This window comes from Pseudomonas sp. TMB3-21 (assembly GCF_054898145.1).
In genome coordinates this window covers 2,224,302-2,338,139 of record NZ_CM142718.1, presented here as the reverse complement: position 1 = coordinate 2,338,139, position 113,838 = coordinate 2,224,302, and the positions used below count along the sequence as shown (strand labels likewise).

General features: G+C 60.3%; 105 protein-coding genes and 1 pseudogene (2 of these 106 running past the window's edge). 53 read left to right on the top strand and 53 right to left on the bottom strand.

Annotated elements, in window-relative coordinates; all coding sequences use genetic code 11:
- Both ACYZTS_RS10825 and ACYZTS_RS10820 read left to right on the top strand, forming a co-directional pair.
- A protein-coding gene (locus ACYZTS_RS10825) for a polyribonucleotide nucleotidyltransferase (RefSeq protein ID WP_461995800.1) crosses the window boundary here: on the top strand, positions 1-189 show its 3' end. The gene continues 231 nt to the left of window position 1, outside the view; only the last 189 of its 420 coding nucleotides appear in the window; the start codon falls outside the window, past its left edge; its stop codon occupies positions 187-189.
- Between the two features lie 27 nt (positions 190-216).
- Complete coding sequence (locus tag ACYZTS_RS10820; RefSeq protein ID WP_461995798.1) at positions 217-1,110, top strand: cation diffusion facilitator family transporter; 894 nt, start codon at positions 217-219, stop codon at positions 1,108-1,110.
- A 69-nt stretch (positions 1,111-1,179) separates the two neighbouring features.
- On the opposite strand, the gene ACYZTS_RS10815 is transcribed toward ACYZTS_RS10820, so the two are convergent.
- Positions 1,180-2,223, bottom strand: coding sequence for a DUF6515 family protein (locus ACYZTS_RS10815; RefSeq protein WP_461995796.1), 1,044 nt, complete (start codon positions 2,221-2,223; stop codon positions 1,180-1,182).
- A 436-nt stretch (positions 2,224-2,659) separates the two neighbouring features.
- On the opposite strand from ACYZTS_RS10815, the gene ACYZTS_RS10810 reads away from it, so the two are divergent.
- Both ACYZTS_RS10810 and ACYZTS_RS10805 read left to right on the top strand, forming a co-directional pair.
- On the top strand, positions 2,660-3,139 hold the full coding sequence (locus ACYZTS_RS10810; RefSeq protein ID WP_007894448.1) for an Lrp/AsnC family transcriptional regulator: 480 nt from the start codon (positions 2,660-2,662) through the stop codon (positions 3,137-3,139).
- Positions 3,140-3,350: 211 nt separating this feature from the next.
- Complete coding sequence (locus tag ACYZTS_RS10805) at positions 3,351-3,560, top strand: DUF2788 domain-containing protein (RefSeq protein ID WP_028620797.1); 210 nt, start codon at positions 3,351-3,353, stop codon at positions 3,558-3,560.
- On the opposite strand, the gene ACYZTS_RS10800 is transcribed toward ACYZTS_RS10805, so the two are convergent.
- From ACYZTS_RS10800 to ACYZTS_RS10785, 4 genes are all read right to left on the bottom strand, one after another.
- Positions 3,555-4,196, bottom strand: coding sequence for a pseudouridine synthase (locus ACYZTS_RS10800; protein WP_461995794.1), 642 nt, complete (start codon positions 4,194-4,196; stop codon positions 3,555-3,557). The genes ACYZTS_RS10805 and ACYZTS_RS10800 overlap by 6 nt on opposite strands.
- Before the next feature lie 69 nt (positions 4,197-4,265).
- The gene (amn, locus tag ACYZTS_RS10795; protein ID WP_461995792.1) at positions 4,266-5,765 is read right to left on the bottom strand and encodes an AMP nucleosidase; all 1,500 of its coding nucleotides are present in this window, start codon (positions 5,763-5,765) and stop codon (positions 4,266-4,268) included.
- 177 nt (positions 5,766-5,942) lie between these two features.
- Positions 5,943-7,589 (bottom strand): acyl-CoA dehydrogenase family protein, encoded by a 1,647-nt coding sequence (locus ACYZTS_RS10790; protein ID WP_461995791.1) that lies wholly within the window; start codon positions 7,587-7,589, stop codon positions 5,943-5,945.
- A 73-nt stretch (positions 7,590-7,662) separates the two neighbouring features.
- Entirely contained in the window at positions 7,663-10,047 is a 2,385-nt protein-coding gene (locus ACYZTS_RS10785) for a hybrid sensor histidine kinase/response regulator (protein ID WP_461995789.1), read from the bottom strand.
- 300 nt (positions 10,048-10,347) lie between these two features.
- Here ACYZTS_RS10785 and ACYZTS_RS10780 point away from each other — a divergent pair, with 300 nt between their 5' ends.
- From ACYZTS_RS10780 to ACYZTS_RS10765, 4 genes are all read left to right on the top strand, one after another.
- Positions 10,348-11,145: a hydroxymethylpyrimidine/phosphomethylpyrimidine kinase gene (locus ACYZTS_RS10780; RefSeq protein WP_028620802.1), complete on the top strand. Its 798-nt coding sequence runs from the start codon at positions 10,348-10,350 to the stop codon at positions 11,143-11,145.
- A 32-nt stretch (positions 11,146-11,177) separates the two neighbouring features.
- Entirely contained in the window at positions 11,178-11,801 is a 624-nt protein-coding gene (gene thiE, locus ACYZTS_RS10775) for a thiamine phosphate synthase (RefSeq protein WP_028620803.1), read from the top strand.
- Between the two features lie 15 nt (positions 11,802-11,816).
- Entirely contained in the window at positions 11,817-13,100 is a 1,284-nt protein-coding gene (gene hemL, locus ACYZTS_RS10770) for a glutamate-1-semialdehyde 2,1-aminomutase (RefSeq protein WP_461995786.1), read from the top strand.
- A 227-nt stretch (positions 13,101-13,327) separates the two neighbouring features.
- Positions 13,328-13,882, top strand: a complete 555-nt coding sequence (locus tag ACYZTS_RS10765) for a tetratricopeptide repeat protein (protein ID WP_028620805.1) — start codon at positions 13,328-13,330, stop codon at positions 13,880-13,882.
- A gap of 210 nt (positions 13,883-14,092) precedes the next feature.
- Here the strand turns inward: ACYZTS_RS10765 and ACYZTS_RS10760 are convergent, their stop codons facing one another.
- Positions 14,093-14,422: a DUF1820 family protein gene (locus ACYZTS_RS10760; protein ID WP_007894425.1), complete on the bottom strand. Its 330-nt coding sequence runs from the start codon at positions 14,420-14,422 to the stop codon at positions 14,093-14,095.
- 135 nt (positions 14,423-14,557) lie between these two features.
- On the opposite strand from ACYZTS_RS10760, the gene miaB reads away from it, so the two are divergent.
- From miaB to lnt, 5 genes are all read left to right on the top strand, one after another.
- Positions 14,558-15,886, top strand: coding sequence for a tRNA (N6-isopentenyl adenosine(37)-C2)-methylthiotransferase MiaB (miaB, locus tag ACYZTS_RS10755; RefSeq protein WP_461995785.1), 1,329 nt, complete (start codon positions 14,558-14,560; stop codon positions 15,884-15,886).
- A 259-nt stretch (positions 15,887-16,145) separates the two neighbouring features.
- A complete protein-coding gene (locus ACYZTS_RS10750; protein ID WP_461995783.1) occupies positions 16,146-17,150 on the top strand; it encodes a PhoH family protein in 1,005 nt (334 codons plus the stop codon).
- Entirely contained in the window at positions 17,143-17,637 is a 495-nt protein-coding gene (gene ybeY / locus ACYZTS_RS10745) for an rRNA maturation RNase YbeY (RefSeq protein WP_461995781.1), read from the top strand. The genes ACYZTS_RS10750 and ybeY overlap by 8 nt, the downstream gene beginning before the upstream one ends.
- Before the next feature lie 5 nt (positions 17,638-17,642).
- Complete coding sequence (locus ACYZTS_RS10740; RefSeq protein WP_017340984.1) at positions 17,643-18,482, top strand: HlyC/CorC family transporter; 840 nt, start codon at positions 17,643-17,645, stop codon at positions 18,480-18,482.
- A gap of 16 nt (positions 18,483-18,498) precedes the next feature.
- Positions 18,499-20,022, top strand: coding sequence for an apolipoprotein N-acyltransferase (gene lnt / locus ACYZTS_RS10735; RefSeq protein ID WP_461995779.1), 1,524 nt, complete (start codon positions 18,499-18,501; stop codon positions 20,020-20,022).
- A gap of 111 nt (positions 20,023-20,133) precedes the next feature.
- Here the strand turns inward: lnt and ACYZTS_RS10730 are convergent, their stop codons facing one another.
- Positions 20,134-20,895 carry a YdcF family protein gene (locus tag ACYZTS_RS10730; protein ID WP_028623828.1) on the bottom strand — a complete coding sequence of 254 codons (762 nt, stop codon included), beginning with the start codon at positions 20,893-20,895 and terminating at the stop codon, positions 20,134-20,136.
- A gap of 89 nt (positions 20,896-20,984) precedes the next feature.
- Positions 20,985-21,323, bottom strand: coding sequence for a hypothetical protein (locus ACYZTS_RS10725; RefSeq protein WP_028623827.1), 339 nt, complete (start codon positions 21,321-21,323; stop codon positions 20,985-20,987).
- Positions 21,324-21,602: 279 nt separating this feature from the next.
- Between ACYZTS_RS10725 and leuS the strand changes: the two genes are divergently transcribed.
- From leuS to ACYZTS_RS10700, 5 genes are all read left to right on the top strand, one after another.
- Positions 21,603-24,209, top strand: coding sequence for a leucine--tRNA ligase (leuS, locus tag ACYZTS_RS10720; RefSeq protein ID WP_028623826.1), 2,607 nt, complete (start codon positions 21,603-21,605; stop codon positions 24,207-24,209).
- A gap of 88 nt (positions 24,210-24,297) precedes the next feature.
- The gene (locus ACYZTS_RS10715) at positions 24,298-24,903 is read left to right on the top strand and encodes an LPS-assembly lipoprotein LptE (protein WP_028623825.1); all 606 of its coding nucleotides are present in this window, start codon (positions 24,298-24,300) and stop codon (positions 24,901-24,903) included.
- Between the two features lie 39 nt (positions 24,904-24,942).
- Positions 24,943-25,980 (top strand): DNA polymerase III subunit delta, encoded by a 1,038-nt coding sequence (holA, locus tag ACYZTS_RS10710; protein ID WP_461996401.1) that lies wholly within the window; start codon positions 24,943-24,945, stop codon positions 25,978-25,980.
- 114 nt (positions 25,981-26,094) lie between these two features.
- Positions 26,095-26,259: an alternative ribosome rescue factor ArfA gene (gene arfA, locus ACYZTS_RS10705; protein WP_461995777.1), complete on the top strand. Its 165-nt coding sequence runs from the start codon at positions 26,095-26,097 to the stop codon at positions 26,257-26,259.
- 62 nt (positions 26,260-26,321) lie between these two features.
- Positions 26,322-27,644: a lytic murein transglycosylase gene (locus ACYZTS_RS10700; protein ID WP_461995776.1), complete on the top strand. Its 1,323-nt coding sequence runs from the start codon at positions 26,322-26,324 to the stop codon at positions 27,642-27,644.
- A gap of 109 nt (positions 27,645-27,753) precedes the next feature.
- Here the strand turns inward: ACYZTS_RS10700 and ACYZTS_RS10695 are convergent, their stop codons facing one another.
- From ACYZTS_RS10695 to ACYZTS_RS10635, 13 genes are all read right to left on the bottom strand, one after another.
- Positions 27,754-28,704 (bottom strand): S66 peptidase family protein, encoded by a 951-nt coding sequence (locus ACYZTS_RS10695; protein ID WP_461995774.1) that lies wholly within the window; start codon positions 28,702-28,704, stop codon positions 27,754-27,756.
- A 162-nt stretch (positions 28,705-28,866) separates the two neighbouring features.
- Positions 28,867-29,889 (bottom strand): lipoyl synthase, encoded by a 1,023-nt coding sequence (gene lipA / locus ACYZTS_RS10690; protein ID WP_028623820.1) that lies wholly within the window; start codon positions 29,887-29,889, stop codon positions 28,867-28,869.
- A 1-nt stretch (position 29,890) separates the two neighbouring features.
- The gene (gene lipB / locus ACYZTS_RS10685) at positions 29,891-30,538 is read right to left on the bottom strand and encodes a lipoyl(octanoyl) transferase LipB (protein WP_028623819.1); all 648 of its coding nucleotides are present in this window, start codon (positions 30,536-30,538) and stop codon (positions 29,891-29,893) included.
- Positions 30,538-30,813, bottom strand: coding sequence for a DUF493 domain-containing protein (locus tag ACYZTS_RS10680; protein WP_461995772.1), 276 nt, complete (start codon positions 30,811-30,813; stop codon positions 30,538-30,540). Before ACYZTS_RS10680 ends, lipB begins: the two co-directional genes overlap by 1 nt.
- A gap of 80 nt (positions 30,814-30,893) precedes the next feature.
- On the bottom strand, positions 30,894-32,051 hold the full coding sequence (locus ACYZTS_RS10675; RefSeq protein ID WP_028623817.1) for a D-alanyl-D-alanine carboxypeptidase family protein: 1,158 nt from the start codon (positions 32,049-32,051) through the stop codon (positions 30,894-30,896).
- Positions 32,052-32,230: 179 nt separating this feature from the next.
- The gene (locus ACYZTS_RS10670; protein ID WP_028623816.1) at positions 32,231-33,247 is read right to left on the bottom strand and encodes a septal ring lytic transglycosylase RlpA family protein; all 1,017 of its coding nucleotides are present in this window, start codon (positions 33,245-33,247) and stop codon (positions 32,231-32,233) included.
- Positions 33,247-34,257: a lytic murein transglycosylase B gene (gene mltB, locus ACYZTS_RS10665; protein ID WP_461995769.1), complete on the bottom strand. Its 1,011-nt coding sequence runs from the start codon at positions 34,255-34,257 to the stop codon at positions 33,247-33,249. The genes ACYZTS_RS10670 and mltB overlap by 1 nt, the downstream gene beginning before the upstream one ends.
- Before the next feature lie 17 nt (positions 34,258-34,274).
- Positions 34,275-35,378: a rod shape-determining protein RodA gene (gene rodA / locus ACYZTS_RS10660; protein WP_050483161.1), complete on the bottom strand. Its 1,104-nt coding sequence runs from the start codon at positions 35,376-35,378 to the stop codon at positions 34,275-34,277.
- 31 nt (positions 35,379-35,409) lie between these two features.
- Positions 35,410-37,305 carry a penicillin-binding protein 2 gene (mrdA, locus tag ACYZTS_RS10655; protein WP_028623813.1) on the bottom strand — a complete coding sequence of 632 codons (1,896 nt, stop codon included), beginning with the start codon at positions 37,303-37,305 and terminating at the stop codon, positions 35,410-35,412.
- Positions 37,306-37,314: 9 nt separating this feature from the next.
- Entirely contained in the window at positions 37,315-37,782 is a 468-nt protein-coding gene (rlmH, locus tag ACYZTS_RS10650) for a 23S rRNA (pseudouridine(1915)-N(3))-methyltransferase RlmH (protein ID WP_461995766.1), read from the bottom strand.
- A 9-nt stretch (positions 37,783-37,791) separates the two neighbouring features.
- Positions 37,792-38,286, bottom strand: a complete 495-nt coding sequence (rsfS, locus tag ACYZTS_RS10645) for a ribosome silencing factor (RefSeq protein ID WP_028623812.1) — start codon at positions 38,284-38,286, stop codon at positions 37,792-37,794.
- Between the two features lie 72 nt (positions 38,287-38,358).
- Positions 38,359-38,985: a nicotinate-nucleotide adenylyltransferase gene (nadD, locus tag ACYZTS_RS10640; protein ID WP_161781304.1), complete on the bottom strand. Its 627-nt coding sequence runs from the start codon at positions 38,983-38,985 to the stop codon at positions 38,359-38,361.
- Between the two features lie 64 nt (positions 38,986-39,049).
- Entirely contained in the window at positions 39,050-40,321 is a 1,272-nt protein-coding gene (locus tag ACYZTS_RS10635) for a glutamate-5-semialdehyde dehydrogenase (RefSeq protein WP_461995764.1), read from the bottom strand.
- Between the two features lie 217 nt (positions 40,322-40,538).
- Between ACYZTS_RS10635 and ACYZTS_RS10630 the strand changes: the two genes are divergently transcribed.
- A complete protein-coding gene (locus ACYZTS_RS10630) occupies positions 40,539-41,195 on the top strand; it encodes a DNA-3-methyladenine glycosylase (protein WP_461996399.1) in 657 nt (218 codons plus the stop codon).
- Between the two features lie 215 nt (positions 41,196-41,410).
- A complete protein-coding gene (locus ACYZTS_RS10625; protein WP_028623808.1) occupies positions 41,411-42,727 on the top strand; it encodes a bifunctional DedA family/phosphatase PAP2 family protein in 1,317 nt (438 codons plus the stop codon).
- A gap of 155 nt (positions 42,728-42,882) precedes the next feature.
- Here the strand turns inward: ACYZTS_RS10625 and ACYZTS_RS10620 are convergent, their stop codons facing one another.
- Genes ACYZTS_RS10620 through ACYZTS_RS10610 form a run of 3 tightly spaced genes read right to left on the bottom strand, consistent with a single transcriptional unit; the run spans position 42,883 to position 44,562 of the window.
- Positions 42,883-43,473: an LON peptidase substrate-binding domain-containing protein gene (locus ACYZTS_RS10620; RefSeq protein WP_028623807.1), complete on the bottom strand. Its 591-nt coding sequence runs from the start codon at positions 43,471-43,473 to the stop codon at positions 42,883-42,885.
- A gap of 10 nt (positions 43,474-43,483) precedes the next feature.
- A complete protein-coding gene (locus ACYZTS_RS10615) occupies positions 43,484-44,200 on the bottom strand; it encodes an LrgB family protein (protein WP_028623806.1) in 717 nt (238 codons plus the stop codon).
- Positions 44,197-44,562 (bottom strand): CidA/LrgA family protein, encoded by a 366-nt coding sequence (locus tag ACYZTS_RS10610; RefSeq protein WP_461995761.1) that lies wholly within the window; start codon positions 44,560-44,562, stop codon positions 44,197-44,199. Before ACYZTS_RS10610 ends, ACYZTS_RS10615 begins: the two co-directional genes overlap by 4 nt.
- A 180-nt stretch (positions 44,563-44,742) precedes the next feature.
- Here ACYZTS_RS10610 and ACYZTS_RS10605 point away from each other — a divergent pair, with 180 nt between their 5' ends.
- From ACYZTS_RS10605 to ACYZTS_RS10595, 3 genes are all read left to right on the top strand, one after another.
- A complete protein-coding gene (locus ACYZTS_RS10605) occupies positions 44,743-45,198 on the top strand; it encodes a MaoC family dehydratase (protein ID WP_028623804.1) in 456 nt (151 codons plus the stop codon).
- A gap of 112 nt (positions 45,199-45,310) precedes the next feature.
- Entirely contained in the window at positions 45,311-47,029 is a 1,719-nt protein-coding gene (locus tag ACYZTS_RS10600) for a C13 family peptidase (protein WP_461995758.1), read from the top strand.
- 27 nt (positions 47,030-47,056) lie between these two features.
- Entirely contained in the window at positions 47,057-47,698 is a 642-nt protein-coding gene (locus ACYZTS_RS10595; protein WP_461995756.1) for an oxidoreductase, read from the top strand.
- Positions 47,699-47,861: 163 nt separating this feature from the next.
- Here the strand turns inward: ACYZTS_RS10595 and ACYZTS_RS10590 are convergent, their stop codons facing one another.
- The 4 genes from ACYZTS_RS10590 to ACYZTS_RS10575 form a co-directional block, all read right to left on the bottom strand.
- Positions 47,862-48,146, bottom strand: coding sequence for a YceK/YidQ family lipoprotein (locus tag ACYZTS_RS10590; protein ID WP_461995754.1), 285 nt, complete (start codon positions 48,144-48,146; stop codon positions 47,862-47,864).
- Positions 48,139-48,771, bottom strand: a complete 633-nt coding sequence (ubiX, locus tag ACYZTS_RS10585) for a flavin prenyltransferase UbiX (protein ID WP_028620890.1) — start codon at positions 48,769-48,771, stop codon at positions 48,139-48,141. Before ubiX ends, ACYZTS_RS10590 begins: the two co-directional genes overlap by 8 nt.
- Entirely contained in the window at positions 48,768-50,117 is a 1,350-nt protein-coding gene (gene mpl / locus ACYZTS_RS10580; protein ID WP_461995752.1) for a UDP-N-acetylmuramate:L-alanyl-gamma-D-glutamyl-meso-diaminopimelate ligase, read from the bottom strand. Before mpl ends, ubiX begins: the two co-directional genes overlap by 4 nt.
- 71 nt (positions 50,118-50,188) lie before the next feature.
- Positions 50,189-52,108: a sigma-54-dependent Fis family transcriptional regulator gene (locus tag ACYZTS_RS10575; protein WP_461995750.1), complete on the bottom strand. Its 1,920-nt coding sequence runs from the start codon at positions 52,106-52,108 to the stop codon at positions 50,189-50,191.
- Between the two features lie 406 nt (positions 52,109-52,514).
- Between ACYZTS_RS10575 and exaC the strand changes: the two genes are divergently transcribed.
- From exaC to ACYZTS_RS10530, 9 genes are all read left to right on the top strand, one after another.
- Positions 52,515-54,035, top strand: a complete 1,521-nt coding sequence (gene exaC / locus ACYZTS_RS10570; RefSeq protein WP_461995749.1) for an acetaldehyde dehydrogenase ExaC — start codon at positions 52,515-52,517, stop codon at positions 54,033-54,035.
- Positions 54,036-54,243: 208 nt separating this feature from the next.
- Complete coding sequence (gene eat, locus ACYZTS_RS10565; RefSeq protein ID WP_461995747.1) at positions 54,244-55,677, top strand: ethanolamine permease; 1,434 nt, start codon at positions 54,244-54,246, stop codon at positions 55,675-55,677.
- Between the two features lie 51 nt (positions 55,678-55,728).
- Complete coding sequence (locus tag ACYZTS_RS10560; RefSeq protein WP_461995745.1) at positions 55,729-57,123, top strand: ethanolamine ammonia-lyase subunit EutB; 1,395 nt, start codon at positions 55,729-55,731, stop codon at positions 57,121-57,123.
- Positions 57,124-57,131: 8 nt separating this feature from the next.
- Positions 57,132-57,956, top strand: a complete 825-nt coding sequence (gene eutC, locus ACYZTS_RS10555) for an ethanolamine ammonia-lyase subunit EutC (protein WP_461995744.1) — start codon at positions 57,132-57,134, stop codon at positions 57,954-57,956.
- 119 nt (positions 57,957-58,075) lie between these two features.
- On the top strand, positions 58,076-58,534 hold the full coding sequence (locus ACYZTS_RS10550; protein WP_461995742.1) for a GNAT family N-acetyltransferase: 459 nt from the start codon (positions 58,076-58,078) through the stop codon (positions 58,532-58,534).
- Positions 58,535-58,820: 286 nt separating this feature from the next.
- A complete protein-coding gene (locus ACYZTS_RS10545) occupies positions 58,821-59,477 on the top strand; it encodes a DedA family protein (protein ID WP_028620882.1) in 657 nt (218 codons plus the stop codon).
- Positions 59,478-59,483: 6 nt separating this feature from the next.
- The gene (locus ACYZTS_RS10540; protein WP_461995739.1) at positions 59,484-60,296 is read left to right on the top strand and encodes a M90 family metallopeptidase; all 813 of its coding nucleotides are present in this window, start codon (positions 59,484-59,486) and stop codon (positions 60,294-60,296) included.
- Between the two features lie 111 nt (positions 60,297-60,407).
- Positions 60,408-60,935, top strand: a complete 528-nt coding sequence (gene ppa / locus ACYZTS_RS10535; RefSeq protein WP_045061525.1) for an inorganic diphosphatase — start codon at positions 60,408-60,410, stop codon at positions 60,933-60,935.
- Positions 60,936-61,146: 211 nt separating this feature from the next.
- A complete protein-coding gene (locus ACYZTS_RS10530) occupies positions 61,147-61,899 on the top strand; it encodes a S24 family peptidase (RefSeq protein ID WP_461995737.1) in 753 nt (250 codons plus the stop codon).
- A gap of 381 nt (positions 61,900-62,280) precedes the next feature.
- Here ACYZTS_RS10530 and ACYZTS_RS10525 read toward each other — a convergent pair.
- A pseudogene (locus ACYZTS_RS10525) lies at positions 62,281-63,033 on the bottom strand (PDDEXK nuclease domain-containing protein); the annotation flags it as partial.
- A gap of 433 nt (positions 63,034-63,466) precedes the next feature.
- Here ACYZTS_RS10525 and ACYZTS_RS10520 point away from each other — a divergent pair.
- From ACYZTS_RS10520 to darG, 4 genes are all read left to right on the top strand, one after another.
- Positions 63,467-64,387 (top strand): restriction endonuclease, encoded by a 921-nt coding sequence (locus tag ACYZTS_RS10520; protein WP_461995735.1) that lies wholly within the window; start codon positions 63,467-63,469, stop codon positions 64,385-64,387.
- Positions 64,388-64,553: 166 nt separating this feature from the next.
- Positions 64,554-65,135, top strand: a complete 582-nt coding sequence (locus tag ACYZTS_RS10515) for a DarT ssDNA thymidine ADP-ribosyltransferase family protein (RefSeq protein ID WP_461995733.1) — start codon at positions 64,554-64,556, stop codon at positions 65,133-65,135.
- The gene (gene darT / locus ACYZTS_RS10510) at positions 65,132-65,776 is read left to right on the top strand and encodes a type II toxin-antitoxin system toxin DNA ADP-ribosyl transferase DarT (protein WP_461995731.1); all 645 of its coding nucleotides are present in this window, start codon (positions 65,132-65,134) and stop codon (positions 65,774-65,776) included. The genes ACYZTS_RS10515 and darT overlap by 4 nt, the downstream gene beginning before the upstream one ends.
- Positions 65,773-66,861, top strand: a complete 1,089-nt coding sequence (gene darG / locus ACYZTS_RS10505; protein ID WP_461995730.1) for a type II toxin-antitoxin system antitoxin DNA ADP-ribosyl glycohydrolase DarG — start codon at positions 65,773-65,775, stop codon at positions 66,859-66,861. Before darT ends, darG begins: the two co-directional genes overlap by 4 nt.
- A 52-nt stretch (positions 66,862-66,913) precedes the next feature.
- Here the strand turns inward: darG and ACYZTS_RS10500 are convergent, their stop codons facing one another.
- From ACYZTS_RS10500 to ACYZTS_RS10475, 6 genes are read right to left on the bottom strand one after another with little or no spacing between them, the layout of a single operon-like run.
- Positions 66,914-67,717, bottom strand: coding sequence for a YfaP family protein (locus ACYZTS_RS10500; protein WP_461995728.1), 804 nt, complete (start codon positions 67,715-67,717; stop codon positions 66,914-66,916).
- A 3-nt stretch (positions 67,718-67,720) separates the two neighbouring features.
- Positions 67,721-69,340, bottom strand: a complete 1,620-nt coding sequence (locus ACYZTS_RS10495) for a DUF2300 domain-containing protein (RefSeq protein WP_461995726.1) — start codon at positions 69,338-69,340, stop codon at positions 67,721-67,723.
- 1 nt (position 69,341) lies between these two features.
- Entirely contained in the window at positions 69,342-73,907 is a 4,566-nt protein-coding gene (locus ACYZTS_RS10490) for an alpha-2-macroglobulin family protein (RefSeq protein ID WP_461996397.1), read from the bottom strand.
- Complete coding sequence (locus ACYZTS_RS10485) at positions 73,904-74,554, bottom strand: DUF1175 domain-containing protein (RefSeq protein WP_033050313.1); 651 nt, start codon at positions 74,552-74,554, stop codon at positions 73,904-73,906. Before ACYZTS_RS10485 ends, ACYZTS_RS10490 begins: the two co-directional genes overlap by 4 nt.
- Entirely contained in the window at positions 74,539-76,260 is a 1,722-nt protein-coding gene (locus ACYZTS_RS10480) for a DUF2138 domain-containing protein (protein WP_461995725.1), read from the bottom strand. Before ACYZTS_RS10480 ends, ACYZTS_RS10485 begins: the two co-directional genes overlap by 16 nt.
- Before the next feature lie 54 nt (positions 76,261-76,314).
- Positions 76,315-77,100: a YfaP family protein gene (locus ACYZTS_RS10475; protein WP_461995723.1), complete on the bottom strand. Its 786-nt coding sequence runs from the start codon at positions 77,098-77,100 to the stop codon at positions 76,315-76,317.
- A gap of 576 nt (positions 77,101-77,676) precedes the next feature.
- On the opposite strand from ACYZTS_RS10475, the gene ACYZTS_RS10470 reads away from it, so the two are divergent.
- The 4 genes from ACYZTS_RS10470 (at position 77,677) to ACYZTS_RS10455 (ending at position 82,811) form a co-directional block, all read left to right on the top strand.
- Complete coding sequence (locus ACYZTS_RS10470; protein ID WP_016772991.1) at positions 77,677-77,919, top strand: exodeoxyribonuclease VII small subunit; 243 nt, start codon at positions 77,677-77,679, stop codon at positions 77,917-77,919.
- On the top strand, positions 77,916-78,803 hold the full coding sequence (locus ACYZTS_RS10465) for a polyprenyl synthetase family protein (protein WP_028624313.1): 888 nt from the start codon (positions 77,916-77,918) through the stop codon (positions 78,801-78,803). The genes ACYZTS_RS10470 and ACYZTS_RS10465 overlap by 4 nt, the downstream gene beginning before the upstream one ends.
- Before the next feature lie 91 nt (positions 78,804-78,894).
- Positions 78,895-80,790 (top strand): 1-deoxy-D-xylulose-5-phosphate synthase, encoded by a 1,896-nt coding sequence (gene dxs, locus ACYZTS_RS10460; protein WP_461995720.1) that lies wholly within the window; start codon positions 78,895-78,897, stop codon positions 80,788-80,790.
- A gap of 137 nt (positions 80,791-80,927) precedes the next feature.
- The gene (locus ACYZTS_RS10455; RefSeq protein WP_461995718.1) at positions 80,928-82,811 is read left to right on the top strand and encodes a TonB-dependent receptor domain-containing protein; all 1,884 of its coding nucleotides are present in this window, start codon (positions 80,928-80,930) and stop codon (positions 82,809-82,811) included.
- A 149-nt stretch (positions 82,812-82,960) separates the two neighbouring features.
- Here ACYZTS_RS10455 and ACYZTS_RS10450 read toward each other — a convergent pair whose 3' ends face one another.
- From ACYZTS_RS10450 to nrdR, 12 genes are all read right to left on the bottom strand, one after another.
- Positions 82,961-83,761, bottom strand: a complete 801-nt coding sequence (locus ACYZTS_RS10450; protein WP_461995716.1) for a cobalamin-binding protein — start codon at positions 83,759-83,761, stop codon at positions 82,961-82,963.
- On the bottom strand, positions 83,761-84,180 hold the full coding sequence (locus ACYZTS_RS10445) for a hypothetical protein (RefSeq protein ID WP_028624317.1): 420 nt from the start codon (positions 84,178-84,180) through the stop codon (positions 83,761-83,763). The genes ACYZTS_RS10450 and ACYZTS_RS10445 overlap by 1 nt, the downstream gene beginning before the upstream one ends.
- Positions 84,177-84,794 carry a GTP cyclohydrolase II gene (gene ribA / locus ACYZTS_RS10440; RefSeq protein WP_028624318.1) on the bottom strand — a complete coding sequence of 206 codons (618 nt, stop codon included), beginning with the start codon at positions 84,792-84,794 and terminating at the stop codon, positions 84,177-84,179. Before ribA ends, ACYZTS_RS10445 begins: the two co-directional genes overlap by 4 nt.
- Before the next feature lie 262 nt (positions 84,795-85,056).
- Positions 85,057-85,791 carry a substrate-binding periplasmic protein gene (locus ACYZTS_RS10435; RefSeq protein WP_028624319.1) on the bottom strand — a complete coding sequence of 245 codons (735 nt, stop codon included), beginning with the start codon at positions 85,789-85,791 and terminating at the stop codon, positions 85,057-85,059.
- Positions 85,792-85,813: 22 nt separating this feature from the next.
- Positions 85,814-86,317 (bottom strand): phosphatidylglycerophosphatase A family protein, encoded by a 504-nt coding sequence (locus tag ACYZTS_RS10430; RefSeq protein ID WP_028624320.1) that lies wholly within the window; start codon positions 86,315-86,317, stop codon positions 85,814-85,816.
- Positions 86,314-87,279, bottom strand: coding sequence for a thiamine-phosphate kinase (gene thiL / locus ACYZTS_RS10425; RefSeq protein ID WP_461995713.1), 966 nt, complete (start codon positions 87,277-87,279; stop codon positions 86,314-86,316). The genes ACYZTS_RS10430 and thiL overlap by 4 nt, the downstream gene beginning before the upstream one ends.
- Positions 87,280-87,296: 17 nt before the next feature.
- Complete coding sequence (gene nusB, locus ACYZTS_RS10420) at positions 87,297-87,797, bottom strand: transcription antitermination factor NusB (RefSeq protein ID WP_028624322.1); 501 nt, start codon at positions 87,795-87,797, stop codon at positions 87,297-87,299.
- Positions 87,794-88,270 (bottom strand): 6,7-dimethyl-8-ribityllumazine synthase, encoded by a 477-nt coding sequence (gene ribH / locus ACYZTS_RS10415; protein WP_028624323.1) that lies wholly within the window; start codon positions 88,268-88,270, stop codon positions 87,794-87,796. The genes nusB and ribH overlap by 4 nt, the downstream gene beginning before the upstream one ends.
- A gap of 236 nt (positions 88,271-88,506) precedes the next feature.
- Positions 88,507-89,598 carry a bifunctional 3,4-dihydroxy-2-butanone-4-phosphate synthase/GTP cyclohydrolase II gene (gene ribBA / locus ACYZTS_RS10410; protein ID WP_028621587.1) on the bottom strand — a complete coding sequence of 364 codons (1,092 nt, stop codon included), beginning with the start codon at positions 89,596-89,598 and terminating at the stop codon, positions 88,507-88,509.
- Positions 89,599-89,629: 31 nt separating this feature from the next.
- Positions 89,630-90,295: a riboflavin synthase gene (locus tag ACYZTS_RS10405; RefSeq protein ID WP_028621586.1), complete on the bottom strand. Its 666-nt coding sequence runs from the start codon at positions 90,293-90,295 to the stop codon at positions 89,630-89,632.
- A gap of 46 nt (positions 90,296-90,341) precedes the next feature.
- Complete coding sequence (gene ribD / locus ACYZTS_RS10400; RefSeq protein WP_461995709.1) at positions 90,342-91,475, bottom strand: bifunctional diaminohydroxyphosphoribosylaminopyrimidine deaminase/5-amino-6-(5-phosphoribosylamino)uracil reductase RibD; 1,134 nt, start codon at positions 91,473-91,475, stop codon at positions 90,342-90,344.
- On the bottom strand, positions 91,472-91,936 hold the full coding sequence (gene nrdR, locus ACYZTS_RS10395; protein WP_003228656.1) for a transcriptional regulator NrdR: 465 nt from the start codon (positions 91,934-91,936) through the stop codon (positions 91,472-91,474). Before nrdR ends, ribD begins: the two co-directional genes overlap by 4 nt.
- Before the next feature lie 117 nt (positions 91,937-92,053).
- On the opposite strand from nrdR, the gene ACYZTS_RS10390 reads away from it, so the two are divergent.
- From ACYZTS_RS10390 to trxA, 3 genes are all read left to right on the top strand, one after another.
- A complete protein-coding gene (locus ACYZTS_RS10390; RefSeq protein ID WP_028621584.1) occupies positions 92,054-92,524 on the top strand; it encodes a YbaY family lipoprotein in 471 nt (156 codons plus the stop codon).
- On the top strand, positions 92,521-93,177 hold the full coding sequence (locus ACYZTS_RS10385; RefSeq protein WP_461995708.1) for a class I SAM-dependent methyltransferase: 657 nt from the start codon (positions 92,521-92,523) through the stop codon (positions 93,175-93,177). Before ACYZTS_RS10390 ends, ACYZTS_RS10385 begins: the two co-directional genes overlap by 4 nt.
- A gap of 196 nt (positions 93,178-93,373) precedes the next feature.
- Positions 93,374-94,246 (top strand): thioredoxin, encoded by an 873-nt coding sequence (gene trxA / locus ACYZTS_RS10380; protein ID WP_461995706.1) that lies wholly within the window; start codon positions 93,374-93,376, stop codon positions 94,244-94,246.
- Positions 94,247-94,379: 133 nt separating this feature from the next.
- Here the strand turns inward: trxA and ACYZTS_RS10375 are convergent, their stop codons facing one another.
- On the bottom strand, positions 94,380-94,724 hold the full coding sequence (locus ACYZTS_RS10375; protein ID WP_028621581.1) for a hypothetical protein: 345 nt from the start codon (positions 94,722-94,724) through the stop codon (positions 94,380-94,382).
- Positions 94,725-94,858: 134 nt separating this feature from the next.
- Between ACYZTS_RS10375 and ACYZTS_RS10370 the strand changes: the two genes are divergently transcribed.
- From ACYZTS_RS10370 to ACYZTS_RS10350, 5 genes are all read left to right on the top strand, one after another.
- A complete protein-coding gene (locus ACYZTS_RS10370; protein WP_461995704.1) occupies positions 94,859-95,443 on the top strand; it encodes a DUF2796 domain-containing protein in 585 nt (194 codons plus the stop codon).
- 161 nt (positions 95,444-95,604) lie between these two features.
- The gene (locus ACYZTS_RS10365; protein WP_028621579.1) at positions 95,605-96,315 is read left to right on the top strand and encodes an ABC transporter ATP-binding protein; all 711 of its coding nucleotides are present in this window, start codon (positions 95,605-95,607) and stop codon (positions 96,313-96,315) included.
- Between the two features lies 1 nt (position 96,316).
- Positions 96,317-97,582, top strand: coding sequence for an ABC transporter permease (locus ACYZTS_RS10360; protein ID WP_461995701.1), 1,266 nt, complete (start codon positions 96,317-96,319; stop codon positions 97,580-97,582).
- Between the two features lie 11 nt (positions 97,583-97,593).
- Complete coding sequence (locus ACYZTS_RS10355) at positions 97,594-98,112, top strand: DUF3299 domain-containing protein (protein ID WP_461995699.1); 519 nt, start codon at positions 97,594-97,596, stop codon at positions 98,110-98,112.
- Between the two features lie 345 nt (positions 98,113-98,457).
- Positions 98,458-99,156: an OmpW/AlkL family protein gene (locus tag ACYZTS_RS10350; protein ID WP_461995697.1), complete on the top strand. Its 699-nt coding sequence runs from the start codon at positions 98,458-98,460 to the stop codon at positions 99,154-99,156.
- Between the two features lie 284 nt (positions 99,157-99,440).
- Here ACYZTS_RS10350 and ACYZTS_RS10345 read toward each other — a convergent pair whose 3' ends face one another.
- Entirely contained in the window at positions 99,441-100,325 is an 885-nt protein-coding gene (locus ACYZTS_RS10345) for a sugar nucleotide-binding protein (protein WP_028621575.1), read from the bottom strand.
- Between the two features lie 312 nt (positions 100,326-100,637).
- Here ACYZTS_RS10345 and ACYZTS_RS10340 point away from each other — a divergent pair, with 312 nt between their 5' ends.
- A complete protein-coding gene (locus tag ACYZTS_RS10340; protein WP_461995695.1) occupies positions 100,638-104,954 on the top strand; it encodes a DEAD/DEAH box helicase in 4,317 nt (1,438 codons plus the stop codon).
- Between the two features lie 134 nt (positions 104,955-105,088).
- Here ACYZTS_RS10340 and ACYZTS_RS10335 read toward each other — a convergent pair whose 3' ends face one another.
- Positions 105,089-107,200 (bottom strand): mechanosensitive ion channel domain-containing protein, encoded by a 2,112-nt coding sequence (locus ACYZTS_RS10335; RefSeq protein ID WP_461995693.1) that lies wholly within the window; start codon positions 107,198-107,200, stop codon positions 105,089-105,091.
- Positions 107,201-107,506: 306 nt separating this feature from the next.
- On the opposite strand from ACYZTS_RS10335, the gene ACYZTS_RS10330 reads away from it, so the two are divergent.
- Genes ACYZTS_RS10330 through ACYZTS_RS10315 form a run of 4 tightly spaced genes read left to right on the top strand, consistent with a single transcriptional unit; the run spans position 107,507 to position 111,490 of the window.
- Positions 107,507-108,433, top strand: coding sequence for a DUF72 domain-containing protein (locus ACYZTS_RS10330; protein WP_461995691.1), 927 nt, complete (start codon positions 107,507-107,509; stop codon positions 108,431-108,433).
- Complete coding sequence (locus ACYZTS_RS10325) at positions 108,430-109,227, top strand: endonuclease/exonuclease/phosphatase family protein (protein WP_461995689.1); 798 nt, start codon at positions 108,430-108,432, stop codon at positions 109,225-109,227. The genes ACYZTS_RS10330 and ACYZTS_RS10325 overlap by 4 nt, the downstream gene beginning before the upstream one ends.
- Complete coding sequence (clsB, locus tag ACYZTS_RS10320; protein ID WP_028621570.1) at positions 109,224-110,507, top strand: cardiolipin synthase ClsB; 1,284 nt, start codon at positions 109,224-109,226, stop codon at positions 110,505-110,507. The genes ACYZTS_RS10325 and clsB overlap by 4 nt, the downstream gene beginning before the upstream one ends.
- Entirely contained in the window at positions 110,507-111,490 is a 984-nt protein-coding gene (locus tag ACYZTS_RS10315) for a lysylphosphatidylglycerol synthase domain-containing protein (RefSeq protein WP_461995687.1), read from the top strand. Before clsB ends, ACYZTS_RS10315 begins: the two co-directional genes overlap by 1 nt.
- A gap of 56 nt (positions 111,491-111,546) precedes the next feature.
- On the opposite strand, the gene ACYZTS_RS10310 is transcribed toward ACYZTS_RS10315, so the two are convergent.
- From ACYZTS_RS10310 to ACYZTS_RS10300, 3 genes are all read right to left on the bottom strand, one after another.
- Positions 111,547-112,302, bottom strand: a complete 756-nt coding sequence (locus ACYZTS_RS10310) for an alpha/beta hydrolase family protein (RefSeq protein ID WP_028621568.1) — start codon at positions 112,300-112,302, stop codon at positions 111,547-111,549.
- The gene (locus tag ACYZTS_RS10305; protein WP_461995685.1) at positions 112,292-113,401 is read right to left on the bottom strand and encodes a DUF3182 family protein; all 1,110 of its coding nucleotides are present in this window, start codon (positions 113,399-113,401) and stop codon (positions 112,292-112,294) included. The genes ACYZTS_RS10310 and ACYZTS_RS10305 overlap by 11 nt, the downstream gene beginning before the upstream one ends.
- Positions 113,402-113,601: 200 nt before the next feature.
- A protein-coding gene (locus ACYZTS_RS10300; protein ID WP_461995683.1) for a GlxA family transcriptional regulator crosses the window boundary here: on the bottom strand, positions 113,602-113,838 show its final stretch. It continues 756 nt past the right edge of the window; 237 of the gene's 993 nt are visible here — the last part of the coding sequence; its start codon lies beyond the right edge, outside the window; its stop codon occupies positions 113,602-113,604.

The window sequence follows — 113,838 nt, the reverse complement described above, 5'->3', positions numbered from 1 at the left end:
ACCGCACAAGTGGCTCCGGAAAAACTTCAGGAAGCCATCGGCGCCGACGGCAAGGTCGATAATCACAAATTGCAGACCATTCTCGAAACCGAGCTGGGTCGCAGCTTCCCGCTGGACGATCCACGCCTGATCCAGCATAAAGGCAGCGCTCAGCAACTGGCCATGTTCGGTCTACGCCCTGCCGCGTGAGCCTGACTTAAAGGAACCGCCGCGCCGATGATTTCCAGCGCCGAACACGCCCGTCTGCTGAGGCTTGCTACCCGCGCCTCTGTCGCGGTGGCGTGCACGTTGATCGTCGCCAAAGCCATCGCCTGGTGGCTGAGCGGTTCGGTCAGCATGCTTGCCGGCTTGACCGATTCGGCGCTCGACGGCGTCACGTCGCTGCTCAATCTGCTGGCCGTGCATTACGCTTTGCGGCCGGCCGATGACGATCATCGCTACGGGCACGGCAAGGCAGAATCGCTGGCGGGCATGGCGCAGGCGTTATTTATCGGCGGCAGTGCGGTGCTGATTGCACTGCAGGCGTTTGATCGGTTGCAGCACCCGGAACCAGTCGGCGCGCCGTGGCTCAGCATTGGCGTGATTGTGTTTTCGCTGGCGCTGACCCTGGTGCTGCTGATGTTGCAGCATCGGGTAGTCAAGGCCACAGGATCAAACGCTGTGCGCGCTGACTCGCTGCATTACCGCTCGGACATGCTGCTCAATGGCAGCATCCTGATCGCGCTGATTCTGGCCGGGTTTGGCTGGCATCAGGTCGATGCGTGGTTCGGTCTGGCGATTGCCGTTTATATCCTCTGGAGCGCCTTTCAGATTGCCCGGGAAAGTTTTACCGTGCTGATGGACGAAGAGCTGCCGGTGGACGTCAGCCAGCACATGCTCGAACTGGCCTGCAGTGTGCCGGGTGTGTTGGGCGCGCATGATTTGCGCACGCGGGTGTCCGGTAATCAGTGGTTCGTGCAACTGCACCTGGAGTTACCGGGCGAGCTGACGCTATCGGTCGCACACCGCATCAGCGATCAAGCCGCCGACGCGATCCACGTCGCTTACCCGCGGGCCGAAGTGCTGGTGCACGCCGATCCGATTAAAGCAGCGTCAAGCCGCAAGCTGTAAGCCGCAAGCCGATATGCTGAACTCACTGCATGACGCTTGAAGCTTGAAGCTTGAAGCTTGAAGCTGCCCCTACTCCACCTGATAACCCCGGCTGCGCAGACAGTCTCCTTGAGCCTGCCGATAGTTCTGCACCACCGACGCGTCCGGTTGATAAGTGGCTTTTCGTGGATCGAAACCGCTCTGCTGCACCGCATATTGATAACACTCGAAACCGTCCTGATTGACCTGCTCCGCCGACTGGCCGTTGGCGGGATAGGCCACTACGTCGTAACCATTGCTGGCCGGTTGCGTTTGTGGCTGGACAGGCGCTTCGACAACGACGTAATCCTGAGTGTTTTCCTGATAGGCGTAGTAAGAACCGGCAGCCAGGAACAACAACGTCCCGCCAACCCAGACTTCACGCGCGTACTCAGGCATGTAACTCACGCGTATCCCGCGCGGCGGTTGCACCACGACATAGCGCGGGCCGAGCGGGCGATACCAGTAGCCGCCCGAGTAGAAATAATCATGACCACGGTAGGGCACGCGGTAATCGCGGTCCGGGAAACGGTCGATCACATGCCCCGGCCGATACTGCGGCCCCGGCCCCCAGCCATTACCGTGCCCGTCCGGACGACCATTCCAGCGCCGGTCATCAGGACGCGGACCGTTATTTTGCCACTGCTGATTGTTGTTGTCGTAACGCCGCGGAATATCCCGGTAATAACCTCGTTTGGGCTCCTGGGTCTGGTTCACGGCGTCGGGCCGGGGCTGAATCGGCAGACTATTGGCCGGCAGTTGCGGCGGCGGAGGCGGCGGGCGAACGGGGTTGTTGTAATCGCGCGGCGGGTTGTTTTGCCCCGGATTGCCCGTGCCCGGCTGATGGTTTTGCCATTGACCGCCATCGCGCGGCTGTCCGTTCTGTTCGAACTGCCGGCTGTTGTCGCCGCGGATAATCTCGTTGCCCTGCGGACGCGGCTGATTGTTGCCGCCAAGTCCTTGATTGCCCTGGCGACCGTCGCCGCGCTGCCCGCCGTCGGGGCCGCGGCCCTGCGGCTCATCGGCCGGCGAGTGCGCGGTCACACTGATGCACAGCAAACCAACACCGGCCAACTGCCAGATGCGCGACTTCATGCTTTTCCTCACTGCTGGTTAGGGCGTGTACTTGAGACTGGGCAATGCACAGACCGGTTCTGCCACAGGTTATCAGTCGCGCAGTTTATTTATTGAGGACAAGCGCCAAATTACGCGCAAAAGAAAAGGGAGACCCGTCGGCCTCCCTTTGAGAACTTCGTCCGTGCTCGACGCTTTTGACGTCGGCTCACCTCACGCCGTCTTGTGGACAGTGTGCAGCTCGGGGGCCGGCACATCCCCGGTGGGGGTGGCGACCGCAGCTGGCCTGATTGGGCGAGCCGCTGTGGACTGTTTGTCCGAGCAGTGATTCTGGTGATAAGCATAGGCTCGCGGCCGCGGCAGAGGATTGCGAAGATTGCTGAAATAAACATCGCTTGCGCAATTTTTAACCCTGGATAGATAATCCGCCGCAATAGATATCAGAAAGGCCTGATTCATGAGCAAACTCGACCGATACGACCTGAGCATTTTGGCGGAATTGCAGCGCGATGCCCGCATCTCCAACCAGGAACTCGCCGAACGCATCGGCCTGTCGCCCTCACCCTGCTCGCGACGGGTCAAGCAACTGGAAGATGACGGCTATATCACCCGCCAGGTAGCCCTGCTAGACCGCAAGATGCTGGGTCTGAGCCTGACGGCTTACGTATTGATCGGCATGGATAGGCATACGCCGGAGCGTTTCGAGAATTTCGAAGCCGCGATTCGGACCTTGCCGCAGGTGCTGGAATGCAGCCTGGTGACCGGGATGGATGCGGACTATCAGCTGAAAGTGGTGGTGCCGGACATGGATCACTATCAGAAACTGCTGCTGGGGCATTTGACCCGGATTGAAGGGGTGACCAGCGTGCGCTCCAGTTTTGTGCTGAATCAGGTGTTGAACAGCACCGAGTTGCCGTTGACCCACTTACGCAGTTGATCCTGTGGCGAGGGGATTTATCCCCGTTCCAGTGCGGAGCACTGGCCAAGGGTTTTAGGGCCGCTTCGCAACCCAGCGGGGATAAATCCCCTCGCCACAGGTGCCTTCAGACCAATAGCTGCGACACACTGCCGCAGGTCAATCCTCGCCCCGCCCTCCCTGCCGTATACTCGCCCCGCCCTTTTAGCCTCGCCCGCGCTGGAGATGTTCGATGGATCCTGCAATTTTCGAAGAGTGGATGATGACCGGACTGGTCAGCATCCTGATCATTTTCATGTGTTTCATCGTCTGGGATCTGGCGAAGAAGTCCCAGGCCGGGCGCTTTGGTTCGTTCATCCTGTTCTTTGTGCTGGGCCTGGGCGTGGGCGCATTCGTGATCAAAAGCGTAGTCATCGGCATGATCGAATCCGGCACTTTATAAGCGCGCTGGCACTTCTTTCCACTGGCCCTGATCGATTCCATCGAGCGTCCAGTCACCGATCCTGACCCGCACCAGACGCAAGGTCGGCAGCCCTACCGCCGCCGTCATTCGCCGAACCTGGCGGTTACGCCCCTCTCGGATCACCAGTTCCAGCCAGCTCGTTGGCACGCTTTTGCGAAAACGCACCGGCGGGTTGCGCGGCCACAGCTCGGGCTCATCCAGTTGCCGTGCTTGGGCAGGCAAGGTCATGCCGTCATTCAGCTCGACGCCCTCGCGCAGGCGCTGCAACTGCTCGGCGCTCGGCTCGCCTTCTACCTGCACCCAATAAGTCTTCGCCAGTTTGTGTTTGGGGTCGGCGATACGCGCCTGAAGCTGACCGTCGTTGGTGAGCAGCAGCAAGCCTTCGCTGTCACGGTCCAGGCGCCCGGCCGGGTAGATCCCCGGAATGTCGATGTAATCCTTGAGCGTCGCCCGCCCTTCACCGTCGCTGAACTGCGTCAGCACATCAAAAGGCTTATTGAACAGGATCAGTTTCGGCTCGGCCGGCGGCGCTTTGGCGACACGGCGCGGGGCTGAAGAGGCGGGTGATGGCTTCGCACCGGGGCGGCGCGAAACGGGTCGTTGAGGACGAGACATGAGCACAGGAACATCTAACGGTCAGGGCTGCCAATGCTAGTGCCCTGACCGTCAAATGACCATCGCGAATCAGCGGAACGGCGGCTCGTCAAAGCTGCGCAGTTTGCGCGAGTGCAGCGAGTTGAGCTCGGTGCGCAACAGGTCCACCGCTTCGATGCCGATCTTCAAGTGCTGGCTGACCGCTCGCTCGTAAAAGGCGTTGGCCGAACCTGGCAGCTTGATCTCGCTGTGCAACGGCTTATCAGAGACGCACAACAGCGTGCCGTATGGTACCCGCAACCGATAACCCTGGGCGGCAATGGTGCCGCTTTCCATATCCACCGCGACCGCGCGGGACAGGTTGATCAGTGGCCGTTCCTGCGCCCAGCGCAGTTCCCAGTTGCGGTCGTCGTACGTCAGCACAGTGCCGGTGCGCAGGCGTTTTTTCAGCTCGTCGCCCTTTTCGCCTGTGACGTTCGCCGCCGCTTGCTGCAAGGCCATTTGCACTTCGGCAAGGGCCGGGATCGGAATGTTGGGGGGGACCACGCGGTCGAGAATCCCGTCGCGGCGCATATAAGCGTGCGCCAATACGTAATCGCCGATGGTCTGCGACTGACGCAAGCCGCCGCAGTGCCCGATCATCAGCCAGCAATGCGGACGCAGCACGGCCAAATGGTCGGTGATGTTTTTGGCGTTGGAGGGGCCTACACCGATATTCACCAGCGTCACACCATGGCCGTCTTCAGCGATCAGGTGATAGGCCGGCATCTGATAACGATGCCAGACCACACCGGCTGCAATTGCCGAGGCCTCGCCATGGTCCATGCTCTTTTCAATGATGACGTTGCCCGGCAACACCATGCGCACGAAACGCGGGTCGCTGCGCAATTGCTCCAGACCATGCACGATGAACTGGTCGACATAGCGATGGTAGTTGGTCAGCAGAATCCACGGCTGCACATGACGCCAGTCGCTGCCGGTGTAATGCACCAACCGGCGCAAGGAAAAATCCACTCGCGCCGCATCGAACAGGGCCAGCGGCAGTGGATCGGTGTTTTCCCAATCGTACAGGCCATCGGCGATGCCGTCGGTGGCGGCGGACAGATCGGTACTCGGGAACACCCGCGCCAGCACGGCGGCGGTGACACCGGAACCGGCCAGCTCATCGCCCTGCTCGACCACATACGGATACGGAATATTTTGCTGACTGACGCCCACTTCGACGGTCACGGTGAAGTCGTGCATCAGCGGTACGAGTTGTTCCAGCAGGTATTTGCGGAAGGCCGCCGGGTGGGTCACGGTGACGCTGTAAGTGCCCGGCAACTGAACCTTGGCGTAAGCGCGAGTGGTTTGCGGGACCTCGCCCTGGCAGTGGTAGGTCAGGCGCAGTTCAGGATAACGAAACATCGCGCGCTGTTCGGCGTCCGGTTCGATGCGATCCTTGAGGTAACGCTTGAGCGCCTGATTCAGCGCAGTGGCTGCACGTTCGTGCAAAAGCGCAAGCCGGTCCACGGCTTGCTCGGCGGTTTGAACGACAATAAAAGCTTCGGTCACGATCAGCATCCTGTGTTCTGACTTGCAGAGCTTCATCTTGCCTGCAACATCGCTTCACGGGAACAGTGGCGTGTTGGTTGCAAACTGTTGACGTTACGCAGAAATAACCTGTGGGAGCGAGCCTGCTCGCGATAGCGGTCTGCCAGCAATACAATTGTTGAATGTAGAAACGGTATCGCTAGCAGGCTAGCTCCCACAGGGGAAGGGTGTGGGCTACATAAAGGGGGATGAGCGGGCAACGATTGCTTCCACCTGCAGCCCTCGCGGCAACGCGCCGTAAACACGTCCGCCCGCGCCGAGGCGGCTGGCGATGAAGGCGTCACTCACCGCCGAATTACCTGCTTCAAGCAAGAGCTTGGCCTGCAGCCCCAGCGCGATATCTTCAGTCAGCTGTCGCGCGCGGTATTGGATGTCGCCAGTGTCCTTGAACGCCGTGCGCAACTGGTCGATGTGCGCGGCCAGACGCCTGTCGCCATGCCCGTCGCCCAATTCGCTGAAGAGCACATCAAGCACGCCCGGCTCTTTTGACAAGGCGCGCAAGACATCGAGGCACTGCACATTGCCCGACCCTTCCCACGTTGAATTGACCGGCGCCTCGCGGTACAGCCGCGGCAGAATGCTGTCTTCCACGTAACCCGCGCCGCCCATGCATTCGGCCGCTTCGTTGATCATCGCGGGCGCACGCTTGCAGATCCAGTATTTGCCCACCGCCGTCACCAGGCGGGCAAATTTCGCTTCATGGGCGTCATCCAGATGATCCAGCGCGCGCCCCATGCGCAGGCTCAACGCCAACGCCGCTTCGCTCTCCAGCGCCAGATCGGCGAGCACGTTCTGCATCAATGGCTGATCGCTCAGCAGCTTGCCGCCGACGCTGCGATGGGCGCAGTGGTGACTGGCCTGGGTCAGCGCATGACGCATCAGAGAGCTGGAGCCGACCATGCAATCGAAGCGGGTCATGGCGACCATTTCGATAATGGTCGGAACGCCGCGCCCTTCTTCGCCGATCATCCACGCCAGCGCGCCACGAAACTCGACTTCGCTGGACGCATTGGAGCAATTGCCGAGTTTGTTTTTCAAGCGCTGGATGTAGAACTGATTGCGCGTGTCGTCCGGACGATGCCGCGGCAACAGGAAGCAAGTCAGGCCCTTGTCGGTCTGCGCCAGCGTCAGAAAGGCATCGCACATCGGCGCCGAACAGAACCACTTGTGGCCGACCAGTTCATACGCCTGACCCGGGCCGCTGGCGCCCACCGGATACGCCTTGGTGGTGTTGGCCCTCACGTCGGTGCCACCCTGCTTCTCGGTCATGGCCATGCCGATGGTGACACCAGCCTTGTGCGCCATGCCGACGTTGCGCGGATCGTACTCGGTGGCGAGGATTTTCGGCAGCCACTGCTCGGCCAGATCGGCCTGCAAGCGCACCGCCGGAACACTGGCGAAGGTCATGGTTAGCGGACAGCCACTGCCGGCTTCGGCCTGGCTGTGCAGATAGGTCATCGAGGCGCGGGCAACGTGCGCGCCGGCTTGCGGATGCGCCCAGGGCAGCGACGTCAAGCCGTGTTCGACGGCGGTGCGCATCAATTGGTGATAGGCCGGGTGAAATTCCACCAGGTCGATGCGATGGCCGTAGCGATCATGGCTGCTGAACACCGGTTTGTTCTGATTGGCCAGGAACCCTGCTTCCATCAGCGGTCCGCCGGCCAACGCACCGTAGGCATCGATCCGCGACTCGGCCCACCCGGCGCCAAAGCGTCGCGACCACTCCTGCAGCGGCAAGTCGATGCGGTACAGGTTGGTGCCGTCCAGCGATGGCGGCTGGTTGCTGACCTTGTGGGTTTCGGCGAACTGATGCAGGTTCATGACAGGGTTCCTCTGGTCGGCCAAGAGCTTCAGTTAAGCACCGCCCCGAGGCCGAACAAAGTGGCATACCTGCCTAACTGTCGGCGCTTTCGCCGTGTTTCGGACAGAGCACACGCCGGTGCAAGCCCGCCTGCAACTCTTCGAATTTCACCGGTTTATGCAGGTAGTCGATCAAGTCGCCGACGGCACAGCGCTCTCTATCGGCGTTGGCAGCCGCCACGAAAATCGGCAACTCGGCGCAAGCGGGCAACGCGCGAATCTGGCAGCAAAGAGACGGCCCGTTGTGCGCTGGCAACTGGCAATCGATCAGCACGGCATCGAAGGTTTCGCGTTGCAAATGATCGAGCGCGGTGTGCGCTTTGTCTGCCGTGCGCACGCGGAACCCCAGCTTGAGCAGCATCCCGCGCATTACCAATTGGTTAATGCTGCTGTCGTCCACCAACAATATTGTGCACTCCTGCGGTTGACGCATGCGCGGCACTTCGCGGATTGCCGATGGCACCGCCGGGCGTGCGACCACGGGCAGTTCAAACTCGACATCGAGCTGGAAGCGACTGCCGCTGCCGGGTTCGGAGCGATGCGTCATCTGCCCGCCGAGCAGCTCGACCAATTGCCTGCAAATCGCCAGCCCGACGCCCAGGCCGCCATGTTCACGGGTCATCGAACCGTCCAGCTGGAAGAAGCGTTGATACAGGTTCGCCTCGCCCAGATCAGTGAAGCCAATGCCCGTGTCGATCACGGCGAACGACAACGCCCAGCGGCCCGACTCCACCGATTTGCCGGTGACCTGCAGCACGACTGCGCCGACGCGGGTGAACTTGATCGCGTTGTCCAGCAGGCATTCCAGGCTTTGCGCGAGCCTTGCGCTGTCACCGTGCAGGCGATCCGGCAGCCCCGGCGCGACCTCGACCTTGAAGTCGAGACTTTTGCTCGACGCATTGCTTTCGAACTGTACGCGCAGTGCTTCGATCACGCTGCGCAGGCTGAAGGTCGAATTCGACACGCTGAGATTGCCAGCCTGCAATTCAGTCAGGGTCAGAATGCCGTTGACCATGCGCATCATGTCCCGCGCCGAACTGGCGGCGGTCTGCTGGTACTGCTCGAGTTCGGGGTTCAATTCGACGGTCTGCATCAGCTCCAGTGAACCGATGACACCGTTCATGGGCGTGCGCAGCTCGTGGGTCAGGGTCGCGAGGAATTCATCCTTCAACTTGTTGCTGTGCGCCAGCTGCTGATTGAGTGCTTCCAGTTTCTGACCGGCGTCGACCAGCGTCTGCGCCTGTTGCTCACGCATGGCGTTGATGCGATCGGCCAAGGCCAGGGACAGCAACGCGACCTCGATGGCCGAGCCAATCTGGCTGGAATACATGGTCATGAACACATTCGGCAGGTAACCCAGCACCATCAGCGTATTGACGATGCCGCCGAGTAAAAACGCCGACCAGGCAATGATGAAATACCGCGCCACCCGCAAGCCGCGCGACCAGACGAAAATGCCGGCGGCGAAAATCACCACGGTGAAGACCAGCGCCAGCGTGGTGGCCAGACGCAGCGCCAGGGCATAACTGGTCATCAACGATAAACCGACCACCAGCGCACCGAACACAAGCAATGCCAGCAGCAAGCGGTCAAGCCAGCGACTGTAGGTGGCCGTCTGCAGGAAACTGCGCGCGAACTGGCTGCCGAACAGGCCTGCGCAGCCGATGAAGAATGGCGTAGCCGCGTTGGCCCACCACGGGTTGTTTGGCCAGAAATACTGCACCGCTGCGCCGTTGACCGACAATTGATAGAGGCCGAATGAGGCGATGTAGAAAATGTAATAGAGATAACTGGTGTCGCGCACGCTCAGGTAGATGAACAGGTTGTAGACCAGCATCCCCAGCAACACGCCGTAAATCAGCCCCAACACGTACAGACGCAGCGGCTGTTCTTCGAGGAACGCGGTGCTCGACCACAAGGTCACCGGCGCCTGAATCGAGCCTTGGCTCTGCAGGCGCAGGAACAGCGTTTGTGTTTGTTCCGGGACGAAGTTCAGGTCGAACAGATAATTGTTCTGACGGATCTCACGACTGGCGAACGGCAAGGCGTCGCCGGTCTGGCTCGCCAATCGGTAGCCACCGGCAGCGGCGGACACGTACAAATCAAGGTGATCCAGGGGCGGATAAGCCAGTTCCAGCAACCACGCTCGCTGCGTTGCAGGGTTGCTTGGGCGGTACTTCAGATCGATTTTCAGCCAGAACGCCGAGCGTGAGTAGCCGGCGTTGAGCGTGTCCTTGTCGTGCGGCCTGAAGTGGCCGGCAGCGGCCTGCGCTCGCACATCGTCAAACGTCGCGTGACCTTCGACGTCTTCGAATACTTGCAGGAATTTACCCAAGGGGAGGCGTTGGGTGAATTCATCGAATTCGACTGCGCTCGCCATGAGGGGCAAACAAAACAGCAATATCAGCAAATAGCGCATTGAAGCCCCAGCGTGGCTTGTCCGGTTATCTCAAAAAGCCCCTCATTCCCTTTGAGCAGACACGAACCGGCGTAACCTGTTATTGATTTGGATCCACTCTAGCATAGCCGCTGATGGCCATTAAGCACCATTGAAATATTTCCTACAAAGGCTCTAGCACGGGCGTTCCAGTCAATTATGCAGGTGAAGATCTGTCACTGTATCGGCAGCCACGGGAGTTCCTGTAGTGGCCGGGGCAGCCTGCGTTCAGCACGCTCCACGTCATGACTCGCCAGTCGACTGGTGGTAAGCTCGCGCACCATGAATATCTACAGCTCTCGCCCTGTTGTCCTCTGTCTCTCCGGCCACGACCCCAGTGGTGGCGCCGGCTTGCAGGCAGATATCGAAGCCTTGCTTGCGCAGGGTTGTCACGCGGCTCCGGCCGTCACCGCCCTGACCGTGCAAGACACGGTCAATGTCACTGACTTCCGCGTCCTCGACCGTGAGTGGGTACTGGCTCAAGCCAATGCCGTGCTCAACGACTCCGAAGTCGCGGCAGTCAAACTGGGGATGCTCGGTTCGCTGGAGATGGTCGACACCGTGGTCGAACTGCTCTCGGCGCACCCGCATTTGCCGATGGTCTGTGACCCGGTGTTGCGTGCCGGTGGCGGCGGGCGACTGGGCAAGGACGAAGTCGGCTACGCCATGCGCGAACGCCTCCTGCCCTTGGCCATCATCGCCACCCCTAATCTCCCCGAAGCGCGCATCCTCGCCGAACTGCCGGAAGGCACCGCGGACGAGTGCGCCGAAAAACTTCTGCCGTACGTCAAACACCTGTTGATCACCGGCGGTCATGGTGATGAAGCAGAGATCCACAATCGCCTGTACAGCCGCGACGGTGCCCGTCAAACCTTTATCTGCCAACGTCTGCCCGGCAGTTATCACGGTTCCGGTTGCACCCTGGCGAGTGCGCTGGCCGGTCGTCTGGCGCAAGGTGAAAACCTCGTCAGCGCCGTGCAGACCGCGCTTAACTACACGTGGCGAACCCTGCGTGATGCAGAGCAACTGGGCAAAGGTCAGTTCGTACCACGCCGCCTGCCGCTGGATTTCTGTTCGTAACTTTTCATGCGTAAAGCGCAGAGGCTGGTCCGATGAAACTACGTGGCCTGTACGCCATTACCGACAGCCAGTTACTGGCCGGTAAATTTCTTTCGTACGTGGAAGCGGCGCTGGACGGCGGCGTCACGCTGCTGCAATACCGCGACAAAAGCAGCGACGAGGCCCGACGCCTGCGCGAGGCTGAAACCCTGCGCAACCTGTGCGAGCGCTACAAGACCCGCCTGATCATCAATGACGACGCCGAACTCGCCGCACGCCTGAACGTCGGCGTGCACCTGGGCCAGACCGATGGCCCATTGACGCCCGCCCGTGCGTTGCTCGGTCGCCAGGCGATTATCGGTTCGACGTGCCACGCACAACTCGAACTCGCCGAGCAGGCGGCCAAGGAAGGCGCAAGCTATGTCGCGTTCGGTCGCTTTTTCAATTCCAGCACCAAACCCGGCGCGCCCACCTGCAGTCTCGATCTGCTGGACCAGGCCAGAGCCAAACTGCACCTGCCGATCTGCGCGATTGGCGGCATCACCCTCGACAACGCGGCGCCGCTGGTGGCCCACGGGGTCGATTTACTCGCGGTAGTCCACGGCTTGTTCGGCGCCGAGAGCACCGCTGAAGTGACACGCCGTGCCCGCGCTTTTAACGAATTGTTCAAAATCTGATTTGAGAGCCCGATCATGTCTCGTTCCGAAACGCTGTTTGCCAATGCCCAGAAACACATCCCAGGTGGCGTGAATTCGCCGGTTCGCGCGTTCAAAAGCGTCGGCGGCACACCGCTGTTTTTCAAGCACGCTGAAGGCGCTTACGTCACCGACGAAGATGACAAGCGCTACGTCGATTACGTAGGCTCGTGGGGCCCGATGATCCTCGGCCACAGCCATCCCGAAGTGCTCGACGCGGTGCGCAAGCAGCTTGAGCACGGCCTGTCGTATGGCGCGCCGACCGAGATGGAAACCCAGATGGCAGACCTCGTCTGCTCGATCGTGCCGTCGATGGAAATGGTGCGAATGGTCAGCTCCGGCACCGAAGCAACCATGAGCGCGATTCGTCTGGCACGTGGTTTTACCGGCCGCGACAGCATCATCAAATTCGAAGGCTGCTACCACGGTCACTCCGACAGCCTGCTGGTCAAGGCCGGTTCCGGCGCACTGACCCAAGGTGTACCGAGTTCGGCCGGTGTGCCGGCGGCTTTCGCCAGACACACCCTGACCCTGCCCTTCAATGACATCGATGCGGTCGAAACCATGCTGGCCGAAGTTGGCCAGGAAGTGGCATGCATCATCGTCGAGCCAGTGGCCGGCAACATGAACTGCGTGCCCCCGGCGCCGGGTTTCCTCGAAGGCCTGCGCAGCCTCTGCGACAAGCACGGCGTGGTGCTGATTTTCGATGAAGTGATGACCGGTTTCCGAGTGGCACTTGGCGGAGCCCAGGCGCACTACGGCGTCACGCCGGACCTGAGCACATTCGGCAAGATCATCGGCGGCGGCATGCCGGTTGGTTGCTTTGGTGGCAAACGCGAAATCATGTCGCATATTGCACCACTGGGCCCCGTCTACCAGGCGGGCACCCTGTCGGGTAACCCGCTGGCAATGGCCGCCGGCTTGACCACGCTGCGTCTGATCAGCCGTCCGGGTTTCCACGATGAACTGACCGACTACACCAGCCGTCTGCTCGACGGCCTGCAGCAACGCGCCGATGCTGCCGGCATTCCGTTCGTGACGACCCAGGCCGGCGGCATGTTCGGCTTGTACTTCAGCGGAGCCGACGACATCGTGACCTTCGATGACGTGATGGGCAGCGATGCCAACCTGTTCAAGCGCTTCTTCCACTTGATGCTCGAAGGTGGCGTGTACCTGGCACCGAGTGCATTTGAAGCGGGTTTCACCTCCATTGCCCATGGCGATGCCGAGCTGAAACTGACACTGGACGCCGCCGAGCGCGCCTTCGCTGCCTTGAAATAAATGCCAGGCCGCTGACGTTGGCTACTGCCAGCGTCAGCATTTACTTACATCAAGGCTGTTACTCCCACTCTTCTGCCAATAATTACCCGCAAAGTGGGCGATATATTCCCCACGCAGCAGAAAAACGAGTAAAGACTTTGTAAGGTTGGCCCTGCTTATTTCATAATGCGCGCTTATTGGATCCCCCTTGTTGGGTCCGCGCGCCCTTCAGAGGTAAGTCGATTCCCATGAACCGCACCGGCCGCACCCTTGCATTGGGCTGCCTGTTGCTCCTTCAGCCCCTGCTCGCGCTCGCACAGGCAGGCGGCAACTCGTTGTTAATCCCAGCGATGGGTCGCTGCACCCTCAATACCCAGCCGCAAGATCTGGCACAGGCACTTGCTGCCTGTCAGAAAGCCTCGGATGAAGGGGATGCACAAGCGCAATACGAGTTGGGTGAGTTCTACTACGACGGCAAAAATGCGCCGCGCGACCTCAATCAGGCTCTGGCCTATTTCGAAAAAGCTTCACTGCAGGGTCACGCCCAGGCGCAGTTCAAGCTCGGCAGCATGTTTTTCCATGGCGAAGGCGTACCGGCCAATAATGTTCAGGCGTACATCGTGCTGAAGATGGCGGCGGTGAATGGCGCGGAAGATGCGCTGGATACGGCGGACGAAGTGGCGGAGAAAATGCCTCGCGAAGAGCTGGAAGTCGCGACTCAAGTGCTGGGGCAGATCTTTCGTAAATACCTGATGGAATTGCAGAGTGCCGATGGGCGCACGCCGTTTGCGCCGCTTCCCTGAAGGAGCGGTCCATTGTAGTGATGGGCAAGCATGTGGCGAGGGAGCTTGCTCCCGCTCGGCTGCGAAGCAGTCGTAAAGTCAGTGCACGCGGTCTGCCTGGAAGTTAGCGGAGGCTGATTCAGGGCCGCTTCGCAGCCCAGCGGGAGCAAGCTCCCTTGCCACTATAAGCTCCCTTGCCACAACAAGCTCACTAGCCAGTCAATCCGCGGCCTACTTCTCAGGCATCGGCATCGGAAACGGCATCACATTACCGACCGCGCCGCGGGCTTCGCTGATTTTCGGTGTGCCCAGACGCTCGACTTCATCGATGCGAACAATCGAATGCATCGGCACAAAACTGCGCACCACGCCTTCGAACTGCGCCTTGAGCTTCTCTTCGCTCGGGTCCACGACCACTTGCGTGCGCTCGCCAAAGACGAACTCTTCCACTTCCAGAAAACCCCACAAATCACTTTGATAGATCTGCTTGGCATACATTTCGTACACCTGGCCCTGGTTGAGGAAAATCACCTTATAGATTGGAGCTTCACGTTTGGTCATGGTGGGCGAGCAACACATCGGGGGATAAAAATGAGGGCGCGAACTATAGCATAGCCACCGGACGCACAGCGGTAGGAACCTTGGACCATGTTCCCTATAATGCGCGGTTCTTTGAATCACGTGATGACTGTATCCATGGCCAAGAAGCTTTACATCGAAACCCACGGTTGCCAAATGAACGAGTACGACAGCTCGCGCATGGTCGATCTGCTGGGTGAACATCAGGCCCTGGAAGTCACCGCCCGCGCTGAAGACGCCGACGTGATCCTGCTCAACACCTGCTCCATCCGCGAACGCGCCCAAGACCGGGTGTATTCCCAGCTCGGTCGCTGGCGCGAACTGAAACTGGCCAACCCGGACATGGTGATTGCCGTCGGCGGTTGCGTGGCCAGCCAGGAAGGCGCAGCCATCCGCGATCGCGCACCGTATGTCGATGTGGTGTTCGGCCCGCAAACCCTGCATCGCCTGCCGGAAATGATCGACGCCGCCCGCGCCACCAAACTGCCGCAAGTCGACGTATCGTTCCCGGAAATCGAAAAATTCGACCATCTGCCAGAGCCGCGCATCGACGGCCCGAGCGCTTACGTGTCGGTCATGGAAGGTTGCAGCAAATACTGCACGTTCTGCGTGGTGCCTTACACCCGTGGCGAAGAAGTCAGCCGACCGTTCGATGACGTGATTGCCGAGATCATTCACCTGGCCGAAAACGGCGTGCGCGAAGTGACGTTGCTGGGGCAGAACGTCAACGGCTATCGCGGCGCCACGCACGAAGGTCGCCTGGCTGATCTTGCCGAGCTGATTCGCGTGGTCGCCGCCGTCGATGGCATCGACCGCATTCGCTACACCACCTCGCACCCGCTGGAATTTTCCGACAGCCTGATCCAGGCCCACGCCGACGTACCGGAGCTGGTCAAGCACCTGCACTTGCCGGTGCAGTCGGGTTCGGACCGGATTCTCTCGGCGATGAAGCGCAACCACACCGCGCTGGAATACAAATCCAAACTGCGCAAACTGCGTGCGGCCGTGCCGGGCATCTGCATCAGTTCGGACTTCATCGTGGGCTTCCCGGGCGAGACCGAGAAGGACTTCGAACAGACCATGAAGTTGATCGAAGACGTCGGTTTCGACTTCTCCTACTCGTTCGTCTACAGCCAGCGCCCGGGCACGCCGGCGGCAGATCTGGCCGACGAGACGCCGGAATCGCTGAAGAAGGAACGCCTGAACGCGCTGCAACACCGCCTGAATCAGCAAGGTTTCGAAATCAGCCGACAAATGGTCGGCTCCGTTCAGCGGATTCTGGTGACCGATTACTCGAAAAAGGACCCTGGCGAACTGCAGGGCCGGACCGAGAACAACCGCATCGTCAACTTCCGCTGCGACAACCCGACCCTGATCGGCCAGTTCGCCGACGTGCACATCGATGCCGCGCAACCGCACTCGCTGCGGGGGTCGTTGATCCCGTAACACCTGAATACACTGTGATAGAGAGCATTTGTGGCGAGGGAGCTTGCTCCCGCTCGGTCGCGGAGCAACCGCCAACCAGACATTTCAGTCCTCCAGAAAAAATCGCGGCTGAGAGATTTGGGAGCGCTCCGCACTCCAGCGGGAGCAAGCTCCCTCGCCACAGGTAATCAAGTGAGACTGTTTTAAGAGCTTTCGCACCCGCCTCACTGGCGTTATCCTTGATTTCATCTTAATTGCCCCAGGGCGGCTAAATACGACCTTGAACGCACCCATAGAACCACATCGTTTTCTCCTCGAGCCTTTTGAAGCTCGCCGCTTCGCCAATCTGTGCGGGCAATTCGACGAGCATCTGCGCTTGATCGAACAGCGCCTGACCATCGAAATCCGCAACCGCGGAAACCAGTTCGAACTGATCGGCGACCCCAAACACACCACCTCCGCGGAAAACCTTCTGCGCCGCTTGTACCGGGAAACCAAAGGTACCGAGCTGTCGCCGGATACGGTTCACCTGTTCCTGCAGGAATCGGCCGTCGCAGAGCTGGACAACGTGTCGCCCTCCGAACCCTCCGTCGCCCTGCGCACCAAAAAAGGCATGATTCGCCCGCGCGGCTTGAATCAGCTGCGCTACGTGAAGGAAGTGCTCGGTAACGACATCAACTTCGGCATCGGTCCGGCCGGTACCGGCAAGACGTATCTGGCCGTTGCCTGCGCCGTCGATGCGCTGGAACGCGAGCAGATTCGCCGTATTCTGCTGGTCCGTCCGGCGGTTGAAGCGGGTGAAAAGCTCGGCTTCCTGCCCGGTGATCTGTCGCAGAAGATCGACCCGTACCTGCGCCCGCTCTACGACGCACTTTACGAAATGCTCGGCTTCGAACACGTGGCCAAGCTGATCGAGCGCCAAGTCATCGAAGTGGCTCCGCTGGCGTATATGCGCGGCCGCACGCTGAACAACAGTTTCATCATTCTCGACGAAAGCCAGAACACCACCGTCGAGCAGATGAAGATGTTCCTGACCCGTATCGGCTTCGGCTCCACTGCGGTCATCACCGGTGACATCACCCAGGTCGACCTGCCGAAAGGCACCAAATCCGGGCTGCACCATGTGATCGAAGTACTCAAAGACGTACCGGGCATCAGTTTCACCCACTTCCAGCCCAAGGACGTGGTGCGACATCCACTGGTGCAGCGCATCGTCGAAGCCTATGAGCGTTTCGAGAATCCCGTGGCCGATCCAGCGCCCAAGGACAACAACCGCGATGCTTGAGCTCGATCTGCAACTGGCCACTGAAGCTGCCGTGCCTAGCGAAGCCGAGTTCCGCCAATGGTGTGAACTCGCGCTACGCCAGCGCACTGCCGACTCCGAGATGACCATTCGTCTAGTCGATGAAGCCGAAGCCCGTGAGCTGAATCACACCTGGCGACAGAAAGATTACGCCACCAACGTCCTGTCGTTCCCTGCTGACGTGCCTGATGAGTTTCTCGACATTCCACTGCTGGGCGATCTGGTGATCTGCGTGGCAGTGGTCGAGCGCGAAGCGGCCGAGCAAGGCAAGGAAGCGAAGGCACATTGGGCACATCTGGTGATGCACGGCTGTTTGCATTTGCTCGGCTACGACCATATAGATGACGACGAAGCCGAAGAAATGGAAGCGCTGGAACGTTCGTTGCTAGCGGAGTTGGGCTACCCCGACCCGTACGCGGACGATGAAACTGACACTACCCCTATCGTTACAACAAAGGATTCAGAGTAATCGCTATGAGCGAAGATCGATCGAGCAACGGGCAAAAGTCATGGCTGGGTAAACTCACCCAGGCGTTTGCCCACGAGCCGAAAAACCGCCAGGAGCTGCTGGAGCTGCTGCGCGATGCACACCAGAACAAACTGTTGGACAGCGAAGCGCTGGCCATCGTCGAAGGCGCTATCCAGGTTGCCGACCTGCAAGTTCGGGACATCATGGTCCCGCGTTCGCAGATGATCAGCATCAAAGCGACCCAGACACCTCGCGAATTCCTTCCGGCCGTGGTCGATTCGGCGCACTCCCGTTACCCGGTCATCGGCGAAAGCCACGATGACGTGATGGGCGTTTTGCTGGCCAAGGATCTACTACCGCTGATCCTCAAAGAAAACGGCGACAGCTTCAACATCAAGGATCTGCTGCGTCCGGCCACGTTTGTGCCCGAGTCCAAGCGCCTGAATGTGCTGCTGCGCGAGTTTCGCGCCAATCATAATCACATGGCCATCGTCATCGACGAATACGGCGGCGTGGCCGGTCTGGTAACGATCGAAGACGTGCTGGAACAGATCGTCGGCGATATCGAAGACGAGCATGACGTCGAAGAAGACAGCTACATCAAGCCGCTACCCAGCGGCGACTTCCTTGTGAAGGCGCTGACGCCGATCGAGAATTTCAACGAGTTCTTCGACAGCGAATTCTCCAACGACGAATTCGATACCGTAGGTGGTCTGGTGATGAGCGCCTTTGGGCATTTGCCTAAACGCAACGAAATCACTGAAATCGGCCCCTATCGCTTCCGCATTCTGAACGCCGACAGCCGTAGGATTCACTTGCTGCGCCTGACACCGATCGCTCGATAAAAAACCAAGGATAGAAATGCGCTGGATAACCCGCCCCGGCTGGCCCGGTAATCTGCTGGCCGTGGCGGCCGGTGCAATCACCACTCTGGCGCTCGCGCCGTTCGATTTCTGGCCACTGGCATTGCTAGCGGTTGGCTTGTTCTATGCCGGCTTGCGCGAGCTGAGCCCGCGTCAGGCGCTGGGCCGCGGCTGGTGTTTTGGTTTTGGCCTGTTCGGCGCCGGAACCAGCTGGATTTATTACAGCATTCATAACTTCGGCGGCGCGTCGGTGTTGTTGGCCGGTTTCCTGATGCTGCTGTTTACCGCCGCCATCGCCTGGTTCTTCGCCCTGCCCGCCTGGCTCTGGGCGCGCTGGTTGCGCCGCAACGAAGCACCGCTGGCCGATGCGCTGGCGTTTGCGGCGTTATGGGTCGGCCAGGAAGCATTTCGTGGCTGGTTCCTGACCGGTTTCCCGTGGCTCTATTCCGGCTACAGCCAGCTTGACGGCCCATTGGCAGGACTGGCGCCGGTGGGCGGAATGTGGCTGATTTCCTTCACGCTAGCGTTGACGGCCGCACTGATCTTCAACGCTTCACGATTGGTGCGTACGGGTCGCAAAGGTTTCATCGCGGCGGGCGTCTTGCTCCTTGCCGGCCCTTGGATAACCGGTATCGCGCTCAAGGAACACGCATGGACCAGCCCATCGGGTGCTCCGCTAAGCGTTGCGGCAATTCAGGGCAATATCGAACAAAGCATGAAGTGGGACCCGGCGCAGCTTAACGCGCAACTGGCGCTGTACCGCGACATGAGCTTCAGTTCCAAACGTGTCGATCTGCTGATCTGGCCAGAAACCGCTGTTCCGGTGCTCAAGGAGTCCGCTGAGGGCTACCTGAACATGATGGGGAATTTCGCCGCCGAGCGTAACAGCGCGCTGATAACCGGCGTTCCGATCCGCCAGGAACACAACCATCAGAAGCGTTTCTTCAATGGCATTACGGTGACCGGTGAAGGCGAAGGCACTTACCTCAAACAGAAACTGGTGCCGTTCGGTGAATACGTGCCGCTGCAGGATGTGTTGCGCGGCCTGATCGCCTTCTTTGATCTGCCGATGTCGGACTTCGCTCGCGGCCCGGCCGATCAAGCGATGCTGCAAGCCAAGGGCTATCAGATTGCGCCGTTCATTTGCTACGAGGTGGTGTACCCGGAATTCGCCGCCGGCCTGGCCGCCCGCAGCGATCTGTTGCTGACCATCAGCAATGACACCTGGTTCGGCACCTCCATCGGGCCGCTGCAACATTTGCAGATGGCGCAGATGCGTGCTCTTGAGGCCGGCCGCTGGATGATTCGTGCCACCAATAACGGCGTGACCGGCCTGATCAATCCATTCGGGCAGATCACCGCGCAGATCCCGCAGTTCGAACAGGGCATCCTCTACGGTGAAGTGGTGCCGATGCACAACCTCACGCCGTATCTCGAGTGGCGCTCGTGGCCGTTGATTATTGTCTGCGTATTGCTGTTCGGCTGGGCGCTGGTGTCTAACCGGATGGCCAAGACGGTTTAGATGATCGGGTGCGACTGAAAAGATCGCAGCCTCGTTTCACTCGACAGCTACAGAAGTGGCGCAATTCCTGTAGGGGCTGTCGAGTCAAACGAGGCTGCGATCTTTTGACCTTCAGCGGTAAAACAACCAATACCCGACCTGCCCTACCGCCTCATTGATCAACTGCCCACTGCGCCGGACCGATTTGGCGTCAGGTATCCAGCCGCCCAACGGCTCGGCGTTGCCCACACTCAAAAACCCCATCGGTGCCGGCACCACTTCGAACCCTGCCTGCTGGAAACTCCAGACCGAGCGCGACATGTGCCATGCCTGCGTCACCACGACCACGCGCTTGATGCCTTGCGGCAGTAATATCTCGGCACTGAACTGCGCATTTTCCCACGTGGTGCGGCTGCGCTCTTCCTGCCAGCGTACGGGGACGCCGAAATCCTCACGCAACGAGTCTGCCATCAGCCGCGCCTCACTCGGCGGCGTGCCGTAGTGCAAACCACCCGTAGTGAGAATTGGTAAACCGGAAGCTTTGGCGAGGCGCGCGGCATAACGCTCGCGATCCAGTGCGACATCAGTGGGCTGATCGCTGCCCCAAGCGGGGTCCCCGCGCTCACGGCCCGATCCGAGCACGATGATCGCATCGGCACGCTGCGCCAAAGTCGCCCATTCGTCGCGACTCAGCGGCGGATCACGTTCAAGCGCTTTGGCGCCCCACTCCACCGCAATCGGCAGACTCATCAGCCAGAAGCCGCCAAAGCCCAGCGCGAAGCAGACGCCTGCAAGGCGCGGGCGGGATCGGCGAAACCACCAGGCCAGCGCCAGCAGCAACAACAAAATGCCAGGCGGCATCAGCAGGTGTTTAACGAAATAACGAAAAGGCATCGAGCATCTCCAGAAGATGCCCGAAGCCTAAGTGGGTTGATGCAAGGCGACAACAGATGTGCAACAACTGTGCAGAATAAAACCACTGATTACGGTTTCAGAAGCCCTGGCCTGAATTGCACAGACCGGGCTTTGACTGCATCCCTGCCGGACTGCTTGTCCTTGAGCCAGATGATCTTGGCCGAACGTGGTGCGTCGAGTTGCTTCAAGGCCTGCGACAAGCATCCCTGTGTTTCACGTTCACTGCGATCGAGATAAGCCCTGACCAGCTCAAACTCTGCGGCGCTCAGGCCACGCAACTCCAGCTCCAAGGGGCGTTCGTCACGCAGCCGTCCAGCCGTTTTTGCCGCATCCAGGGCCATGCCCAAACGATCAATCAGTCTTTCGTACAGCTCCGGTTTTGTAGCTTTTCGCTGTGACTCCACCATCCCTCACCTCATTGAAGATAACTCTCGCTCCCCATTTAGAGCTTAGCTTCCATCAACAAACCGGCTGAGTGCCGCGACCAACGGCCCTTGCGGCAGATATCCAGGGACCTGCGGCGCTAATCAGGGTTTCCCTCGGTAGAGTGCGGTCATGTATGCTACGGCGCTTCCTGTAACTCCACTTCCAGCTCGCCTGGGCAGCGAAACGCCAATTTGGCGTGATCAGCGTCCAGCGTCGCATTGAAGAGGATTAGGCCACCCCTATTCAGTTCAAAAGTAGCCATGCACGAACAATATCAGCCCCGTGAAATCGAAGCCGCCGCCCAGTCGTTCTGGGACGAGCAAAAGTCCTTTGAAGTCAGTGAACAGCCAGGCAAGGAGACGTTCTACTGCCTGTCGATGTTCCCTTACCCCAGCGGCAAGCTACACATGGGGCATGTGCGTAACTACACCATCGGCGACGTGATCTCACGCTATCAGCGCATGCTCGGCAAAAACGTTCTGCAACCCATGGGTTGGGACGCCTTCGGCATGCCGGCGGAAAACGCCGCGATGAAGAACAACGTAGCGCCCGCCAAATGGACCTACGAAAACATCGCCTACATGAAAACCCAGCTGCGCAGCCTGGGCCTGGCGGTGGACTGGTCGCGCGAAGTGACTACCTGCAAGCCCGACTACTACCGCTGGGAACAATGGCTGTTCACTCGCCTGTTCGAAAAAGGTGTGATCTACAAGAAGAGCGGCACCGTGAACTGGGACCCGGTCGACCAGACCGTCCTGGCCAACGAGCAAGTGATCGACGGCCGCGGCTGGCGTTCGGGCGCGCTGATCGAGAAGCGCGAAATCCCGATGTACTACTTCAAGATCACCGCTTACGCGGATGAGTTGCTGGAGAGCCTGGATGAGTTGACTGGCTGGCCTGAACAGGTCAAGACCATGCAGCGCAACTGGATCGGCAAATCCCGCGGCATGGAAGTGCAGTTCCCGTACAACGTCGATTCAATCGGCAAAAGCGGCGCACTGAAAGTCTTCACCACCCGTCCGGATACTCTGATGGGCGCGACCTACGTTGCGGTGGCCGCCGAACACCCGCTGGCCACCCTGGCCGCACAAAAGAGTCCTGAGCTGCAAGCGTTCATTGCTGAATGCAAGGGCGGCAGTGTTGCTGAAGCCGACGTCGCCACTCAAGAGAAAAAAGGCCTGCCGACGTCCTTGTTCGTCGAACACCCGCTGACCGGCGAGAAGCTGCCGGTGTGGGTCGCCAACTATGTGCTGATGCATTATGGCGACGGCGCGGTAATGGCCGTGCCGGCGCACGACGAGCGCGATTTCGAGTTTGCGACCAAATACAACCTGCCGATCAAGTCCGTAGTGCGCACCAGTTCCGGTGAAAGCAACCCGGCACCGTGGCAGGACGCGTACGGCGAACACGGCACGCTGATCAATTCCGGCGAGTTCGACGGCCTCGATTTCGTCGGTGCATTCGACGCCATGGAAGTCGCACTGATCAAGAAAAACCTCGGTGCTTCGCGCACCCAGTTCCGCTTGCGCGACTGGGGCATCAGCCGTCAACGCTACTGGGGCTGCCCGATCCCGATCATTCACTGCCAGACCTGCGGTGATGTACCGGTTCCGGAAGACCAGTTGCCCGTCGTGCTGCCCGAAGACGTCGTGCCGGACGGCGCCGGTTCGCCACTGGCGCGCATGCCCGAGTTCTACGAGTGCCAGTGCCCGAAATGCGGCGCGCCGGCCAAGCGTGAAACCGACACCATGGACACCTTCGTCGAGTCCTCGTGGTATTACGCTCGCTACGCCTCGCCGCACTATGAAGGTGGCCTGGTGGAAAAATCCGCGGCCGACCACTGGCTGCCGGTCGATCAATACATCGGCGGCATCGAACACGCGATTCTTCACCTGCTTTACGCGCGCTTCTTCCACAAGTTGATGCGCGACGAAGGCTTGGTGAGCTCAAACGAACCGTTCAAGAATCTGCTGACCCAAGGCATGGTGATCGCCGAGACTTACTATCGTCGCGAAGCCAACGGCGCCTACACGTGGTTCAACCCGGCAGACGTCGAACTCGAGCGCGACAGCAAGGCGAAGGTCATCAGCGCGAAGCTGATCTCCGACGGCTTGCCGGTGGAAATCGGTGGCACCGAGAAGATGGCGAAATCGAAGAACAACGGCGTTGACCCACAGTCGATGATCGATCAGTTCGGCGCGGACACTTGCCGCCTGTTCATGATGTTCGCCTCGCCTCCCGACATGAGCGCGGAATGGTCCGACTCCGGAGTGGAAGGTTCACACCGCTTCCTCAAGCGCGTCTGGCGTCTGGCGCAAGCGCACGTCACTCAGGGCCTGCCGGGCACTTTGAACGTCGCGGGTCTGAACGATGAGCAAAAAGCCGTTCGCCGCTCGATCCATCAGGCCATCAAGCAGGCCAGCCATGACGTCGGCCAGAACCACAAATTCAACACCGCCGTCGCTCAGGTGATGACGTTGATGAACGTGCTGGAAAAAGCTTCGCAAGCCACCGGGCAGGATCGCGCACTGATTCACGAAGGTCTGGAGAGCGTGGTCTTGCTGCTGGCACCGATTACGCCGCACATCAGCCATGAGCTGTGGAAGCAACTTGGCCACGCTGAGCCGGTGATCGACGCAGGCTGGCCGGTGCTGGATGAGAGCGCTCTGGTTCAGGACACCCTGCAGCTTGTCATCCAGGTAAATGGCAAGCTGCGCGGCCAGATCGAAATGCCGGCCAGCGCCAGCCGCGAAGAAGTCGAAGCGGCCGCACGGGCCAACGAGAACGTGCTGCGCTTCGTCGACGGTCTGACTATTCGCAAGGTGATCGTAGTGCCCGGGAAACTGGTCAATATCGTCGCCAGCTAATTGGAGCAGGCGCCAGGTAATGCCTGGCGCCGAGTAAAACCTTTCGGGCCGCACGGTCGGCCCACCTGGTTTCAAGGGGAGCAACAAGATGATCAAACGCAATTTGCTGGTGATGGGCCTTGCAGTCCTGTTGAGCGCCTGCGGTTTCCAGCTGCGCGGTACCGGCACCACCGAACTGGCGATCAAGGACCTCGACCTGAGCGCCCGTAACGCCTACGGCGAAACCGTGACCCAGCTGCGCCAGATGCTCGAAGGCAGCGGTGTCAAGGTTTACACCGGCGCGCCTTATAAGCTGGTGCTGACCGATGAGCAGGAATCCCAGCGCATCCTCAGTTACGCCGGCGCCGGTCGTACTGGCGAGTACCAGGTGAGCACGGTGCTCAGCTATGACATCCGTGGCGAGAGCAATCTGCCCCTGTTGAGCGACAAGCTGGAAGTGCAGAAAGTCTTTATCCACGACGGCAACAACCTGGTGGGTTCCGACCAGGAAGCCACCGACGTGCGCAAGCAAATCCGTCGTGAGCTGATCCAGCGCATGATGCTGCGCTTGCAGCAGTTGACGCCGACTCAGCTGGACCAATTGCAGCAAACTGCCGCAGCCCGGGCCAAAGCCGACGCCGACGCCCTTGAAGCTGCGCAGAAGGCTGAAGCGGAAACCCCGCGTCAGTCGCCTGTCGAACTGCCTCAGCAGTAAGACTTGCGGGGCGCTCAGGCGCCCCGCTTGCCCTCTCTTATGAAACTCGCCCCCGCCCAACTCGGCAAACACCTGCAGGGCGCACTCGCGCCGGTCTATATCATCAGCGGCGATGACCCGCTGTTGTGCCAGGAAGCCGCCGACGCCATTCGCACCGCCGCCCGCCAGCAGGGCTTCGACGAACGCCAGGTCTTTGCCGCCGACGCCAGTTTCGACTGGGGCACGCTGTTGCAGGCCGGGGCAAGCATGTCGCTGTTCGCTGAAAAACGCCTGCTGGAGCTGCGTCTGCCGTCTGGCAAACCGGGTGACAAAGGTGCTGCGGCCTTCATCGAATACTGTTCGCGGCCGGCTGAAGACACGTTGCTGCTCATCAGCCTGCCGAAGCTCGATGGCAGTGCGCAGAAAACCAAATGGGGCAAGGCGCTGGTCGAAGGTCAGCAAACTCAGTTCGTGCAGATCTGGCCGGTCGACGCCAACCAGCTGCCGAGCTGGATCCGCCAGCGACTGTCCCAGGCAGGGCTCTCTGCCAGTCAGGACGCGGTGGAGTTGATTGCCGCGCGGGTCGAAGGCAACCTGCTGGCCGCCGCTCAGGAAATCGAGAAGCTCAAGCTGATGGCCGAAGGTGGCCAGATAACCGTCGAAACCGTGCAGGCGGCGGTGGCCGACAGTGCGCGCTTCGATGTCTTCGGCCTGACTGACGCGATCCTTAATGGCGAAGCAGCGCATGCTCTGCGCATGCTTGAGGGGTTGCGCGGTGAAGGCGTCGAGCCACCGGTGATCCTCTGGGCGCTGGCACGGGAGCTGCGACTGCTGGCCAACCTGTCGCTGCAATACAGCCAGGGTGTGCCGCTGGATAAAGCTTTCAGCTCGGCCCGCCCCCCGGTCTGGGATAAGCGCAAGCCGCTGATGAGCAAAGCCCTGCAACGATATTCAGCGCCACGCTGGGCGCAGTTGCTGCTGGAAGCTCAGCGCATCGATGCGCAGATCAAGGGGCAAGCGGCGGGTTCGCCATGGATGAGCTTGAGCCGGTTGGCGCTGTTGATGGCCGGCCAGCGATTGTCATTGCCCGCTGAATAAGAGGCTGCGATTTTTTTGCCTTACAAAACCTACCCGCATGTGTCCTATAGACAGACACCACAGTTCGGCAGATCATTTCCCCCGTAAAAACCCACTCAATCGAGAGACCCGCTCATGAGCAAAAAGCCATCCAGAAATGGCCCCAACAAGGCCAAATCCATCATCGCCCAGCCACTGTTCCGCAGCCGACAGGAACGCGCCGGCAAGGGCAAAGGCAGCTACCGCCGCGAAGCCTTCCAGTCTGACAACCGGGAGGCTTCTTACTTTCTGGCGGCCTGAAAGGCAAGCCATCGCGCAACATGTTAAGGTCTGCACCTGATCCGTATTCCCTGGACCCGTGCATGCCCTTTTGTATTTCTCGTCGTTGGCCCCTGCGCCAACTGATTGCAGCCTCCAGCCTAGTTCTGCTTGTCGCCTGCGCGGAGAAACCAACCGCCGCCGACGCCCAACCTCTAAAGACACTTCCCGTCGCGACAGCTCCTGCGGTGATTCCTCCCGTGGTGCCAACCGGTGACGACCTCAATCTGCAGCCGACCCAGACTTTCGCCGAATGGCAGGCCGGTTTCCGTAAGGACGCTTTGGCCGCCGGTATTCGTGCCGACTTGTTCGATCGCGCGTTTGCCAATGTCAGCATTGACAACAGCGTGATTCGTGCCGACCGCAGCCAGCCGGAATTTTCCCGGCCGGTCTGGGAATACCTCGACGGTGCGTTATCGCCGTTGCGGGTGCGCAAAGGTCAGGCGCTGGTCAGCCAGTATGCCGACATCCTGCAAAGCATCGAGCAGCGCTATGGTGTCGATCGCCAGGCGCTCGTATCGGTGTGGGGCATGGAGAGCAATTTCGGCCAGTTCCAGGGCAGCAAGTCGGTCATCAATTCCCTTGCGACGCTGGCGTATGAAGGCCGGCGCCCGGGCTTTGCCCATGCGCAATTGATCGCCGCCCTGCAGATTCTGCAACAGGGTGACATCGAGCCCGAGAAGATGCTGGGTTCCTGGGCCGGAGCGATGGGGCAAACCCAATTCATCCCGACCACCTACAACACCCACGCCGTGGATTTCGATGGCGACGGCCGCCGCGACATCTGGGGCAGCCCCGCCGATGCACTGGCGTCGACCGCGCACTATCTGCAGAGCTCCGGCTGGCAGCGTGGCCAACCCTGGGGCTTCGAGGTGCAACTGGCGAGTGGCTTCGATTACGTGCTGGCCGACGGCGCGGTTCGCAAGAGTGTCGCCGAGTGGCGCCAACTGGGTGTGACGCTGCCCAATGGTGCCCAGCCTCCCGCCGGGTCGGAAAACCTCTCCGCTGCGCTGCTGCTGCCAGCGGGTCATCGCGGCCCGGCGTTTTTGGTCCTCGACAACTTCCGCGCGATTCTCAAGTACAACAATTCGTCGTCCTATGCCTTGGCGGTGAGCCTGCTGTCCGAGCGTTTCAGCGGCGGCGGTTTGATCAGTGGCTCATGGCCAAAAGATGATATGCCGCTGAGTCGCACCGAGCGTATCGAGCTGCAAACCCTCCTGAGCGCTCAGCAGTACGACGCGGGCACCGCCGATGGCATCATTGGCGCCAACACGCGCAAAGCGATCCGTAGCGCGCAGCAATCGTTCGGCTGGCCGGCGGATGGTTATCCGACGCATAAGTTGCTGGAAGGCCTTCGCAACCGCTAAAAGCTTCGCGAGCAGGCTCGCTCCCACAGGTGACCGTGTTCTTTAGGGGGACATGGTCGAATGTGGGAGCGAGCCTGCTCGCGAAGACTGACTGTCAGGCGATGAATGCCTAAGCCTTGACCACCACATCCTGCTCCAACACCAATTCTTTATTCCCAGCATCCAGCCGAACCAACGCGCCCATCGGCAACGTCAGGTTCGGATCGCAATGCCCGCTGCGCCAGCCGGCCAGCACCGGTATGCGCAATGGTTCGAACGTCTGCTTGAGCAACCGCCCGAGCGCAGCCGCATCCACACCCGCCACATCCCCCACCAGCACCCCGCGCAGCTTGCCAAGCGTGCCAGCGAGTCGCAGATGGGTCAGCAGCCGGTCGATTCGGTACAACGGCTCATTGATGTCCTCGATGAACAGGATCACGCCTTCCGCATCCATCTCAAAAGGCGTGCCCATGGTCGCGGCGATTATCGACAGATTACCGCCGAGCAAACGCCCGTGAGCGATGCCTGGTTCGATCGTGGTCAACGGCCACGCCAATGGATGTGCCAGCAGACTGCCCGCCTTCATCTGCCCTCTGAGCATATTGAAAAACGAGGCCTCCGTAGGTTTCTGCCGGTTGCCCAGCAAGTCCGCGTTTAGCAGTGGCCCATGAAACGTCACGAACCCTGCATATCGACTGATCGCCAGGTGCAGCGCGGTGATGTCGCTGTAGCCAATGAACGGCTTGGCATTGGTCTGCAACAGCTCGAAATCGATACGGTCGAGCAAACGCGGGGTACCGTAGCCACCGCGCAGGCAGATGATTGCATCGACCTCACTGTCTTCGAAAGCCCCGTGCAGATCGTTGAGGCGCACATCGTCGCTGCCGGCGAGGTAGCCATCCGCCTCATAAACACCGGGGAAAATCCGCAGGGCGTATCCGCGGGCCCGCATCCAGGCGAATGCTTTTTCAGTGTCCAGCGCGGCTGGCCCGGCGGGTGCGATCACGCCGATCAGACCTTCCGATGGCAGGGCTGGCACGGGTGTATGAGGGCAAAGAGTGTGGGTCGGTCGAACGGTCATCCATGAATCTCCCTGTGCGATTGCGTCAGGCACACAGTAGTCAGGAACGGGGACAAACAGAAGAGGATCACGCGCCCCGCAGGTCGCAGGAAAAAGCAGCAGTGACCGTAGGCATTGCAAAAAAACGCCCGCCAGGCTGACATCACCTGGCGGGCATTTTTATCAGGACGACATCAGTTCAGCCTTGACCAGCTTCGCCTGCTCGTCGGCGTGGTACGAAGAACGTACCAGCGGGCCGGACGCAACGTTTTTGAAACCCATCTTGTAACCTTCCTCGGCGAACCAGGCGAAGGTGTCCGGGTGCACAAAACGCTGGACCGGCAAGTGGCTGCGCGAAGGCTGCAGGTATTGGCCAAGGGTCAGCATGTCGATGTCGTGCTCACGCATGCGCTTCATGACTTCGATGACTTCTTCATCGGTTTCACCCAGCCCCAGCATCAAACCGGACTTGGTAGGAATGTGCGGCATCATCTGCTTGAAGCGTTGCAGCAGGGTCAACGACCACTGGTAATCCGAACCCGGACGCGCGGCCTTGTACAGGCGCGGCACGGTCTCCAGGTTGTGGTTGAACACATCCGGTGGCTCGGCTGCGGTGATTTCCAGCGCGACGTCCATACGGCCACGGTAATCCGGGACCAGCGTTTCGAGCTGCACATTCGGCGACAGCTTGCGGATCTCGCGGATGCAGTCGGCAAAATGCTGGGCACCGCCGTCACGCAGGTCGTCGCGGTCAACGGAGGTGATCACCACGTACTTGAGCTTGAGGTCGGCGATGGCGATGGCCAGGCTTTGCGGCTCATTCACGTCGAGTGGCTTCGGACGGCCGTGGCCGACGTCGCAGAACGGGCAGCGACGGGTGCAGATGTCGCCCATGATCATGAACGTCGCGGTGCCACCGGAGAAGCATTCCCCCAGGTTCGGGCAGGACGCTTCCTCGCACACACTGTGCAGCTTGTGTTTGCGCAGCAGCGCCTTGATGCGGTCGACTTCCGGCGAAATCGGGATGCGCACGCGGATCCAGTCGGGTTTCTTCGGCAGTTCGGTGGTCGGGATGATCTTCACCGGGATGCGTGCAACCTTCTCGGCGCCGCGCAGCTTGACGCCGGCTTCAACCTTGGCACGCGGGGCCGGACGCTCGGTGACATCCAGCGTCGGGATCATGGTTTGCACTGCATCAGTAGTCATATCAGTCGATTCCGCCCGTGAGGGTCGTCTGCTCAGCATAGTCGAGGTGTCTGACGAGCTGCGCACGCAGCCGGGCACTTACCTCGGCAAATTCAATCGATCCTGCGTGATCGCTCAGCTGGGTCATCGCCAGCCCGGCGTAGCCGCAGGGATTAATCCGTCGAAACGGTTCCAGGTTCATGTCCACGTTCAGGGCCAGGCCATGAAACGAACAGCCGTGGCGGATCCGCAGACCCAGCGAGGCAATTTTTGCCCCGTCAACATAGACACCCGGTGCATCTGGCTTGGCCGCCGCCGTCACACCATAACTGGCCAACAGCTCGATCAGGCAATGTTCCATACGCGTGACCAGGTCTCGCACGCCGAAACCCAGCTTGCGCACGTCGAGCAACAGGTAGGCCACCAACTGACCGGGACCGTGATAAGTCACCTGACCACCGCGGTCGACCTGCACGACAGGAATATCACCCGGCAGCAGCAAATGTTCGGCCTTGCCGGCCTGGCCCTGGGTGAACACTGGAGGGTGCTCGACCAGCCAGATTTCGTCGGCGGCATCGCTGCCGCGTTCGTTGGTGAAGCGTTGCATGGCATGCCAGACCGGCTCGTAAGCCATCTGGCCGAGCTCACGAAAGCCCAGCGTGCCGGACATCACAACACCATGTGTACGAAACCGGTAGCACGTAACTCGCTGTTGATGTCGTACAGCTGTTCCTGACCGGTGGCAATGATGTGCAGCTGGATAGTCGTGTATTTGCCGTTGGTACTCTGGCGCTCGGCCAAGGTCTTGTGGTCAACGGTCGCGTGTTTCTCAAGGATCGCGATGATCTTGTCCTTGAAACCCACGCCAGTGTCGCCGATTACCTTGATCGGATAATCCGCGCATGGGAATTCGATCTTTGGCGCCTTTACATCTGTGTCTGTCATGGCGTAACGGCCTCGTAAGCCGTGGCAACGGACATGCCCCCGTTCCGGACTGGAACGGGGGCATGCGAGTCCACACTAATTCAGTTGAACAAGCCGTAGAAGAATAGACGGATGCTATCCCACATGCGACGGAAGATACCACCCTCCTCGACGCCATCCAGAGCGATCAGGTCGGCGCTGTGCACGACCTTCTCGTCCAGCTTGACTTCGACTTTACCGATCACGTCGCCCTTGGCGATGGGTGCAATCAGTTGCGGGTTCATGGTCATGCTGGCGGCGAGCTTTTTCAGCTGGCCCTTCGGCAGGGTCATGGTCAGGTCTTGGGCCAGGCCGGCCTTGACTTGATTGGTGGTGCCTTTCCAGACCGGTGCCTGAGCCAGCTCGGTGCCTTTCTGATAGAAGGTCTGGGTTTCGAAGAAACGGAAACCGTAGGTCAGCAGCTTCTGGGTTTCAGAAGCACGCGCCACTTCACTGTTGGTGCCGAACACCACGGCGATCAGGCGCATGCCGTCACGCACAGCCGAAGACACCATGCAGTAGCCGGCTTCGTCGGTGTGACCGGTTTTCAGACCGTCCACAGTCTTGTCGCGCCACAACAGCAGGTTGCGGTTAGGTTGCTTGATGCCGTTCCAGAAGAACTCTTTCTGCGAGTAGATCGCATAGTGAGCCGGGTCTTCGTGGATGATTGCGCGAGCCAGCACAGCCATGTCGTGAGCCGACGAGTAGTGCTCAGGGTTCGGCAAACCGGTCGGGTTCATGAAGTGGCTGTTGGTCATGCCCAGGTCGGCCACGGTTTTGTTCATCATGTCGGCGAACGCGTCTTCGCTGCCGGCGATGTGCTCGGCAAGCGCAACACTGGCGTCGTTGCCCGACTGAATGATGATGCCGTGCAGCAGATCGCTCACAGTCACCTGCGAGCCGACCTTGATGAACATCCGCGAACCGCCGGTGCGCCAGGCGTTTTCGCTGACGGTCACTGGGTCGTTTTCGCCGATCTGGCCACGACGGATTTCCAGGGTGGCAAGGTAAGCGGTCATCAGCTTGGTCAGGCTGGCCGGCGGCAGACGCTGGTCACCGTTGTTCTCGACCAGTACGTTGCCGCTGCTGGCGTCCATGAGCACATAGGACTTGGCAGCCAGTTGAGGTGGCGACGGCATCATCTCGACCGCAAAAGCGGCAGGCGAGAGGAGCAGCGGGACTAGCAGGCAAATGCGTTTGGCAAAGGTGGTGATGTTCATCCGTCTCTCGAAATCGCTAATGGAAACTGCCCGGGGGCAAAACTAATCTGATGACTCTCTAAAGGTCATCGCGTGTTCAGCTGTTCGCTCAGAACCCTTGCCGGGCTTTTGTTCTTCAGCGAGCCAACAACCAGGTTCCCCCCAAAATCGCGAGTGAACCGTCAATCAGGTACTGCGTGTTACTCGGCGGTGACCACGCTCGGCGAACCAAGATTGGCCAGACGCACGCTGTTCTGCACTTGCTGGATTTCATTCGGCGAGCCGATTGGCCCGAGGCGAACCCGGTGCAAGGTCTGCTGGTTACGCACGATCGAACTGATGAACACCGGAGCGCTCACCATCCCGCTGAGCTTCGATCTCAGGAGTTCTGCAGCGTCCGGGTTGGCGAACGCGCCCACCTGCAGATACTGGCCAGACGCTGGTACAGAAGCGTTTTTTTTTGCATCGATCTGCACTGGCACAACGGCCGCGGCGTGTTGCTGCGGCGGTGGTGTCCATTGCTCGACGGTGCCGGTAGAAGCCGTCAGCACCGGGGCGCCAGTCTGCGCAATTTTTGGCTCGTTCAACATCAAAGGCGCCGCACGGCCTTTGGCGGCCCACCACTGTTGAGGATCGATGCCTTCAACCTTGACCCGTGCGGTGCCGCTTTCGGCATAGCCCAGTTTCTTGGCGGCGGCATAGGAGAGGTCGATGATCCGGTCGGAATAAAACGGCCCGCGATCGTTGACCCGAAGGACAACCGTCTTGTTGTTGTCCAGGTTGGTCACACGAACGTAACTCGGCAATGGCAACGTCTTGTGTGCGGCACTCATGCCGTACAGGTCATACACCTCACCATTGGCGGTGTTCTGCCCATGGAACTTGGTGCCGTACCAGGACGCTGTGCCCGAGGCGACGTAGGTTTTCGACTCTTGCTGCGGGAAGTAGGTCTTGCCCAGCACCGTGTACGGGTTGGCTTTATAAGGACCGCTGTGCAGGGTCGGGGTGGCATCCGGGATACGCGAAACATCGACGTCCCACCACGGCGCGCCATCTTTGTGGGCACGGTTGATGTCCAGCCCCGGCGTTGCGCGCACAGCGGTGGAAGGCGACTTTGTCGGCGTCGGCGAGCGGCTGGTCGTACAGCTGGCAACCAGCAGCGCCAAGCCGGCGAACGCCACGAGCTTCAGGGGTTGATTCATAGGCAATGCCCGCATTACTTGACGCCCCGTGCTTGGACCAGCTGTTCAGACAGTTGATGTACGGCCATGGCGTACATCACACTGCGGTTATAACGCGTGATTGCGTAAAAATTCTTCAGGCCCATCCAGTTCTCAGGCCCCTTGTCACCTTCCAGGCGGAATGCCGTGACAGGCATATCATCTCGCAGCGCATCATGACTTGACCACCCCAACGCCCGCAACTCCCCGACGGTTTTAGTCGGTTCGATGCCCGTGGTCAAACCTTCGTCAGCCTGCTCACCCCGCGCATCGGCGCGACTGACGACGGGTTCGCCGGCCACCCAGCCATGACGCTTGAAGTAACTGGCAACACTGCCAATGGCATCGTCCGGGTTGGTCCAGATATTGATGTGGCCATCGCCGTCGAAGTCCACTGCGTAAGCGCGGAAGCTGCTCGGCATGAACTGCGGCAGCCCCATCGCACCGGCGTAGGAGCCTTTGAGCGTCAGCGGATCCACCTGCTCTTCACGGGCCAGCAGAAGAAACTCGCGCAGCTCCTTGCGGAAGAATTCAGCGCGAGGAGGATAGTCGAAGCCCAGGGTCGACAACGCATCGATCACTCGGAAGTTGCCGGTATTGCGGCCGAAAAAGGTTTCTACGCCAATGATCGACACAATCACCTGCGCCGGCACGCCGTATTCCTGCTCGGCCCGGGCCAGCACCGCCTCATGCTGGCGCCAGAAGTCCACACCACGGGCGATGCGCGAATCGGTGATGAACATTGGCCGGTATTCTTTCCACTGTTTGACCCGCTCGGCGGGCCTGGAGATGGCGTCAAGAATCGACTGCTTGCGCTGGGCTTCGCGCAACACACCCATCAACTGTTCACCGGCGAAACCGTAGTCGCGGGTCAGTTCACCGACGAATTCGGCCACCTGGGGTGAACCTTCGTAATCGCCGGCCGACGCTTCCCGCGCAGTGCCAAGGATGCCTACCAGGCCGACCCACGGCGCGTATCGAGTCGCCCAGCCACGCATTACTTGCATTGAACTCTTCACCTTATTCAAACCTGTGCGATCCACTTACGATGGGTATGGATCGACATCAAAACCCCAAACGCTGACAGTAGCGTCACCAGCGAAGTTCCTCCGTAGCTAATGAATGGCAACGGCACCCCTACAACCGGCAACAGGCCACTGACCATACCGATGTTGACGAAAACGTAAACAAAAAACGTCATGGTCAACGCTCCGGCGAGCAATTTGCCGAACAATGTCTGGGCCTGGGCGGTAATTACCAACCCGCGACCGATCAATAACAGATAAATCAGCAGCAGTGCGCAGATGCCCACCAGGCCGAACTCTTCACCCAGCACCGCAATAATGAAGTCGGTGTGGCTTTCCGGCAGGAAGTCCAGGTGCGACTGGGTGCCCAACAGCCAGCCCTTGCCGAATACGCCGCCGGAACCGATGGCGGCTTTCGACTGAATGATGTTCCAGCCAGTGCCGAGCGGATCGCTTTCCGGGTCGAGAAACGTCAGCACCCGCTGTTTCTGGTAATCGTGCATGACGAAGTACCACATGGCGATCGCTACAGGCACGGCGGCGGCAAGCACGCTCATGATCCAGCGCCAGCGCAGGCCACCCATGAACAGCACAAACGCGCCGCCCGCGAGAATCAGCAACGAAGTACCGAGGTCGGGCTGACGCACGATCAGAATAAAGGGCAACCCGATCAAAAACAGACTCACGCCGACATGCTTGAGCTGCGGCGGCAACGTGCGCTTGGACAAGTACCAGGCAATCATCGCCGGCATCAGGATCTTCATGAATTCCGAAGGCTGGAAACGGATAACCCCGGGAATGTTGATCCAGCGCGTGGCACCCATGGCGTTGTGGCCCATGACATCCACCACAACCAGCAACAGCACGCCGATCACATAACCCACCGGCACCCAGCGGGCCATGAAGCGCGGCTCGAATTGAGCGATGACAATCATCGACACCAGACCGATGCCGAACGACGTGGCTTGCTTGGCCAGCAGATCCCAGCTCTTGCCACTGGCCGAATAGAGAACGAACAGGCTGCCGGCGGCCAGCATCAGCAGCAGAATCAGCAACGGACCGTCGATGTGCAGGCGTTGCAACAGCGTCGCACGCCGACGCATCACATCCTCGCTGGAGAGGATGCGATCAAAATTACTCTTCACGGGCCGTAGCCTCCGCACTGATTGGGCTGGCATATTCGGCCTTGAGGTGGCCTTCCTGATCCAGCAGCCAGGCGTCCATGATCTGTCGCACTACCGGCGCGGCAACGCCGGACCCGGACTCACCGTTCTCGACCATCACCGAGACCACAATCTTCGGGTTGTCGGCCGGCGCGAAGCCGACGAACAGGGCGTGGTCGCGATGGCGCTCCTGGACCTTGGAGCGGTCGTACTTCTCACCCTGTTTGATCGCCACGACCTGAGCCGTACCGCTTTTGCCGGCGATGCGGTATTGCGCGCCGATCGCCGCTTTGCGCGCTGTACCGCGGGCACCGTGCATCACCTGTTGCATGCCGTGGTTGACCTTGGTCCAGTCGGACGGGTCACGCAGAATGATGTCCGGCATCGGGTTGTCATCCTTCGGCCGCTCGCCTTCGACAGTCTTGGCCAGGTGCGGGCGATTCCAGATGCCTTTGTTCGCAACCAATGCCGTGGCCTGGGCCAGTTGCAACGGGGTCGACTGCATGTAGCCCTGGCCGATCCCCAGAATCAGCGTTTCACCCGGGAACCAGGGCTGACGCCGGGTCGCGCGTTTCCATTCCCGCGTCGGCATCAGCCCCGCCGACTCTTCGAACATGTCCAGCGAGACCTTCTGGCCGATGCCAAACTTGCTCATGTACGCCGACAACCGGTCAATCCCGAGCTTGTGCGCAAGGTCGTAGAAATAGGTGTCGTTGGACCGCATGATCGCCATGTCCAGATCAACATAGCCATCGCCACTGCGGTTCCAGTTACGGTATTTGTGGTCGTAATTAGGCAGTTGGTAAAAGCCGGGATCGTAAACCCGGCTCGACGCGGTCACGACGCCAGCGTCCAGTCCGGCAATCGCCACCGCCGGCTTGATCGTCGAGCCCGGCGGGTACAGACCGCGCAGTACGCGGTTGAACAACGGCCGGTCGATGGAATCGCGCAGCTCGGCGTAAGCCTTGAAGCTGATGCCGGTGACGAACAGGTTCGGATCGAAACTCGGCTGACTGACCATCGCCAGTACTTCTCCGGTCGCCGGATCCAGCGCCACCACCGCGCCACGGCGTCCGCCCAGCGCGGCTTCGGCGGCTTCCTGCAATTTGATGTCCAGGCTCAGGACGATGTCCTTGCCGGGAATCGGATCGGTCCGCTTGAGCACCCGCAAGACGCGGCCTCGAGCGTTGGTTTCGACTTCTTCGTAACCCACCTGACCGTGGAGCTCGGGCTCGTAGAAACGCTCGATGCCGGTTTTGCCGATGTGGTGAGTGCCGCTGTAATTGACCGGATCGAGGGTTTTCAGCTCTTTCTCGTTGATCCGCCCCATGTAGCCCACCGAGTGCGCAAAATGCGCGCCCTGCGGATAATGCCGCACCAGTTGCGCAACCACTTCCACCCCCGGCAGGCGGAACTGGTTCACCGCGATCCGGGCGATCTGCTCTTCGGTCAGTTCGAACAGGATCGGCACCGGCTCGAATGGCCGACGCCCCTGGCGCATGCGTTTTTCGAAGATCCCCCGGTCTTCCGGCGTCAGCTCCAGCACTTCAACAATCACGTCGAGCACTTGCTGCCAGTCGCCAGAGCGCTCGCGGGTCATGCTCAGGCTGAAGCTGGGCCGGTTATCGGCCACCACCACGCCATTGCGGTCGAAGATCAACCCGCGAGTCGGCGGAATCGGCTGCACGTGAACCCGGTTGTTTTCCGACAGGGTCGAGTGATACTCGTACTGGATCACCTGGAGGAAATACAGCCGCGCGATCAGCACACAAATCAGCGCCACCACCGCAATTGCACCGAACACGACACGGCCACGCACCAGACGGGCGTCTTTTTCGTGGTCCTTGATGCGGATCGGCTGGGGCATGAGGCAGAACTACTTGTGATAGGGGTGGCCGGACAGAACTGTCCAGGCACGATACAGCTGTTCGCCGATGAGAATCCGCACCAGCGGGTGCGGCAATGTCAACGGCGAGAGCGACCAGCGCTGATCAGCGCGGGTACAGACTTCAGGCGCCAGCCCTTCGGGGCCGCCGACCATGAAATTGACCGTGCGCGAGTCCAGCCGCCAGCGATCGAGTTCGACCGCCAGTTGCTCGGTGCTCCAGGGCTTGCCGTGGACTTCGAGAGTCACAACCCGCTCGTTCGGCCCGACCTTGGCCAGCATGGCTTCGCCTTCCTGACGGATGAAACGCGCCACGTCGGCGTTCTTGCCGCGGGTGTTGAGCGGTATTTCCACCAGTTCCAGCGCCAGCTCGGACGGAAGACGCTTGGCATATTCATGCCAGCCTTCTTCCACCCATTTGGGCATGCGTGAACCGACGGCGATCAGTCGCAGTCGCACAGCGGGCCCTTATTGCTGGTCTTTGTTGAGCTTGGTGAAATGCTCATGGGTGTTTTCCGGGCTGTGGTGAGCAGCGCTGGCCGAACGGCTTTGCTCGGCACCGGCCCACAGGCGCTCCAGGTCATAGAACTGGCGTGCCGAGGCAGTCATCATGTGCACGATGACATCGTCCATGTCCAACAGGACCCAGTCGCTGTCGCCCTTGCCTTCTTCACCCAGTGGCTTGACGCCCAGGGCTTTGACGGCTTCGCGGACCTTGTCCAGCATCGCGCCGATCTGGCGGTTCGAAGTACCGGTTGCGATGATCATGAAGTCAGTAATGCTCTGCTTTTCACGAACGTCGATGACCTGGATGTCCTGGCCTTTCACGTCTTCCAGGGCTGCAACGGCAACCTTGACCAGTTCTTCGCCACGCAGCTCCGGCCCGGTTTGAACCTCTACTGGCAGCGGAGCGCTCTTGAATGTGCCTTTGCGCTTTACTTTAGCTACGTCTTTGTCAGTCATATAAAACTCGTTTTGCTCGTGTGTTCGGGTGGTTCAATACACGTTGTTGCACGTGCCTTGAAGCACTCCCATTCAGTTCGACGCACGGTAAAGCCCGTGCGCATCGATATAGGCCAGGACCGCGTCGGGCACCAGGAAACGTACCGACTTACCGCTGGCCAGCAGTTGACGGATCTGGGTGGCGGAAACCGCGAGCGGCGTCTGCCAGACGAATGCAATCTGTCCGCTCGGCCCTTTCAGGGCCAGCGGGTCGCTCACCGAGCGCGCTGCCAGCAGGTTGCGCAAGGCATCCGGCGGTTCGCTGTCGGCATCCGGGCGTTGCAGCACCAGGATGTGGCAATGCTGGAGCAACTCTTCCCAGCGGTGCCAAGTGGGCAGGCCGCAAAACGCGTCCCAGCCCAGAAGCAGAAAAACCTGGTCTTGCGCGGCCAGTTCGGCACGCATCAATTCCAGGGTATCGATGGTGTAGGACGGTTTGTCCCGCTGCAATTCGCGGGCATCCACCACCAACGGCGCCACACCGGCCACCGCGCACTCGACCATCGCCAGACGGTCTTTGGCCGACACTTGCGGCGTGCCGCGATGAGGCGGCCGCGCACTCGGTGTCAGACGCAATTCATCAAGCGCCAACGATTCGGCGACTTCCAGCGCGCCACGCAAATGGCCGATGTGCACCGGATCGAACGTCCCGCCCAGCATGCCGATGCGTCGTGGCGCAGGGTCGCAGGGCGTGCTCGGCGCTGACGGATTGAGGTCGCTCAAGTCAGACCGACGCCTGGCCGCGCAACTGGCCATCACCGACCACGATGTATTTCTCGCAGGTCAGACCTTCCAGCCCCACCGGGCCGCGGGCGTGCAGCTTATCAGTAGAAATGCCAATTTCGGCACCCAATCCGTATTCAAAGCCATCGGCGAAGCAGGTCGGGGTGTTGATCATCACCGACGCAGAATCGACCTCAGCCACGAAACGCCGCGTCTCGCCAAGGTTTTCGCTGACGATCGAGTCGGTGTGGTGGGAACCATGGCCGTTTATATGCTCGATGGCCTGATCCAGACCGTCGACCACACGAATCGACAGGATCGGCGCCAGATACTCGGTATTCCAGTCTTCTTCAGTCGCGGCGCTGGCATCGATGATCGCCTGCGTACGCTCGCAACCGCGCAGCTCGACGCCTTTATCGCGGAACTGTGCGGCCATGGCCGGCAGGAAATCTTTGGCAATGCTTTGATCAACCAGCAACGTCTCCATCGCGCCGCAGATGCCATACCGATAAGTCTTGGCATTGAAGGCGATGCGTTGTGCTTTTGCCAGGTCGGCGTGAGCACTGACGTAGACGTGGCAGATGCCGTCCAGGTGTTTGATCACGGGGACCCGGGCATCGCGGCTGACCCGCTCGATCAGGCCGCGGCCACCACGGGGCACGATGACATCGACGTACTCCGGCATGCTGATCAGCGCGCCGACGGCGGCGCGATCGGTGGTTTCGACCACTTGCACCACAGCGGCCGGCAGATCGGCTTCGGCCAGGCCGCGCTGAATGCAGGCGGCGATGGCCCGATTGGAATGGATGGCTTCAGAGCCGCCACGCAAAATGGTTGCATTGCCGGACTTGAGGCACAGGCTGGCGGCATCAATGGTCACGTTCGGCCGGGATTCATAGATGATCCCGATCACGCCGAGCGGCACACGCATTTTGCCCACCTGGATGCCCGATGGCCGGAAGCTCATGTCGCGGATCGCACCGACAGGGTCCGGCAAGGCAGCAACCTGGCGAAGGCCGACAATCATGCCGTCGATACGCTCCGGCGTCAGCGCCAGACGCTCAAGCAAAGCAGGTTCAAGACCACTGGCACGACCGGCCGCCAGATCCAGCTCGTTGGCCGCGACAAGCTCGACGCGTGCGGCGTCAAGCGCATTGGCGGAAGCCTGCAAGGCGCGGTTTTTCTGCGCGGTGCTGGCACGGCCAATGACGCGAGAGGCTTCGCGGGCAGCGCGACCCAGGCGGGTCATGTAGTCAAGAACGGACTCAGTCATGGTCTGGCGTGGTCTTGCAAAGAGGAAAGCGGCAGATTATAGCTGCCGCGTCCCGGGACTAACAGCGGTGACGGGCGGATGGTCGAAATGGACAGCAAATTGCCGACATTCAGCCGGAATTAAGCTTCGCGTTGGTATCATCGCGACTCAATCAGCCTTGATAAACGTGTTCATCGTGTCCAATCTGACTGTTCCCACCGTTATCACGCGCCTGCCCATGGGCCTCCCCGACGCCTTCTTTGACCGCGACGCGCAACTTCTGGCCCGTGATTTACTGGGCAAAGTCATTCGCCACCGGGTCGGTGAGCTGTGGCTCAGCGCGCGAATCATCGAGACCGAGGCATATTACTTCGAAGAAAAAGGCAGCCACGCCTCTCTCGGCTATACAGAAAAGCGTAAGGCCTTGTTTCTGGACGGGGGCCACATCTATATGTATTACGCCCGCGGTGGCGATTCGCTGAACTTCAGCGCCAAGGGCCCGGGAAACGCAGTGCTCATCAAATCCGCCTATCCATGGGTCGATGAGTTGAGCGGGCCAGCGAGTCTGGCGCAAATGCTGTTGAACAATCCCGACGCCCAGGGTCGCCCTCGCCCGTCGCAAAAACTTTGCGCCGGGCAGACATTGCTGTGCAAGGCCTTGGGTTTGAAGGTGCCGATGTGGGATGCGAAACGGTTCGACCATGAATGGATGCTGGTGGAGGATGTCGGTGCCGAACCGCCGCAAATCGTCCAAACCACCCGATTGGGCATTCCGACGGGACGTGACGAGCACTTGATGTACCGCTTCGTCGACGCGGCGTACGCACCGTATTGCACGAGGAACCCGCTGCGCCGGGGGCAGGTCGAAGGGCGGGATTATTTTTTGTTGTCGTGACAGTGAAAGTCCCTGTGGTAGCAACTGTGGCGAGGGGGCTTGCCCCCGTTTGAGAGCGTAGCACTCACCAAAATTTGTGGCATATCAGCAATTTTGGGGGCGCTGCGCAGCCCAACGGGGGCAAGCCCCCTCGCCACAGGTCGCCCACAGGGTACTCGGCGTTATCACGATCGCGTCTTTCGCCAGGAATTTAAACATTCAATGGAGTTGTTTTTATGGGCCCATGGCTCGATAGCGTGACTGGATGGCTGGCGGCAAACCCGCAATGGCTGGCTGCGGCAGTATTCATTGTGGCCTTCGTGGAATGCCTGGCGATTGCCGGGCTGGTCGTGCCCGGCACGGTGTTGCTGTTTGCCGTGGCCGTGCTGGCCGGCAGCGGCGCACTGTCATTGAGCGAGACGCTGTTGTTGGGATTTGTTGCCGGAGTGCTCGGCGACATCGTTTCCTACTTCATCGGTCGCCATTTCCACCAGAACATCCGGCGTTTGCCTGGGCTACGCCATCACCCGGAATGGATCGGCAGCGCCGAAACCTATTTCCAGCGCTATGGTATCGCCAGCCTGCTGGTCGGGCGCTTCATCGGCCCGTTGCGCCCGATGCTGCCGATGGTTGCCGGCATGTTCGACATGCCATTCCCGCGCTTTGCCGCGGTCAGTCTACTGGCTGCCGCTGGCTGGAGCGTGGCGTATCTATTGCCCGGTTGGGCCACCGGCGCAGCGATTCGTCTGCCATTGCCGGAAGGTTTCTGGATGCAAGCCGGCATCGTCGCCGGCAGTATCGCGGTAATGGTCGGTTTGAGTGTGACCAGCAGTTTACGCCGGCACCGCAAAGCGACCGTTTTGATCTCATGCATGGGCGTGTTGATTCTCGCGGGACTGTTCATCGGCTATCCGCACCTGACAGCGCTCGACCAAGGTGTTATGACCCTGGTGCAGGAACATCGCAGCGCTACTCTGGACGAAATCGCTGTCACCTTCACGCTGATCGGCGAATTCCGCAACATGCTGCTGTTCAGCATTCTGCTGACGACGTTGCTGTTGCTGACGCGGCAATGGCGGCAAGCGGTTTTCGCCGGCAGCACGCTGCTGTTGACCGCACTGGCCAACACGTTCACCAAACAGTTTTTTGCCCGGGTGCGTCCGGAAGTCCTCAGCGATCCACTAACCACCTTCAGCATGCCCAGCGGTCACGCCTCCGGCGCCTTTGCACTGTTTTTGACGCTGGCAGTGCTGGCCGGTCGTGGACAACCGCCAAGAATGCGCCTGACGTGGTTATTCATTGCGTGTATCCCGGCACTGATGATCGCGCTTTCCCGGGTCTATCTGGGCGCGCACTGGCCCACTGACGTAGTGGCCGGCGCCATGCTGGCGTCATGCGTGTGTGCGGCGAGCCTAGGGCTTAATCAGCGCAAGCTGCAGCTCGACGCCATCCCCTTCAGAGTCTGGTGGCTGATCCTGCCGGCGATGTTGGCACTGTTCAGCTTCTTCGCCCTGCGACACTTGCCCAATGCGATGATGCGCTACTCCTACTGATACAGATCTGTAACCGCGTCGCTGCAAACCTGTAGCAGTTGCCGAGCCTGCGAGGCTGCGTTCGAGGACGCAGTCCTCGCCAAGTCAGTACCAGCAGTCAGAGCTGGACGCAGCCTCGCGGTGCTCGGCAGCTGCTACAGGAATAGAGGCGGCTTTCAGGCGAACAACTCGCCCTGCAATTCGTCCAGCAACGCCTGGATCGCATCCAGCCGTTGCTGCGGATCGTCGAGTTGCAGCAGGTCAATCTTGTCCATTTCAGCAAACGGCAACAGGTACGCCAACTGATTGGCCAATGACTGTTGCCCCTTCGCCTCGGTGCCCATATTGAGGGCTTCGACCATGGGGTGCTCAGCTAACGCCTTGAGCAGCGCCACCAGATCCGCGTCCTCATCCTGCAGCGGCTGCTCGGGTTCATCTTCCAGCCACTCGACCTCGGCAACCGTCAACTGGTCACGCTGAACCTCGGTGCGCAACACGTGAAAACGCCGCCCACCCTGCACGCGGATGCCCAGCAGACCGTTTTCCTGCTGCTTGAAATCGGTGATCACGGCTTCGCAGCCGACCAGCGCATAACCGGCCGGTGCGATGCCGACTTCTTCACCCTCGAGAATGCACACCACGCCGAAACCGCCGCCCTGCTTCATGCAGCGCCCGATCATGTCCAGGTAGCGCGCCTCGAAGATTTGCAGATCGAGGATGCACCCGGGAAACAGCACCGTGTTCAATGGAAAAAGCGGCATGCTCATAGACATTTCCTTACACCACCATCGACACTGCCAACGGCAGGAATACCGCCGTGGCTACGCCCATCAGACTCATCGCCAGCGCCGCAAAGGCGCCGCATTCTTCGTTTTCCTGCATGGCCACCGCCGTGCCGACCGCGTGGGCCGTCATGCCCAGCGCCATGCCACGCGCCTCTGGGCTGTGCACGCCTAACCGCGTCAACAGACCCGGACCGAAAATCGCACCGATGACCCCGGTGATCAGTACGAACACCGCCGCCAACGCCGCGACACCGCCAATCTGTTCGGCCACCAACATCGCAATCGGCGAGGTCACCGACTTCGGCGCCATGGTCATCAGGATCATGTGTTCGGCGCCAAACGACCATCCCAGCAACACGCCCATGCCCGTGGCCACCACCCCGCCTACCACCAGCGTAGTAAAAATCGGCCAGAACAACTGCCGGATCCGCCGCAGGTTCAGGTAGAGCGGCACGGCCAGCGCCACCGTAGCCGGGCCGAGCAGGATGCTGAGGATCTCGGTGCTTTGGCGGTATTCGGCATAACTCAGCCCACAACCCACCAGCACAGCGATCACCAACAACATGGAGACCAGCACCGGTTGCAAAAAGATCCAGCGGGTTTTTTCGAAGGCTGCCAGCACCAACTGATACGCACCCAGCGTGATGCCGATACCGAACAAGGGGTGATGAATCACCGAGGCCCACGCGCCCTGCCAGTCGAGGATCATGGCGCATCCTCGGACTGAGGCGCGTGACGCTTGATCATGCGTTGCATCAGCACGCCGGCGAAAGCCATCGACAGCAGCAGCGACAACACCAGTGCACCGACAATCGCCCAGAAATCGGCAGCGATGTCCTTGGCGTAAACCATCACGCCCACCGCCGGCGGCACCAGCAGCAACGGTAGGTAACGCAGCAGGCTACTGGCGGCGAGGTTGAGCGGCTCACCGACCCGCCCCCGGCAGATCAGGTACACGAGCAACAGCAGCAGACCAATGATCGGCCCCGGCAACACAGGCAGAAACAAATGATTGAGGGCGGTGCCCAGCAATTGGAACAACACCAGCCAGGTCAGGCCACGTAACAGCATCCGTCGTCTCCTCAAAATCGCGCCGGGCATTATAAGCATGTCCGCGCTATGGACCGGCATTCGCCAAAAGCATGGTCGGTTGACCGGAGCAAATAGCCATGTTGATCTAAAGTGGTAATCCGGGAGCCCAATCCCGGCCCCCAAAAACTATAAAAATCGATGAACCCAAGGAGAGTCTCAATGCCCTATGTTCCCGTTGCAGAGCTCAAAGATTATGTCGGCAAGGAGCTTGGACGTTCCGAATGGCTCACCATCGATCAGGAGCGCATCAACCTGTTTGCCGAGGCTACAGGCGATTATCAGTTCATTCATGTCGACCCGGTCAAAGCCGCGCAAACGCCCTTTGGCAGCACCATTGCCCACGGCTTCCTGTCACTGTCGCTGATTCCCAAACTGATGGAAGACATCCTCGTCCTGCCCGAAGGTCTGAAGATGGTGGTCAACTACGGGCTCGACAGCGTGCGTTTCATCCAGCCGGTCAAGGTCGATTCGAAAGTACGCCTCAAGGTCGAACTGACCGATGTCACCGAAAAGAAACCCGGCCAATGGCTGCTCAAAGCCACCGCCACGCTGGAGATTGAAGGCTCGGAAAAACCGGCCTACATCGCCGAGCCGCTGTCGCTCGCCTTCGTCTAACCATCCCGGATGCGAAGCAGCGCAGGCTGTTTCGCGCCCTCTGCGGTGCTCTCGGCTATATAAGATCATGGAGCTGCGGCATACTCGGTCGCCTAATTGCCCGGATCCCGCTATGCGCTCACTTGCCCTTATCGCCCTGACTCTGATGCTCACCGCTTGCGGCGATGGCGAATCGCTGTTGCCGCCTGACGCGCGTCTGCCGGACGGCGGACGCTATCGCGGTGAAGTGGTCGACGGGCTGCTGCAAGGCCAGGGCCGTGTCGATTATCCGAATGGCAGCTGGTACGCCGGTGAATTCGACAAAGGCCAATGGCATGGCCAGGGTGAGTGGCACGGCAGCAACGGCGAAGTGTATCGCGGCGGCTTCAATCAAGGCCTGTTCGATGGCAAAGGCACCCTAAGCACCAGCGGCAGCAGCTACTCCGGCGGCTTCAAGGCTGGGCGCAGGGATGGCGAAGGCACCCTCAAAGAAAACGGCATGACCTACCGTGGCGAATTCAAAGCCGATCAATACGCCGGTCTCGGTCGCCTTGAACTGGACGACGGCAGTTCGTATCAGGGCCAATTCGCCAACGGCCAACCGAACGGTGAAGGCCAGCGCGGCGATAGCAGCGGCAACCAGTTCAGCGGGCATTTCAAGGATGGTCAGCTGGAAGGCAACGGCACTTTCAACAGTGCCGAAGGCGATTTGTACATCGGCGGTTTCAAGAACAATCAGTTGCACGGCAAGGGCCGCTACGAGAACGCCGACGGCGATGTCTGGCTCGGGCAGTTCAAGGAGGGCGCGCTGAACGGCAAGGGCGAAATGATCGGCGCGGATGGCAGCCACTACATTGGCCAGTTCAATGACTGGCGTTTCACCGGTCAGGGGCGCCTGAACCTGTCCGACGGCAGTTTCTACGTCGGTCAGTTCGACGCCGACAGTTATTCCGGGCGCGGCACGCTGGTGTTGACCGACGGCACCGTGCAAAGCGGCACGTGGATCAACGGCCAGCGCGTGCGCGATGCCGACGGCAAGTTGCTGCCCGACAGTCTCGAACTGGGTTTGCTGGCCCAGGGCCGCCTGCTCGAAGAGGCGCTGGCCAATGTGCCCGCCTCGACCCCGGCCATCGAACTGTACACCCTGACCCTGGGCGGCGATGGCAAGCAAAGCGTGTTCCTGCGCGAGTCCGACTACGTCAGTAACATGCTCGCCAGTCGCTTCGGTGCGTTTGGCCAGATTCGTCTGGTCAACCATCGCGATCACCTGGTCGATCGCCCGATGGCCACACGGGAAAACCTGCGTCGCGCGGCCCTGACCCTGGCCGAACGCAGCGGTCCCGAAGACGTGGTGTTCATCTACCTGACGAGCCACGGCACCAGCGAGCACGAACTGGTCCTCGAGCAGCCACGCATGCAACTCTCCGACTTGCCCACCGACGAACTCGCCGCTGTTCTCGCGCCATTGAAAAATCGCGACAAGATTATCGTGATCTCGGCCTGCTACAGCGGTGGATTCATCCCCGCCCTCAAAGACGAACGCACGTTGATCATGACGGCTTCGCGCGCCGATCGGGTGTCGTTCGGCTGCTCCGAAGAAGCCAACTTCACCTACTTCGGCGACGCCCTCTTCGCCAAGGCGCTGAACCAGACCGATGACCTGGAACACGCCTTCAAACTGGCCAAGGCGACCGTGGCCGAGCGTGAGCTGGCCGACAACTTCGAGGCTTCCGAACCACAGATCTGGGCGCCCAAAACCGTTCTCTCCCACTGGCAGCTATTGCGCAGGCAGCAGGCACGAAAAGCGCTGCAAAGTGTCTCTATCGGCAACAAGGATGCAAAGAGCAACTAAGCTGAACAGTATCAGGGGAGAAACACTATGTATTTGACGCCTCAGCACGTTTTGCTTGCCGGAGCCACTGGTCTGACCGGTGAACACCTGCTCGACCGCCTGCTCAACGAGCCAACGATCACGCGTGTTCTGGCACCTTCGAGGCGGCCACTGGCTGAACATCCGCACCTGGAAAACCCGGTCGGCGACCCGGCGGTATTCCTGCCGCAACTGAACGGTCGCGTCGATATCGCCTATTGCTGCCTGGGCACGACGATCAAGCAAGCGGGTTCGGAGGAAGCGTTTCGCGCCGTGGACCTGGACATGGTCGTGGCCTTCGCCAAACGTGCGCGGGAGATGGGAGCGCGGCACCTGATCGTGATCAGTGCCTTGGGGGCCGATCGCCGATCCTCGATTTTCTACAACCGCGTCAAAGGCGAAATGGAATACGCACTGCGCGCGCAGGACTGGCCGCAACTGACCATCTGCCGACCTTCGCTGCTGCTGGGCGACCGCATCGAACCGCGCCTGGCCGAGAAAGTCGCCGGGCCGCTGTCACGGTTGATTCCGGGCAAGTATCACGGCATCGAAGCCTGTCAGCTGGCCCGCGCGATGTGGCGACTGGCGCTGGAAGAGCAGGATGGCGTGCGGGTGGTTGAGTCGGATGAGTTGCGCAAGTTGGGTAAATAAGCCGCAAATCTGTGGCAAGCGCGCGGCCTGTGGCACATAAGCTCTAATCCGTGGCGAGGGGGCTTGCCCCCGTTGGGTCGCGCAGCGGCCCCCTACGGATTCAGTCTCTGCCTCTGTTCCGAGACCGACGGGGGCAAGCCCCTCGCCACAGAATCGCAATGCCTTACAATCCACCGGTCGCCTGAAACCCTACACCCAAAACCGTCAACACCGACAACGGCAACAACAGCGTATCCAGCAACGCACTCGCCGGCAGATCAACGCCTGGATAACTCGGTGCCTCTGCGCCAAACCGGTCCATCGCACAGCAACCGCCGTTTAACGCATACAAATCCAGCCGTGTCCCGGCATACACCACTGGCGCCCCGGGCTTGGCTGCATCCAGCGTGCGCGCCGTGGCGCATCCCGCCAATTGCAACGCGAGCAGAACGACCAGCAGTTTATTCATCGCTGGTCAGATGGTGTTCGCCCCAACGCGGCAGCATGTCCTGCGGGATGTTCAGCAGATTGAGAATCCGCGCAACGATAAAATCGATCAGGTCATCGATGGTTTGCGGCTGGTGATAGAAGCCCGGCGACGCCGGCAAAATGGTCACGCCCATGTTCGACAACTTGAGCATGTGCTCCAGATGAATGCTCGAATACGGCGCCTCGCGCGGTACCAGAATCAACTGGCGACGCTCCTTCAAGGTCACATCGGCGGCCCGCTCAATCAGGTTGTTGCAGGCACCCGTAGCGATGGCCGACAAGGTCCCGGTGGAACACGGCACCACCACCATCGCCGCCGGCGCACCGGAGCCGGACGCCACCGGCGACATCCAGTCTTCCTTGCCATACACACGAATCTGCCCGGCAGCGGCGCCGGTGTACTCGGTGAGGAAGGCCTGCATCATCTGGGTCTTTGGCGGCAACGTCACGTCAGTTTCGGTGGCCATGACCAGTTGCGCGGCTTTGGAAATCAGGAAATGCACTTCGCGGTCTTCGCGCACCAGGCAGTCCAGCAGGCGCAAACCATATTGCGCGCCCGATGCGCCGGTCATCGCCAGCGTGATACGTTCCGGGCCGTTGTTCATTGCAGCGCCTCGGCGAGTTTGCCGTGCAGGCCGCCGAAGCCGCCGTTGCTCATGATCACCACGTGCGTGCCGGGTTGAGCCTGACTCTTGACCCGCTCAATGATGCCTTCCAGCGAATCACTGATGATCGACGGAACAGTGCACGACGCGGCAGTCCCGGCCAGATCCCAGCCAAGGTTGGCCGGCGCGTACCAGATCACCTGATCGGCATCGTTCACACTTTCCGGCAAACCATCCCGGTGCGCGCCGAGCTTCATCGAGTTGGAGCGCGGCTCAATGATGGCGATCAGCGGCGCGTCGCCGATGCGCTTGCGCAGACCGTCGAGCGTGGTGGCAATGGCGGTCGGGTGGTGAGCGAAATCGTCATAGATGGTGATGCCGCGCACTTCCGCGACTTTTTCCATGCGTCGTTTGACGCTTTTGAACGCGCTCAACGCGGCGATGCCCATGGACGGCACCACACCCACGTGACGCGCTGCAGCCAAAGTAGCCAAGGCGTTGGCGACGTTGTGCTGGCCAGTCATGTCCCACTCGACAATGCCTTGGGCGACGCCTTCGAACATGACTTCGAACCTGGAGCCGTCTTCGCTGAGCAATTTGACCTGCCACTGGCCACCGGCGCCGGTGGTTTGCACCGGGGTCCAGCAGCCCATCTCGATGACGCGCAACAAGGCCGGTTCGGTGGTCGGATGAATGACCAGGCCTTCGCTCGGAATAGTTCGCACCAGATGGTGGAATTGCCGCTCGATGGCGGGCAAATCCGGAAAGATGTCGGCGTGGTCGAACTCAAGGTTATTCAGGATCGCCGTGCGCGGACGGTAGTGAACGAATTTCGAGCGCTTGTCGAAAAAGGCGCTGTCATACTCATCCGCTTCGATCACGAAAAACGGCGTATCGCCCAAGCGGGCAGACACGGAAAAGTTCTGCGGCACACCACCGATCAGGAAACCCGGGCTCATGCCCGCATGCTCCAGCACCCAGGCGAGCATGCTGCTGGTGGTGGTTTTGCCGTGAGTACCCGCAACGGCGAGCACCCAGCGATTCTGCAGCACATGGTCCGCCAGCCACTGCGGCCCGGAGACGTATGGCAGGCCTTTGTTCAGCACATATTCCACCGCCGGATTGCCGCGAGACATGGCATTGCCGATGACCACCAGGTCGGGTGCCGGATCAAGTTGCGCCGGATCGTAACCTTGGGTCAGTTCGATGCCCTGGGCTTCGAGTTGAGTGCTCATCGGCGGATAGACGTTGGCATCGGAGCCCGTCACACGATGGCCCAGCTCTTTGGCCAGAACCGCCATCGAACCCATGAAAGTGCCGCAAATACCAAGAATATGAATGTGCATAGTCGACCTCGTAAAACATGGCCGCAGGTTAGCCTAGGGAGGGGAAATTCGCACCCTTTCGCTTTGATCTGTCACGCTGACCGAGCGATGCCATGCTTACGCAGCTTTCTATAAAGCGTATTGCGACTGATGCCCAACTGCTCTGCCGCATGCGTCATGTGCCACCGCGTGTGCTCCAGCGTATTGAGCAGTGTCGATCGCTCGGCATCGTCCAGCGGATGATCCGACGGCTCTTCGACCGCAACGACCGGCGCGGGCCGGGCCTGCAGAATGATCGCCGGTAAATCTTCCAACCCTATTCGCCCGCCATCACACAGCGCCGCCAACGTGCGCAGCACATTGCGCAACTGCCGCACGTTGCCTGGCCAGGCAAACCCGAGCAAGGCCTGGCGCGCTTGGGCGTCAATCAGCAAGGTTTCACCTGGCGTTTCCTCGGCCAGCAAAAAATCCAGCAACTGTGATTTGTCGCTACGGTCACGCAATGCCGGCAACGCGACTTCCAGGCCGTTCAGCCGATAATAAAGGTCTTCGCGGAAACTGCCGTCCTGCACCCGCCCCAACAAGTCTCGGTGGGTCGCGCTGATGATCCGCACATTGACCGATTCCGGTTCGCCCCCGATGGGTACCACTTGGCGATCTTCCAGAACCCTTAATAGCCGGGTCTGCATCGCCAGCGGCATGTCGCCGATTTCATCCAGAAACAACGTGCCCCCATCGGCTTGCTGCAACTTGCCGCGCATGCCTTCCTTGCGCGCACCGGTGAAACTGCCGCCGCGATAGCCGAACAGTTCGCTCTCGATCAGGCTTTCAGGAATGGCTGCACAATTAAGCGCTATGAATGATTTGGCAGAGCGTTGACTGGCCTGATGCACCGCCTTGGCGAACGCTTCCTTGCCGGAACCGGTTTCGCCATTGATCAACAGCGGCACATCGCGCTCGAACACGCGCACAGACTTGCGGAAATCTTCCTCCAACCCGGCGTCACCCAGGCAGATGCCTGACAGGCGCACAGGTTGCGCGATCACTGACGCAAGCGCCATCCGCTGGGGAATACTGCGCGACTGCCCACGCAAAACCGCAAACAAGCCCCGCCCGTCACGCGTGCGCAATGGCCAACTGGCGCTGGCATCGACACTTGCACGCCCCAGCAAATCATCCAGCGAACAATCGAAAAACGCTTCTACGGGCTTGCCCAGCAGCCCGCCGCGAATGTGCCCAAGCAGGTTCAGCGCGCTCTGATTGACCGCGCTGATGCGCCCTTCCCCGTCAAACGCCAGCAACCCTTCGCTGAACAGCCCGACGGATTCGGCCTGCAGATGAAAACGCAGCAACCATTGATTGTCGAAGTAGCGCAGGAAATAGCAGCTCTCGATCATCTTCGCCGACAGATTGACCAACGCCATCGTATGAAACTGACTCTGGCGGGACACCTCGTGGCGTGCCGATGACACATCCAGCACGGCCAGCAATTCGCCGTGAGGGTCGAACACCGGGCTCGCCGAGCAGGTCAGGCCGGTGTGGCGGCCGCGGAAATGTTCGTCCTGATGGATGGTCAGCGATTGGCGCTCCACCAGGCAGGTGCCGATGCCGTTGGTGCCTTCGCACGCTTCACTCCAGTCGGCGCCGAGCCACAGGCCGGCGCGCTCGAATATCTTGCGCTCGGCTGGCGCCGTCACGCAGTTGAGGATCACCCCGCGGGCATCGGTCAGCAGCACCGCATGGCCAGCGCCGAAAAGCTGCTGATGAAGACTGCTCATTTCCGAGCCCGCGATCTGTAGCACTTGCTGCAAGCGTTCACGGCTTTCGAGCACGCGGCCATGTTCGAGCACCGTCGGCGCCATCGTCTGGGCCGGGTCGAGGTGATAGTCCTCCAGGCACCGCAACCAGGATCGGGCAATGGACGGATCGCTGCCGGGACCGTGCAGGTGAGATTTTCCCTGGGTGACGGTCAACACTTGCCGGGCATGGCGACTCAAATGGTTGTCGTGCATTTCTTATTGTTCTCCCCGAAAGGTCCACGGCCCCGTAGGAGCTGTCGAGTGACACGAGGCTGCGATCTTTTCAAAGTCATCTCAAAAGATCGCAGCCTCGTGTCACTCGACAGCCCCTACAGGGGCGAAGCAGCAGCCATCAAAAGTGCAAGCCCGAGCATCCTCCAGCCAAGTCTGCATTGCAATGCTGGCAAGACTGCCCGGTCACCACCTGTGTCAGAACCGGTACAAACTGTCACCTGCATTGTGTCGACCTCGCGACAGAGAGCATCCGCCCGTCCGACAGAAATCACCTAAAGCCTTGATTCCCCTGACCTGCAAGGCAGTGGCCCAACCTTTGCTCTACGCTTATAGCAAGCGCACATGCGCCTCTCTTCCATAACTACAAAAGCCAGGAGAAACCATCATGCGTTACGCTCACCCCGGTACTGAAGGCGCTATCGTTTCGTTCAAGAGCAAATACGGTAACTACATCGGCGGCGAGTTCGTCGCGCCTGTCAAAGGTCAGTACTTCACCACCACTTCACCCGTGAACGGCCAACCGATCGCTGAATTCCCGCGTTCCACCGCCGAAGACATCGACAAGGCCCTGGACGCTGCCCACGCCGCCGCCGATGCCTGGGGCGCGACGTCCGCCCAGGCACGTTCGCTGGCGCTGCTGAAAATCGCCGATCGCATCGAAGAAAACCTGGAACTGCTGGCGATCACCGAATCCTGGGACAACGGCAAGGCCGTGCGCGAAACCCTCAATGCCGACATCCCGCTGGCCGCAGACCACTTCCGCTACTTCGCCGGTTGCATCCGCGCCCAGGAAGGCAGCGCTGCCGAAATCGACGGCAACACTGTGGCTTATCACATTCATGAACCGCTGGGCGTGGTCGGCCAGATCATTCCGTGGAACTTCCCGATCCTGATGGCCGCGTGGAAACTCGCCCCGGCGTTGGCGGCCGGTAACTGCGTGGTGCTCAAACCTGCCGAGCAAACGCCGCTGGGCATTACCGTGCTGGTCGAGCTGATTGGCGACCTGCTGCCGCCGGGCGTGCTGAACATCGTTCAGGGTTTTGGCAAAGAAGCCGGCGAAGCGCTGGCCACCAGCAAACGCATCGCCAAGATCGCCTTCACCGGCTCGACCCCGGTTGGCTCGCACATCATGAAATGCGCGGCCGAAAACATCATTCCGTCCACCGTGGAGCTGGGTGGCAAGTCGCCGAATATCTTCTTCGAAGACATCATGCAAGCCGAGCCAACGTTTATCGAGAAAGCCGCTGAAGGCCTGGTGCTGGCGTTCTTCAACCAGGGCGAAGTGTGCACCTGCCCATCGCGCGCGCTGGTCCAGGAATCGATCTACGACGATTTCATGAAAGTGGTCATGAAAAAAGTCTTACAGATCAAACGGGGCGATCCGCTGGACACTGACACCATGGTCGGCGCTCAGGCCTCCGAGCAACAATTCGACAAAATCCTTTCGTACCTGGAGATTGCCAAGGGCGAAGGTGCCGAATTGCTGACTGGCGGCAAAGTGGAAAAACTCGAGGGCAGCCTGTCGAGCGGCTATTACATCCAGCCGACATTGCTCAAGGGCACCAATAAGATGCGGGTATTCCAGGAGGAAATCTTTGGCCCGGTGGTGAGCATCACCACGTTCAAGGACGAAGCCGAAGCGCTGGCCATTGCCAACGACACGGAGTTCGGCCTCGGCGCCGGCCTGTGGACACGCGACATCAACCGCGCCTACCGCATGGGCCGCGCTATCAAGGCGGGGCGTGTCTGGACCAACTGCTATCACCTGTATCCGGCGCACGCCGCGTTTGGCGGTTACAAGAAGTCCGGCGTCGGGCGTGAAACCCACAAAATGATGCTCGATCATTATCAGCAGACCAAAAACCTGCTGGTGAGCTACGACATCAACCCGTTGGGCTTTTTCTAACCTTCCCAACCGCTCCTGCAGTTGAAATGCAATCAACTGTAGGAGCTGGCTTGCCAGCGATAGCGGTGTGCCCTTCCACCAAGAGACTTGCTGTGCGGGCCTCATCGCTGGCAAGCCAGCTCCTACAGTGATTCTCACAAGTACTTGCGAATTGCACTCGGCATAAAAATGCCGAGTTAAAAAACAATAACAACGGACGGTACTTCTCATGCCTAGCGAACCCACCGGATCCTCGGTCGACTTCGAAAAAGTCGGCACAGAATATTTCCAGCAACGCGAACTGAAAAAAGGTGCAGCAGGCTGGGTCCTGTTGGTAGGACTCGGCGTGGCTTACGTCATCTCCGGCGATTACGCGGGCTGGAACTTCGGCCTGGCGCAAGGCGGCTGGGGCGGCATGTTCCTCGCCACATTGCTGATGGCCACCATGTATTTGTGCATGTGTTTTTCCCTGGCGGAATTGTCTTCCATGATCCCCACCGCCGGCGGCGGCTACGGGTTTGCCCGCAGTGCGTTCGGCCCATGGGGCGGATTTCTCACCGGCACCGCGATCCTCATCGAATACGCCATCGCCCCCGCCGCCATCGCAGTATTTATCGGCGCCTATTGCCAGTCTTTGTTCGGCATCGGTGGCTGGATGATTTATCTGGCCTTCTACATCATTTTTATCGGCATCCATATTTTCGGGGTCGGCGAAGCGCTCAAGCTGATGTTCGTCATCACCGCCGTGGCGGCGCTGGCCCTGGCCGTGTTTCTGGTGGCAATGGTGCCGCACTTCAGCGTCGCCAACCTGCTCGACATCCCGGTCACCGAAGCCAGGGGCGCCAGCAGTTTCCTGCCGTTCGGCTACGTCGGCGTGTGGGCGGCGATTCCCTTCGCGATCTGGTTTTTCCTCGCTGTCGAAGGCGTGCCGCTGGCCGCCGAAGAAACCAAAAATCCGAAACGCGATCTGCCACGCGGGCTGATCGGCGCCATGCTGGTGCTGGTGACTTTTGCCTTGCTGATTCTGGTGATCGGCCCCGGCGGTGCGGGCGCGAATGCGTTACTGACGTCGGGCAACCCGTTGGTCGAAGCCTTGAGCAAGGCGTATGGCGGTTCTACCTGGATGGGTCATTTCGTCAATCTGGTCGGTCTGGCCGGGCTGATCGCCAGTTTCTTTTCGATCATCTACGCCTATTCGCGACAGATTTTCGCGCTGTCCCGCGCCGGCTATCTGCCGCGCAAACTGTCCGAGACCAACAAGAACAAAGCCCCGGTGCTGGCGCTGATCATTCCCGGCATCATCGGTTTTGGCCTGTCGCTGACCGGCCAGGGTGATTTGCTGATTCTGGTGGCCGTGTTCGGCGCGACCATTTCCTACGTCATGATGATGGCCGCGCACATCACTCTGCGTATTCGTCGCCCCAAAATGGATCGGCCTTACCGCACGCCGGGCGGCATCTTCACCTCGGGCGTCGCGCTGGTGCTGGCCTGCATTGCGGTAATCGCGGGGTTCCTCGTGGATCCACGGGTCGTCATCGGCGCAGCCATCATCTATGGAGTGCTAATTGCTTACTTTGCTTTCTATAGCCGGCATCACCTGGTAGCAGGTACCCCTGAAGAGGAATTCGCGGCGATTCAGCAAGCCGAAGAAGCCTTGCACTAACCGCCGGATAACACGGCGCAGCCCCGCGCTGCGCCGTCACGGAGAATTTGTATGGCCAGTTTTGCGCACACGGTCGGCAACCAGACCCACCGCTTCGACAGCCTCAAGGACGTCATGGCCAAGGCCAGCCCGGCTCGCTCGGGCGACTTCCTCGCGGGCGTTGCCGCCCTGAACGACGGCGAGCGCGTCGCAGCGCAGATGGCGCTGGCTGACATACCGCTTAGCCATTTCCTGCAGGAAATGCTGATCCCTTATGAAGCCGATGAAATTTCCCGGCTGATCATCGACACCCACGACAAACAGGCTTTCGCCGTTGTCAGCCACCTCACCGTCGGCGGTTTTCGCGACTGGCTGCTCAGCGATGCGGCCGACGAACACAGCCTGCGCGCCCTCGCGCCTGGGCTGGCGCCGGAAATGGTCGCCGCTGTTTCGAAAATAATGCGCGTGCAGGACCTGGTGCTGGTGGCGCAGAAAATCCGCGTCGTGACGAAATTTCGCGGCACGATGGGGCTGCGCGGTCGCTTGTCCACACGCCTGCAGCCCAATCATCCGACGGATGAACCGGCCGGCATTGCCGCGAGCATTCTGGACGGCCTGTTGTACGGCAACGGTGACGCAATGATCGGCATCAACCCGGCCACTGACAGCACCTCATCGATCTGCGCAATGCTGGAAATGCTCGATGCGATCATCCAGCGCTACGACATTCCCACCCAGGCCTGCGTCCTGACCCACGTCACCACGTCCATTGAGGCGATCAATCGCGGCGTCCCGCTGGACCTGGTGTTCCAGTCCATCGCCGGCACCGAAGCGGCCAACGCCAGTTTTGGCATCAACCTGAACGTGCTGCAGGAAGGCTACGACGCCGGGCTCAGTCTGAATCGCGGCACGCTGGGGCAGAATCTGATGTATTTCGAAACCGGCCAAGGCAGCGCTCTGTCGGCCAACGCCCACCATGGTGTCGATCAACAAACTTGCGAAACCCGCGCCTACGCCGTCGCGCGCCATTTCAAGCCGTTTCTGGTGAACACCGTTGTAGGATTTATCGGCCCGGAATACCTCTACAACGGCAAACAAATCATTCGCGCGGGTCTCGAAGACCATTTCTGCGGCAAACTCCTCGGCGTGCCGATGGGCTGCGACATCTGCTACACCAACCACGCAGAAGCCGATCAGGACGATATGGATACGTTGTTGACGCTGTTGGGCGTGGCCGGGATCAACTTCATCATGGGTATCCCGGGCTCTGACGACATCATGCTCAATTATCAGACCACGTCTTTTCATGACGCGCTTTACGCCCGGCAGACGCTGGGGCTGAAACCTGCGCCGGAATTCGAACAATGGCTTTCGACCATGGGCATTTTCACGCAAGCAGACGGCCGGGTCAGGTTTGGCGACAGCTTGCCCCCGGCATTCCGCCACGCGTTGGCGCAATTGGGATGAGTGTCGAAATGGATAAACCACCTGTTGATGCGCAAAACCCGCTGCTTGAATTGCGTCGCCTGACCTCGGCGCGCATCGCGCTGGGCCGCACTGGCACCAGCATGCCGACCAGCGCGCAACTGGACTTCCAGTACGCCCACGCCCAGGCCCGAGACGCCGTGCACTTGCCGTTCGACCACGCCGCGCTCAGCGCACAACTGGCGGAGCGCGGACGCGAAACGCTGTTGCTGCAAAGTGCTGCGACCAACCGCGACAGCTATCTGCAACGGCCCGATCTGGGCCGCAAGCTCAGTGAACAATCAGCGCAAACCTTGCGCGATCACGCCGCAGCCAATCCCGGCGGGGTGGATTTGGTCATCGTGGTGGCCGATGGTTTGTCCGCGCTTGCCGTTCATCGCCACACCCTGCCCTTTCTCGCGCGCCTGGAGGAGCAGATGGCAGCGGACGGCTGGTCTGTGGCGCCGGTCATTCTGGTCGAGCAAGGCCGGGTTGCCGTGGCCGACCAGATCGGCGAACTGCTGGGCGCAAAAATGGTGGTGATCCTGATCGGCGAGCGTCCGGGGCTGAGTTCGCCGGACAGCCTGGGGTTGTACTTCACTTACGGCCCAAAAGTCGGCCTGACCGATGCCTATCGCAACTGCATCTCCAATGTCCGGCTCGAAGGCTTGAGCTACGGCATGGCGGCGCATCGCCTGCTGTATCTGATGCGAGAAGCCTGTCGACGGCAATTGTCCGGGGTCAATCTGAAGGACGAAGCGCAAGTTCAGACGCTGACGTCGGACGATGGTGCGGACATGAAGGGTAATTTCCTACTCAGCGCGCCGGATGCCTGAAGCGTTTCCGCATTGCGTTTCGGCGGTCGATTCAGGCAGGATCGACGCACGGCTGCCCGAGTGAGAACCGTCCGCCGTCGAAGCACGTGATGACAGCCACTTGAAGACGAGACCTATCGATGCGGATTATTCAAGCGACTCTGGAACACCTGGACCTGCTGACCCCGTTGTTCGTCAAGTATCGCGAGTTTTATGGCGCCTTGCCGTATCCCGACTCGTCCCGCGCGTTTCTGGAAAAACGTCTGCGTCGCAAGGAATCAGTGATCTATCTGGCTCTGGCCGATGCCGACAACAAATTGATGGGCTTCTGTCAGCTGTACCCAAGCTTTTCGTCTCTGTCGCTCAAGCGTGTGTGGATACTCAACGACATTTACGTCGCCGAAGATGCGCGCCGCCAGCTGGTGGCCGACAACCTGATCCGCACCGCGAAGAAAATGGCCAAGGACACTCACGCCGTGCGCATGCGTGTATCCACCAGCAGCAATAATGAGGTGGCGCAGAAAACCTACGAATCGATTGGTTTCAAGGAAGACACCGAGTTCAAGAACTACGTGTTGCCGATCAGCGACGAGCTCTGAACCTCACCTTGTAGGAGCAAAGCTTGCTCGCGAAAGCGGTCTTCCATCCGACGCAGGGTTGAATGACCACCCCCATCGCGAACAAGCTTGCTCCTTGCAGCAGAGCGCGCGTTGACCGCCGGTCCTGCGCGACACCCCCCGCTACAAACTCAACGCGCTTTTCATCACTCAAACCGTATAATGCCGTCCTTTCGGCTTGTAAGAAAAACTACACCCGTCTGTAGGCCTTACGCGAAGTCATCCGCACAGGCCTGCCGAGTCGGGCCGCTTACCACAGGTGCCCGCCATGGATTTCAACCCGCTCGACCTTATTCTGCATCTCGATGTTTACCTCGATTTGCTGGTCAACAACTACGGGCCATGGATCTACGCCATTCTGTTTCTGGTGATTTTCTGCGAGACCGGTCTGGTAGTAATGCCTTTCCTGCCGGGCGATTCCCTGCTCTTTATTGCCGGCGCTGTCGCGGCCGGTGGCGGCATGGACCCGGTGCTGCTGGGCGGCCTGCTGATGCTGGCGGCGATTCTCGGGGACAGCACCAACTATGTGATCGGGCGGACCGCCGGGGAAAAACTCTTCAGCAACCCGAATTCGAAAATCTTCCGCCGCGATTACCTGCAGAAAACCCACGACTTCTACGACAAGCATGGTGGCAAAACCGTGACCCTGGCGCGTTTCCTGCCGATCATCCGGACCTTTGCGCCATTCGTCGCCGGTGTTGCCAGAATGCCGTATCCGCGCTTTTTCGGCTTTAGCGTGCTCGGCACGATTCTCTGGGTCGGTGGCCTGGTAACCCTCGGTTATTTCTTCGGCAACGTCCCGTTCATCAAGAAAAACCTGTCGCTGTTGGTGGTCGCAATCATCCTGCTGTCGCTGGTGCCGATGATCATCGGCCTGTTTCGCAGCCGCTTCAGCGGTTCAAACTCCAAAGTCGAGTCGCGCTGAATCAGCATGTGGTCGTTTAGCGCCTGGCGTCGCCAGCGCCGGCTCGCGCGCCACCCGATTGCCGATGACATGTGGCAGCGGGTGCGCCACCACCTGAGCTTTCTCGATGGCCTCACTGCCGCCGAAGACCAATGGCTGCGCGAAGCCTGCGTGCTGTTTCTCGAAGACAAACACCTCACCGCCCTGCCCGGCGTCGAGCTCCATCAGGAGCAGCGCCTGTTGCTCGCGGCACAGGCGCAGTTGCCCTTGCTGCACCTTGGCGATCTGGACTGGTATCAGGGTTTTCACGAGATAGTGCTGTACCCCGACGATTTCGTCAGTCCGCAGCGCCATCGCGACGCCAGCGGCGTGGAACACGAATGGGACGGTGAGCACAGCGGCGAAGCCTGGCAGCAAGGCCCGATCATTCTAGCCTGGCCCGGTGTGATGGCCAGCGGCGGGTGGGAAGGCTACAACCTGGTCATTCACGAACTCGCGCACAAACTCGACATGCTCAATGGCGACGCCAACGGTTTACCACCGCTGCACACGGACATGCGCGTCAGCGACTGGGCGACGGCGATGCAGGAGGCCTATGATGATCTTGATCGACAACTCGAGCATGACCCCGACGCCGAAACGGCCATCGACCCCTACGCGGCGGAGAGCCCGGCCGAATTCTTCGCGGTCACCAGTGAGTACTTCTTCAGCGCGCCGGATGTGCTGCAGGAGAACTACCCACAGGTCTACGAGCAACTAAAGCTGTTTTATCGCCAGGACCCGCTGGCCCGGTTGCGGCAACTTCTGGCCGAAGACCCGGTCTATCAGGCACGTGACTAGTCTCTACGACTTCTGGTACATGGCGTCGAAGGCGGAATATGCCTATAATCGCCGCCACTTTTTGGTCAATCCGGCCAAGTGTTTTTGGTCAACTTACGGGGGCACCGCCCAATGAGCTACAGCAAGATTCCGGCTGGCAAAGACCTGCCGAACGACATCTACGTCGCGATCGAGATCCCGGCCAACCACGCGCCGATCAAATACGAAATCGACAAAGACAGCGATTGCCTGTTCGTTGACCGTTTCATGGCCACCCCGATGTTCTACCCGGCCAACTACGGTTTCATTCCCAACACCCTGGCTGACGACGGCGACCCCCTCGACGTGCTGGTTGTGACCCCATACCCGGTTGCTCCAGGCTCGGTCATCCGCGCCCGTCCGGTCGGCATTCTGCACATGACCGACGATGGCGGCGGCGATGCCAAAGTCATCGCAGTGCCACACGACAAGCTGTCCCAGCTGTACGTCGACGTGAAGGAATACACTGACCTGCCAGCGCTGCTGCTGGAGCAGATCAAGCACTTCTTCGAGAACTACAAGGATCTCGAGAAAGGCAAATGGGTGAAGATCGAAGGTTGGGGCGACGCTGAAGCGGCACGCACCGAAATCATGAAGTCGGTCGCCGCCTACAAAGGCTGATCCTGCACTTCGGATGCAAAGAGAACCCCGGTTGATCCGGGGTTTTTTGTGGCCGCTATACCCGCACAAACCGGCCGTTGAATGCTCTGCGGCCTTCGTTGGCTCTGTTTATTTTCCGACAAGGGCGTCTTACATCCGGTCGTAAATTCGACCCTGAAATTGAACGAGTCGTTTATTCAAAGCCCCGCGTGCCGCACGTAGACTCTTGCTCATGAAAAAGAACAAAACCTGCGGTGTGCGATTCAGAATGCTCCTCCAAGAGGCGAATATCACCACGACGCGATTTGCCGAATTCCTGCAGATCGAAAAACCTCAAAACGTGCATAACTGGTATTCCCGCGGAGTACCGGACTACTTCATGGAAGAAGTCGCCAGACGACTCTCTGTCAGCAGCGACTGGCTCAAAACCGGCGAAGGCCCAAAGGCTGCGAAGGAACTGCGCGTGGTCGACCATGCCGGTAACGCCTCCGACGCTCAGGCGATGCGGGGCATCTATAAAGTCGTCGAACCTACCGATGTCGAACTGCCGTTTTTCAAAGAAGCCAGCCTCGGCCCGGGCTCCGACAAAACTCACGTCATCAAGGATCCGGATCAATCCATCCGCCTGCCCCGAAGCGACCTCGATTCACTGGAAATCAAGTACACCGACGCGATCTGCGCCCGCATGATCGGCAACAGCATGGCCGAAAAAATCGAAGACGGTTCCCTCATCGCCATCGACCGCGGGCTGACGCAAATCGTCGACGGAGAAATCTACGCCATCGAGCACGACGGCATGCTGCGCATCAAATACCTGCACCGTATTCCCGGCAACTCGTTGCGCATGCGCAGCCATAACAGTGCCGAATACCCGGATGAAATCTTCAGGCCCGTGCACATCGAAGAGCAAAATATCAGGGTGCTGGGATGGGTATTCTGGTGGTCGACCCTTAATAAACGCAGGCCGTTGGTGCCGTTTCTATAACCCCCTACGATTCTTGGCAACCCGATTCTCCAGGTCAATACAGAACCTGTGGGAGCCGGGCTTGCCCGCGATGACGCAGGCACATTCAGCACAAAAATGTCGCCCAGCGCGGCCGAACGCTCTACTCCGCACTCCACACTGGGCATTACGCAAAAAAATCAGTATGCTGCGCCGCACATTTGCGCATCGCCCCGCCCCGCGGCTCGATCGCACCGACAAGGCAGACGACTGTCTCGCCAAGTCCCACAGCCGGACGCAAGATCCGGGTGTACGTTTTGAAGGCTGACGCGGTTTACCAAAAATAAACCAAGCCAGTCCCCGAGAAGCCGGCCACAAGCCGGCTTTTTAATGCCTGCCATTTGGCTCTTGGCTCAACCGCCCTTACGACTCAACATCCCCTGCCGCCCCCGCCAACTCCCGCTCGATCTGTTCAATGCTCGGCAGACTCGTTTGAAACTCTGCCGGCAATGACTCCACCAACTGGTATTCAGCCACGCCGATGGGCTGGGCGTTATCCCGCAACGCGTATTCGGCCACTATCTTGTTTTTGCTCTTGCACAGCAGCAGACCGATAGTCGGGCCATCTGATGGATGTTTGAGTTGGGCATCGACAGCGGTCAGGTAAAAACTCAATTGCCCGAGATGCTCTGGCTTGAATTTGCCGGCCTTTAGCTCGATGACGACATAGCATCGCAACTTGAGGTGATAGAACAATAAGTCGATGAAGAACTCGTCACCGCCGACATCCAGCAGCACTTGCTTGCCGACAAAAGCAAAGCCTGCGCCCAGTTCCAGCAAGAACTCAGTGACATGCTTGACCAGCGCGTTTTCTATCTCGCGCTCCTGCGCATCGACGGTCAGGCCGAGGGAGTCGAAGCGGTAAGGATCTTTCAGTGACTCGCGCGCCAGGTCGGAGTGCGCTGCAGGCAGGTGGTTTTCAAAATTACTGATTGCCTTGCCGCTGCGCTCCAGCAAACCCGACTCTATCTGCATCACCAATACGTTGCGCGACCAGTTGTGCTCAATGGCCTGGGCCGCATACCAGCGGCGGGTTCCGGGGCCGGGCAACTTATCCAGCAAGGCTAATTGGTGATACCAGGGCAATTGTGCAAGCACCTCTTGCACAAATTCAGCGGCAGTGTTCAAAGCTGCCCCCCTTCAAATGCTCGGCCACACCTGAATGCCAGGAGATATCAAGCGTCGTCTACTCGATTATTGTTTAGACGGCTCTCCTAGCTACCCATTAACAACTCGTGCTTAGGAGTGCCAAGCACGATAGATCCGTGTAAACACGGATCCGGTGATCACCGTGTCTTGCTCCATGGCTCACGCGCCCGCTGAGCAGGCGCTAAAAAGTGGGGGATGATAACGTCTGGGCAAAGCTTGCGTATGCTAGACGGCGGAATTTATTGCGACGGGATGTTCTGTAGGACGAAAGCCTTTCTATACACAGTGGCTTACGTTTTATCACCGTTAACGACTCACCCGTGCGGGATACCTGAGTGAGCGTTAATTTATACTCGCCCGCCGATCAGCACAAAAACGTAGCCATCACAGGGAAGCGTCCATGTCCGTTCCAACTTACGATCAGTTCATCGAACCCATCCTGCGGTTTCTCGCCACGAAACCCGATGGAGCACCCGCTCGGGATGCCTATGAAGCTGCAGCAAAAATGTTGCAACTGACTTTAGAGCAACGTGAAGAACTGATCGCCAGTGGGCAGACGACCTATAAGAACAGAGTAGGCTGGGCACACGATCGGCTCAAGCGTGCCGGCCTTTCCAGCAGTGCCAAACGCGGGTATTGGAAACTGACTGACGCGGGTGTGGCCTACGCCAAGGAACATCCAGCCCCCTTGCCGGCCGGCGCAGTGGAACATTTAGCCATTGGCTATATGAATGTGAAGCTGAAGGTTGCACCTGACGCGGCACCGCTTGATGACGAAACACCTGTTGAACCTGACGTGACCTCTGCGACCGCCAGCCCGGATGACCGGCTTGAACAAGCCCTCCAGGAATTGCGCGACGCTACGGCGGCTGACCTTTTGGATAACTTGTTACAGGTCAGCCCCAACCGCTTCGAAGTGATCGTGCTGGATGTGCTTCATCGCTTGGGATACGGCGCTAGTCGCAATGACTTGCAGCGAGTTGGCGGCTCTGGGGATGCCGGCATTGATGGCATCATCTCGCTCGATAAGCTGGGGTTGGAGAAGGTCTACGTTCAAGCCAAGCGCTGGCAGAACACGGTTGGCCGACCTGAGCTGCAGGCTTTCTATGGTGCACTTGCCGGACAGAAAGCCAAACGCGGGGTGTTCATCACAACCTCTGGTTTCACCGCTCATGCGATCGACTTCGCCAAATCGGTGGAGGGCATCGTTCTGGTTGATGGTACGCGGCTGGTGCATTTGATGATGGATCATGAAGTCGGCGTTACATCCCGATTGTTGCGGTTGCCTGCGCTGGATCGTGATTATTTTGACGAAGAGTGAGAGATCGGTTTTAGGCAAACCGGCCACTTCCCCTGCAACGCTTGAGGCTCAAAGTGGTGGCACACTAGAATCACGAAGTACGCCCGACTTGGCAGGTCGCGGTTAACGCGCAGAAGAGATTGGGCTAAAGCGGGTTTAGATAGTTGTGCAGGTCAAGGAGACCACGATGCCAGACGTCAGAAACATCAAGGAACAAAAGCTTCTATACCACCTCACTTCGGTTGAAAACCTGGATGGCATTTTTCAGGGAGGTCTAAAGCCTCGCGCTGAACTCACCGACTTCAAAGATGTAGCTGACAGTGAAATCCTGAAGAAGCGCAAAGTCCTTGAGCTTGACAGCTATGTGCCCTTTCACTGGTTCGCTGCAAATCCATTCGACGGAAGTGTGCAACGTAACAACCCTGATGTGACATTCGTCTTGATCTCCGTTTACAGGTCCATTGCGAAACAAAACGGTTGGAAAGTCATTCCTCGCCACCCTCTGGCCAACGATTCAATCCAGTTACTCGATTACGACGAGGGTTTCGAAACCATCGAGTGGGAGGTCATGAACAGCCGGGAGTATCACGACGCGCACTGCAAAAGCATCTGCATGGCGGAATGCTTGTCACCTGGCGTTGTGAAACCAAACGCCTTCTTCAAAATCTTCACGCCTAACGAGGAGGTCGAAGCACTCTGCGTGGCAAAAATGCGCAAGGCCGGTGTTAATGTACTCACCGGCGCGAATCAGAGAATGTTTTATCAATGACCTACACCAGTCTGAATCCAGAGAAGGCTCTGATTTGGCGGATCGTCCATCGCGATAACCTGCCGTGGATTCTGGACAATGGGCTGCATTGCGCAAACTCGAAGGTGCTGGCCCCCCAGTACGTGAATATCGGCAACGTCGAATTGATCGACAAGCGCCGATCCCGCTCTGTGCCCATCTCGCCAGAGGGGTTTTTGGCCGACTACGTACCCTTCTATTTCACCCCCTTCTCTGTGATGATGAAAAACATTCACTCCGGGTGGAGCGTTCAGCAGCGCAGCAACGATGAGATCGTGATTCTGGTCTCCAGCCTGTACCGCGTAGAACAGCTTGGTCTACCATTCGTCTTCACAAACGCACACGCCTACCCGGATTGGACAGACTATTACAGCGATCTGGCGAATCTCGGCGAGATCGATTGGTCTATCCTTCAGCGGCGTGATTTCAAACGTGATCCTGATGACCCTCGAAAGATGGAGCGCTATCAGGCCGAAGCGCTGATTCACCATCACCTACCAATTACAGGACTCCTTGGCATCATGTGCTACACCGATGCAATGAAAGAACGCATAGAACAAGACGTGGCCGCTAGGGGCCTGACGCTGTCTGTTCATGCGCGTCCGGGATGGTATTTCCAATGATCAGATTTACCCAAGGCAACCTTCTGGAAGCCAAAACCGAAGCCCTCGTCAACACGGTGAATACCGTAGGCGTGATGGGCAAAGGTATCGCGTTGATGTTCAAAGAGCGCTTCGCGGAGAACTACCGTCTATATTCGGCGGCCTGCAAGGCTGGTGAGGTAGAAACGGGCAAGGTTCACGTAACGGCAGCCAACGAGCTTGATGGCCCTCGCTGGATCGTGAACTTTCCTACCAAACGTCACTGGCGATCGCCGTCGCAGATGGCTTGGATTACCGAAGGTTTACACGATCTGCGTCGCTTCCTGATTGAAAACAACGTGAAGTCTGTGGCGGTTCCACCGCTAGGGGCCGGTAACGGTGGATTGAAATGGCCTGAGGTTCGCGAACAGATTGTTGATGTCTTGAGTGATCTTGATGTCGACGTGTTGGTATTCGAACCTTCCGACCAGTATCTGAATGTCGCCAAGCGTAGCGGCGTGGAAAAACTCACGCCTGCTCGCGCACTCATTGCCGAGCTGGTCCGACGCTACTGGGTTTTGGGGATGGAATGCAGCCTGCTTGAGATTCAGAAGCTGGCCTGGTTCCTGGAACGCGCTATTGAGAAGCTACCGGACATCGAAAACCCACTGAATCTTAAGTTTGTTGCTCATAAATATGGGCCGTATGCCAATCGGTTGGAGCATCTGCTTAATAATCTTGATGGCAGCTATCTGCATTGCGACAAGCGCATCAGTGATGCGGGTATCAGTGACGTGATCTGGTTTGACCAGGAGCGTAAAGCTTTTCTGCAAACCTATCTAAAAACGGAGGCCAAGGAGTATTCCCAAGCCCTGGAACGCACGGCAGAGTTAATCGATGGCTTTGAGTCGCCCTTCGGTATGGAGTTATTGGCGACGGTCGATTGGTTGCTGAGTCAGGAGAAGGTATCTCCGACTGTTCCTGCCGTACGCGAAGCTTTGAAGCATTGGGATGGCGGAGCCGGTGCTGCAGCTCGCAAAAGCAGATTGTTTGACGATCCGGCGCTTGATATCGCACTCAAACGCCTGACCTCCAGTAGTTTCAAGCCTGAAATGGCTGCCTGTTAACTTCAACTGTTCCCGAATGATTTGTCCAACAGCCTGTTGGACAATCACTACCTCACGGATAGCTAAACCCCTTAACCAACGTCAACTCCCCCACCGCCCGCATTGGCACCAGAAACGTCTCCATCTTCTCGTCCGGCGTGCCTTCCTCGGTGATCACCGTCACCTGCGCCGTAGTCAACGGCTGCACCGCATCTTCCTGGCCGGCCTCGTCACTGCGATAACCGCCGCCGAAGTAATTCACGTACACCAGATACTGCCCTTTGATCGGCGCGGGCATGGCAAAGATTTCCGGGCCGTAGCCTGTGGTCACGTCCACATCCAGCGCCGCGCCGTTGGCCACGGCGCGATCGCCGTACCAGATGTGCGCGCCGTTGGGTGTGATCAGGTGCAGATCGAGGTCGGTGCCATCACTGTCCCAAGCGAGCAGCACGCGCAACTTGGCCGGTGTCGCGCCGCCGCTGGTGTTGAGGAATTGCGTGCGGCGCCGCTGTTGGCCGTCGGCGCTGCGGACTTCGACGCTGTTACTGCCATTGGGAAACGAGAACGGCCGATCAAAGCGCCCGGCAGGATCGATCTTCAGCGGCATGCTGACGCCGTTGACGATCAGGCGACCCGGCTCGTTTGTCTTGGGGGCCCTTTGAATCTGACCAGCGATGCGTGCAGTGTTGGCCTGCCCCACCGGCGTATTGACCGAGGACGCGGGATAATTGACGGTCTGCCTGAAGTATTCATTTTCAGCGCTACCGGTACGCCAGCCGCCGACAGGCGTGTCGAGCTTTACAGAAGCGGCAAAAGTCGTCGGCACTGCCCAGGCGAAGCAAAGAAACAGTAAGACCTGTGGATAACGGAGTTTCATGGCCTATTCCAGCAAGAGGTGGCGGGCGAGCCCTTCGATGTAGGTTTCATCCTGGCCGTTGGGGTGTGCTTCGAAGGCCAGGTGCAGGTATTCGTGGGTCAGGTCGAGTCGGTCTTGCAGCGACAGCACGCCGCGCACATAAATACGCTGACGTTCGCGATCGACATAGGGCCGACCGAAAGCGAGGCGGCAGACGGCGAAAGTGCTGACTTCGTTGTAGCCGATTTCGCTTTCAAGCCGAGGCCGCCAGCCGCGCCGCTGTTTTTGCAGCCAGTCTTGCGCGGCGGGCAATGCTTCGCAGGAGGCCACGGGGTTGTCCCAGCGGCTGAGGCTGGCGCGCGGGTAAGCGTGCAGCAGGATGGCGTCGTAACGCTGGCCGGCGTTGGCTTGGTCGACGGCGTGCTGCCAGGAAAGTTTGTCCGGGCCGGGTTGGTCGGAGTGATAGGTGACGGTGCTGCCGGCCAGGACCAGGTCGCTGGTCCATGCGGCGATGCTACGTGACTCGGTAGAGGCCGGGCGCGGGGCGACCCGTTGACGGCTGCTGCTGTCGTCGATGCTCAGGCATTCGCCATTGCGCGTGGCGTTTTGCAGCAGGTAGGTCCTGATCGCGATGGCCAATGCTTTGGCCGCCTCAAAGGGCTCGGACTTCGCCTCCCGCTGCAGAACGCGGGCAACGTACTCTTCGCGATCCAGACGAGCGACCAGTTTCTCACCGACCCGATACAGCTCACCGTCGCTGTGAATATCCAGCTGATTGCCATTGGCGAATTCAACGCGAAAGTCGCCCTGCAACGGCCCGGAAGTCACAACTCGATCACCCGCCAGAACGCGGGCAATCGGGTAGCGTGAAAACAGTTCCACCTCCACGCAGCGTCCCGCCTCCGCGGGCCAGTCAACCGGCAACGTCGACGCCAGCGCCTTAGCATGATTGCGCAACACAATTTGACTGGTCCCGCGCCCACCGGCCCAGATCGGGGTGCCGTCCGCCAGCCATCCGGCAAAACCACCTTGTCGCGACGACGGATCCTGGTCGCCCAGCCAGCTCCAGGTTTTTACTCGCAACCGGCCGCCCAGTTCGCCGACGACGTCGCCCTCTGCCGCGCTCAGCACCACGTCGAGCAACACCCGCCGGGCCTGATCCTGCGCTGGCATCGCCGCCATCACCTTGAGCAGTTCGGCCACCGAAACACGTGTCGCAGGTTGCAACAACGCTAGATCAAGCAACCATTCCGGTGCCTGCCGCGCCTGCCAATACTGGCGCCAGGCGACATCGGAAACCCCCAAGCGAGCCGGTTCAAAATACAAACCACATGACTTCACCAACGCCTGATCGCGCTCGATGTTGCCGCCCGCGGTGCAGCAATAGACTTCTTCCTTCGACTGACCGCGACATTCATAAGCCGGCTCATGCGCGCCGGTATCCACCAACCAGCCGAACACAAACAACTTCCACAGACTGCCCAATGGCGCCTGCAAATCAGAACGCAGCGGTTCGCGTGCAATCACCTGCGTGCGGTTCAACGACAGCAGCTCGCCCTTGAAGCCCAGTCGCAGCGGTTCTTCCTGCGCAGTCGCCAGCGCAGGAAGAAAGCACAACACGAAAACCAGCCATGCCCGCGTCATATCAGTGGACCGTCACCTGACCCAGCGCCGGTTTTTGCTCCTGGGCTTGATGTTGCGGCGCATAGACCTGAGTGAAACGCACCGGTGGCAGGTTGAACTGGCCTTTCTGCGAAAAGCGCACGAGATGACGCACGCGCAGTTCGCCACTCAACGCATCCACCGGGATCGCATAGGCCATTTGGCCCGGTTCGAAACGTGCCTTCTCAAGAGCCGTTGGTTCAGTGCCGGCCTTGCCCATGAGCTTGATGCCCCACGTCGTGCGCTCGACGTCCGCACCCGGCGGCAGTGGCACTTCGAGCATGCCGTAGCGCAGCGGTTTGGCCGCTTTGCTGGTGATGATGACTTCATCCAGATACAGGCTGTCGCTGGACAACGGGTCGCTACCGACCGCTTCCAGCTTGAAGGTAAACGCCTCATCACCCGGCACCAGACGCGACAGACGACGAGTGATCGTCACCGGCATCGGATCCACCGGAGCCTGTCGGGTCTGGTAACTCAACGCGGCCCGCAGCGGACGCTCTTGGGTGCCGGCCAGGGACAACACGCTCGGCACGGGCGCAGGCCCCTGCCACGTCCAGTACATCTCGCCGGTGTCCCCGTGTTGTTTCTTCCAGCCCTCGCCCGGCTCCAATGCGATGGTCGGCGAAGCCTGCTCGATACTGCGTTGCAGCCAGGTCAGTGCCAGTGCGCGTTCCAGCGTCGATTGCTGCGGCAACAGGCGCTGCAACAAAGCTTTGGCGCGAGCCTGATCGAACGGTTGCAGCGACAGGTTCAAAGCTTCAGCGAACGGTTGCGAACTGACCGCCAGGCGCTGTTGCGCATCCGCCAACTGCCGATTGAACACGTCGGGAAAAGCGACCTGCGCCTGCTTGGCCAGAGAGGCGGTCAGCACGCGTGCAGCGGCCAGCCCGAGCGCCGAATCCGGATCGCTCATCACCAGACTTTCTGCACCGTCCTCCATCAGGTTTGCGGCATGACCCGCACCCGCCTTCGCTAGGTCTTCCATCAAACCGCTGAGCAAGGTATTCACCGGCAACTGCATCTGTTTGGCAAACGACAGAATCAGCGCGCGCTGCAACAACGGCGTGTTGTTGGCCTGTTTCGAATACACCTCCAGCACCCGCTGCCAATGCTCCGGCGGCAGGCTCAGTTGCAGCGCTTTGCTCGCGTGCCAGTCGGCGTAATAAGCGTACGCCGTGAGGAACGCGTCCGGTTCGCCGTCCATGCCCCACCAGGTGAAGCTCGCTGACGGCCCGGCCATTTGCACCAGACGCAGGCGGCTGTTCTGCATGATCAGGCGCAAGCGATCGCGGATCTGCGGGTTCGACGACAGGGCCGGATAGGCGATGCTCAGCGGCAGCAAACGACTGGCCGTCTGTTCGACACCGCCATACGGATAACCCAGCAGATCGTCCAGCGCCGAGCGGAACAGTGCTTGCGGACTGTCATCCAGGCGCAGGCGAATGGCGCTGGCGTCTGCCGGCAACGTCAGCGGCGTATCACCGCTGGCGACGTCGAAGCTCTGGGTCTGCGTCACTTGCCAACCTTCGCCAGTCGCCGTCAGCCGCACGGCCAAGGCATCAGCGATTTTGCCGTCCTGCACCAGCTCAGCGGACCACTCGCCATTGCTCAGTTCAAACGCGGGCAACGCGATGTAGTTGATGCCGCTGTTCAACGTCACCGGCACGCGTTGCTCGGTGCCGGCGTAATGCATCACCAGCTCAGCCTTGACGGTTTTTTCCGACTGGCTGAACGCGAATACACCGAGGTCCGGTTTGTCGCCGCGGCGGAATTTGCTCGGGCCGCTCCACTTCAGGTACAGCGGTTTTTCCGAGCGCACGAACTGTTTCCTTTGCCCGACCTGACCGTCATCGGCGATGGCGCGGGCGGTGATGCGCCAGCGGGTCAGCGAGTCCGGCATCTTGAAGCTGAAGCGGGTTTTGCCGTTCGCATCGGTGAGCAGCTCCGGCTGCCATGCGGCGGTGTCGACGTCTTCGCGACGTGGCCGTTCCAGCACTTTCACGCCGCGTTCGCTGCGGTTGGCCTTGCCCGGTGCGCCAGGGCTGCCCGGCAACGCCACGTCGTAGCTGATGAACGAAAGACTGGCGCTGGTGCGCACGTTGTTGCGGCGCGGGTGATAGAAGAACTGGTCGATGGTCGGCGCGACTTCCGGCTGCAACGCGTAGACCATTTCGTCGACCACACTGACCGTCAGGTGCGCCGGCACAGGCTTGCCGGCGAACTGCGTGGTGAGGTCCACCGTCACTGTGTCACCTGGCTGATACACCTCTTTATCGGTGGCAATGGCGACCTCGATTTGCGGCGCGATCACTTTGATCCCGGCGTTCTGGAAGCTGTACTGACCGCCCTTGGTGTACAGCACGGAGAACGTCAGGTTCGGCGCAAAGTTTTCCTTCACAGGGATGCGCGCGCGGTACTGGGTCTCGCTGAGTTTTTCCATCTTCAGCCAGTCGGCGCCTTTGGACAGCAGCGCCGTGGCCTCGACCTTGTCGCGTTCCAGCGAGAGCAAGGCATCGCTCACCGGTTCCGGAAAGGTGATCAGCGCCAGCGCTTCATCACCCGTCTTGTACTCCGCTTTGTCGAACACGATTTCCACGGTGCCCGGCACGGCTTTGACGCCGTCGCCGGTGACCGAATGCCCGGTGGCGCCCAGCACCCGGCCGTGCTCGTCCTTCAGCGTCAAGTTGTAAGTGCCCGGGCGCTCGAAGGCCACGTTGAAATTTTTGTCACTGGCGGCGAGTTTGCCATCGCCGGTCGACTGATCTTCCAGACGCACCCAGCTGTAGAGGCTCGGCGTAACCGCTTTGCCCGACTCGCTGGCACCTTCGTTCACATAGCTGAACGCAACATTGTCGCCCACTGCGCTGAAGCGCTGCGGTGCGCGCACGCTGAAACTCGCCGCGCCGCGATCAATCAGGATTTCCTTGGTGGTCTTGACCCGATATGCCGCGCCATCGCTGGCAAAAACAGTGAGCATGTAGCGGCTCGGTTTATCCGCGGCCGGCAGATCGAGGGTCGCGTTGCCCTTGGCGTCGGTGGTCAGCTCGGTGCTGGTCAGTTCCACCGGAAATTGCCCGAGGTATTGCAGCTCGTTGTCGACCATCGACAATTGCTGGGCACGCAGGCTCAGCGTCAGTTTGGCACCGGCCACCGGTTTGCCGTCGGGGTACAGCAGCACCAGATTGCCCTTGACCGCTTCGCCGGTGCGGTAATCCTGCTTGGCCAGGTTCAAGGAAATTTCGAAGTGCGGCTTGATGTATTCAGCGACGCGGAACGCACTGCTGTAGGCCTGATCCTTGTAGCTGAAACGCAATTCATAACCCCCCGCCACCGCATTGTCCGGTAGCTGGAAACGGCCTTGAGTGCCGGCCTTGGAATCGAGTTTCAGCGCCAGCGATTGCAGCGCGGTGCCGGTGGCGTCGAGCACCGTGACGTTGACATCGGCGGCGGTGGGCAGCACCGAGTCCCGGGCATTCTTGAACTCGCGACCAACGATTTTCAGCGACACCCAATCCCCCGGCCGATACAGCGGTCGGTCGGTGAAGGCATAGAGTTTGGTGTCGTAGATCTCGCTGTCGTAGTAGAAGTTTTCCGAGACAAACACGCCGCCCTCTTCGTCCTCGCCGATGACGAATGAACGTTCGGGGCTGACGTGTTTCAGGCGCAGCAAACCCTCGGCATCGGTGGCGCCGCTGCTCATCACGCCGAGGCCGTCGGTCCACAGCACATTGACCTTCGCAACGGAGCTGCCTTCATGTTTGCGCGCGGCCCATACCAGCAATTCATCGCCAGCAATCTTGCTCACCGCCACGGTGTTGGAGACGAACACCATGGTGGTCGCGCGGTACTTGCCGATCAACGCTTCGACCAGGTACAGGCCCGGTTTCAGCTTGCCCAACGGGATGTACACGTTGCCCGGCGCGACGCTGACGAACTCGCTGGAAGACCCGGCGAGGTTTACGCCGAGCGGTGGCTGAATCGGCTTGGCCTGCCACAGCGGATAACGAAACTGACTGACCACCGGCAGGCCTGGAATCAAGGCGAATTGCGGCTGCGCGTCATAAGGCGTTGGCGCGGCCATCGCGGTGCCCATCTTCAGCTCCGGCACTTCCTCGGTGACTTGCTTGCGCGACTCATAGGAAAACGCCCGCTGCATCACACGACGGGATTTTCGGTACCAGTTGTCCCACAGATACGCGAGCGTGTTCGACAGCCCTTCGCCCTTGAACTGGCCGTCGCTGACCACGCGATGCAGGTTTTTCTGACGCTTGAGAAAACCCAGCGGCTTGTCGATGCGGTACACACGAATGTCGGCGCCGCCATAGGGCTCCATGCGGAACCGGCGATAGTCGCGACCCGGTGCTTCGAGGCGCACCATTGCCTGTTCGTCGCTGGCGAAACTGCTGTCGGCCAGCAGGAAAAAACTTTCGCCGGCCACCGGCGTGTAGCCGCTTGGCGCCACGGCGTCGTCAGCATCGACCGCCGAAAAGGGCAGCCACACGACCAACGTCAAAAGCAGGAAACGCAACATGCGGGCACCGATCATTGGGAGAGGAAATTCAGTCGATAGACGCCGATGAAGTTGGGGTTGGCTGCGTCGGGTATCCATCGGGTGTCCTTCCATGTCATGAGTTGCTGCAGGCTCGCGGAACGCATGCCGTTGTCTGTGGGTGTCGTTGTGCCGGTGTGATAGGCAATGAAGCGACCCATCCAGATCATCAGGTGCTGGTCGTCGCCCTGATCGAAAAACATCAGGTCGCCGGGCCGCGCCTGGGCCACATCGCGGCCGACCAGATGGCTGTTGAACTGGATCAGTTTGATCGCGTTGACGTAGGGCCCGACCTTACCGCCGCCCTGCTGCCACTGCTGAGCGAGACCGCGTTGCGCATCGCTCAATTGCAGCTCGGGTGGCAGGTAGCGGTTGGACAGGCCATTGCTGCGCAGCCATTTGTCGTCATGCACTTTCAGCGCTTCGTTGGCGGCAAAACGCACCAGGCCGGCGCAGTCCTGCTGATACCAGCGCGGGCTCGGGCCCTGGGTCAGTTGTTCTTGGGCGATGCGCACGAACCAGGCGCGAAACACCTGGGATTGCTGCGGATCCAGCAACGCCGCCTCCAAGGCGAACGCGCGACTGCTCAGCAAAATCGCCAGCAAACCGAGGCTGCGGATGAGTGCGCTCACAGCGCTTTCCATTCCAGCGGCAGCCATTGCCAGTGGCCGTCGGGCTCGCTGCCTTCAGGCAATGTGAGCGCATATTTGCCGTAGCCGCCGAGCGTGCGCAGTTTAGGGATCAGGTAGGTTTGCGCGGCGTTATAGAAGACCGGCTCCATGTCCTGGGGCAGGCTGTCGAGGGTTTCCTGCTGCATCAGTTGCGCCATCGAATCCGGACCGAAGTAAACGGGCATCAGCAGGTCTTTGGGCACCACGTCGGCCATCGGCGGGAAGCGTTTGTCGAGCGTGCCGAGGGCCTTGTCGACCAGTTTGTCGTCGAGGGAAAACAGCAGCGTCGAACCGTGACGCGCCAGGCTGACGTTCATGAACGCCTTGCCGGAAATCGCGTCCGGATTTTGCGCCTCCTTGGCTTTGTACGGGCCAATACTGGAGCTGACCTGCCGCTGCCACAGGTGACTCTGGCCTTGCTGTTTTTCGATCACCGGGAAGGCGTGCTCTTCGACATTGGGCTCGAAGGCACCGACCATTGAGCCGAACAGAGTGCCCAGGTCGCCGTCGAGCCTGGCGCTGTCATCGTCTTTCAGACTGGCCACCAGCAGCGGCGTGTACAGCCGCGAATCGGCATACCAGCACAGACCTGCAGCGCCGGCCATGTTGTCGGTGAGGGCCTGGGCGACGGCATCCTCGGCACCCAGTTTTATCAGCAACGGTTTTTGTTGTTCGGCGGCCAGCGGCAAAGTCACGCAAGCACTCGCGCCCATCGGCATGGCTTGCCAGACCGGTTTGAAATCGAAATCCGCCTGGTTCTCCAGCTCATCCATGGCGAGAAAGCTGTGCCAGCCCTTGTCATCCATGTCGAAGCGCAGGCCGGCGAAGTTCGGGATGAAACGCTGGTAACCCATGGCTAGGACACTGGAGTTGACTGAAAGGCGTTGTTTCACTTCCGGCAAACGGGCTTGCAGGCCGAAGGCCTCGGGGAACAATTTTTCGCCGTTGAGCAATGCGGCGAAGGCTTTCATCGAGACGCTGCCCGGCTCCTGGGACGAACTGTTGTCCGAATCATAGAGTTTGGCCGGGTTGGACAGCACCACCAGTTTGTCGCCATGGGAGGCGAACAGCAGTGCTTTGCTGGCGTTGTAGCTGAGTTGATAAAGCGCCACGTCATCGGCGCCGACTTTCAGCTCACCGATTTTGCTCAGCTGCGTGTCATCCAGCGCCACTTTCGCCAGTGGCTCCAGCACCTTGGCCAGCCCGCCGCGATCCATCACCAGCAGGAAATCCTTGAGCCGGCCATCCGCGCCGCGCCACAGCGCCACGTCTGCCGGTTGATCGAACAGCTGCTCGATCAGGCTGTCCTGCAGTTTCAGGTCATGCTCGTAAATGATCCGCCGCAGACTGCCGATCAACCCCAGCCGATCGGCATGAGTTTCGTAATAGAAAACGAAATCTTCGGTGAGGGTTTCCTTGAGAAACGGCACCGCCAGCAAATCCTTGGGTAGCTGGCTCAGGGAGTGCGTTTCAAGCAAACCGTCCGGGCGGCTCATGCCCAGTTTGTCGCTGGCCAGCTCGGCAATCGGCGCCTTGGGTTTGAGCATGAACCAGCCCAGCCCGGCCGCGACACCCGCCACCAGGCACAGCCCGATCAGCAACGGCCAGCGCAGTGAAGGTTTGACGGCTGGTGCGGGGGCGGCCGGCGGTACGGCCGGTAGAACTGTGTTATCGCTCATGTTTACGCTCATGTTCCCAAAGCTCGGCAGTTCATCCATGGAGGTGCGGGATGCTTAATAGTTGAAAGTCTTGACCAGCAGCAAATCACCGATCGCGCGCAAGGGCACGATGAAGGTCTCGCGTTTTTCGTCGACGGTGTTTTCGTTCAGCACCAGATTGATCTGCGAGGTAATCACCTCGTTCTGGTTGCTGGTCTCCTCGAAGTTATAGCCGCCGCTGCCGAAGTTGCCCCAGTAGTTCACGTAAACCAGATAGGTACCGCGCATGGGCGCGGTCATGGTGAACATTTCCGGGCCCGGGCCGTCGACGCCATCCGGGTCGAGACCGCCGCCATTGCTCATCGCCGGGCGCGCCCAGAACGCGTGCTGGCCGTCGGGGGTGATGAGGTGCAGGTCGAGCTCGGCCTTCGGATCGTCCCAACCCAGCACCACGCGAATCCGCGCCGGGGTGCGCAGGTTATTGGCTTCATAGAACTGGACGCGCTTGAGCGACTGGCCTTGCGAGCTGCGCACCTCGACGCTGTTGGAGCCGGCGCCGAACGCATACGGTCGGGCGAAACGACCCTGGTCGTCGGTATAAAGGTTCAGCGGATTGCCGTTGACGGCCAGTGTGTGCGGCCCGCGCTGGGTTCCGACGGCCTTGAGCTGGCCTTGGATCATGGTGCGATTGCGCTGCACGCCCCGGTCAATGGGCGGCGTGGGATAGGCGACCTGAGGATTTGCGCTGCGATCGAGCAGGCCGTTGTACCGCCAGCCGCCGATTGGCTCGGACAACTCGGCCGTCGGCGCGGCCGCTGCGGTTGCACACGCCAGCCCACTCAGCAACAAAAATAAACGCATGTGACGCCTCCTGCCATGCACAACGAAACCTTGCGCCAGATCCTCGGCGCGTTACAAATCCTGAGATTGTGTTTCGTCAGAGCGACCCATGGTTATCGGGTCTTTGAAGTCGCGAAGAGTAGCCAGTTGGCCAGGTTTTAACAATCGGACAGCGCCGGTTTTGCGGTCGGATTCACGGACATTTTCCGTAGGTGAGCCGAATAGCGCGGTTATTCGGCTCAAGAGATGAACCGAATACGACTACTATTCGGCTCATGCACCCCCGGAGCTGCCGAACTCATGGCACATGAATGGATCTGGCGCTGGCCCATGACTCGACACAGTAACCTGCTGCGGCACACAACTGTGGCGAGGGGGCTTGCCCCCGTTGGGGCGCGAAGCGGCCCCCAGCGTCCGGACAAAGAGACCGATGTGTCCGGATTGACGACTGCTTCGCAGCCGAACGGGGGCAAGCCCCCTCGCCACAAGGGTTGTTTTCACCTCGAGACCAGGGTGGCAAGCCTCCCGCCTCATTTGCCCATGCCCCCCATGTCTGCTAGTGTCGCGGCGGTTTAACGACAACCGGAAATAGCCGCCATGGCCCGCAAAAAAGCTGCACTGGATTTCGAACAATCCCTCGCTGACCTGCAAACGCTGGTAGAGCGTCTGGAGAATGGCGAATTGTCGCTGGAAGACTCGCTGACAGCTTTCGAGCAAGGCATCGGTTTGACCCGCGATTGCCAGGCAGCGCTGGCTCAGGCCGAGCAGAAAGTTCAGGTACTGCTCGAGCGCGATGGCGAGCTGGCCGAGGAACCCTTCGACGCGGATGAGCCAGAATGATCGCAGCGTATTCGGCGACCAGCCAGGCCCGCGTCAACGCGGCACTGGAAAGCCTGTTCACCGCGCCCGGCCCTGAACTCGCGCGGCTTTACGAAGCGATGCGCTACAGCGTGATGAATGGCGGCAAACGCGTGCGTCCGCTGCTGGCCTACGCCGCCTGCGAAGCACTGGGCGGCAAAGCCGAGCAAGCCAATGGCGCCGCCTGCGCTGTCGAGCTGATCCACGCCTATTCCCTGGTGCACGACGATTTGCCGGCCATGGACGATGACGATTTACGTCGCGGCCTGCCGACCACCCACAAAAAATTCGACGAGGCCTGCGCGATTCTTGCCGGCGACGGTTTGCAAAGCCTGGCCTTCAGCGCGCTGCTCGATCCGCGCCTGAATACCTCCGACGCCGAAATCCGCCTGCAAATGGTCCGCGCACTCGCCCTTGCGGCAGGCCCCGCCGGCATGGTCGGCGGGCAAGCAATCGACCTCGGCTCGGTCGGCCTGAAACTCGATCAGAAAGCCCTCGAATACATGCACCGGCACAAGACCGGCGCGCTCATCGAAGTCAGCGTCAAACTCGGCGCATTGGCCAGTGGCCGCGCCGAGAAGGATGAACTCAAGTCCCTGAAGAATTACGCCCTGGCGATCGGCCTGGCATTTCAGGTGCAGGACGACATTCTCGACGTCGAAAGCGACACCGAAACCCTAGGCAAACGCCAAGGTGCCGACATCGCGCGGGACAAGCCTACCTACCCGGCCCTGCTCGGCCTCGACCACGCCAAGGCCTATGCGCTGGAGCTGCGCGATCAGGCGCTGCACGCGCTGCGACCGTTTGACGCGGCGGCCGAGCCGCTGCGCGACCTGGCCCGTTATATCGTCGACCGGCGCAACTGATGGCGTATCCGCCAAAAAATACCAACGCGTGGGCAGGGGCCGATGCATCAGGTAAACTGCCGCATCTTTTATACCTATAACGATTCGCCTGATGCCCACGACGTTTCATGAGATTCCCCGCAAGCGCCCGACCACGCCCCTGCTCGACCGTGCCAACACGCCGGACGGGCTACGCCGGTTAGGCGAAGCCGAGCTGGAAACCCTGGCCGATGAGTTGCGCCTGGAGTTGCTCTATACGGTCGGTCAGACCGGTGGGCATTTCGGTGCGGGCCTGGGCGTCATTGAGCTGACCATCGCGTTGCATTACGTTTTCGACACCCCGGATGACCGGCTGGTGTGGGACGTGGGTCATCAGGCCTATCCGCACAAAATCCTCACGGGTCGCCGCGAGCGCATGAGCACCCTGCGCCAGAAGGACGGCGTAGCTGCCTTCCCACGCCGTTCCGAGAGCGAATACGACACGTTTGGCGTCGGCCATTCCAGTACATCGATCAGTGCAGCGCTGGGCATGGCCATCGCCGCCCGCCTGCAGAACAGTGATCGCAAGGCAATCGCAGTGATCGGCGACGGTGCGTTGACGGCCGGCATGGCGTTCGAGGCGCTCAACCATGCGCCGGAAGTGAACGCCAACATGCTGGTGATCCTCAACGACAACGACATGTCGATCTCGCGCAATGTCGGCGGTTTGTCGAATTACCTGGCGAAAATCCTTTCCAGCCGCACCTACGCGAGCATGCGCGAGGGCAGCAAGAAAGTGCTGTCGCGTCTGCCCGGCGCCTGGGAAATTGCCCGCCGCACCGAGGAATATGCCAAAGGCATGCTGGTGCCCGGCACGCTGTTCGAAGAGCTGGGCTGGAACTACATCGGCCCGATCGATGGCCACGATCTGCCGACCCTGATCGCCACCCTGCGCAACATGCGCGATCTTAAAGGCCCGCAGTTTCTCCACGTGGTCACCAAGAAAGGCAAAGGCTTCGCCCCGGCAGAAGTCGACCCGATCGTCTACCACGCCATCACCAAACTCGAACCCGTGGATGCACCGGTTGCGCCAAAAGCGACCAGCGGACCGAAGTATTCCGGCGTGTTTGGTCAATGGCTGTGCGACATGGCCGAAGCGGATTCACGCCTGGTTGGCATCACCCCGGCGATGAAAGAAGGCTCCGATTTGGTGGCCTTCAGCGAACGTTTCCCGCAGCGTTATTTCGACGTAGCGATTGCCGAGCAACACGCCGTAACACTTGCCGCCGGGATGGCCTGCGAAGGCGCAAAACCAGTGGTCGCGATCTACTCGACGTTTCTGCAGCGCGGTTACGACCAGTTGATCCACGACGTTGCGGTGCAAAACCTCGACGTGCTATTTGCCATCGACCGTGCCGGTCTGGTGGGCGAAGACGGCCCGACCCACGCCGGCAGTTTCGACCTGTCGTACCTGCGCTGCATCCCTGGCATGCTGGTGATGACACCCAGCGATGAGAACGAACTGCGCAAAATGCTCACCACCGGCCACCTGTACAACGGCCCGGCGGCGGTGCGTTATCCACGCGGCAATGGTCCGAATGCGACCATCGAGAACGAGCTGCAACCGATTGAAATCGGCAAAGGCGTCGTTCGTCGTCAGGGTCAAAATGTTGCCCTGCTGGTATTCGGCGTGCAGGTGGCCGAAGCGCTGAAAGTTGCCGAAACGCTGAACGCGACCGTGGTCGACATGCGCTTCGTCAAGCCGCTGGATGAGGCGCTGGTGCGTGACATTGCCGGCAGCCATGAGCTGCTGGTCACGATTGAAGAGAATGCGATCATGGGCGGTGCCGGCGGCGCGGTCAGCGAATTCCTCGCACGCGAGAACATCCTCAAGTCGATGCTGCACCTGGGCCTGCCGGACAGCTATGTCGAGCACGCCAAGCCTGCGCAGATGCTGGCCGAATGTGGGCTGGATGAGGCCGGGATTGAGGCGTCGGTGCGCGAGCGGATGCAGTTGCTCACCAAATAAACGCAATACCCCTGTGGGAGTGAGCCTGCTCGCGATGGCGGACTGTCAGTCGATTCAATGTTGACTGATACACCGCCATCGCGAGCAGGCTCACTCCCACATTGATTTGTGCACACCTGAAACATCACGGACTGCCGATGAAACTCTTTCCCCTCGCCCTGTCGCTCGCGCTCCTGCCGACTAGCCCATTGTTCGCCGACACCTTCGAACGCGATCAGGCGCTGAAGCTGCCCGACGTAGTGATCAGCGCCAACCGCCAGGTCGAAGCCCGCAACGACAGCAGCGCGGCGAATACCGTGTTCACCCGCGAAGACATCGATCGCCTGCAGCCGGCCAGCGTTACCGATCTGTTGCGCCGCGTGCCCGGCGTGCAGGTCGGCCAGACTGGTGGTCGTGGCAGTTTGCCGGGAATTTACATTCGCGGAACCAAGTCGGCACAAAGCCTGGTGCTGGTGGACGGCCAGCGCATCGGCAACTCAACCTCCGGCGACAGCAATCTGCAGCACATCAACATCGAACAGGTCGAGCGTGTGGAAGTGCTACGCGGCTCGCGGTCAGTGATTTACGGCAGCGATGCGATTGGCGGGGTGATTCAGATTTTCACCCGGCGCGGCGGCAAGCTGGGCCTGCAACCACGCCTGCACGTTGGCTTCGGCAGCAACCAGAGCTGGGAGCGCAGCGTCGGATTGTCTGGTGGCGACGAGAAAACCCGCTTCAATCTCGGTGCCAGCCTTGATGAAACCTCCGGGATCGACCGCACTTACGAGTCGTATCCGAGTGACGGCGATCACGATGAATACCGCAATAAATCGCTGAGCCTGAGCTTGAGTCACGCCCTCACCGATGACATCGAAGTCGGCGCGAATCTATTGGATAACCGTGGCAAAAATGCCTTCGACAATCCGTTCGGCCGCTTCGATATGGACACCTTCGAGTCGGTACAGGAGCAGCCGTACAACGATTTCACCGTCAGCGGTCTCAGCAGTTACGTCGACGCACGGATCAACGAGCATTGGAAAACCCGTGTCGAACTGGGCCACAGCGAAAATCGCGAAGAGACCTTCGACAAACTCAGCAGCGAGCGCAGCGTGTTCAACACCTACCGTGATTCGGTGAACTGGCAGAATGACCTGACGCTCGATGCACGCAACAGCCTGATCGTCGGCGGCGACTGGTATGAAGACCGAGTCAACAGCAGCACTGCGTTCGACGAGGACAGTCGCTGGAACCGCGCGGCGTTCGTGCAGCATCGCTATCAGGCGGACAGCTTTTCCACCGAGCTGGGTTTGCGCCGCGACCAGAATCAGCAGTTCGGCGGTCAGAACAGTTGGAGCGGCACCTTTACCCTGCCGTTGAATCCCGACAACGATGTTTTGCTGAGCTACAGCGAAGGGTTCCGTGCCCCGACTTTCAATGATTTGTATTACCCGGATTTCAGCAACCCGGACCTCAAGCCCGAAACCTCGAAAAGCTACGAGCTGCAATGGCGCAGTCAGCTGACTGAAGGCACTCGTCTTGAAGCCTCGCTGTACCGCACCGACCTGCAGGACGCGATCATCTTCGGCAGCAACTCGCGGCCGCAGAATGTTGCATCAGCCCGTATCAATGGCTTTGAAGCGGCACTCGAGCAGGAGTTTTTTGGCTGGCAGAGCAACCTCGGGGTGGCGATCATTGATCCGCGCGACCGTGACAGCGGTCATACGCTGGCCCGTCGTGCGCGGCGGACATTGAGTCTGGATCTGGATCGGCAGTTTGACCGCCTCGGGCTCGGTGCCAGCTGGCAAGCGGTCAGCAGCAGTTATGACGACGAGAACAATCTGCAGCCACTGGGCGGTTATGCGCTGCTCGGGTTACGCAGCAGCTGGGCATTGAATCGCGAGGTCAAGCTTGATGTGAAGGTCGATAACGTTCTGGATAAGGGCTACAGCCGGGCGTTGTACAGCCATGACGGCAGTCAGTACGGGTATCGCGAGGAAGGCCGGGCGTGGATGTTTGGGGTCACTTGGACCCCGGAGATCTAGACGACTCGGTCACCTGTGGCGAGGGAGCTTGCTCCCGCTCGTTTGCGAGGCAGACGTAAATGGCGGGTGCAATCAGATCTGACTTTACTCTTTGAGGGAATTTGGGGCTGCTTCGCTGCCCAGCGGGAGCGAGCTCCCTCGCCACAAGGTCAGCGGTCGGGCGCAATCAACTCGCACAGCCTGGCCGTCGCCTCGATCATCTGCCCGCTCGGCCGCTCCAGGCCTTTATCGGCCACCATGAGCAACTGCCCCTGCCGAACAGCCGCCACCTGCGGCCAGGCTTTCCACGCATCGAGTTGCGCCTGATCGCTGGCAAGGATCACCTCAGGATTACGCTGCAGCACCGCCTCGACGCTGATCTGCGGCGCGGGCAGCGTCAGGTCGGCGAACACATTTCGCGCGCCGCACACCTGCAGCGCATCGCTGATGATCTGCCCGCCACCGACGGTATACAGCGGCCGGTCCCAGACCTGATAAAACACCCGCAAAAGCTGATCGCGCCTGTAGCGTTCGCGCAATGAATCGAGGCGCTGACGCAAAGTCGCAGCCAAGGAAATCCCCCGTTCGGCACGGCCAAGTTGCACAGCAATCGCTTCTATGTGCGCGGTAAGTTGATCAAGGTTGTGCGGTTCGGCGACGTAAGTCGGAATGTTCAAACGTTTGAGCTGCTCACGCTGTGCCGGGCCGACACTGTCGGGCCACAGCAGCAGCAAATCCGGGCGCAGACTGAGCAGTTGTTCCATGTCCAGCTGACCATAGCGGCCAACAGAGGGCAGGTCCTGAAGTTCCGCAGGACGCTCGCCGGCATCCAGCACGCCAACCAGCAGATCGGCAGAACTCAGCTCGACAACGATTTCGGAGAGAGACGGCGCGAGGCTGACGACCCGCTCGACGGCATTCGCCGACGCGCCCAAGGCCAGCAGCAGAACCGCGAGCCAAACGCGGAGCATCAAGCGAGTTGACGCGGGATACGGTAGAGGTAGAACAACACGGCGGTGGACAGCGCCAGCAACATCAGCGGCACGGCTTCCAGCCCGAAAAATACCGCAAGGGCGCCAATCCACGCGGGCAGCCCGGCAGCGATGAACGCCGCACGGCGTTTGGCAGCCAAGGCGATCCAGGCGGCAGGTTCTTCAGGGGTATCGAGGGCTTTCTGCGTGGCGATCAGGCCGTGCTTATAGCCACCGAAAAACTTCAGGCTGACAAACATCGAAGCCACACCGGCAATGAACATCGGCATGGCCAACACCGGCAGGATTGCCTCGCTCTGACCGAATACACCGTTGATCACGAACAACGGCAACAGCGCCAGCGCCAGGTATTGCCACCAACTGACGGCCAGTCGCCGCCGCACCTGACCGCGAGTCACGCGCGGTCTACCTCGCCCTGGTGCTCGTTGCCCATCATGTGGTCGAGCTTGCTGGCCTTGGTCGCCAGGTAGAGTTTGTTGTGCGGATTGTGGCCGGTGTGCAACGGCACGCGCTCGGCAACGACAATGCCCATGTCGGTCAGGGCTTTGACCTTGCGCGGGTTGTTGGTCATCAGGCGCAGGGATTTCACCCCCAGGTGCTGCAGCATCGGCAGGCACATGGCGTAATCGCGCTGATCTGCGGCAAAACCCAGACGCTCGTTGGCTTCAACGGTATCGGCACCGCCATCCTGCAACTCATATGCACGGATCTTGTTCAGCAAGCCAATGCCTCGGCCTTCCTGGCGCAGATAGAGCAACACGCCGCGGCCTTCGCGAGCAATGGCCTGCAGGGCGGCTTCAAGCTGAGAACCGCAATCGCAACGCTGGCTGAACAAGGCATCGCCAGTCAGGCACTCGGAATGCAAACGACCGAGTACCGGCGCACCGTCGTCGAACTCACCGAGGCTCAGAACCACGTGCTCGCGCCCGTTCTCCTCATCGAGAAAGCCGTGCATGGTGAATTGCGCAAAAGGCGTTGGCAGCTTGGAAGCGGCGACAAAAACGACAGGCACCGGTGTGCTCCTGATCTATAGATTCGCAGAGGCGGCATTGTAGCAGCAGGTTCCTGCAGACGCTCAGGCTGAATTTTGGGGCATAACGATCAAAAATCCGGATGCTGCGTCCCACGTAAGATCCTGCAGCTGGCGCAGCCTGCGTCCGGCGGCGCAGCCGTCGTAAAATTCGAACATCCCGATATCAGGGCCATCGAGTTGGCAGGGTATGCGACGGCTGCGCCGCCGGACGCAGGCTGCGCCAGCTGCTACAGAGACGTGTTCACTCGGGATCAAACGGATAAGGCTGCTTCCAGCGCTTGAAGATCGGCTTCAGCTCGCCGCTTTTCACCAGATGCTCCATGCGTTGATCGAACAGCGCCATGAGCTTTCGCGCGCGGGGTGTGTTGGCGAAGCACAGGTAGAGCGGCAACTCGGTAATGTGCGTCTGCCGGAACAGCGCAGGATCCCTGGCACCACGGACAATGAATTCGATTTCGCTCAGCGCATCGACGTAATAATCGGCGCGATCGTGGGTGAGCATCGACAGAATTCCGGTACGCCGCACCACTTCGTTATATCGAGTGACGTTCGGCAAATAGTCCTGATAGTCGTAACCGCGGACCCAGGCCAATCTGTAAGCGCCCAGCGTCTCTCGGGTCGGCACCGGACTGCTGGCCAGCCCCAATGCGTAGATGTGGTCGGTATCGAAATTCCAGCGCGGGTATAACAGATCGCTGACTTCATCGTGGTAGGCGCCCACGCAGGCATCCACTTCGCCGCGTTGCGCCAGGCCGATGGATCGCGTGTAGGGAACGGTGCGAATCTCGAGTTTCACGCCGGCCGGCTCGAAAACCTTCCGTAGCACGTCCCAGCCCAGGCCACGCCCGTCGGGGGCGGTGTAATTTTCCCATTCTTCACTGGCGAGATGGATCACCGACGGCATCGGCGTCTCAGCCGCCAGGGCCAGCGTGCCGAGCATCGAGAACATCATCCCAGCCAGCCAGCGTCGAGCCATCCTTAGTCCCCTGTATCGCCCGTCAGGCGAAAATCCACACCAGCCCCTGCATCGCTGCCCATGCAAACACCCCGGCCACTACGTCGTCGAGCATGATCCCGACGCCACCGTGCACGTGCCGGTCGATCCAGTGAATCGGCCACGGCTTGAGAATGTCGAAAAAACGGAACACGACAAAACCCGCGAGCAACCAGTACCAGCCTTCAGGCACCAGCCACAAGGTAATCCACATCCCGACCATTTCGTCCCAGACGATGCCTTCGTGGTCGTGTACCCGCAGATCGTCGGCCACCTTGCCGCACAGCCAGAAGCCGAACAGCATGGTGATGCCCAGCATCAGCCAGTAACCCCAGTCGGGCAACATCTGCCATAACGGGATGAAGGGTAGCGCAACTAATGAGCCCCAGGTGCCAGGAGCCTTGGGCAAGGTGCCCGAGCCGAAGCCGAAGGCGATGAAATGCCATGGGTTGCGCCATACCGAAGGCGGTACGAATTCCGCAGGAACCTGATTGGGATGATCTGTCACGGTGTCTCCCGAAAATGTTGGTAGCCCCGTATTTGCGGGGTGATGTCCTGGCCGCAGGCATCCAGCAGCACGACGCCCTGCCCCGCCACCACTTGCCCGACCACGTGGATGGGCCATCCTTCTGCCAGCAGCTGCGCCAACTCGACGGACGGTAGGCTGAACGCCAACACATAATCGTCGCCGCCACTCAGGGCCGCTGCTTCTGCGCCGGATTGACCGAGGAACGCCACTAAAGAGTTCGACAGCGGTAATCGGTCCCGTTCAACTTGAATGCCGACCTTCGACGCCAGCGCAATATGGCCGCAGTCGGCAAGCAGACCGTCGGAGATGTCCAACGCCGCTGTCGCCTTGCCGCGCAGCGCCTGGCCGAGGCCGAGTTGCGGCTGCGGCGACCAGTAATGCGCCAGCAGCGGCTCGGCGATGTCAGCTGCGGCCGTTCGCTGACCGAGCACCAGCGGCAAAGCCCCGGCGGCGTTGCCCAGTTCCCCGCCCACACAGAGCAGATCACCCGGCTGCGCGCCGCTGCGGATCAATGCCTGAGCGCTGGGCACCCGACCAAACACGGTCAGGGTAAGGCTCAACGGCCCTCGGGTGGTATCACCGCCCACCAGCGCCACACCGCAACGTTGCGCCATCAGGTTCAAACCGCGGGCGTACGCTTGCAGCCATTCGGCAGTCACCGTCGGCAAAGTCAGGGCAAGGGTAAAGGCAACAGGGGTGGCGCCCATGGCTGCCAGGTCACTGACGGCCACGGCCAGCGAGCGCTGACCGAGTAGAAACGGGTCGCAAGGATCTGCGAAATGCACACCGGCCACGAGCGTGTCGGTGGATACGGCAAGCTGCTCCCCAGCGGGAACAGCCAGCAAAGCGCAATCGTCGCCGATCCCCAGCGCAACGCCTTCGCCGCCTTGCGCACAAGGCGCGGCGGCGAAGAAATTGCGGATCAGCTCAAACTCGCCCATTGGGTATCAAGCGCAGGTTAGCGCTTGAACGCCTTCACTTCTGCTTCACGCAAACGCGGGGCCAACTTGTCGAGCACGCCGTTGACGAACTTGTGGCCGTCGGTAGAACCGAACACCTTGGCCAGTTCGATACCTTCGTTGATCACAACGCGGTAAGGCACGTCGACGCGCTCGAGCAGCTCCCAGGTCGACAGGCGCAGAACGGCCAGTTCAACCGGGTCCAGCTCTTCGATGGTCAAATCCAGGCAAGGCTTCAGCGCGGCATCGATCTTGTCCTTCTGCGCCGGAACCCCATGCAGGATCTCGCGGAAGTAGGCGCTATCGACATCACTGAAATCGTTATCGACCCGGAACTGCGCTTCAATTTCGTTCAGCGACTGCTTGGCCATGTGCCATTGGTACAGCGCCTGGGTCGCGAGCTGACGGGCTTCGCGACGCTTGACGCTTTTCGATGGCTTGCCGGCGTCTGCAGGCTTTGGATCGCGCGGGTTGAAACGATCGCTGTCGTCGTTGATCACTTGGCCTCCAACTGCGCCAGCAGGCTGACCATTTCCAGAGCGGACAGAGCAGCTTCAGCACCTTTGTTGCCGGCCTTGGTGCCGGAACGTTCGATGGCTTGTTCGATGGAATCCACGGTCAGCACGCCGAAAGCAACCGGCACGCCGAATTCCATGGACACCTGAGCCAGACCCTTGGTGCACTCGCCTGCCACGTATTCGAAGTGCGGAGTACCGCCACGAATGACCGCGCCGAGCGCGATGATGGCTGCGAACTCGCCTTTCTGAGCGACTTTCTGCGCAACCAGCGGGATTTCGAAGGCGCCAGGCGCACGGATGATGGTGATGTCGCTTTCGCTCACGCCATGGCGAACCAGGGCATCAACTGCACCGCTGACCAGGCTTTCAACCACGAAACTGTTGAAACGGCCCACTACCAGAGCGTAGCGGCCTTGAGGGGCGATGAAGGTACCTTCGATGGTCTTCAGGGTCATTCGTTAGATCTCTTAAAGAGCCGGGACGCGTTTTCTACGCATCCCTCAGTGATATTAGCCAAGAATACTGCGTCGCAGACACCGCATTGCCGGTGACCTACACATTTGTGGCGAGGGAGCTTGCTCCCGCTGGGCTGCGTAGCGGCCCCAAAACAGAGGGCTGCTACGCAACCCAGCGGGAGCAAGCTCCCTCGCCACAATGTTTCCAAGTCAACAATGCCGAAATCTGCGCGTCATTATTCGGAGGGCACGTATTCTACAACTTCCAGATCGAAACCGGATATCGCATTAAATTTCATCGGCGCACTCATCAGGCGCATTTTGCGTACACCCAGGTCGCGAAGAATCTGCGAACCGGCACCGACGATGCTGTAGGTGGTCGGTTTTTTCACAGGTGCATGATCAGCGGTTTCACGAATGTGCGCGAGCAACACGTCGCCATCCAGCGGATGACCCAGCAGCAACACCACGCCGCTGCCGGCCTCGGCCACGGCGGCCATGGCGGCACGCAGGCTCCAGCGGCCCGGTTGTTTAACCATCAACAGGTCGCGCAGAGGGTCCATGTTGTGCACGCGCACCAGCGTTGGTTCCTCAGCGCACACCTTGCCCAGGGTCAGGGCCATGTGCACGTCGCCTTCCACGGAATCACGATAGGTCACCAGATTGAATTGGCCCAGTTCGCTGTCCAGCGGCTGCTCGGCAATCCGCTGAACGGTACGTTCGTGGATCATCCGGTAGTGAATCAGGTCGGCGATGGTGCCGATCTTGATGTTGTGCTCGGCCGCGAAAGCCTCAAGCTCGGTGCGACGGGACATGGTGCCGTCGTCGTTCATCACTTCGCAGATCACGCCGCTCGGCTCGAAACCGGCCATGCGCGCCAGGTCGCACGCTGCTTCAGTGTGACCGGCGCGCGCGAGGGTGCCACCGGCCTGGGCCATCAGCGGAAAAATATGGCCGGGGCTGACGATGTCCTCAGCCTTGGCGTCTTTCGCGGCAGCCGCTTGCACGGTGCGCGCACGGTCGGCCGCGGAGATGCCGGTGGTGACCCCGGTGGCAGCTTCAATCGACACGGTAAACTTGGTGCCGAACCCGGAACCGTTGCGCGGCGCCATCAGCGGCAGCTTCAACAGTTCGCAGCGTTCGCGGCTCATCGGCATGCAGATCAGGCCACGGGCATGCTTGGCCATGAAGTTGATGTGCTCGGCCTGGCAGCACTCGGCGGCCATGATCAGGTCGCCTTCGTTCTCGCGGTCTTCGTCATCCATGAGGATGACCATCTTGCCTTGGCGGATGTCTTCTACCAGTTCTTCGATGCTATTGAGCGCCACTAGGCACCCCCCTTCTTTCAAAAATTGAGCTTCAGGATTTGAGGTAGCCGTTTTGGGCCAGAAAGCTTTCAGTAATGTTGCCAGACTTTGCCGGCTCTGCAGCCTTGTCCCCCAATAGCAGGCGCTCCAGATAACGCGCCAGCAGGTCGACCTCCAGGTTGACCCGACGGCCTGGCTGGTAGGACGCCATGATGGTTTCGCTGAGGGTGTGCGGAATGATTGTCAGCAGGAACTCGGCGCCATCGACCGCATTCACGGTCAGGCTGGTGCCGTCGACGGTGATCGAGCCTTTATGCGCGATGTATTTGGCCAGTTCTTTCGGCGCACGAATGCGGAATTCCACAGCGCGCGCATTCTCGCTGCGGGCAACCACTTCGCCGACGCCATCGACGTGACCGCTGACCAGGTGCCCGCCGAGGCGAGTGGTCGGGGTCAGGGCTTTTTCCAGGTTGACCGGGCTGCCGCTTTTCAAGTCGTTCATCGCGGTGCAGTCGAGTGTTTCGCGGCTGACGTCGGCAGCGAAACCGTTGCCTGGCAGCTCGACCGCCGTTAGGCAGACGCCGTTGACCGCAATGCTGTCGCCCAGTTTGACGTCGCTCAAATCGAGCTTGCCGGTTGCTACGTGAACGCGAACATCTCCGCCTTTAGGGGTCAACGCACGGATACTGCCGATGGATTCGATGATGCCGGTAAACATGGAGTTCTCCTCGAGAACAGGGCCGACGCGTGGCGCAGGCCGGGAATTATACGCCGGCCGCCGGCGAAGGAATGGCAGTGACTCGCCAGTCATCGCCAACCGCGCGGATTTCGGTGATTTTGAGCTCGGGCGCGTCTTTCATCTGCGCCAGTGGCCAGTTCAGCAGTGGACGTGCCGAGGAGCCGAGAAACTTGCCGGCGATGAATATCTGGAATTCGTCCACCAGCCCTTGCTGAGCAAAAGCACCGGCGAGACGCGGGCCAGCTTCGACCAGCACTTCGTTGACCCCGCGATGGGCGAGTTCGACCAGCAACTTGCGCAGGTCGACCAAGCCATCTTCGCCAGCCACGATCAGGCATTCCGGCCCGTTGGCGTACTGTTCTTCAATGGCCATGCAGGTGGCGACCAGTACCGGACCTGCCTTGAAAAACGGCGCATCCAGCGGCACGCGCAGACGGCCGTCGATCAGCACGCGCAGCGGCGGGCGACTCATGACCAGCGCCGTTTGCGCGGCGTCCAGGCCCAATTCATCCGCACGCACGGTCAAGCGGGCGTTGTCCGCCAGCACCGTGTCGGCGCCGGTGAGCACCACGCTGGCTTGCGCACGCAAGCGTTGCACCGCCGAGCGCGCCGCCGGGCCGGTGATCCACTGGCTCTCGCCGCTTTCCATCGCCGTGCGGCCGTCGAGACTCATGGCCAACTTCACTCGCACGAACGGCAGGCCGTGTTCCATGCGTTTGAGAAAACCTTCGTTGAGCTTGCGCGCCTCGCCTTCCAGCACGCCGCTCTGGGTGGCAATGCCGGCCTGGGACAAGCGCTGAAGGCCACGCCCGGCGACTTCAGGATTGGGGTCCTGCATGGCAGCAACCACCCGTGCCAGGCCGGCATTCACCAGCGCATCGGCACAGGGCGGCGTGCGCCCGTGATGGCTGCACGGCTCGAGCGTCACGTAGGCCGTAGCACCTCGCGCCTTGTCGCCAGCGGCACGCAACGCATGAACTTCAGCGTGAGGTTCGCCGGCGCGTTCGTGCCAGCCTTCGCCGACAATCTGCCCATCGCGCACGATCACGCAACCAACGCGCGGGTTTGGGTGCGTCGTGTAATGCCCCTTGCGCGCCAGTTCAAGGGCGCGGGCCATGTAATGGGCGTCGAGGATGGACTGTTCGGCGGGGTTGGTCATTCTTTCACCGGCTCACGGGCCAGGCGATCGATCTCTTCGCGGAACTCGTTGAGGTCCTGGAAGCGTCGATACACGGAGGCGAAACGAATGTAGGCGACTTCGTCGAGCTTTTGCAGCTCGGCCATCACCAGTTCACCGACCACGAGGGATTTGACCTCGCGTTCGCCGGTGGCGCGCAGTTTGTGTTTGATGTGCACCAGCGACGACTCGAGGCGCTCGACACTTACCGGGCGCTTTTCCAGCGCACGCTGCATGCCGGCACGGAGTTTTTCTTCGTCGAACGGCTGGCGGCTGCCGTCGGTTTTAATCAGGCGCGGCAACACCAGTTCGGCAGTCTCGAACGTCGTGAAACGTTCGCCGCAGGCCAGGCATTCGCGCCGGCGGCGGACCTGTTCGCCCTCGGCGACCAGACGCGAGTCGATGACCTTGGTGTCGTTGGCACCGCAGAAGGGACAGTGCATGGTGGCAGGCAACAAAAAAAGGGAGGGCCATGGTAGCGCATCCCGGTGGCAAGACAAGCCATAGGGTTTGCGGTATACAGACGGCCTATAGATGGATTTACCCTGCTGGAGCCGCCCATGTCGTTACGCCCGCTTGTTTTGCTCAGTCTTTTCAGCCTGCTGGTGGCTTGTAGCAGTGATGCTCCCAAGACCGAGCCGCAACCGCCCAAGCCCGGCCCCGCGCCGCAGCAGGCGCAGAAAAAAGCCAAGGAGGCCGCCGATCTCGGTCCGCTGCCCGCGCATCAGCGTGAATTGAGTGGCACCTTGCAAGGCGTGCCGACCGGCGCCGAAGTCGAGCTGGCGCTGCTGGTGATCGATAACCAGGACCGCCCGCAACAATTGCTCGCCAGTTCCAGCCTGATCGGCACCAATCAGATTTTGCCGTTCCGCCTGCGCTTCAATCCGCAATCGTTCCCGGTCGGTGCCCGCGTTGAACTGCGTGGTCGCGCCAGCCAGTCCGGGCAGTTGATTCTGCACCTGCCGTCGCAAGTCATCACCCAGCCGACGACTCAGGCGATGGGGCAACTGCAGTTCGTCAAAGCGCCATGATTGCACCGCTTGACCTGCAACAGGCGTTGAGTGATTTGCTGGGTGACGCTCAGCTGCTGCCCTGCCAATTGCCGGGTACCGCGCTGAAGCTCTGGCTGATCGACGGCGACAACATGGACCGCGCCTTCAGCCCGGAAGAAACCCGACGGATCTTGCATGAACCGCCGTACTGGAGTTTTTGCTGGGCCAGCGGCCTGGCGGTCGCACGCTATCTTGCCGAGTTCCCGCAGTGGGTCAAAGGCAAACGCGTGCTGGATTTTGGCGCAGGTTCCGGGGTCGCGGGAATTGCTGCCGTGAAGGCCGGCGCGCTGGAGGTGGTGGCCTGTGACCTGGACCCGCTGGCGATCGCTTCATGCCGGGCTAACGCCGAGCTAAATGGCGTGGAACTCAGTTACTCGACAGATTTTTTCGCCGAGGCGGATCGCTTTGATCTGATTCTCGTGGCAGACGTGCTGTACGACCGCGCGAACCTGCCGTTGCTCGACGATTTTCTGAGCCGGGGTCGCGAGGTCCTGGTGGCGGATTCGCGGGTCAGGGATTTTCGTCATCCGATGTATCGGCGCATCGAAAGGCTGGAGGCGATGACATTGCCGGATCTGGCCGAGCCTGAAGAGTTTCGGCATGTGAGCCTGTATCACGCGCGGCGCGGCTAGCTAAAAGCTTCGCGAGCAAGCCCGCTCCCACACTTGTCATGTGTCGATCACTAAATCCTGGTTCGCCGCAGATCCAATGTGGGAGCGGGCTTGCTCGCGAAGGCTGTCAGATGACACATACCCAAAGTCCCCCCGCTTCCAGCCACACCCCGCCAAGCCGTATAGTTGCTCCATCAACGCTTCCAAGAGATCCCCCATGAGTCAGGAAACGCCGTACATCTTCGACGCCACGACTGTCGATTTCGACCAGTCGGTGATCGAGAACTCTTTTCACAAACCGGTGCTGGTGGATTTCTGGGCCGAATGGTGTGCGCCGTGCAAGGTGCTGATGCCGATGCTGCAAACCATTGCCGAGAGCTATCAGGGCGAGTTGCTGCTGGCCAAGGTCAATTGCGATCTGGAACCCGACATCGTCGCTCGTTTCGGCATTCGCAGCCTGCCGACCGTAGTGTTGTTCAAGGACGGCCAGCCGGTAGACGGTTTTGCCGGGGCGCAACCGGAATCCGCTGTACGCACGATGCTGGAACCGCACGTGCAGATGCCACCACCGGCGGCCGCTGACCCGTTTGAACAGGCTCAGGCGCTGTTCGACGACAGCCGTTTCGCCGACGCTGAAGCTGTGCTTACGGTGCTGCTCGGCGAAGACAATACAAACGCCAAAGCGCTGATCCTGTATGCCCGCTGCCTGACTGAACGCGGCGAGCTGGGCGAAGCGCAAACCGTACTCGACGCGGTCAAGAGCGACGAGCACAAGGCTGCACTGGCCGGTGCCAAGGCGCAGATCCAGTTTCTCGGCCAGGCCAAGGATTTGCCCGATGCCGCGGACCTGAAAGCAAGACTGGCGAAAAACCCGCAGGACGATGAAGCGGTGTATCAGCTGGCGATCCAGCAATTGGCGCGCCAGCAATACGACGCTGCGCTGGATGCGCTGCTCAAGCTGTTCGTGCGTAATCGCGGTTACAACGAAGGCTTGCCGCACAAGACGTTGCTGCAAGTGTTCGAACTGCTGGGCAATGATCACCCGCTGGTGACCACGTACCGCCGCAAGTTGTTTGCTGCGTTGTATTGATCGCTGCATTGGAAATGACCGCGGGATTGCATTTGCCCCGGCCCTGTAGGAGCCGGCTTGCTGGCGATAGGCGCGCCGCGGTGTGTCTGACAAACCGCGTGATCGTTCATCGCCAGCAAGCCGGCTCCTACGGTTATTGCGCAATCCAGCTGTAAAGCGGCGTATCCCCGCCGCTCGTCACTTTCACTTCCGCACAATGGCGCAAGCGCACCAGCAGGCGCTTCCCGGAGCCTGGGCTGCCGGTCAATCCTTCCAGCTGCTCAAGCAACTCCGGACCACTCAGATGCCCGGCCTTGCGCAGTAAATCCTTGGCGATCTGCCACTGCGAATCGTCCTGATTCATCGGCTTGGCGGGCGTCACACCGGTTTCAGGTTTGGCCACCTGCAACTGCGCGCCGAGCCTTGCCCAGTCGTCATCGTCCATCTCCAGGGTCAAATCCACCGGCCACTCGCCGATGCTTCCGCGTATCCGCAACATGAGTCTGCTCCCGCACATTTCTGACCTGCATGCTCCCACGGGACTTGTGCAACGCCAAGCAGACGGTCAAACTCTTGCGCTTTCGTTATAAGATTACATAACAATTTTTTCACCTGACTTCCCGGAGACTTGCCATGCGCCGTCTAATGCTCGCTTTGCCGTTCGCCCTGTTGCCGCTGGCCGTTGCTCACGCCGCTGAAGAACATGACCACGATCATGAACACGGCAGCCTCGCCGCCCACGAACACGGCGTAGGTCGTTTGAATGCGGCGCTGGATGGCCAGACCCTGGAACTGGAACTGGAAAGCCCGGCGATGAACCTGGTCGGCTTCGAACATGCCGCTACCAGCGACGCCGACAAGGCCAAAGTGGCTGCCGTTCGGGCGCAGCTGGAGAAGCCACTGAACCTGTTCAATCTGCCAAAAGCCGCCGGTTGCGTGGTTGCGGCCCAAGCACTGGAGAGTCCATTGTTCGGTGATAAAGCCGATGCCCATGATGATCACGACGAAGACGCCAAGGACGAGCATCATCACGAACACAGCGAAATTCATGCGCACTACCAGTTCAAATGTGCGGCACCCGGCGCACTGAAAACCCTGGAACTGGCCAACATTTTCAGTACGTTCCCGGCGACCCAGAAGATTCAGGTACAACTGATCAGCCCGAGCGGACAGCAAGGCGTTGAAGTGACGGCCAAGGCTGCTGCCCTGAAATTCTGATTACACCAAAAAACCTGTGGGAGTGAGCCTGCTCGCGATGAGGTCCGGACATTCAAAATGTTTGTTGACTGACACGCCGCCATCGCGAGCAGGCTCGCTCCCACAGGTGGAATGTATGAGTTTGAAATCGAGACCGCACCCAACCCAATGAAATCGGCGCCATGACCCAAGCACTCATCGAACTGTCCGACCTGAGCTTCAGCTGGCCCGGTCACCCGCCTCTGCTGGACATCCCGGCGTTTCGCCTTGAGCCCGGCGAGACCCTGTTCCTCAAAGGCCCCAGCGGCAGCGGCAAGACCACCCTGCTCGGTTTGCTCGGCGGCGTGCAGAAGCCCGATCGCGGCAGCATTCGCTTGCTCGGCCAGGAACTGACCGAACTCAATGCCAGTGCGCGCGATCGATTTCGCGTCGATCACACCGGCTACATTTTCCAGCAGTTCAACCTGCTGCCGTTTCTCTCGGTGCGCGAAAACGTCGAGTTGCCTTGCCACTTTTCCAGGCTGCGGGCCGAGCGGGCGATCCAGCGTCACGGCAGTGTCGATCAGGCCGCCGCCACCCTGCTCGCCCACCTCGGGCTGAAAGATCAAAACCTGCTCGGCCGCCGCGCCGACTCGCTTTCCATCGGCCAGCAGCAACGGGTCGCCGCCGCGCGTGCATTGATCGGTCAGCCGGAATTGGTAATCGCCGACGAACCCACCTCGGCCCTCGACTACGACGCCCGCGAAAACTTCATTCGCCTGCTGTTCGCCGAATGCCGCGAGGCAGGTTCGAGCCTGTTGTTCGTCAGTCATGACCAGAGCCTCGCGCCGCTGTTCGATCGCAACCTGTCGCTGGCGCAGCTCAATCGCGCCGCCACCCCGTCCGAGGTCTGAGATGTATTTGTTTCGTCTAGCCATGGCCAGCCTGGCTAACCGCCGCTTTACCGCGATCCTCACCGCGTTCGCCATCGCCCTGTCGGTCTGCCTGCTGCTGGCGGTGGAGCGAGTGCGCACCGAAGCCAAGGCCAGTTTCGCCAGCACCATCAGCGGCACCGACCTGATCGTCGGCGCGCGCTCCGGCTCGGTCAACCTGCTGTTGTATTCGGTGTTCCGCATCGGCAACGCTACCAATAACATCCGCTGGGACAGCTTCGAACACTTCGCCAACAACCCGAAAGTGAAGTGGGCGATCCCGATGTCCCTCGGCGATTCCCATCGCGGTTATCGGGTGATGGGCACCACCGCAGCCTACTTCGAGCATTACCAGTACGGCCGGCAACAACACCTGGCCCTGGCCGACGGTCGCGCCTTCGCCAGCGACCCGTTCGAAGTGGTGCTCGGTGCCGAAGTCGCCGAAGCGCTGCACTACAAACTCGGCGACAAGCTGGTGCTGGCCCATGGCGTGGCGGTGATCAGCCTGGTCAAACACGACGATAAACCGTTCACCGTGGTCGGCATCCTCAAGCGCACCGGCACACCGGTGGATCGCACGCTGCACATCAGCCTCGGCGGCATGGAAGCGATTCACGTCGATTGGCATAACGGTGTGCCCGCGCGCGGAACCGGTCGTATCAGCGCCGATCAGGCACGCAACATGGACCTGACGCCGCAGGCGATCACCGCGTTCATGCTCGGCCTCAACAGCAAGATTTCGACCTTCGCGCTGCAACGCGAGATCAATGAGTTTCGTGGCGAACCGATGTTGGCGATCCTGCCTGGCGTGGCGCTGCAGGAATTGTGGAGCCTGATGAGCACGGCCGAAAAAGCGCTGTTCGTGGTCTCGCTGTTCGTCGTGCTGACCGGGTTGATCGGCATGTTGACGGCGATTCTCACCAGCCTCAACGAACGGCGTCGCGAGATGGCGATTCTGCGGTCAGTGGGTGCGCGGCCATGGCATATCGCAACGTTGCTGGTACTTGAGGCATTTGCGTTGGCGCTGTCCGGCGTGATCGCAGGCGTTGCCCTGCTTTACGTCGGCATCGCCCTCGCGCAGGGTTACGTGCAGGCCAATTACGGCCTGTATCTGCCGCTGGCCTGGCCAAGCGAATATGAATGGACGCTGCTCGGTGGCATCCTTGTCGCCGCGCTGCTGATGGGCAGCGTGCCGGCGTGGCGCGCGTATCGCCAATCCCTGGCCGATGGCCTTTCGATCCGACTATGAGGACGATAATGATGCCCCGCGCTGTACTTGCGCTGTTGATGCTGGTCGCCCTGCCCCTGTGGGCGGCCGAGCCGAAAGAGCTGACCTGGTCGGAAATGATCCCGCCCGACGCCATGCCGGAAGTGCCGAACATGACGCCAATGCATGACATGTCGCAAATGAGCGACGCGCTGGCCGCCGAAGCCGCCCCCGCCGCCAAGCAGGACCTGCCGAATGCACCGGTGGTGAAGGCGCTCGACGGCCAGAACATTCGTCTGCCGGGCTATATCGTGCCGCTGGAAGTGAGCGAGGAAGGCCGCACCACAGAGTTCCTGTTGGTCCCGTATTTCGGCGCCTGCATCCACGTGCCGCCACCGCCGTCCAATCAGATCGTGCACGTAAAAAGCGAAGTCGGGGTGAAGCTTGACGAGCTGTATCAACCGTACTGGATCGAAGGCGCGATGCAGGTCAAGCCGTCGACCAGCGAACTCGCAGATGCCGGGTATCAGATGGCGGCGGACAAGATTTATGCGTATGAATTGCCGGAGTGATAACCGGTGGTTCTGTATCGATCCTCAGGACGCCGTCGTCGGAACGCCGCCCGGGGCAAGCCACGCTACCACATGGGGACGGCGTCAATTGTGCGAGATCTGTGGGAATGAACTGCCGGAGTGAAACCGGTTGTTTTTTTTCGGATGGAAGATAGTGATCGCGAGCAGGCTCACTCCCACAGGGGGAATACGAATCAACTGTGGGAGCCAGCCTGCTGGCGATGAGGCCTTGGAATAGACCGCAAAATCAGGTCATTCTCCTTTTCATTGAGCTGAGTCAAAAGACCGAATACTTAGGTGCCTTACCATTGGACATCGAATTCTTTTATGCCCTTTGGAGCCCCCATGAACAAGTCCTTGCTCGGCGCCTCGCTGATTTCCCTCGCGCTCGCAGCCCCGCTCGCCTACGCCCACGAGGCGGGTGACATCCTCGTTCGCGCCGGTGCGATCACCGTCAATCCGAAGGCCGACAGCTCCAGCGTCAAGGTCGATCAGGGCCCGCTCAAAGGCGCGGATCTGGGCGGCAAGGCGACCATGAGCAGCGACACGCAATTGGGCCTGAACTTCGCTTACATGTTCAGCAGCCACTGGGGGCTCGAGCTGCTCGCCGCCTCCCCGTTCGAACATGACGTGAAGCTCAAAGGCACCGCACTGGGCGCGGCCAACGGCAAACTCGGCACGCTGAAACACCTGCCACCAACTTTGAGCGTTGTTTACTACCCCTTGGATGGCAAGTCAGCGTTCCAGCCTTACGTCGGCGCCGGCATCAACTACACCTGGATCTACGACGAACATGTCGGCAGTCAGGCGCAGGCCAATGGCTTCAGCAATTTCAAGGCAAAAAACTCATGGGGCATGGCGTTCCAGGTCGGCGCTGACTACATGATCACCGACAAGATCATGCTCAATGCACAAGTGCGCTACATCGACATCGACACCCAAGCCACTGTGGAAAATAACGCAGTGGCCCCGGGCACTCGCGCCAAGGTTAACGTGGATGTGGACCCGTTCATCTACATGGTGGGTCTGGGCTACAAGTTCTAACCCATTTGCAAACAGGCGTGAACGACGACACTTAAACCGGAAGCCCAGCGGCGCCTCCGGTTTTTTTTCGCGAGCAGGCTCGCTCCCACAGATGATTGCGCTTTCTGTGGGGCCGAGCCTGCTCGCGATGGTCGTGAACGATGACTCGCCAAACCGGATGCCCAGCTGTGTCTCTGGTTTTTTCGCGAGCAGGCTCACTCCCACAGGTGATTGCGTTTTCTGTGGGAGCGAGCCTGCTCGCGATGGTGGTGAACGATGATGCGTTAACCCGGATGCCCAAGTCGTCAGCCGTGGCGATAGAAGCGGTCCAGCAAGCCCGGTAGCGCCGCCCGCCAGGCGCGGGGTTTGATCCCGAAGGTGTGCAGAATTTTCTTGCAGGCCAGCACCGCGTGTTGCGGTTCTTCGGCAGCGTCCGGGCGCGCGGCGTGGGCTTGCGCGGTCGGCGCTTCGATGGCCAGCGGATGCAGCGCGCGGGCTTCGGTGATAATCGCCTGACCGAGCGCCAACGGCGTGGTCGCCTCGTGCCCGGCGTAGTGGTAAGTACCCCACAGCGGCGCCGCGCAATCGAGTTGCTTGAGCACCGAAATGATCACCCGCGCCGCATCGTCCACCGGCGTCGGATTGCCACGACGGTCATCGGCCATGAGCAATTCTGCAGGGTTTTCGGCGCGGGCGAGAAAGCGTCCGAGGGTGCCGTCGGGGCTGTCATCGAGTAGCCAGCCGAAACGCAGCAGCACATGCTGCGGGCACGTCGCACGCACACTTTGTTCGATCCGCCACAAGGCCTGACCACGTTGCCCCAGCGGCACCGGTTCATCTTTTTCGCTGTAGGCGGTCGCGCGCGAACCGTCGAACACGCGATAGCTCGACGGTTGCAGCAGAACGATATTGTGATGCTGGCACAGTTCGGCCAGACGCTCGACAGCACGCTCTTGCCCGGACAGACGCTGTTCGCTGACCGCTTCGGCCTGGAACCAGTCGAAGTAGTAGGCGAGGTTGATCAGCGCGTCCGGACGGGTGTCGTCGAGCAATTGTGTGAGGCTCGCGGCATCCCAGCCGTCTTGCGGCGGGCGGGGGGCGAGGAAGCCGATGTCTTCCTCCGCACCGAGGCGAATCAGCGCCTGCCCAAGGGCATTCCCGCCACCCAGTAACATAAGGCGCATTCGCATAGAGTCAGCAGGCCCAGTCTGATTGGAACGATGGCTTTATCGACAGCGCCCGCGGGCGATGTCATCGATAGTTGCCGGAATCGTTGCATTTTGCGGGTTTAGAGCGCAACCGTCACTTACAAAGTACGCCAACCCCTGTAGCAGCTGCCGAAGGCTGCGTCCGGGTGCGTTGCGGTCGCCAAGAGGCACGCACCGGCCTGAGCAATAAGATCACCCTGGAACGACTGCTTCGCAGCCGGACGCAGCCTTCGGCAGCTGCTACAAGGTTCAGGGATGCTTGCAACTTGAGGTGTCTGCCCGCATAAATTACCCATGAATCTGCCCATTCCCTCGGACGCTGCCCTGAGCGGTTTTCATCCCGCCGTCAGCGCCTGGTTCAACAGTACGTTCCCGGCGGTCACCGCCGCGCAAGCCCGGGCGTGGCCGTTGATTCGCGAGCATCGCTCGACGTTGATCGCCGCGCCAACCGGTTCCGGCAAAACCCTCACCGCGTTTCTCGCTGTGATTGACGACCTGGTCCATCGCGGCCTTGAAACCGACGCCGGGCTGCCCGACGAAACACTTGTGGTCTACGTTTCACCGCTCAAGGCGCTGTCCAACGACATCCAGATCAACCTGCAAAATCCGCTGGCCGGAATTACTGAACACCTGCGCGCAATGGACCTGCCACCCCTGCAGATCAACACGGCCGTGCGCACTGGCGACACCCCGCAGAAAGAACGCACGGCGATGCGGCGCACGCCGCCGCACATTCTGGTGACCACGCCAGAATCGCTCTACGTGCTGCTCGGCTCCGACTCGGGCCGAAAAATGCTCCAATCCACGCGCACGGTGATCGTCGACGAAATCCACGCGATCGCCGCCAGCAAGCGCGGCAGCCACCTGGCGCTGAGCCTTGAGCGCTTGCAGGCGCTGTGCACTCAGCCATTGATGCGCATCGGCCTGTCGGCGACGCAAAAGCCGATCGAAGCGGTTTCGCGTTTTCTGGTGGGCCGTGACCGCCCTTGCGAAATCATCGACATCGGCCATGCGCGCCCTCGCGATCTGGGGATTGAAGTGCCGCCCGTGCCGCTGACTGCAGTGATGTCCAACGATGTCTGGCAGTTGGTTTATGACCGCCTCGCCGCCCTCGCTCGCGAACACCGCACCACGCTGATTTTCGTCAACACGAGGCGTCTGGCCGAACGCCTCAGCCGCCACCTCAGCGATCGCCTAGGCAAGGAAGCCGTCGCCGCGCACCATGGCAGCCTGGCCAAAGAATTTCGTCTGGACGCCGAACAACGGCTCAAGCGCGGCGAGCTGCAAGTGCTGATCGCCACCGCCTCGCTGGAACTGGGCATCGACATTGGTGACGTGGATCTGGTCTGCCAGATTTCCTCGCCGCGTTCGATTGCCGCGTTTCTGCAGCGTGTCGGCCGCTCCGGGCACCACGTTGGCGGCACGCCCAAAGGCCGGTTGTTCGCCACCACCCGCGACGATTTGATCGAATGCACCGCGCTGCTCGACTGCGTGCGTCGCGGTGAACTCGACACCCTGCAAATTCCCAAGGCACCGCTGGACGTGCTTGCGCAACAGATCATCGCCGAAGTCAGCTGCCAGGAATGGCACGAGCAGGCACTGCTGGAGATGTTCCGCAAAGCCTCGCCTTACGCGGAACTGGACGAACAACATTATCAGGCACTGCTGCACATGCTCGCCGAGGGCTACAACGGTCGTCAGGGCATTCGCAGCGCATTCCTTCACCGCGACGCCGTCACCCGCACCTTGCGCGGTCGCCGGGGCAGCAAGCTGACCGCTGTGACCAGCGGCGGCACCATCCCGGACAACGCCGACTACAGCGTCCTGCTGGAACCGCAAGGGCTAAGCATCGGCAGCGTCAACGAAGACTTTGCGGTGGAAAGCATTGCCGGGGATATTTTCCAGCTGGGTAATACCTCCTATCGAATCCTGCGCGTGGAATCCGGCAAGGTCCGGGTCGAAGACGCGCACGGGCAACCGCCGACCATTCCTTTCTGGCTGGGTGAAGCGCCCGGGCGCACTGCCGAACTTTCGTCCGCTGTGGCCCGCCTGCAAGCGCAACTCGATGACTTGCTCAGCGCCACGCCCGGCGACCTGCAACCGGCGCTCGACTGGCTCACCGACACGCTCGGACTGAATGTCGCCAGCGCCGAACAACTGGTGGATTACCTCGCCCGTGCGCGGCTGACCCTCGGTGCTTTGCCATCGCAGGACACGCTGCTGATGGAAAGGTTTTTCGACGAGTCCGGCGGCACTCAACTGGTCATCCACACGCCGTTCGGCAGCCGCATCAATCGGGCCTGGGGCCTGGCGCTGCGCAAGCGTTTCTGTCGCACCTTCAATTTCGAGTTGCAGGCGGCGGCCAGTGAAGACGCGATCATCCTGTCGCTGTCCACCAGCCACAGCTTTGATCTCGATGAAGTCTGGCGCTATTTGCCCAGCAACAGCGCCGAGCACGTGCTGATTCAAGCGGTGCTTGATGCCCCGCTGTTCGGTGTGCGCTGGCGCTGGAATGCCGGGGTGGCGCTGGCGCTGCCGCGTTACACCGGCGGGCGCAAAGTGGCGCCGCAGATCCAGCGAATGAAAAGCGAAGACTTGATCGCCAGTGTGTTTCCCGACCAGATTGCCTGCGTGGAAAATCTTGCTGGCGAACGCGAGATTCCGCAGCATCCGCTGGTGGAACAGACTCTCGACGATTGTCTCCACGAAGCCATGGACTGCGAAGGCTGGCTGACACTGCTGCGCCGCATGGAAAGCGGTGAGGTTCGCCTGATCAGCCGCGACCTGCCGGCGCCCTCGCCGCTTGCGGCAGAAATTCTCAGCGCACGGCCTTACACCTTTCTCGATGACGCGCCACTGGAAGAGCGCCGTACGCAAGCCGTGCTCAACCGGCGCTGGACCGATCCGCAATCCACCGACGACCTCGGCGCGCTGGATGCCGGGGCGATTCAGGCCGTGCGCGAAGAAGCCTGGCCGACACCGACCCGCGTGGATGAAATGCATGAGGCGCTGATGAGCCTGGCGTGCATCACCGACGCCGAAGCCACGGCGAATCCTGAGTGGCCGCAATGGTTGAACGCGCTGGCAGCCAGCGGTCGCGCCTGCAGTTTGCAGATCAATGCCGAGCAGTCCTTGTGGGTCGCGCTGGAGCGGCTGACGTGTCTGCGGGCAATTTATCCACAGGCCGATGTAGTCCCGCCGCTGGAAGCGCTGCCCGGATTCGATGAAGCCTGGGCGCCGGACGAAGCCGTGCTGGAAGTGATTCGCGCGCGGCTCAGCGCGTTCGGTCCGTTGCCGCTGAGTGCGATCGCGCAGCCGCTGGATTTGCCGACCACACAGGTCACCCAGGCGCTGGCCCGCCTCGAAAGTGAAGGTTATGTGCTGCGCGGCCAATTCAGCCCGGATGCCCGCGAAGAAGAATGGTGCGAACGGCATCTGCTCGCGCGGATTCACCGATATACCGTCAAAAGTCTGCGGCGTGAAATCGAGCCCGTGGCATTGCAGGATTTCATGCGCTTCCTGTTCGACTGGCAACATTTGTCCGCCGCGAATCAGGGTCAGGGCGCCGCAGTATTACCGGCAATTGTCGCGCAGTTCGAGGGCTTTCCCGCCGCCGCTTCGGCGTGGGACAGCGACATTCTGCCAGCGCGGATCAAAGGCTATTCGTCGACCTGGCTGGATGATCTGTGCCGCAGCGGCAAACTGGTCTGGACCCGATTGACCGCGCGCAACAAGGGTGCCGGCACCGCGCTGCGCAGCACGCCGATTTTACTGTTGCCGCGCAATCAGGTCGGGTTGTGGAGCAGCTTGACCGAGCAGACGCCGGTCGGGGAACTGTCGGCAAAAACCCAGAAAGTGTACGAAGCACTCAGCCAGCAGGGAGCGCTGTTTTTCGATGAACTGGTGCATGAAGCGCATTTGCTGCGTGCCGAACTGGAGATCGCGCTGCAGGAACTGGTGGGCGCCGGGCTGGTGAACGCTGACAGCTTCGCCGGGCTTCGCGCACTGATCACACCCGCCAGTAAACGTCAGGCGCGCGGCAGTCGGCGCGGTCGTGGTGCCTTTATCGGCGGCATGGACGATGCCGGTCGCTGGGCCTTGTTGCGACGCGGGCCGGCGCCGCCAATTGTAGAGAACAAGCGACCGGCGCCAACACCCAGCGATACCCTGGAACACATCGCCATGAGCTTGCTTCGTCGCTATGGCGTGGTGTTCTGGCGTTTGCTGGACCGCGAGGCGGAGTGGCTGCCGAGCTGGCGCGAATTGCTGCGCACGTTTCATCGTCTGGAAGCGCGCGGCGAGATTCGTGGCGGGCGATTTGTCAGTGGCCTGGCCGGCGAACAGTTTGCGCTGCCGGAGGCGATTCCGTTGCTGCGCGAAGTGCGCCGCCGAGCGCACGACGGTAGTTTGATTGCGGTGTGCGGCGTTGATCCGCTGAACCTTGCCGGCACACTTTTGCCCGGCGTAAAAGTGCCGGCGTTGGCGAGCAATCGGCTGGTGTATCGCGATGGTCTACCGGTGGCAGCGGTGATTGCCGGCAAGCAGGTGGTGTGGCTGGAAACGGACCAGGCGCTGGCGACTGAACTGCACCGGAAATTGACCGGGTATTGATGGCGCCTGCGCCGGCCCTATCGCGAGCAGGCTCGCTCCCACAGGGGATAGGCGGTGCACACAAATCCTTGTGGGAGCGAGCCTGCTCGCGATGAGGCCCGCACAGACGAAGGGGCCATCAGATTCTCATCACATCACTGCGCCTTAGGTTGCTCCGGTAGCATCACCGGCGAATTTTCGGCCACCGGCGCTTGATCATCTGCCACTGCATGCTTCGGCATCAAAACCTGCTGTGGATAAGTCTGCGCGAAATGCACCTCTGGGCAGTTATCCACAAGTTTTTTCAAACGCTGGTTGAACGCCCGGCTCACCGCATATTGCCCACCCGATACCGTCCGGAACTGCGCCGTCAGCACCACGCCGTTGAGGTCCATCTTGTCGACGCCGAACACGTCCAGCGGGCCTTGCAGGTTGTACTTGAGGAACGCGTCTTCGCGGATCGAATCCCCTGCTTCACGAATCAGCTCGATGGCCTTGTCAACATCGGTGTCGTAGGTGAACTGCACCGAGAAAAACGCATACGCAAACTGCCGCGACTGGTTCGTGACGGCCTTGATCTGCCCGAACGGCACCGAGTGGACGAAGCCCTTGCCGTCGCGCAGGCGCAAGGTGCGAATGGTCAGCCCTTCGACCGTGCCGGCGTGGCCGGAATCGAGCACCACCCAATCGCCCACCGACAACGTGTCCTCGATGATGATGAAGAGCCCGGTAATCACATCCTGCACCAGTTGCTGCGAACCGAAACCGATGGCCAGACCGACCACCCCGGCACCCGCCAGCAACGGCGCGACATTGATACCCAGATTCGCCATGGTGGTAATCGCACAGATCACCACCAGAATGATTTTGATCGCGTTGCGCAGCAGCGGCAGGATGGTTTTGATGCGCGTGCTTGGCTGCGCCGAGCGCTTGTTGACCGGTGGTTTCAGCGCTTCCTGAATAGCCGTATCGAGCACCACCCAAAACAGCCAGGTCACCAGGAATATCAGGCCAATGCTGCTTAATGATTCACTGATCGCCCGGCCGACCGAGTTGCGTGCGGCAAATTCGAACAGCGAAACACCCCAGATCCGCCCAAGAATTTCGATGAACGCGACGGCCATGACGATCCGCAACAGCGCATGCAACAAACTCAGAAAACGTTCCTTGTAAGCGCTACTGCGTTGAACGCCCTCGGTCTTGCGGGTCTTGAACAGATGCTGGAAAACCGTGCTGAGGAACACCGTGGCGATCAGCAGAATGGTGGTGAACAACGCGCAACGCAGGGCTTTCTGATTGTCTTCACCGACGCCGATCAGGTTGATCGCCGAGACCATTACCATCAGCAGAATCGGCCAGTACCACAGCCCGGAGAAGATTCGCAGCGATTCCTGCAATGAAGGATGCTTGAGCCGCGTCGCCAACGGCCGGTTGCGGATCAAATGCGCTACCGGGCGTCGCAGGCGAATGACCAGCAAACCGAAAATGATTGAAGCGAACAGCCCGGTAAACACCGCGACGCTGCTGGTGATGTTGCCACCCAATTGCCGGGCGATCTGCGGGCTGGTCAGCGCATCGCTGAGCGCGGCGAGAAAGCCGATCAGGAACAACGGACGCGGGCAGTAACGCCGAATAATCTGTACTGCCCGGCGTTTGTGGCCGGTGTTGAACATGACGATCACGCAGAGCAGCATCGACGTGGAAAAAATACCGCTGCTGGTGGCGTAGGCAAAACACAGCGCCAGCGCGCGCCCCACCGAGGCCTGCAGAAAATGGCTGACGTAAAGCGTCAGCGGCAGGCAGATCAACGCCGGCAACATGTAAGGCAGCACGTAATGCAGCAAATCCTGGCTACGTTGTCGGGTTCGCAGCCAACGCCCCTGGTTCAGGCGGTTGGCCAGAAGGCCGCCGAGTACGGTGAGCAAGGCAAACGCGCCCAGCCAGACACCTGACAGCAGCAGGAAATCGCCGACGACACTCATTGGCGATCGCGATGAGGGGCGGTTGACCAGTTTGTCGACTTCATCGGCCGCTCGATCTGCGCGCAAACGCCAGGCGTCGACCAGGTTTTCATTGAGATCGAGCTTGTCCTGAACATCGTCGATGCTGGTGCTGATCGCTCCCAGCAGGCCACCTTGGACCAGTGGCTCGGGTTTTTCCGCTTCCGCGGTCGCGGCGGGAACGCCCGGCAGCGAAACAGCCCACGATGAATTGCTGCCGAACAGCAGCAACGCTCCCAGCAATATAGCGGTCTTGAATTTGAGCAAAACGCGGAGCTCCTGCGCAAGGTGTAAGGAACTGATCAAAAAATGCCCGGCAAGTTCGGCGATATCCCGGCAATCGACCGGCGGCGGACCTTGTGGGAGCAAGAATGTTCGCGAATATCCCTGCGGTAGAAAATCCCTGTGGGAGCAGAGCCTGCTCGCGAAGACGGGGCACATTCAGCGACCCTTTATCAGGCATACCAGCTTCTCGAACCAGCATTACCATCCGTAGCGCCACCGAAACTTTCACCCCTTGCGCGCAGTCAGCAAAAGACAGAGGCAACCGAGGACCATTAGACGGGAGGCGACATGGCGGCGATTCACATTGGTATTTCAGGCTGGCGCTACACACCCTGGCGGGGTGATTTCTACCCAAAGGGGCTGACCCAGAAGCGCGAATTGCAATTCGCATCGCGGGCCGTCAACAGCATCGAAATCAATGGATCGTTTTACGCCCTGCAACGGCCTGAACGTTACGCCCAATGGTACGAGGAAACACCGGAAGACTTCGTGTTCAGCGTCAAGGCTCCTCGCTTTATCACCCATGTAAAACGTTTGCGTGATGTGCATCTACCGATGGCCAATTTCTTTGCTTCCGGTGTGCTGGAACTCAAGGAGAAGCTCGGACCGATCCTTTGGCAGTTCCCGCCCAACTTCAAATTCGACGCCGAATTGTTCGAAAGCTTCCTCAAACAACTGCCGCACACCACCGAACAGGCCGCCGCCCTCGCCCGCCAGCACGATTCGCACCTGCACGGTCATGCCAGCATGAAAGCCTACAAGAAAAAACCGCTGCGCCACGCCGTGGAAATCCGTCATGAAAGCTTCGTCGATCCGGCATTCGTGCGCTTGCTCAAACGCTACAACACCGCGCTGGTCATCGCCGATACCGCCGGTAAATGGCCCTACCGTGAAGATGTCACCAGTGATTTTGTCTACTTGCGTCTGCACGGTGCTGAAGAGCTTTACGCCAGTGGTTACACCGCCCAAGCGCTGAAACGCTGGGGCGACCGCATCGATGCCTGGTCCAACGGTGGGCAACCGGCTGACGCGCAATTGATCGCGCCTCGCCTGAAGCCCAAAGCCCGCAAGTCCCGCGAAGTGTTTTGCTATTTCGACAACGACATCAAGGTCCGCGCGCCATACGACGCCCGCAGTTTGCTGCAGCGTTTTCATCTCGACGAAAATCTCGCCACTGCACCGGGCGAACCTGCTGCCGAAGGAGTGCTGCAATGAGCATTACCGAGCAGTTCAGCCCCACCGATGATCAGCCGGAAACCGAAGTTTCGATTCGCAGCTTCACGATCCTGACGGTCAATACCCACAAGGGATTCACTGCGCTGAACCGGCGCTTCATCCTTCCGGAATTGCGCGAAGCGGTGCGCAGCGTGTCGGCGGACGTGGTGTTCTTGCAGGAAGTGCACGGCACTCACGAACAGCATCCACAGCGCTACAGCAACTGGCCGGCAATGCCGCAGTACGAATTTCTCGCCGACACCCTGTGGCCGCAATTCGCTTATGGACGCAATGCGGTGTACCCCGATGGCGATCATGGCAATGCCCTGCTGTCGAAATTCCAGATCATTCGCCACGACAACCTCGACGTATCGGTGAGTGGCCACGAGAACCGCGGCATCTTGCATTGCGTGCTGCGTCTGCCCGGTGACGGTCGGGAAGTCCACGCCATTTGCGTGCACTTGGGCCTGCACGAAAGTCATCGCAATGATCAACTGAAATTGCTCGGCAAGCGCCTGGCGGAGCTGCCGAGCGATGCACCGGTGATTGTCGCCGGTGACTTCAATGACTGGCGCCAACGCACCGATGCCCTGCTCAAGCCTTGCGGTTTGCGCGAAGTATTTACCGAACACCATGGCAAACCGGCACGCACCTTCCCGGCACGCATGCCGCTGTTACGCCTGGATCGTATCTATGTGCGCAACCTCAAGGCCTGTCGCCCGAAAGTTCTCGCCACGCGACCCTGGTCACACCTTTCCGACCACGCACCGTTATCGGTGGAGATTGAGCTATGAGCAGCGCACCGATGGAAAAAGCCACTGTTGAGCACATTTCAACCACGCCTCCGGTTCGCGAACCCGGTGTGGTCGATGTCGAATATGGCTGGCAGGGCAACAATCGCGTGGAACTGCTGGAAAACGGCGAAGCCTATTTCCCGCGTGTCTTCGAGGCCATGCGTCAGGCCAAGAGTGAGATCCTCCTGGAAACCTTCATCATCTTTGAAGACAAGGTTGGCAATGAGTTGCAGGAAGTGCTGATCGACGCTGCCAAGCGCGGCGTCCGCGTCACCGCCAGCCTTGACGGTTTTGGCTGCGGCGAGCTGACCACGCCCTACCTCACTGCATTGAGCGAGGCCGGCGTACACGTGCAGATGTTTGATCCGGCGCCCAAACATCTGGGCTTTCGCACCAACTGGTTCCGCCGCCTGCATCGCAAGATCGTGGTGGTAGACGGCACCATCGCCTTCATCGGCGGGATCAATTTTTCCGCCGACCACCTGGCTGATTTCGGCCCTGAGGCGAAGCAGGATTATTCGGTGGAAATTCAGGGCCCGGCCGTCGCTGACATTCATCATTTCGCCCTGCTGCAAAGCGGTCGTCCGGTCCGGGCGAAGTACTGGTGGCAACGGCGCCGGCAGCGCCGTCAGGAAATGGCCTTCACCGATCATGACGGTCAGGTGCGCCTGGTCTATCGCGACAACGGTGAACACACCACCGATATCGAGGAGGTTTATCGACAGGTATTGCGCAGCGCCCAACGTCGCGTCGTGATCGCCAATGCCTACTTCTTCCCCGGCTATCGGCTGCTGCGGGAAATCCGCAATGCAGCGCGGCGGGGTGTCGAGGTCAGGCTGATTCTGCAAGGTCAGCCGGACATGCTGGTGGCCAAGCTCGCTGCGCGCATGACTTATGACTACTTGCTGAAATCCGGCGTACAGATTCACGAATATTGCGAGCGCCCGCTGCACGGCAAAGTCGCTTTGGTGGATGAGGACTGGAGCACCGTCGGCTCCAGCAACCTGGATCCGCTGAGCTTGTCGATGAACCTGGAAGCCAACGTGCTCATTCGTGATCGCGCGTTCAATCGTGAACTGTTCGAGCGCCTCGAAGACCTCAGCCAGAACCACTGTAAAGCCATGTCCGCCGACAAATCGCCGCGTGGACGCGTCTGGCACATGACCGTAGGTTTTCTGGTGTTTCACTTCCTGCGGCATTTCCCGGCATGGGCCGGTTGGCTGCCGGCGCACAAGCCACGCCTGAAACCTTTTTCCCATTCCGCGCGGAGTGACACCTGATGAGCCACGCTGAAACGCAATCGGCGAATCACGCCGATCAACCGAAATCGCGCTGGAGCCGCTGGAAAAAACCGCTGACGATGCTGTTTTTCCTGGCCCTGATTGCGCTGTTGACGATGTTCGCGCAACGCATCGAATGGAACGAAGTGCTGGATACGCTGGCCGACTTCAAGGTGCGCACGCTGATCATCGCCGCCAGCGTGACGCTGCTGAGCTTTCTGGTGTACGCCAGCTTCGACCTGATCGGCCGCACCTACATTCGCCAGGATCTGACCTGGAAACAAATCCTCCCGGTGGGCGTGATCAGCTATGCCTTCAACCTCAACCTGAGCGCTTGGGTCGGCGGGATCGCCATGCGCTATCGCCTGTATTCGCGGCTGGGCGTGAGCAAGGGCAACATCGCCAAGATCCTCGGGCTAAGCCTGGCGACCAACTGGTTTGGCTACATGCTGATCGCCGGGGCCGTGTTCAGCAGTGGCCTGGTGCGCATGCCGCCGGGCTGGAAGGTGAGCACCCTCGCGTTGCAAGGTATTGGCGTTTTGCTGCTGTTGGTCGTGGCGGGATACTTGGCGGCTTGCCAGTTTTCCAAGCGCCGGGAGTGGACGATACGCGGGATGGAAATCAACCTGCCGTCAGTGCGTATGGCCATGCTGCAACTGGCGCTGGGTGCGCTGAACTGGTCGTTGATGGCCGCGGTTATTTTCACACTGTTGCCGAGCAAGCTGGATTATCCGCTGGTGTTGGGCGTGCTGTTGATCAGCGCCATTGCCGGGGTAATCACGCACATTCCTGCAGGTCTGGGCGTGCTGGAAGCGGTGTTCGTGGCGCTGCTGCAACATGAGGCTTCGCGAGGCAGCCTGGTGGCCGGGTTGCTGGCGTATCGGGCGATTTATTTCCTGTTGCCGTTGTTGATCACGCTGGTGATGTACTTGGCGGTAGAGGCCAAGGCGAAGTCGCTGCGGATTGCCAAGAAACCCTCTTGAGATTTGTGTTGAGTCCCTCGCGGCCCGAACTTCCCGCGATGGACTCACCAATACTCTCAACCCGACTGAATAACGCTTAACCGCTCACCCACCACCATCTCAGTGATCCAGTCCACCAGAATCGATGTATACGCCTGCTGCGCCACCGGGTCACTCAGCGCATGATCGGCCCCGTCGATAATCCGATGCGTCAGCGAATGCGTCTGCTGGCACGCCGCGCGGTAACTCATGATCGTGGCGTGCGGCACATATGCGTCGGTTTCGGATTCGACCAGCAACACATCCCCGGTGAATTGCGAACAGGCATGCAACGCACGATTGCTGTCGGCGCGCACCAGCGTGCTGCGGTAGTCGCGCAGATCGAGCTTGTCCAGATCGCGCTTGGGCGTGTGCCACTGCTCGTCGCGGTACAGCGCAGGCACGCGCAGCGCCAGCCAGCGCACCGGACGCAGCGACGTCAGGATCGAAGCGAGGTAGCCGCCATAACTGGTGCCGACTACCGCGATGGCAGACGTGTCCAGCGCTGGATGCGCGAGCAGGCGATCGTAAGCCGCCAGCAAATCGCGCAGATTATCTTCGCGGGTCACTCGCGTCAGTGGAATGCCCGAGCCGGTGTGCCCGCGCAGGTCAAACGTCAGACACACGCAACCCAAACCCGCGATACCTTTGGCCCGCTCAAGGTCACGTTCCTGGCTGCCGCCCCAGCCGTGTACGAAAAGCACGCCGGGAACCTTGGACTTGGGGCTGAGGAATGTCCCGCTCATTTGTTCATCGTCGATGTCGATCTGAATGGTTTCGCTTCTAGCCGTCATAGGATTGAACCGTCACGTACTTGAGAAGGAAGTCGCTGTTTTCTGCGGGCCCGCGATACACCTCAATGGCGTCCGCCGGTAGCGCCTGGTCGACGTAGGTTTCCACCGAAGACACGCGTATCGCACGCATCCCAGGGTTATTGATGAAGCTCTGCAGCGCCGCGACTTCGGCGCTGCTGGCGCCGCCCATTCGCCAGGATTGCTCGAGCACGCCACTGCGTGATTTACCCGAGCTGTCCCGGCCCTGAGCGATGTCGTAATTGCGCCGTGACGCATAGAAACCGGGGTAGGCCTCATCGGCGGCGTTGTCGAATATTTGCGCTTGCTGAATGGCCAGACGTACGTCGTCAGGTAGCTCCAGTTCGAGCAGATCGTCATAATCCCCTTGAACCGCGAGCAGGTTGGATCCGCCGTAAACCTGCTCGCCATGGGCGTCTTCGGTCAGGTACTGATCGCCGCAATAACTCAGCACTTTGTCGCCGATATAGCTCTGGCCAACGCTGTGCGTCACAACGTCGGTCAGGTCTTGCTCGATCACCACGCCCTCATCGAACAGCGCTTGAGCGTCTGGCCGGGCGAGCACCGCATCGAATTCATCAAGACTGTTCAGCACTTCCTGACCGCGTCCAGCACAGGCATGGACCGGTTTGAGACGGATAGGCCCCGCGTGGAGCAAGTGCTGCGCTGCTGGGCGCGCATCAGCGAGAGAGAAAACACTGAGGCCGTCGAGCACGACACTGCGCACGCGCTCGGAGAACAGCGGCGACCAGCCTTGCGGGGCTTTAGCATTTTTGTTGAGCAAGCCGTGGCTGATGGCCTTGGTGCAGATGAAATCGTGTTCGACGTAGCCACCCCATAAATCGTCGGGGCCGTTGACGCCTAATTCGCGAGCGGCTGCGGCGCCAACCAGGGTTTGGGTTGGCAACAGATACAGCTCTCGATCGCTGTGCTGTTCGGGATCGTAACTCCCGCCGTATTTGAGGCCGAGAATCTGCGCCAGCCAACGGGCCAGCGCTCGATTGGTGTCGACCTCGTGCTGAGGCGCCTGCGGTCGCACCGAATGCGCGACGACTATTTTCCTGGGGTTTGTTGGGGTCATGCATTCCCCTCCAATCAACGCGTGATGAATGTAGTGTAGAAGGTGCAGAGATCAGGCCAGATAGCGCTAGGTCGAAAGCGCCCCGAAAACCGGGCGCTTCAGTAGGAAGTAATGGCGTACAGCCTGTTTTATTCTGCACGAAGCGCTGTGCGCCTCCGGTTTTTTGCACGACCTGTATCTGTACTTTCTTGCGGCGATCTCTACCGGGTTACAGCGACCGGCGTCACCCCAAAGCGCGCTCGATATTCACTCGGCGCCAGCCCGGTAATCTTCCTGAACGTTGCGCGAAACGCACCGGGATCCTGGTACCCGACAGTCCAGGCTATATGGTCGATGGTGCCGTTGGTGAACTCGAGCATTTCCCGGGCTTTGCCGACTCGCAGATGCTGACAATATTCAGTCGGTCTCAACCCGGTCGCCGCGCGGAATCGCCGCAG

What these genes read in the sequence shown, in the direction of transcription:
- ACYZTS_RS10625 (WP_028623808.1), top strand. Translation starts at nt 41,411, where the DNA reads ATGGGCCCATGGCTCGATAGCGTGACTGGATGGCTGGCGGCAAACCCG.
- ACYZTS_RS10560 (WP_461995745.1), top strand. Translation starts at nt 55,729, where the DNA reads ATGGCCAGTTTTGCGCACACGGTCGGCAACCAGACCCACCGCTTCGAC.
- ACYZTS_RS10385 (WP_461995708.1), top strand. Translation starts at nt 92,521, where the DNA reads ATGATTGCACCGCTTGACCTGCAACAGGCGTTGAGTGATTTGCTGGGT.
- ACYZTS_RS10310 (WP_028621568.1), bottom strand. Translation starts at nt 112,302, where the DNA reads ATGACGGCTAGAAGCGAAACCATTCAGATCGACATCGACGATGAACAA.
- rsfS (WP_028623812.1), bottom strand. Translation starts at nt 38,286, where the DNA reads ATGACTGACAAAGACGTAGCTAAAGTAAAGCGCAAAGGCACATTCAAG.
- darG (WP_461995730.1), top strand. Translation starts at nt 65,773, where the DNA reads ATGATCAGATTTACCCAAGGCAACCTTCTGGAAGCCAAAACCGAAGCC.
- darT (WP_461995731.1), top strand. Translation starts at nt 65,132, where the DNA reads ATGACCTACACCAGTCTGAATCCAGAGAAGGCTCTGATTTGGCGGATC.
- ACYZTS_RS10815 (WP_461995796.1), bottom strand. Translation starts at nt 2,223, where the DNA reads ATGAAGTCGCGCATCTGGCAGTTGGCCGGTGTTGGTTTGCTGTGCATC.
- ACYZTS_RS10670 (WP_028623816.1), bottom strand. Translation starts at nt 33,247, where the DNA reads ATGCGGGCATTGCCTATGAATCAACCCCTGAAGCTCGTGGCGTTCGCC.
- ACYZTS_RS10370 (WP_461995704.1), top strand. Translation starts at nt 94,859, where the DNA reads ATGCGCCGTCTAATGCTCGCTTTGCCGTTCGCCCTGTTGCCGCTGGCC.
- ACYZTS_RS10495 (WP_461995726.1), bottom strand. Translation starts at nt 69,340, where the DNA reads ATGACGCGGGCATGGCTGGTTTTCGTGTTGTGCTTTCTTCCTGCGCTG.
- ACYZTS_RS10405 (WP_028621586.1), bottom strand. Translation starts at nt 90,295, where the DNA reads ATGTTTACCGGCATCATCGAATCCATCGGCAGTATCCGTGCGTTGACC.
- ACYZTS_RS10455 (WP_461995718.1), top strand. Translation starts at nt 80,928, where the DNA reads ATGAAACTCTTTCCCCTCGCCCTGTCGCTCGCGCTCCTGCCGACTAGC.
- ACYZTS_RS10340 (WP_461995695.1), top strand. Translation starts at nt 100,638, where the DNA reads ATGAATCTGCCCATTCCCTCGGACGCTGCCCTGAGCGGTTTTCATCCC.
- ACYZTS_RS10605 (WP_028623804.1), top strand. Translation starts at nt 44,743, where the DNA reads ATGCCCTATGTTCCCGTTGCAGAGCTCAAAGATTATGTCGGCAAGGAG.
- lipB (WP_028623819.1), bottom strand. Translation starts at nt 30,538, where the DNA reads ATGTCCGGCACGCTGGGCTTTCGTGAGCTCGGCCAGATGGCTTACGAG.
- ACYZTS_RS10330 (WP_461995691.1), top strand. Translation starts at nt 107,507, where the DNA reads ATGGCGGCGATTCACATTGGTATTTCAGGCTGGCGCTACACACCCTGG.
- nrdR (WP_003228656.1), bottom strand. Translation starts at nt 91,936, where the DNA reads ATGCACTGTCCCTTCTGCGGTGCCAACGACACCAAGGTCATCGACTCG.
- ACYZTS_RS10600 (WP_461995758.1), top strand. Translation starts at nt 45,311, where the DNA reads ATGCGCTCACTTGCCCTTATCGCCCTGACTCTGATGCTCACCGCTTGC.
- arfA (WP_461995777.1), top strand. Translation starts at nt 26,095, where the DNA reads ATGAGCAAAAAGCCATCCAGAAATGGCCCCAACAAGGCCAAATCCATC.
- ACYZTS_RS10730 (WP_028623828.1), bottom strand. Translation starts at nt 20,895, where the DNA reads ATGCCTTTTCGTTATTTCGTTAAACACCTGCTGATGCCGCCTGGCATT.
- holA (WP_461996401.1), top strand. Translation starts at nt 24,943, where the DNA reads ATGAAACTCGCCCCCGCCCAACTCGGCAAACACCTGCAGGGCGCACTC.
- ACYZTS_RS10680 (WP_461995772.1), bottom strand. Translation starts at nt 30,813, where the DNA reads ATGACAGACACAGATGTAAAGGCGCCAAAGATCGAATTCCCATGCGCG.
- ACYZTS_RS10480 (WP_461995725.1), bottom strand. Translation starts at nt 76,260, where the DNA reads ATGAGCGATAACACAGTTCTACCGGCCGTACCGCCGGCCGCCCCCGCA.
- ACYZTS_RS10575 (WP_461995750.1), bottom strand. Translation starts at nt 52,108, where the DNA reads ATGCACGACAACCATTTGAGTCGCCATGCCCGGCAAGTGTTGACCGTC.
- nadD (WP_161781304.1), bottom strand. Translation starts at nt 38,985, where the DNA reads ATGCTGGGCGGGACGTTCGATCCGGTGCACATCGGCCATTTGCGTGGC.
- ACYZTS_RS10695 (WP_461995774.1), bottom strand. Translation starts at nt 28,704, where the DNA reads ATGACCGTTCGACCGACCCACACTCTTTGCCCTCATACACCCGTGCCA.
- clsB (WP_028621570.1), top strand. Translation starts at nt 109,224, where the DNA reads ATGAGCAGCGCACCGATGGAAAAAGCCACTGTTGAGCACATTTCAACC.
- ACYZTS_RS10790 (WP_461995791.1), bottom strand. Translation starts at nt 7,589, where the DNA reads ATGAACCTGCATCAGTTCGCCGAAACCCACAAGGTCAGCAACCAGCCG.
- ACYZTS_RS10610 (WP_461995761.1), bottom strand. Translation starts at nt 44,562, where the DNA reads ATGCTGTTACGTGGCCTGACCTGGCTGGTGTTGTTCCAATTGCTGGGC.
- ACYZTS_RS10810 (WP_007894448.1), top strand. Translation starts at nt 2,660, where the DNA reads ATGAGCAAACTCGACCGATACGACCTGAGCATTTTGGCGGAATTGCAG.
- lipA (WP_028623820.1), bottom strand. Translation starts at nt 29,889, where the DNA reads ATGACTACTGATGCAGTGCAAACCATGATCCCGACGCTGGATGTCACC.
- ACYZTS_RS10325 (WP_461995689.1), top strand. Translation starts at nt 108,430, where the DNA reads ATGAGCATTACCGAGCAGTTCAGCCCCACCGATGATCAGCCGGAAACC.
- exaC (WP_461995749.1), top strand. Translation starts at nt 52,515, where the DNA reads ATGCGTTACGCTCACCCCGGTACTGAAGGCGCTATCGTTTCGTTCAAG.
- ACYZTS_RS10700 (WP_461995776.1), top strand. Translation starts at nt 26,322, where the DNA reads ATGCCCTTTTGTATTTCTCGTCGTTGGCCCCTGCGCCAACTGATTGCA.
- ybeY (WP_461995781.1), top strand. Translation starts at nt 17,143, where the DNA reads ATGCTTGAGCTCGATCTGCAACTGGCCACTGAAGCTGCCGTGCCTAGC.
- ACYZTS_RS10740 (WP_017340984.1), top strand. Translation starts at nt 17,643, where the DNA reads ATGAGCGAAGATCGATCGAGCAACGGGCAAAAGTCATGGCTGGGTAAA.
- mrdA (WP_028623813.1), bottom strand. Translation starts at nt 37,305, where the DNA reads ATGCCCCAGCCGATCCGCATCAAGGACCACGAAAAAGACGCCCGTCTG.
- ACYZTS_RS10485 (WP_033050313.1), bottom strand. Translation starts at nt 74,554, where the DNA reads ATGGAAAGCGCTGTGAGCGCACTCATCCGCAGCCTCGGTTTGCTGGCG.
- ACYZTS_RS10780 (WP_028620802.1), top strand. Translation starts at nt 10,348, where the DNA reads ATGAATATCTACAGCTCTCGCCCTGTTGTCCTCTGTCTCTCCGGCCAC.
- ACYZTS_RS10715 (WP_028623825.1), top strand. Translation starts at nt 24,298, where the DNA reads ATGATCAAACGCAATTTGCTGGTGATGGGCCTTGCAGTCCTGTTGAGC.
- mltB (WP_461995769.1), bottom strand. Translation starts at nt 34,257, where the DNA reads ATGCAAGTAATGCGTGGCTGGGCGACTCGATACGCGCCGTGGGTCGGC.
- ACYZTS_RS10590 (WP_461995754.1), bottom strand. Translation starts at nt 48,146, where the DNA reads ATGAATAAACTGCTGGTCGTTCTGCTCGCGTTGCAATTGGCGGGATGC.
- ACYZTS_RS10760 (WP_007894425.1), bottom strand. Translation starts at nt 14,422, where the DNA reads ATGACCAAACGTGAAGCTCCAATCTATAAGGTGATTTTCCTCAACCAG.
- thiE (WP_028620803.1), top strand. Translation starts at nt 11,178, where the DNA reads ATGAAACTACGTGGCCTGTACGCCATTACCGACAGCCAGTTACTGGCC.
- ACYZTS_RS10390 (WP_028621584.1), top strand. Translation starts at nt 92,054, where the DNA reads ATGTCGTTACGCCCGCTTGTTTTGCTCAGTCTTTTCAGCCTGCTGGTG.
- ACYZTS_RS10765 (WP_028620805.1), top strand. Translation starts at nt 13,328, where the DNA reads ATGAACCGCACCGGCCGCACCCTTGCATTGGGCTGCCTGTTGCTCCTT.
- ACYZTS_RS10500 (WP_461995728.1), bottom strand. Translation starts at nt 67,717, where the DNA reads ATGAAACTCCGTTATCCACAGGTCTTACTGTTTCTTTGCTTCGCCTGG.
- ACYZTS_RS10355 (WP_461995699.1), top strand. Translation starts at nt 97,594, where the DNA reads ATGCCCCGCGCTGTACTTGCGCTGTTGATGCTGGTCGCCCTGCCCCTG.
- ACYZTS_RS10550 (WP_461995742.1), top strand. Translation starts at nt 58,076, where the DNA reads ATGCGGATTATTCAAGCGACTCTGGAACACCTGGACCTGCTGACCCCG.
- ACYZTS_RS10350 (WP_461995697.1), top strand. Translation starts at nt 98,458, where the DNA reads ATGAACAAGTCCTTGCTCGGCGCCTCGCTGATTTCCCTCGCGCTCGCA.
- ACYZTS_RS10515 (WP_461995733.1), top strand. Translation starts at nt 64,554, where the DNA reads ATGCCAGACGTCAGAAACATCAAGGAACAAAAGCTTCTATACCACCTC.
- rodA (WP_050483161.1), bottom strand. Translation starts at nt 35,378, where the DNA reads ATGCGTCGGCGTGCGACGCTGTTGCAACGCCTGCACATCGACGGTCCG.
- ACYZTS_RS10435 (WP_028624319.1), bottom strand. Translation starts at nt 85,791, where the DNA reads ATGGCTCGACGCTGGCTGGCTGGGATGATGTTCTCGATGCTCGGCACG.
- ACYZTS_RS10365 (WP_028621579.1), top strand. Translation starts at nt 95,605, where the DNA reads ATGACCCAAGCACTCATCGAACTGTCCGACCTGAGCTTCAGCTGGCCC.
- ribD (WP_461995709.1), bottom strand. Translation starts at nt 91,475, where the DNA reads ATGACCAACCCCGCCGAACAGTCCATCCTCGACGCCCATTACATGGCC.
- ACYZTS_RS10785 (WP_461995789.1), bottom strand. Translation starts at nt 10,047, where the DNA reads ATGCGCTATTTGCTGATATTGCTGTTTTGTTTGCCCCTCATGGCGAGC.
- thiL (WP_461995713.1), bottom strand. Translation starts at nt 87,279, where the DNA reads ATGGGCGAGTTTGAGCTGATCCGCAATTTCTTCGCCGCCGCGCCTTGT.
- ACYZTS_RS10360 (WP_461995701.1), top strand. Translation starts at nt 96,317, where the DNA reads ATGTATTTGTTTCGTCTAGCCATGGCCAGCCTGGCTAACCGCCGCTTT.
- ACYZTS_RS10305 (WP_461995685.1), bottom strand. Translation starts at nt 113,401, where the DNA reads ATGACCCCAACAAACCCCAGGAAAATAGTCGTCGCGCATTCGGTGCGA.
- ACYZTS_RS10620 (WP_028623807.1), bottom strand. Translation starts at nt 43,473, where the DNA reads ATGAGCATGCCGCTTTTTCCATTGAACACGGTGCTGTTTCCCGGGTGC.
- ACYZTS_RS10345 (WP_028621575.1), bottom strand. Translation starts at nt 100,325, where the DNA reads ATGCGAATGCGCCTTATGTTACTGGGTGGCGGGAATGCCCTTGGGCAG.
- ACYZTS_RS10315 (WP_461995687.1), top strand. Translation starts at nt 110,507, where the DNA reads ATGAGCCACGCTGAAACGCAATCGGCGAATCACGCCGATCAACCGAAA.
- ACYZTS_RS10375 (WP_028621581.1), bottom strand. Translation starts at nt 94,724, where the DNA reads ATGTTGCGGATACGCGGAAGCATCGGCGAGTGGCCGGTGGATTTGACC.
- mpl (WP_461995752.1), bottom strand. Translation starts at nt 50,117, where the DNA reads ATGCACATTCATATTCTTGGTATTTGCGGCACTTTCATGGGTTCGATG.
- eat (WP_461995747.1), top strand. Translation starts at nt 54,244, where the DNA reads ATGCCTAGCGAACCCACCGGATCCTCGGTCGACTTCGAAAAAGTCGGC.
- ACYZTS_RS10530 (WP_461995737.1), top strand. Translation starts at nt 61,147, where the DNA reads ATGAAAAAGAACAAAACCTGCGGTGTGCGATTCAGAATGCTCCTCCAA.
- trxA (WP_461995706.1), top strand. Translation starts at nt 93,374, where the DNA reads ATGAGTCAGGAAACGCCGTACATCTTCGACGCCACGACTGTCGATTTC.
- lnt (WP_461995779.1), top strand. Translation starts at nt 18,499, where the DNA reads ATGCGCTGGATAACCCGCCCCGGCTGGCCCGGTAATCTGCTGGCCGTG.
- hemL (WP_461995786.1), top strand. Translation starts at nt 11,817, where the DNA reads ATGTCTCGTTCCGAAACGCTGTTTGCCAATGCCCAGAAACACATCCCA.
- ACYZTS_RS10465 (WP_028624313.1), top strand. Translation starts at nt 77,916, where the DNA reads ATGATCGCAGCGTATTCGGCGACCAGCCAGGCCCGCGTCAACGCGGCA.
- amn (WP_461995792.1), bottom strand. Translation starts at nt 5,765, where the DNA reads ATGAAGCTCTGCAAGTCAGAACACAGGATGCTGATCGTGACCGAAGCT.
- ACYZTS_RS10805 (WP_028620797.1), top strand. Translation starts at nt 3,351, where the DNA reads ATGGATCCTGCAATTTTCGAAGAGTGGATGATGACCGGACTGGTCAGC.
- ACYZTS_RS10470 (WP_016772991.1), top strand. Translation starts at nt 77,677, where the DNA reads ATGGCCCGCAAAAAAGCTGCACTGGATTTCGAACAATCCCTCGCTGAC.
- ACYZTS_RS10450 (WP_461995716.1), bottom strand. Translation starts at nt 83,761, where the DNA reads ATGCTCCGCGTTTGGCTCGCGGTTCTGCTGCTGGCCTTGGGCGCGTCG.
- ACYZTS_RS10475 (WP_461995723.1), bottom strand. Translation starts at nt 77,100, where the DNA reads ATGCGTTTATTTTTGTTGCTGAGTGGGCTGGCGTGTGCAACCGCAGCG.
- ACYZTS_RS10725 (WP_028623827.1), bottom strand. Translation starts at nt 21,323, where the DNA reads ATGGTGGAGTCACAGCGAAAAGCTACAAAACCGGAGCTGTACGAAAGA.
- ACYZTS_RS10615 (WP_028623806.1), bottom strand. Translation starts at nt 44,200, where the DNA reads ATGATCCTCGACTGGCAGGGCGCGTGGGCCTCGGTGATTCATCACCCC.
- ACYZTS_RS10630 (WP_461996399.1), top strand. Translation starts at nt 40,539, where the DNA reads ATGGGCCTCCCCGACGCCTTCTTTGACCGCGACGCGCAACTTCTGGCC.
- ACYZTS_RS10545 (WP_028620882.1), top strand. Translation starts at nt 58,821, where the DNA reads ATGGATTTCAACCCGCTCGACCTTATTCTGCATCTCGATGTTTACCTC.
- ACYZTS_RS10595 (WP_461995756.1), top strand. Translation starts at nt 47,057, where the DNA reads ATGTATTTGACGCCTCAGCACGTTTTGCTTGCCGGAGCCACTGGTCTG.
- ppa (WP_045061525.1), top strand. Translation starts at nt 60,408, where the DNA reads ATGAGCTACAGCAAGATTCCGGCTGGCAAAGACCTGCCGAACGACATC.
- ACYZTS_RS10800 (WP_461995794.1), bottom strand. Translation starts at nt 4,196, where the DNA reads ATGTCTCGTCCTCAACGACCCGTTTCGCGCCGCCCCGGTGCGAAGCCA.
- ACYZTS_RS10820 (WP_461995798.1), top strand. Translation starts at nt 217, where the DNA reads ATGATTTCCAGCGCCGAACACGCCCGTCTGCTGAGGCTTGCTACCCGC.
- dxs (WP_461995720.1), top strand. Translation starts at nt 78,895, where the DNA reads ATGCCCACGACGTTTCATGAGATTCCCCGCAAGCGCCCGACCACGCCC.
- eutC (WP_461995744.1), top strand. Translation starts at nt 57,132, where the DNA reads ATGGATAAACCACCTGTTGATGCGCAAAACCCGCTGCTTGAATTGCGT.
- ribH (WP_028624323.1), bottom strand. Translation starts at nt 88,270, where the DNA reads ATGACCCTGAAGACCATCGAAGGTACCTTCATCGCCCCTCAAGGCCGC.
- ubiX (WP_028620890.1), bottom strand. Translation starts at nt 48,771, where the DNA reads ATGAACAACGGCCCGGAACGTATCACGCTGGCGATGACCGGCGCATCG.
- leuS (WP_028623826.1), top strand. Translation starts at nt 21,603, where the DNA reads ATGCACGAACAATATCAGCCCCGTGAAATCGAAGCCGCCGCCCAGTCG.
- miaB (WP_461995785.1), top strand. Translation starts at nt 14,558, where the DNA reads ATGGCCAAGAAGCTTTACATCGAAACCCACGGTTGCCAAATGAACGAG.
- ACYZTS_RS10635 (WP_461995764.1), bottom strand. Translation starts at nt 40,321, where the DNA reads ATGACTGAGTCCGTTCTTGACTACATGACCCGCCTGGGTCGCGCTGCC.
- ACYZTS_RS10540 (WP_461995739.1), top strand. Translation starts at nt 59,484, where the DNA reads ATGTGGTCGTTTAGCGCCTGGCGTCGCCAGCGCCGGCTCGCGCGCCAC.
- ACYZTS_RS10675 (WP_028623817.1), bottom strand. Translation starts at nt 32,051, where the DNA reads ATGAACATCACCACCTTTGCCAAACGCATTTGCCTGCTAGTCCCGCTG.
- ACYZTS_RS10520 (WP_461995735.1), top strand. Translation starts at nt 63,467, where the DNA reads ATGTCCGTTCCAACTTACGATCAGTTCATCGAACCCATCCTGCGGTTT.
- ACYZTS_RS10490 (WP_461996397.1), bottom strand. Translation starts at nt 73,907, where the DNA reads ATGATCGGTGCCCGCATGTTGCGTTTCCTGCTTTTGACGTTGGTCGTG.